The sequence below is a fragment of the Mesorhizobium sp. DxT genome (genome assembly GCF_058448885.1).
On the sequence record NZ_JBZFLJ010000001.1, the window covers coordinates 283,104 to 394,902 of the forward strand.

A 111,799-nucleotide genomic window follows, 5' to 3' on the forward strand; every position below is an offset into this window, starting at 1 on the left:
GGCTGGAGCCGTTGCTGGAGGCCATCGCTGACAATGTGGACAAGCTCATTGCCGGCGACAACAACGGCTTCATGAACAAGACCAGCCTCGCCATACAGGGCAAGGAAGAGCCGGCTCCCAAGGCGGAGCGGCCTGCCGCGCAGGGCAAGAGCCATATCCGCCAGGCACGCCCCCGACAGCCGGCCGTGCAGGTTCCCGAGACCGGCCCGATGGCGGCAATGCTCAAGAAGCTTTTCGGCGACAAGGGCTGAATCGGCCTTTCGCCGGAACCAATCGGCGCTACCAAGCGTCTGGTGACATCATGAAGGACGATTGCGCACCTGAGTCGGTCGAGGACGTGCTCGAATGTGTCGAGGAAGCCGGCGCTGCGGAGGAACGCGTGTCGGTGCGCGAAATCGTCCACCGCATCGGCGACGACGCGTTCCCGCCGCTCATTCTGGCGCCTGCCCTGATTATCGTGACCCCTGCCAGCGCAATCATCGGCCTGTCGACGTTCTGCGGGACGATCGTCGCGCTGGTGGCCTTCCAGATGGTCATTGGCCGAGACAGGCTGTGGCTACCGGCCTTCATCCTCAACCGCACCATCGAGCAGCAACGCCTGGAGCGTGTCATCGGCCGTATCGAGCGGCCCGCCCGCTATATCGATCGCCTGACACGGAGGCGGCTGACAATGCTGGTCGATCCACCCATGGCGCGCGTGTGGGCGCTCGTCTGTTTGCTGCTGTCAATGGTCATTCCGGTGCTGGAACTGGTGCCGATGTCATCCACCATAATCGCGGCGACGATTTCGCTGTTTGCGCTGGCGATGCTCGCACACGATGGGCTGCTGGTAGTAGCGGGTCTGCTCGTGCTTGGAGGTGCGGCATCGCTCGCGTTGGGCGTTGTCTCGACTGGCTAGGCCCATCGGGGGTTGACGATCATCGATCGTTTCGCCCATAGCCCTGTGCAAATTCTGCTTTCCCGATAGGACCACATCATGGGTTTCAAATGCGGCATCGTTGGGCTTCCCAACGTCGGCAAGTCGACGCTGTTCAACGCACTGACCAAGACCGCCGCGGCACAGGCCGCGAACTATCCCTTCTGCACGATCGAGCCCAACACCGGCGAGGTCGCGGTGCCCGACAGCCGGTTGCAGCAGATCGCCGGGATCGCCAAGTCCAAGGAGATCATTCCCACCCGCATCTCCTTCGTCGACATTGCCGGTCTGGTGCGCGGCGCCTCGAAGGGCGAAGGGCTTGGCAATCAGTTCCTCGCCAACATCCGCGAGGTCGACGCCATCGTACACGTGCTGCGCTGCTTCGAGGATGACGACATCACCCATGTCGAAGGCCGCATCGATCCGGTGGCCGATGCCGAAACCGTCGAGACGGAGCTGATGCTCGCCGATCTCGAAAGCCTGGAGCGCCGCATCGTGCAGGTGCGCAAGCGCGCCACCGGCAAGGAGAAGGAAGCGATGACGGTCCTGCCGGTGATGGAGCAGGCGCTGGCACTGCTTCAGGACGGCAAGCCGGTGCGCATGATGCTCGACGGCATCGCAGCCGAGGACCTCAAGATCCTGCAGGGCCTGAACCTGCTGACCTCCAAGCCGGTGCTGTATGTTTGCAACGTCGCCGAAAGCGACGCGGCCGGCGGCAACGAGCACACCAGCGCTGTCGAGTCGATGGCCGAGAAACAGGGCGCGAAGACGGTCGTCATCTCTGCGGCGATCGAAGCGGAGGTCGCACAGCTCGCCGACGAGGAGGCAAAGGAATATCTCGAGGCCATGGGCCTGGAAGAACCCGGCCTCGACCGGCTGATCCGCGCCGGCTACGACCTGCTCAATCTCATCACCTATTTCACCGCCGGTCCGAAGGAGACCCGCGCCTGGACCGTGGAGAAGGGTTCGAAGGCCCCGCAGGCTGCCGGTGTCATCCACACCGACTTCGAGCGCGGCTTCATCCGCGCCCAGACAATTGCCTTCAACGACTACGTCACGCTCGGCGGCGAAACGGCGGCCAAGGAAGCCGGCAAGGCCCGCGACGAAGGCAAGGAGTATGTGGTCCAGGACGGCGACGTGCTGCTGTTCAAGTTCAACACCTGAGCCGCTAGCCCGGCTGATCCGCTCCCAACTACCTCCTTAGAGGTAATGGCTACTCCGTTTGGATGATGCCGGACGCAACAGGACGCCGTTGCGCCGGCAACCGCCCTCAATATCATGGCCTGACCGTGACGACTCCGATCCGGAGTCGAAGGGAATACGGTCAGGGTGGGTATATGGGGACGGGCGGAACATCGCGTTCCGTGCCGCTATTCTTTTGCGACGCCATCGGCCCACGGGGGCAATGGGGGGTTAAGCCCGAGCGCGCGTGCAGCGCGCTCCAGCCAGCGGAGCTTGGCTATGTCGCTGAAAACCAAGACGATACCCAGGAAGACCATGTCGAGCCTGACGACCGAACTTGTCGGCTCGCTCAAGATGAAGGCAAATGCGGTGAAGGCCACGCCCGGCCACGGCGAGGCGGGCCGGCATCCGACGCGGGAACTGCTCGATACCCTGTCGGGCCACAAGGATCCCGGCATGTTCGGCCGGATGTTCCCGAAACTCGAACCCTTGCGCGTTTCCGACGCGAAGCTGGAGGACCTGGCAAGGGCGATGGTCGACTCCTCGCCGGGTTCGCCCGACGGGAACAATGACGACATCCCCTCAGGCTTCACCTATCTCGGCCAGTTCGTCGATCACGACATCAGCCTGGACATGACCTCGCTGGGCGACAAGGAGAAGGACCCTCTCGGCATCGAAAACTTTCGTACGCCGAGCCTCGACCTGGACGCCATCTACGGACTCGGGCCGGATGGAAGCCCCCACCTTTATGCGCGCAACCCGGCCAACAAGAACAAGCCGGGGCCGAAATTCCTGATCGGCAAGAATTTCGACACCGGCGAAGGGGCATTCCGCAACGATCTGCCGCGCAATCCTGAGGGACGCGCCCTGATCGGCGATCACCGCAATGACGAGAACCTGCTGGTGGCCCAGACGCACCTAGCGTTCCTGAAGTTCCACAACAAGGTCTGCGACATCGTCGCTAGCAGCGCCAACCCGCCGGATAATGTGTTCATGGAAGCGCGCAGGATGGTCACCTGGCATTACCAGTGGATGATCCTGCACGATTTCGTCGAACGGCTCTGCGGCGACGGCATCGTCGCCAAGATCCTGCATGACGGGCGCAAATTCTACCGCTTCAAACGCGTGCCCTACATGCCGGTCGAATTCTCCGCGGCCGCATATCGACTCGGCCACTCGATGGTACGCCAGCGCTATCCGCACAACCGCATCTTCACCGGCGCGGATTTCGATCTCTTCTTCGGTTTCTCTGGTCTGTCGGGACAGATTCTCGGTGATCTCGCGCCGGTGCCGCCGACGGGACCGCTGCCGGTGCCAACCCTGCCGTCGAACTGGATCATCGACTGGCGCCGGTTCTTCGAGCTTGGCGACAGCGGGGGCGCTCCTGTCACGACGACGCCGTCGCGGAAGATCGACCCGTACCTCGTGCCGGCCCTGGCCAAACTGCCTGGAGAGGATGAAAACAGCCTGAGCGCCATCCTCGCCTTCCGCAATCTGAAACGCGGCGTCACACTGGGTCTTCCTTCCGGCCAGGATGTTGCCACCGCGATGAAGATCAAGAATCCGCTCACCCGGACGAGATTGCATCCGACTCGGGCGGTTCGACGGACGGAGCCATAGCCAAACAGCATGGCATGCATACGGCAACGCCGCTCTGGTACTACATACTCAAGGAGGCAAAGATCCGGCACGACGGAAAGCGCCTGGGTCCGGTGGGCTCGGCGATCATATCGGAGGTGTTCGTCGGCCTCGTCCACGGCGACCACGCCTCCTACCTGTGGCAACGCACGAACTGGAAGCCGACGCTGCCGTCGGCTCAGGCGAACGACTTCACCATGGTCGACATGCTGCGCCTGATCGACGACATCAATCCGCTGGGTGACTGACCGACGGGCCTGCATTGGAAGATTGCCGGCGCGGCTCCGCTGCCGCGCCGGCGTTGGCCGAACCCAAATGATGCCTTGGGGAATTGCCTTTTGCGCATCACGACGGCATTAGTCTTGTTCAAGCGTGAACAGGATTTGCCGATGACCGAGAAGCGTTGGGCGTTCGAGGATTTCGCCGAAGGGGCGACGATCGACCTCGGGCAGAAACACGTCACAGCCGAAGAGATCATTGAATTCGCGAGCGAATTCGACGCCCAGCCGATGCACCTCGACGAGGAAGCCGGCAAGGCCAGCATCCTCGGAGGGCTGGCGGCATCGGGCTGGCATACCTGCTGCATGTTCATGCGGCTGATGTGCGACGGCTTCCTGCTCGATTCGACCTCGCAGGGCTCGCCCGGCATCGACTACGTACGCTGGAAGAAGCCCGTGCTGGCGGGTGACACGCTTACGGGCAAGAGCACGGTCACGGCAAAGCGCGCATCCTCGTCGCGGCCCAATCTCGGTCTCGTCACGGTGCGCCACGAACTCGTCAACCAGCGCGGCGAGGTCGTGCTGGAACTGCAGAACACCGGCATGTTCCTCAAGCGCGTTGCGGGAGCAGCGGCATGACCCTCGACGCCTATTTCCGCATCGGCGAAACGATCACGCTCGGCTCGCATACCTTCGAGGTCGACGAGATCAAGGCGTTTGCCGCCAAATACGATCCGCAGCGCTTCCACATGGATGAGGAGGAAGCCAAACACAGCGTCTTCGGCGGGCTCTGCGCGTCGGGCTGGCACACGGCCGCGACCTGGATGAAGTACAACCTCAAGAGACGCGAGGACGCCGGCGAGCAGCCCTGGAACGGACCCGGCGAGGCACCCCAGTTCGGCCCATCGCCCGGTTTTCAGAACCTCAAATGGCTGAAGCCCGTCTATGCCGGCGAAACCGTCACCTTCACGCGCCGGGCGCTCGCCCATCGCGCCCTCGCCTCCCGGCCCGGCTGGCGCCTGCTGACGATTGCCTGCGAGGCATTCAATTCAACCGGCGACAAGGTGCTGGAATTCGAGAGTGCCGTCCTCGTCAAAGCCGCCTAGAAAACCAGCGAGCGATGGGCGGCAACGCCTGCCATTACCCCGTCGGCGGAAGCAAAGGCGATGCTGTGTGCGCCGCGCGCGATGTCGCCAGCGGCAAAGATGTTCGGCACGCTGGTCATCTGCATTCCGTCCGTGCGGATAATCTGGCCGAACGGCGCCTCGTCCATCGCACAGCCGAGCTGTCCAGCGATGGCGCTGTTCATATGCGAGCGCACGCCGATGAAGAGTGCATCGACGTCGCGCATCCGGCCCCCGGCAAGTTCGACCGCCGACAGGCTATCGCCCTCTCCGTGCAGGGCGGCGACAGCGCCACGCTCCACCGCCACGCCGCGCCGGTCGAGTTCGGCCAGCACCTCGGGTTCGGGCTCCAGCGTGTCGTTGGTGAAGATGGTGGTGGGTCCCCACTCCGCAATCAGCATCGCCTGATGCACCGATACCGGCATGGTCGCCAGCACGCCCAGGCGCTGGCCGGCATATTCGTAGCCGTGGCAATAGGGGCAGTGAAGCACCGAACGGCCCCAGCGCTTCTTCAACCCGGCAATCTCGGGCAGTTCGTCCGAAAGCCCGAAGGCAAGCACCAGACGCCCGCTTTCCAGCACCTGGCCGTCCTCCAGCTTCACGCCGAAGCCATCCCCTTGTGCCTGCGCGCTTGCCACCTTTCCTTCGACGAAGGTGACGGTCGGATAGGCCGCGACCTGTGCGCGTGCCGTCGCCAGGATCGCGCCTGGCGCGCTGCCGTCCTGTGCAAAGAAGCCATGCGAATGCTCGGCAAAGCGGTTGCGCGGCGCGCCGGCGTCGACGATGCACACGGAACGGCGCGCGCGTGCCAGGTACATGGCCGCCGAGAGGCCGGCGAAGCTGCCGCCGACGATAATCGCATCATGATGCATGAGCAGTCTCCAGATCGTGTCTTCCGCCGCGCATGGCGAGGCGTTTATGGAAATCGGCGCTCAGCGCGGCCAGCGTCACCTCGCCAAGTCGGGCGAGCAGCAAGGCCTCGGCATCCCTGAATGTCTGGTCGAGCGCGGCATTCACCGCCTGCTCGACGAGGCATCCGGGTGATTCCGTACGGTTGCACATGGCAAGCAGAACCGGGCTTCCAAGCGCGTCGTAGATGTCGCGAAGCGTCACCTTCTCGAGGTCGCAGGCGAGCGTCCAGCCGCCGCCATGCCCCTTCTCGGCGCGCACGTAGCCCTCATCCCGCAGCCCCGCCATGATCCGCCGGATCACGACCGGATTGGTACACATGGCTTTCGCCAGCACCTCCGAGGTGACGGGACGGGATTGCTCGGCCATATGGAGGAGGACGTGCAGAACGCCTGAAAGTTTGCTGTCGCGCTTCATGTAACTTCATATGTTACAAGATACGGCGCAAGTCAATAGCACGGTGTACGCGCATCGGTGCATGCAAGGAGCACGGCTGAGGTCAGGTTTCGAAATCGAGATCGGCCGGCGAGATCAGCACCGAGAAATGCTCGCACCAGATGACGACGCTTTGGTAGAGGCTGAGATTCACACCGGCCGGGATCGCGTAATTCTGGCTGCCTTTGAAGGCGCGCAACTGACCAAGGTCGACGAACATCGTGTCCTCCACGTCGGCGGAGGAACGGATCGAGGCTTTCGGCACCAGATAGACGTGATATTTCGGCCCCGGCCCGACCTCAAAATCCTCGTTGAGAAATACCGTGTCCGAGTAAACCGAAACACCGCCGCTTCCATAGTGGATCGGGTCGCTTGGATTGGCGTGGATGAACGTCCCCTTCGCCACCAGCCGGCTGTCGGTGGACGCCTGCAAGGTCTCGGTCGCCGGCGGCGGCGGAAAAACGAACGGAAACAGGAAAAACCCTAGTGCGACCCCACCGGCCGCGCCGAAAACCGCCCCGAAAAGAAATGCCAGAAGCCAGCGCATACCACTCCCCCTTTTGGTAGAGGTCAGGTTATGGGAGCCTAGGATGTTGTCAAATCCTGCATCGGGCCCGAACCCAGGAGTGAGACCTAGCTAGAGTGGCTTAGTCACCCTCGAACGCGATCAAGGTACGAACGTCGACCCCGAGCGCTTCGAGCTTGGCGCGGCCGCCCAGGTCCGGCAGGTCGATCACGAAGCAGGCGGCGACGATCTCCCCACCCATCTGGCTGATGAGCTTCACAGCTCCTTCAGCGGTGCCTCCAGTCGCAATCAAATCGTCGACGAGGATCACCTTCTCGCCGGCGGACACCGCGTCCTTGTGCATCTCCATTTCGTCCAGCCCGTATTCCAGCGAATAGGCGACCCGTACGGTCTCGTGCGGCAGCTTGCCCTTCTTGCGAATGGGGATGAAGCCGGCCGACAACTGATGCGCGATCGCCCCGCCGAGGATGAAGCCGCGCGCCTCGATACCGGCGATCTTGTCGATCTTGGAGCCGGCCCACGGATGCACGAGTTCATCCACCGCGCGGCGAAAGGCGCGTGCATTGCCCAGAAGCGTCGTGATGTCCCGGAACTGGATGCCCGGCTTGGGATAATCCGGAATCGTGCGGATCGCGGAGAGAAGGGTTTCTTCGAGAGTATGTTTCACAAGCCGGTTCCCTGTTGCCGATCATTCTTGGCCCGCCGAACGGCAAAAGAAAAGGGCGGCTTGTAGCCGCCCTTGACCTTTGATGTGGCTTTTCGGTCAGTGGTCGACGTTCGACCACACCTTGCGCTTGGTGAGATAGACCAGCCCGCCGAACAGGACGAGGAAGATCATCACGTTGAAGCCCATGCGCTTGCGCTCTTCCATGTGCGGCTCGGCCGCCCACATCAGGAACGCGGTGATATCGCGCGAATACTGGTCGAGTGTTTCCGGAGAGCCGTCTTCGTAAGTGACCTGGCCGTCTGCAAGCGGAGGCGGCATGGAAAGCGCCGAACTGGCGATGAAATGCGGGTTGTAATAGGTGCCCGGCTGCAGCTCCACACCTTCGGGCGCATCCTCGTAGCCGGTCAGCAGCGCATAGACATAGTCCGGGCCACCCTCGGCATACTGGGTGAAGATGTCGAAGACGAAGGTCGGAAAACCGCGCGTCACGGCACGCGCCTTGGCCATCAGCGACAGGTCGGGTGGAGCCGCGCCGTTGTTGGAGGCGGCCGCCGCTTCGGCATTGGCAAAAGGCGACGGGAAGTGGTCGGACGGGATCGCCGGACGCATGAACATGTCGCCGGCGGCGTCGGGGCCGTCCTGGACCTCGTATTCGGCGGCCAGAGCGCTCACTTGCGCTTCCGAATAGCCGAGATCTTCAAGCGTGCGGAACGCTACGCGCTCCAGTCCGTGGCAAGCCGCGCAGGATTCCCGATAGACCTTCAGACCGCGCTGGAGCTGGCCCTTATCGTAGGTGCCGAACGGACCCGCGAAGGACCAGTCCTGCTCCACCGGCTTGATCAGCGGATAGTGCGGCGTACCGCCCTCTTCCTCTGCCGCCAGGGCAGCCCCGGCCGTGCCGAGAGCGATGCCGAGCGCCGCGAGTCCCTTGATGAAAGAATTCATGTCGAAGTCCTTGTCTGCCTGAAGCCGCTCAGCCTTTGGTTTCCGGGGACGCCGTCGCGCCGGCGGGCTGCGCGCTGGCCGCGCCTTTGTTCTTCTCCAGCACCGCTTCGGTGATCGAGTTGGGCAGACGCCGCGGCGTCTCGATCAGGCCCAGCAGCGGCATGATGACCAGGAAGAAGGCGAAGTAGAACAGCGTGGAGACCTGCATGGCAGGAATGTACCAGCCTTCCGCCGGCTTGGAGCCGAGCCAGCCCAGGAAGATTGCGTTGGCGGCGAAGAGCCAGAAGAACAGCTTGTACCACGGCCGGTAGACCGCCGAACGAACCTTGGAAGTGTCGAGCCACGGCACGAAGAACAGCACCGCGATCGCGCCGAACATGGCAAGCACGCCGCCCAGCTTGGAGTCGATGGGACCGATGTTGAAGGTGATAGCGCGCAGGATCGCGTAGAAGGGCAGGAAGTACCATTCGGGCACGATGTGCGACGGCGTCACCAGCGAGTTGGCCGGAATGTAGTTGTCGGCATGGCCCATATAGTTGGGGATGTAGAAGACGAAATAGGCGAACACCGCCAGGAAGACGACCATGGCGAAGCCGTCCTTGATCGTCGCATAGGGGGTGAACGGCACGGTGTCCGTCTTGTGCTTGACCTCGATGCCGGTCGGGTTGGTCTGGCCGGTGATGTGGAACGCCCAGATGTGCAGCACCACGACGCCTGCAATCATGAACGGCAGCAGATAGTGCAGCGAGAAGAAGCGGTTCAGCGTCGGGTTGTCGACCGCAAAGCCGCCCAGCAGCAACTGCTGAATCCACTCCCCGACCAGCGGTATGGCGGTGAAGAAGCCGGTGATGACCGTCGCGCCCCAGAATGACATCTGGCCCCACGGCAGCACATAGCCCATGAAGGCGGTTGCCATCATCAGCAGGTAGATGATGACGCCGAGTATCCAGATGATCTCGCGGGGAGCCTTGTAGGAGCCGTAATAGAGGCCGCGGAAGATGTGAACGTACACCGCGATGAAGAACATCGACGCGCCGTTGGCGTGAAGATAGCGGAGCAGCCAGCCCGAATTCACGTCGCGCATGATCTTCTCGACCGAATCGAAGGCGAGTTCGGTCGAAGCGGCGTAGTGCATCGCCAGCACGATGCCGGTGACGATCTGAACCGCCAGCATCAGCGCCAGGATGCCACCGAAGGTGTAGGCATAGTTCAGGTTGCGCGGCACCGGATATGCAATGAAGGAATCGTGCACCAGCCTGGGTATCGGCAGGCGCGAGTCGAACCAGCGTCCGATGCCGGTCGTGGGCGAATAGGTCGAGTGTCCACCGCTCATGGTCTAATGCTCTCTCTCTTCCCTCAGCCGATCCTGATGACCGTATCGGAGGTGAATTCGAAATTCGGGACGGGAAGGTTCTCCGGCGCCGGGCCGGTGCGGATGCGGCCGGCTGTATCGTAGTGCGAACCGTGGCAGGGGCAGAACCAGCCACCGAAATCGCCAGCCTGGCCGAGCGGCACGCAACCCAGATGGGTGCAAACGCCAACCATCACGAGCCAGTTCTCCTTGCCTTCGCCTGCCGACCGGTCAGCGTCGGTGGCCGGCGCATCGGCAGACAGATTGGCGTTACGCGCGACCGGATCCTTGAGGTCCTCGAGAGGAACTGCCTTGGCCTCTTCGATCTCCCTTTCCGTGCGATTGCGGATGAAGACCGGCTGGCCGCGCCACTTCACCGTCAACGACATTCCGGGCTCGACAGCCGAGACGTCGACGTCGACGGTGGCGAGTGCCAGTGTCGAGGCATCGGGGCGCATCTGGTCGATGAACGGCCATACGGCCGCGCCGGCCCCAACCACGCCTGCCATGCCGGTGGCGATGTAAAGAAAATCGCGGCGGTTATGATCGGTCGCTTCGTTCGCGCTCACGGGCACAGGGTCCTTTCGCCTCATTGTCGCCGGAAGAAACCCGCATGACCTTTTCGGTCATCCCGCTCACCACCTCGTCATATGCACTGGCGGCTGGCGACGGCTGGCGGATTCCCCCTGCATTTGGCGATGGTTTCTATGCGCGCCTTCCGCGATTGTCCAGTATCACGAGCGCGCGGGGGCAGATTGTCGCGGGGCGTGTGGACGCAGGCGGCAACACCAGCTTATGCAAGGCGCCGTGTTGCGGCGGAAGAGAACCAGGGGAGGTTTCATGCACAGTATTATCGACCGGTCCGAATGGGCTGAGGAACCGGACAAGTGGCTTGGCGAGGTCCAGCTTGGCGCGCATGGCGGCAATCTCTGCCTCATCTTCAACCTGATGTCGCCGGGTCAGGGGCCGCGACTACACAAGCATCCCTACCCCGAAACCTTCATCATCCGCGCCGGCCGGGCGCTGTTCACCGTTGGGGATCAGACGGTCGAGGCAGGGCCGGGAAAGATTGTGGTGGTGCCGGCGGACACGCCCCACAAATTCATCAATCCAGGCCCCGATGTGCTCGAGACCATCGACATCCACGAACGCGGAAACTTCATCACCGAGTGGCTGGAGTAACAGCGCTCAGGACGCGCCCAGCCTTGCAAGCACCTCGCGCGGAATCTGGTACTCGCGGATCGCGTCGTGGTGCCGCCGCAATCCGCACAGCTCACGCTGGATGAAGTAGGCGTAGACCGCCTCGGCCGCATCCTTCAGCAAAGCAATGCGCGTGGGCGATGCCTGCTCCGCTTCTGCGAGCTGGTGCAGAGCGCGCTTGACCCTGTCTCCGGCGCGCCCGAGCGAAGCCGCCTTCTCCGCCGCGATCTCGTGATCCAGCGGATTGGCGCCATCGCCAACCTGCCCACCCCCGCCGGAAAGCGCGGAGGCCGTATAGCGCGATGGCGGTCGCAGCGACAAACGATCACTCCGCGGCAAGGCTTGAAGCGAGGAAACCGCCGGACTGGCGTTTCCAGAGCTGGGCGTAGAGCCCGTCGCGGGCGATCAGCTCGTCATGTGTGCCCTGCTCCACGATCCTGCCCTCGTCGATGACCACGAGCCGGTCGAGCGCCGCAATGGTCGAAAGCCGATGTGCGACCGCGACCACAGTCTTGCCTTCCATCAACCGATAAAGATTCTCCTGGATCGCAGCCTCGATTTCCGAATCGAGAGCCGAGGTCGCCTCGTCCAGGATCAGGATCGGCGCGTCTTTGAGCATCATCCGGGCAATCGCGATTCGCTGCCGCTGGCCACCGGACAGCTTGACGCCGCGTTCGCCGACATGGGCGTCGTAGCCCGTGCGGCCCTTCGGATCGCTGACGCCGACGATGAAGTCGTGCGCCGCGGCACGCTTCGCAGCCTCGACGATCTCGGCATCGCTCGCGCCGGGCTTGCCGTAGGCGATGTTGTCGCGGATGGAGCGGTGCATCAGCAGCGGATCCTGCGCCACCACGCCGAACTGCGCACGCAGCGAAGCCTGCGTCACCGAGCGGATGTCCGTACCGTCGAGCAGGATGCGCCCACCTTCCACGTCGAACAGGCGGAGCGCAAGGTTGACGATCGTCGTCTTTCCGGCGCCGGACGGACCCACCAGCGCCACCCGCTCACCCGGCTTCACATGCAGGTCGAGATGTTCGATGACACCGGCATCTTTTCCCTTACTATCCTTGCCGTAGTTGAAGGTGACGTCTTCGAATTTGAGGTCACCGCCAACGCGCGACATCACCGCAGCATCGGGTGCGTCGCGCAGCTCGGGCCGCACCGAGATCGTGCCGGTGGCGTCCTGCACGGTGGCGAACGAGCGGATCAGCCCGTTGATGTTGAACATCATGTAGCCGGACATCTGGTTGAGCCGGAAGACCAGCCCCATCGCGGCGGCAATCTCGCCCGTTGTGGCGCTGCCCGCCATCCAGCCGCGCAGCGCGAGAATGAACACGGCCGCCATCATGAACCCGTTGAGGATCGCAACCGCCGAGCGCACACTGGTGATGGCGCGGGTCAGGCGTTTCACCGCTCCCAGATAGCGGTCCATGCCGTCGCGCACGTAGTCGTTCTCGCGATGGCCGCTGTCGAACAGCTTGACCGCCATGATGTTGGTGAAAGCATCGACAAGGCGCCCGTTCAGGATGGAGCGCTCGTCGGCGGTCCTGCGGCCGGCCGCCCGCAGCGGCGGCAGCAGCCACCACGCAGTTGCGCAATAGGCGACGAGCCAGACGGCAAGCACCAGCCCCATCGCCGGATCGAGCAGCACTAGAATGGTGCCCGCCAGCACGAGGAACGACAGGAAGCTCCACATCGTCTGCAACGAGGAGACGATGAAATCGCCGGTCGCCTCACCGCCCTGCAATATCTTTGTGGCGATGCGGCCGGCGAAATCGTTCTGGTAGAAGGAATAGGGCTGCTCGATCACGCGGCGGAACGACTGCCAGCGCACGAGCTGGTAGAACGACGGCACGATTACCTGCTGCTCGACGATCGCATTGGCGACCATCACCGCCGCACGCACGACCAGCACCAGCACCAGAAAAGCCGCGATCTCCCACCAGTGGTCGGCGAGAAGCCGCGCCGGCGAGGAGGTTTCCAGCAGATCGATCAGCCATCCCAGCGACCAGTAGAGTGCGGCATCCACCGCGCCCGACAGACCGCCCACGATGAGTAGAAGGACGAACGGCCCCTTCGCCTGGCGCGCGAAGAACAGGATGAACTGCCACGCATCGCGCGGCAGCACGTCCCGTTCCGTATCCGCGAAGGGCTCGATGACGCCCTCCGCCTTGCGCCAGATGCGCTCGGCGAAGCCGTCATCCTTGCGTTCGTCCACCTGGCTCATTCGGCCGCGATTTCCTTCTCCGGCCCCGTGGCCGGTTCGTCATGCAGCAGGAATCCGCCCGACTGCCTCTGCCATAACTGGGCATAAAGCCCCTCCTTGGCAATCAGCTCCTCGTGCGTTCCTTCCTCTATGATGCGGCCCCGGTCCATCACGACCAGCCTGTCCATCGCCGCGATGGTGGAGAGCCGGTGAGCGATGGCGATCACCGTCTTGCCCTCCATCAGGCGATAGAGATTCTCCTGGATCGCGGCTTCGACTTCCGAATCGAGCGCGGAGGTCGCCTCATCGAGGATCAGGATCGGCGCGTCCTTGAGCATCACGCGTGCGATCGCGATGCGCTGCCGCTGGCCGCCCGACAGCTTGACGCCGCGTTCGCCGACATGGGCGTCGAGGCCCGTGCGGCCCTTCGGATCGCTGAGCCCGCCGATGAACTCCAGAGCCTCGGCGCGGCGCGCGGCCTCGACCACCATCTCCTCGGTCGCATCGGGACGACCGTAGAGGATGTTGTCGCGAACCGAGCGGTGCAGCAGTGACGTATCCTGCGTGACGACGCCGATATGGGCGCGCAGGCTGTCCTGCTGGACTGCGGCGATGTTCTGGCCGTCGATCGTCACCTTGCCGCCCTCGATGTCGTAGAAACGCAGCAGGATGTTGACCAGCGTCGACTTGCCGGCGCCCGAACGGCCAACGATGCCGACCTTCTCGCCAGGCCGAATGTTAAGCGAAAGATCCTCGATCACGCCCTTCTGCTTGCCGTAGTGGAAGCGGACATGATCGAACCCGATCTCGCCCTTCTGGACGACGATCTCGTTGGCGCCGGGCCGGTCGTCGACCAGGCGCGGCAGCGAGATCGAACGGATGCCGTCCTGAACCGCACCGATGTTCTCGAACAGGCCCGAAACCTCCCACATGATCCACTGCGACATGCCCCACAAGCGCAGCACGAGGCCGAGCGCCACGGCGACCGCGCCGATCGACACCGCCTGCCCCAGCCACAGCCAGATCGAAATCGCGGCCACGGCCGCCAGAAGCAGCGAGTTGAGGAAATAGAGGATGCCGTAGAGGCTCGTCACCAGCCGCATCATCCGATGGACGGTTTCGAGGAAGTCGCTCATGCCTTCACGTGCGAACGCCGCCTCGCGCCTTGCATGGCTGAAGAGCTTCACCGTCTGGATGTTGGCATAGCTGTCGACCACGCGGCCGGTCATGATCGCGCGGGCATCCGCCTGCTCCTCGGACACCTTGCCGAGGCGGGGCACGTAGTAGCGCAAGAGCCCGACATAGGCGACGAGCCAGACGGCCAGCGGCAATGCGAGCCGCCAGTCGGCGGAGCCAACCAGGAACAACACGCCGATGAAATAGACGATGACGTAATTCAGAACGTCGATCAGCTTGATCACGCATTCGCGCACGGCAAGCGCCGTCTGCATCAGCTTGGTGGCGATGCGCCCGGCAAACTCGTCCTGATAGAACGTCATCGACTGCTTCAGCAGATAGCGGTGCACCTGCCAGCGAATCCGCATCGGGAAATTGCCGAACAGCGACTGGTGGTTGAGCCACGAGTTGACCAGCACCGTGAACGGCAGCGCCACCAGCACGACGAAGGCCATGCCGGCGAGCTTCCAGCCCTCCGTCTGCAGGAAGGTTTCGCGGTTCTGCGCAGAAAGCCAGTCGACGATGTTGCCGAGGAAGCCGAACATCCACACCTCGGTCAGCGCGATGATCGAGGTGAGGATCGCCGAGATGACGATCAGCGGCCAGGAACCCTTGGTGTAGTGGACGCAGAAGGCGACGAGCGTCTTCGGCGGTTCCACCGGCTCTTCCGGCGGGAACGGGTTCAGGAGGGATTCGAAAAAGCGGTACATGATGAAATCTTCTCTGTGCTCAATTCTATTTGTGCCCGCTGCGCGGGCCAATATGTGCTGCGCGTGGCGTGCCCTTGTTCGAAAATGCCGGTTTCCCGGCTTTCGCGTTCGGCGCAGGCTCCCGCTCTCTCCTGTGTGCGAAGCAGGAAGATGGCCCCCGACAGCCCCGCCGCCAAGCGCGCGCTCGAAAGCTGCTGACAACCGGGTGTCAGCAACGGGCAACGGGTCCGTCCTTATCGATGGGAGCGCTATCGCGGAGTGTTTCGGATCACCGTGTTTTCCGGCGTTCATGGTGCGTTTCCTCTTATGGGACTGACAGGCTGACGGCGCTAGGCCGCCAGCCTCTCGTGGTCTTTTTGCTGTGCCGGCGCCCAGTCGCTTCCAAGCTGGTCGGAGGCATTTTCCGCTGCTGGATCACCGGCCGGGTCGGAGCGGCGGAAGCGGGCGAACAGCCGCGCGAGCAGCGACGGGCGCGAAGGCGCGCGGAACTCCGGCACATCGGGCAGCAGGCCGCGATGCGGCCGCTGACGCGGCGCCGGAGCCCCCGGCCCCAGCACGAGCAGCGCCCAGGCATATTGCCGGGCATCATGGATGGAGTGCGGCCCCGAACGGGCGCGCGGATACAGGGTACGCATGGCGAAAATCCTCAAGGATCGGAACTGGCGATCCGGCGGAAGTCGCGTCGATGCTGGCTAATCAGGGAAAAAGCGTCGAACCGAATCCGCCGTCAGGCGATAAGCCCACGGATGGGGCGAATGGCGTCTATGAGCATCATGCAATCCATTTGACTCCCCCCTCGGTTCGAGTTGACGATGACAGCCCTATAGACCCGTTCCTCGCGACTGGCTAGTTCGAAGCTGACGCTACGGAGCCGCGCCGGAGCGACTGTTGCATTCCAGCTACTATTTAGAAGACCACGATATTGCCTTCCCCTGCCCAGCACGACCTGCACATCGCGCTCTATCAGCCCGACATTCCCGGCAATGCCGGCGCCATCCTGCGGATGGCCGCATGCCTGGACCTCGCCGTCGACATCATCGAGCCGGCCGGCTTCGACATGTCGGACAGGGCGCTGAAACGGGCCGGCATGGACTATCTGGAGATGGCCGCCCTGACCCGTCACGTTTCCTGGGAAAGTTTCTCGGCGTGGCGGACCGGGCAAAGCCGCCGGCTGGTGCTTTTCAGCACGAAGGCTGCCGCCCCCTACACCGGCTTTGCCTTCGCACCCCGCGACATTCTGCTCTTCGGGCGCGAATCGGCCGGGGTGCCAGACCAAGTGCACGATGCTGCCGACACGCGGCTGACGATCCCGATGCGTACCGGCGCCCGTAGCCTCAACCTCGCGCTTTCGGTGGCCATGGCTGCCGGCGAAGCGATCCGCCAGACGCGCTGACCGCGTCGGCAAGGGTGCATTGTCAGAAGCAGTTCGGGTCATCGATTCATCCTTCTCCATCCATCGAAGGATGACTTCATACAACCTCAACAATAGTTTAGGTCAAGCGCGTCCCGGCATTTTTTGCTCAGCGGCCAAGTCCCATCCGGGCGAGCAACCGGTCGCGCTTTACGAACTGGTGATAGAACGCTGCAGCCACATGCAGCAGGACCAACGCGATCAGCAATGTGCCGCCGATACCGTGCGGCGCGCGCGGCGGATAGGCATGGAAATCCGGCAACGGTGCCTGAGATGCGCCTGCCAGAATGTCGCCGGCGCCGGAAAGCAGCACCATGCCGATACCGCTCGCGCCCATGCCGATGATGACGACATAGAAGAGCCCGTGGACGATATGAGCTGCCCGCGCCTGCCAAAGCGGCGCGCCAATCGGATCCGACGGCTTCCTGTCCGCAAGCCACCACCAGAACAGCCTGAGCAATGTGAGCGCCAGCACCGAGACCCCCATCACCGCATGGATACGCAAGAGCGCCAGCTTCGCCGCCGGATCGCTCATATCCGCGGCCCGCAGGCCCGACACCAGCATGCCGATCAAGGCCACGGCCGTGACCCAGTGCATAGCCACCGCAACGGCACCATAGCGGTAAGTGCTGCTTTTCCAGCGCATGACCTGTCTCCTTGCCAGCTCGCCTGTCCGCTGATTATATAGCATGCAATGTATATAGATAGCAAGCTATGCAAAAACGATTCGAGAGAACCAGATCATCCGGCTACATGACCAACTGGGCGGCACGCCTCTTTGCCCGGGCCATAGACCGCAGGGTGAAAGAGTTCGGCGTCTCCTCGGGCCAGATGCCGGTCTTCTTTGCGCTGGGCGACGGCGCAGCGCTCAGCCAGAAGGCGCTCGCCGCCATTGCATCCATTGAGCAACCGACGATGGCGGCCACGCTCTCCCGCATGGAGCGCGACGGGATGATCGAGCGCCGGCCCGACCCAAGGGACGGACGCAGCCAGTTGGTGGCGTTGACGCCGGAGGCGATGGAAAAGGCGCTTAAGGTCAAGGAGGCGGGAATGTCGGTCAACGCGGTCGCGCTTGCCGACCTGACAGAGGCCGAGCGCGAGCAGTTTCTGGAGCTGCTCGGCAAGGTCATCACCTCGCTGGAAAAGATGCTCGAAGACTAATTAGGGCCGGTCAGTCGGCCGTCGGCAGCCTGCGGATAGTGAATTCGATCACGTCGTCGGGGCGCTCGCACCAGCTCTCGATTTCAGTCCAGTAGGCCTGCTTCGGCCAGCGGTCGAACCATTCGCGCGCCTTGTCGCGCGCGGCCTGGCGCGGCAGCATGAAGGTCTCGCGGATAAATCCGTCCCGCACCTTGCGGCCGGTCTCGGCGCGGCGCCTGTCGAGGCTGCGCTTGAGACTGTCGAGCGGCGGTCTTGCGGGAACGCGCACCGGTATCTCCCGGAAATTCCTTGACCCTCACCGGCAACAGATTAGGGATCGCCGCGAGACTTTACGAGTCCTTTTGATTGGCTCCGCTTTGCCGCACCGGCCGGGGCCCTATGGAGACATGAATGCAGCGTCCAGAGTTGCCGGCAGGCCTGCCGGACGGAATCGAGGAGAAGAAGGCAGCCGCGAAGGCCTGGTTCGAGGAACTGCGCGACCGCATCTGCGACACCTTCGAAAAGATCGAGGACGACCTTACCGGGCCTCAGTCGGGCTGGTCCCCCGGCCGCTTCGAGCGCACGCCGTGGGAGCGCGACGGCGGCAAGGGTGGCGGCGGCGTGATGTCGATGATGTATGGCCGCGTCTTCGAGAAGGTCGGCGTGCATGTCTCCACGGTCCACGGCGAATTCTCGCCCGAGTTCCGCAGCCAGATCCCGGGGGCAGAGGAAGACCCGCGCTTCTGGGCTTCGGGCATTTCGCTGATCGCGCACCCGCAGAACCCCAACGTGCCGGCGGTTCATATGAACACGCGCATGGTGGTCACAACCCGCCAGTGGTTCGGCGGCGGCGCCGACCTGACCCCCGTGCTCGACCGGCGGCGCGTCCAGGAAGACCCGGATACGGTGGCCTTTCACAAGTCGATGAAATTCATCTGCGACAAGCATGCCGCAGTCGCGGACCATCAGAAATTCAAGGCATGGTGCGACGAGTATTTCTTTCTGCCTCATCGAAACGAGGCGCGCGGCGTTGGCGGCATCTTCTACGATTGGCTGAAAAGCCCGGAAGACAAGGGCGGCTGGGATGCCGATTTCCGCTTCACGCAGGATGTCGGCCGCACCTTCCAGATCGTCTACAACCACATCGTCCGGCGCAATTTCAACGACAACTGGACCGAGGCCGACCGCGAGGAGCAACTCATACGGCGCGGCCGCTATGTCGAGTTCAACCTGCTCTATGATCGCGGCACAATCTTCGGCCTCAAGACCGGCGGCAATGTCGACTCGATCCTGTCGAGCCTGCCGCCGGAAGTGAAGTGGCCGTAAGGCTCTTCAGGCGCAACCGCCTTCAACCAGCCTCCGTGGCAGCGCTGCGTGTCCGATCGGCAGGTCGCCGAGTTCGGCCTGGCTCATGCCCCTGAGCGCGGGATGAGCAAGAGGGTCCATCCGCCACTGTTCGGTCTCGGAGAGGTCGCAGCGATGCAGGACCCGACTGGCAACGTTAAAGAGAAACTGGAGCATTTGAGCCTCCTGTGAACCTGATCTGGCGTCACCGTCGCATGGATAGCCAATGCCTTCTATGGAGTTTGCGTGCAGCTTGGTATAGATAATCTATATGAAGGAACTGAACCGGGTTCATCTCAACGGACTGCGCGCGCTGGAGGCGGTGGGGCGGCTGGGGACGCTCCAGAAGGCCGCCGAGGAACTCGGCGTTTCAGTCGGCGCCGTCAGCCAGCAGGTGCTGAAGTCGGAAGCCCAGCTTGGCCGAACGGTATTCGACCGGTCCGGACGCGGCCTTGCGCCGACGGAATTCGGCGCCGCGTTCCTCGCACGGCTGACCACCGGCTTTCTTGCCCTCGATGAGGCCGTTGCGTCGTCCCGCAGTCATGCCGAATCGATCCTCACAATCTCGGTTGCCCCGGTCTTCGCGTCGAAATGGCTCGTACCCCGGCTCAACGCCTTTTCGAGGCTCGTCCCCGACATCATCGTGCGCATCGATGCATCGACGACACTCATCAATCCGGACACGTCCGATGTCGACATCGCCATTCGTGTCGGGGACGGAACCTGGCCCGGCGTGAAGACGGACTATCTGCTGCCGCAGGAAGTGTTCCCCGTATGCGCGCCGGAACTCGCCAGGACGCTACGCGAACCCCGCGACCTGCTGCATGCCCCGATCGTACGCGATGCGCATTCGACCCTGAGCTGGAACGTGTGGCTGTCCAGATTCGGAATGGACGAAAGCCAGCTTGGCGACGGCCATTCCTTCACCGATGCGGCCCTGTGTCTCGATGCCTGCATAGCCGGACAGGGCGTCATGCTCGCCTGGCAGACGCTCGCCCACTATGCGCTGTCGGTCGGGCAGGTCGTTGCCCCCTTCCCCGAGCGCGCAACGACCGGCCTCGGCTATTATCTCGTTTCGTCCGCGACTCGCAGCGAGCCGTCCAAGGTGACCCGGTTCCGCCGCTGGATTAAGTCCGAGATCGCCAAAGACTTCGAAACAAAGCCCGCCGAACTGGCCGGAAAAACGAAAACGCCCCGCTGATGCATCGGCGCAACAGCGACCATCCAAGCATTTGAAACGACTCTGTTTTTGAAAAGCCCGAATGGGCCCAAACGTCCCTTTCAAGGCTGTTTTCGCCCGATCCGCGGCGAGGCCAGCATCTCACGCCAGATGACAGGCTGAAACAAATACGTTAGACATCATACCGGCTTGGGGAGAGGCGGACCGCTGGGGGGCGGCCGCCTTTCGGGCGCGGGCCGGCCGGCAGCGGCCGGACCCCGCCAAATCCTCTGTTTACGGTAAAGTTTCTGTAAAACTTTAAAGATCAGGATCGCGTCATGGCTCCTGCACGCACCCTCACGCTCGCCTCGATTCTGACCCTTGCGGCGACTACACTCCCCCTCCACGCAACGGACGGGGTAGTGACAACCGCCATGCTGCAACAGGCAGCCGTATCGGTCGACGAGGTCACCCGGCTTCCCGCTTTCGTGCATCGCATGTTCCGTCCGGAGAAGCCGAGCGACCGCACCATTATCATGCTGCACGGCTCGGGCGGCGACGAGACGACGCTTGCCTCGCTCGCCTCGACCATCGCGCCTGACGCGACGTTGATCGGCGTTCGCGGGAGGGTAGTGCAGGATGGCGTCAAGCGCTGGTACAAGCGCATCTCGCCGACGCAGTTCGACCAGGAGGACGTGCGCAAGGAAGCGGCGGCCTTTGTCGAATTCCTGAAGGACATGGCCGCCGAGCAGAAGCTCGACCTGTCGAAGGTCACATTCCTCGGCTATTCCAATGGCGCGAACCTGATCGCTGCCCTGACACAGCTTTATCCGGGCATCGTCCGAAGCGCGGTTCTGTTGCGCCCGATGCCGGTATTGGGCGAGACGCCAAAGGTCGACCTGTCGGATTCACGCTTCCTGACGATCGCCGGCGCGGATGACAAGCTGTATTCCCCTTTCGCGCAGGCGCTCGAAAGCCAATTGCTGAATTGCGGCGCAAGCGTCGACGCTCGCATGATCCATTCGGGTCACGCGATCGGCGAAGAAGATGCGAAGATCGCTGCCGAATGGCTGGGCAGCGCCTCGAAATAGGCGAACATTTCAGCAACCGGATACCGGCCTTCCGTGTTATCCTTTGGTACCGTGAGCAGACGGACAAGAAGGAGAAGAACGATGAAGGAATTTCATTGCGGCTCGCTCGTCCCCGGTTGCGACTGGCACACGCGACACCCGGAAGAAGCCGAGGTCATGCGCCGCGCGATCGAGCACATGCGTGAAACCCACGGCGAATCGACCATTCGCGAAACGATGGTCGAGGCAATCCGCTCGCGCATCGAGACGAAGCGCGACGCCGCCTGACTATTCATCAGCATTTCAAGACTTTGCGACGCACTTCTCGTGCGTCGCACCCGGGATTCGATAAGTTAAGTGCTGCACTGTGGGCTTAAGGCTGCCCAGCACGCGCCAGATCGATGAGCTTTTCGCGATCCAACGAGAACCCGGAGTCGATCCAAGCCTCCTCGAGTGTGCGCAGCGTCTCGCCGACACCAGGGCCCGGCTGTATGCCGAGCGCGGTCAGGTCGCTGCCCTTCACCGGGAAAGCCGGCTTTTGCCAGGTTTCGAGAAAACGCAGGAGCCTCGCGTTCCCGCCCGCCTCTATCAGCGCGCCGTCATCCTGAGCAGCCCTTGCACGGGCCGAGGCCAGCGCTAGCAAGAGCCGGTCGCGCAACCCGGCCACATCGCCGCGATAGGCGACCTTCGCCATCGCCGCTTCACTGGTGGCGTGATGCACAGGGCTGGTCCCTGCCCAGGCGCCGAGCCGCTGCACCTCGGCGTTCGACATCTTCAGGCGTTCGGCCATCGCCGACACACGCGCTTCGTCTGGCGGTATGATCGCCGCCAGCCGCAGCATGGGATCGGCCTGCCAACCAAGATCGCGTTCGGCAGCGACGAGGCCGTGGATGGCGTCGATGCCCCATTTCTCGCTTTCCGGCAGGATCGCGGTCAGAACGCCCGATTGACGCATCCACAACAGCGCGCGCGATGGATCAGGCGCGGCGAGAAGCTTCCTGAGCTCGCTCCACACCCGCTCCGCCGAAAGCCGCGTGAGGCCCTCCTTGAGCCGCGCGCAGGCGCGAATGCCGTCGGCATCCGGCCGCCCCGCGCCATACCAGGCGAAGAAACGGAAGAAGCGCAGGATGCGAAGGTAGTCCTCGCGAATCCGCGTCTCCGCGTCTCCGATGAAACGCAGCGTTCGCGTCTCCAGATCGCCAAGACCTCCGACCAGATCCACCACATCGCCCTGCGCGGTCGCGTAAAGCGCGTTGATGGTGAAATCGCGCCTTTCGGCATCGCGTTTCCAGTCGCGGCCGAAGACGACCCGGGCGCGCCGGCCATCGGTCTCCACATCGTCGCGCAGCGTCGTCACTTCATAGGCGCGTCCGTCGGCGATGACGGTGATCGTGCCATGCTCCTTGCCGGTGGGCACGGTCTTGAATCCGGCCGCCGCGGCACGACGCTCCGTTTCGTCCGGCACATTCGTCGTGGCGATGTCGATGTCCGTTGCAGGTTGCCCCAGCAGCGTATTGCGGATCGCGCCGCCGGCCACGCGCCCCTCCTCGCCATCTTCCGACAGCACGGAAAGCAACCGTTGCAGGCTTTCGTCCCGCAGCCAGCCAGCCCGGTCTGCGATCGATGCACCGCTCACGTGTAGAGCCTTTCGTAGAGCGTGCGGATGATGCCCGCGGTCACGCCCCAGATATACCGCTCGCCGAAGGGCATCGTGTAGAAGAAGCGTTCCTTGTCCTGCCACATACGGCTCTCGCGGTTGTGATTGGCGGGGTTCATCAGGAATGACAGCGGCACCTCGAAGGCGTCGTCCACCTCGTCTTCGTTGAGCGTGAGCAGGAAGCCCGGCTTCACGACCGAAAGTACCGGCGCGATGCGGAAACCGCTGCCCGACACATAATCCGGCATGCGCCCGACGACATCGATGAAATCCGTGCCGAGGCCGATTTCCTCCTCGGTTTCGCGCAATGCGGCAAATTCGGGTGTCGGGTCGGTCGGGTCGATGCGGCCGCCCGGAAAGGCCACTTGGCCGGAATGGCTGCGCAGCTTCTCGGTGCGTTTGGTCAGGATGACGCTTGCCTCGTCGCCCCGGTCGACCACCGGAATGAGCACCGCCGCATCGCGAAGCTTGGCATTCGCGAAAAGCGCCTTGAGATCCGGATTCAGGCTGTGGTCGCCATAATCGGTGTCGTGGTGCGGCGCCTGCTCGCCAGCGGCACGGCGGCGGAAATCGTCCGCCGAGAATGTCCCGATCGTCGAGGCGTCCATCGTCACGCGCTGAGCCTTTTCAGCGTGTCGGCCGGCATGATGGGGAACACCGCACCCTTTGAGCGTACGGCGAACATCGTCCGTCCATCTACGTCGATTTCCTCACCGAGTTCCGCCAGCTCGTACATCACCGGCCGCGCGACCAGCGCTTCCAGCCGCCCGCGCACCAAAAGGTAGGGCTTCAGCCCGTCGGTTCCCTCTTCGTCGACGAAGCGGAGCGGGTTGTCGGGGCCAGCCTCGACCACGTCGCCGACATTGGTGCGGAAGGTCAGCACCTGATCGCTCCCCTCCCCGCTGGCATCGACCTCCACCGCCACGAAGGGCGCATCCTCGACGCGGATACCGACTTTCTCGACGGGCGTGACGAGATAGGTTTTGCCGTCGTCATCCTTGCGCAGCACGGTCGAAAAGAGCTGCACCAGCGGCATCCGGCCGATCGGCGTGCCGAGGTAGAACCAGGTGCCGTCGCGCTTGATCTCCATGTCGAGATCGCCGCAGAAAGGCGGATTCCAGCGCTCGACCGGCGGAAGACCCTTTCCGGCCCGCGCTGCGCGCCCGATCAGCGCCTCCAGTCCGGCGGTGTCGGTGGCCTCGCCGAGGCCCGGAGCGTCATTATCTGTGCGTATAGCCATCGTCACGAAATAGTCACTGTTGTTCCGCTTGTCAGCCTTGTTGCGTGTTTTAAGTTCAACCAAGCCGCACCGCCAAGGGCGATGCCGAGTCGCAACTGACAAGGAACCGGACGCTTATGAGCGTGACGATCAAGGAACCCGCCCTCAGCGAGACCCAGATGGTTGCCCAGGCGGAGGCAGCGCTCGCAGACATTTCCAAGGTGCGCGACGCGGTCGGCAAGGTAATTTTCGGCCAGGAAAGCGTGGTTGAGCGCACGATGGTGGCCCTGCTCGCAGGCGGCCACGCGTTGCTCGTTGGCGTGCCCGGCCTGGCGAAGACCAAGCTGGTCGAGACGCTGGGCGTGGTGCTTGGCCTGGACGGCCGCCGCATCCAGTTCACCCCGGACCTGATGCCGTCCGACATCATCGGCTCGGAAGTGATGGACCAGGACGACAAGGGCACCCGGTCCTTCCGTTTCATCCGCGGACCGATCTTTGCCCAGCTTCTGATGGCCGACGAGATCAACCGCGCCTCGCCGCGCACGCAGTCGGCCCTGCTCCAGTCGATGCAGGAATACCACGTGACCGTGGCAGGCCAACGTCACGACCTGCCGGCTCCTTTCCACGTGCTCGCGACACAGAACCCGCTCGAGCAGGAAGGCACCTACCCGCTGCCGGAAGCGCAGCTCGACCGGTTCCTGATGCAGGTCGACATCCTCTACCCCGAGCTGGCGGCCGAGCGGCGCATCCTGCTGGAAACGACAGGCGTCGAGGATGCGACTGCCGAAAACGTTCTTTCGGCGACGCGTCTCCGGGAAATCCAGACGTTGATCCGGCGCATGCCGGTTCCTGAAAGCGTGGTGGAGGCGATCCTCTCGCTGGTGCGCTCCGCGCGGCCGGGACAGGGCAATGCCGAGACCGACAAGCACGTTTCCTGGGGCCCTGGCCCACGTGCCAGCCAGGCCCTCACATTGTGCGCTCGCGCTCGCGCCCTCTTCGACGGGCGGCTTGCACCGTCCATCGACGACGTGCGCGCGCTGGCTGAACCCGTGCTCCAGCACCGCATGGCGCTTACCTTCGCGGCCCGCGCCGAAGGCATGAGCGTGCGCGACGTCGTGGCCAAGCTGGCGAAAGCGGCCGGCTGATGGCACGCGTCGGCGAGGCCGCACCCCCGGTCGCGGCTCGCGACGCCCTCGCCCGCGCCCGGCTGCGCGCTTCGCTGGTGCCCGACCTGCTGGTCGAGGCCCGCCGCGTCGTCAACACTGTGATCGCCGGCTGGCACGGCCGCCGCAAGCGCGGCATCGGCGAGAATTTCTGGCAGTTCCGCCCCTATGTCGAAGGCGAGACGATGTCGCGCATCGACTGGCGGCGTTCCGCCCGCGACGACCATGTCTACGTCCGCGACAAGGAATGGGAGGCTGCTCACACCGTGTGGCTGTGGGCCGACCCCTCGCCGTCCATGCTCTACCAGTCGCGCGGTGCTTCGGTGTCCAAGGAATCGCGTGCGCTCGTCCTGATTCTTGCCTTGGCGGAGCTGCTCTCGCGCAGCGGCGAGCGCATCGCATGGCCGGGACTCAGCGATCCGTTCACGGCGCGCAACGGCGCCGAACGGCTGGCCTCCTACCTGCTTCACGCCGGCGAGTTGCCTGCGCGGCCCAATCTTTCGCAGTTGCGCCGGTTCAGCGACATCGTCGTTGCCGGCGATTTTCTCGATCCGGTCGAAGAAACGTTTAAATGGCTCGATCCGCTGGCCCAGCGTGGCGTGCGCGCGCATCTGATCGAGATCAGCGATCCGGCCGAAGAAAGCTTTCCCTATTCCGGCCGCACCGAATTCACCGATCCTGAAACCGGCCAGAAGCTGACGGCCGGCCGCGCCGAAACGCTCGCGGAGGACTACCGCCGGCTCTACACGGCGCGCCGGCAGGAACTCGCAAGCCGCTGCGCCAAGCTCGGCTGGAGCTACACGGTCAATCATACGGATCGGCTCGCCTCGGACGCGCTGGTCAAGGTTCACATGGCGATGACCGCCGATGTCGGGCATGGAGGCCGCTGATGGGTTGGCTCCCGATTTCGTTCGGCTTTCCCGCGATTCTGTTCGGGCTTCTCGCCCTGCCCGTGATCTGGTGGCTGCTGCGCCTGACGCCGCCGAAGCCGCAGACCGAGACCTTCCCGCCTCTGCGCATCCTCGCGCGCGTGATGCGCAAGGAGGAAACGCCGCACCAGAGCCCGTGGTGGCTGACGCTGCTGCGGCTTCTGATGGCGGCGCTTGTGATCTTCGCGCTCGCAGACCCGATATTCAACGCCCGCGAGGCAACGCCGGCAAGCGGTGGCGCGACAGCGATCGTGATCGACAATGGCTGGGCGAGCGCGCCCGACTGGGAGGTTCGCGTCGCCACCGCCGAGCGCCTGATCGAGGATGCCAACGATGCCGGGCAGCCGGTCGTCCTCGCCTTCACCGCCGAGCAGACCAACACGGAGATCGGCCCGTTCGATGCCGCCACGGCGCGTGAGCGGCTCGCGGCTGCCGAGCCCCGCCCGGTTCCGGTCGACCGGCCCGCAATGTTCACGCGCGTGGCGCAGGCGCTGGAGGCCGTCCCGGACGCGACCGTAGCCATGCTTTCGGATGGGCTCGCGACCGACGGCGACGAAGCCGCATTCGAAGCGCTGCTTGCAGGCAGCGCGGGCCAACTCGTCTGGATCGAACCGAACGAACTGGCCATGATCGGCGTACGCGAAAGCGACAACCTCGCCGACGCCTTCACGTTCAGCGCCGTGCGCAGCACAACCGACGCGTTGCCGCGCCAGGCGACGGCAGCCGCGTTCGACGATCGCGGCCGCCGCATCGCCGAGACGACACTGTCCTTCGGCGCTGGAGAAACCGAGGCACAGGGACAGTTCCGCGTGCCGTTCGAACTGCGCAACGACTTCGTTTCGATTGCCGTCGACGGGCAGAACCAGGCCGCGTCGGTCTATCTGCTCGATGAAAATTCCCGCCGGCGCCGCGTCGGCCTGATTTCGCAGGCCGAAGCCGACGCCGCGCAGCCGCTTCTGTCGCCGCTCTACTACATCCGCCGTGCGCTGGAGCCGTTTTCCGATCTGGTTGAGCCATCGAGCACCGACCTGAATGAGGCGATCCCGGAAATCCTCGAGCAACGCCCGGCCATGATCGTCATGGCCGATGTCGGCACGCTGCCCGATACGGCCCGCGAGCGCCTCGTCGAGTGGATGAACGAAGGCGGCACGCTCGTCCGCTTCGCGGGCTCTCGCCTCGCTGCTGCCGGCAATGACGAGGAACTGCTGCCGGTCAGGCTGCGCACCGGTGAGCGCGCGCTGGGCGGCGCCCTCTCATGGACCGAGCCGCAGCCGGTGACAGAGTTTCCGTCCACCGGGCCGTTCGCGGATCTCGCGCCACCGACCGAAGTGACCGTCTCGCGGCAGGTGTTGGCCGAGCCGACCGCCGACATCGTTGAGCGCACTTGGGCGAACCTTGCCGACGGCACGCCGCTGATAACGGGCGGGCCGCGCGGCGAAGGCACGCTGGTTCTGTTCCACGTCACGCCCGAGGCGACGTGGTCGAGCCTGCCGATCTCCGGTTCCTTTGTCGAGATTTTGCGCCGCATCGTGCAGCTTTCGCGAAACCAGGGCCGCATCGACGCATCCGGCGAGGGTGCAGCCGGCTCGCTCGCGCCCTACCGCATGATCGCCGCCGACGGCCAGCTTATGCCGCCGGGACCCGAGGCACGTCCGCTGGAGCCCGGTCAACGGCCTGCCGTCACCATCGAGAATCCGCCCGGCTTCTACGGCACCGAAGAAGGCGTGGTCGCGCACAACCTGCTGGCGCCCGATGCTACCTTCAGCCCCATCGAGCGCCCTGAGACCGGCCTGCCCGTCACCACAGCCGCCTATGCGTTCGATGAGGCGGTCGACCTCAAGGGGCCGCTGATCGCCGCCGCGCTCGCCCTGATGCTGCTCGACACGCTGGCCGTCTTCTGGATGGGCGGAATGTTCGCGCGCCGGTCAGGTCTGCGGTCGGGTCCGGCCCAGACGGCTAGCCTTGTCGTAGCAGCGCTCGCAGGCGGCCTCATATTCCTCCCGACCATTGCCGACGCGCAGGATGCCCAGCCCGACGACGAGGCAGCAATCGCCGCGATCTCGCAGACGCGCATCGCCTATGTCGTCACCGGCAACGGGTCGGTGGACGCGGTCAGCCGCGCTGGCCTGCAAGGCCTGACGCGCTATCTGGTCGAGAAGACGGCGCTCGAACCGGCCGAACCCGCCGGCGTCGACATCGAGACCGACGAACTCGCCTTCTACCCGCTGATCTACTGGCCGATCGACGAAGCTGCGGCAATGCCGTCGGAGACCGCGCTGGCGCGCGTCGACGCCTATATGCGCGAAGGCGGCACGGTGCTTTTCGACACACGCGACCAGTATTCGAACGGATTCGGTGCAAACGCCGCGAGCCCTTCCACGCGGCGGCTGCGTGACATCCTCGCAAACATGAACGTGCCACCGCTGGAGCCGGTGCCGCAGGACCACGTGCTGACCAAGACCTTCTTTATCATGCCGGATTTCCCCGGACGCTTCGCCGGTGGCCCGCTCTGGGTCGAAGCCTCGTTTGATGCGGCGAACCCCGACAACAGGCCGGTGCGCACCGGCGATGGCGTCTCGCCGATCATGATCACTGCCAACGATTTCGCTGGCGCCTGGGCGATCGACTCCTCCGGCGCACCCATGTTCCCGACCGTACCGGCCGACCCGATGCAACGGGTCTATGCCTACCGGGCCGGCGTCAACATCATGATGTACATGCTCACCGGCAACTACAAATCCGATCAGGTGCACGTGCCGATCCTTCTCGAACGGCTGGGGCAGTAACGATGACCCTTTCCGCGCCCTGCTCTTTCGCGCCAGCCGGTGATGCACAGGCGGGCACCGCATGAACTGGTCGCTCTCCTTCGAACCCCTGGTTGCCTGGAGCTGGATGGCCGCCATCCTGCTGCCGGTCGCCGTGCTTGCCGCTGTCGGCCTTGCGCTGCGCCAGCGTGGGGCGTTGCTGCGGCTTGCTGCGTTTGCGGCGCTGGCCGTCGCGCTGCTCAACCCGGTGCTGCTGGACGAGGAACGCGATCCACTGCAAAGCGTCGTCGCCCTCGTGGTCGACCGCAGCCAGAGCCAGGACATCGGCGACCGCGCGGAGACAACGGAGGCCGCCGTCGAAACGTTGCGGACGCGCCTTGCACGTTTCCCGCAATTCGACGTTCGCGTGGTCGAGGCGGGGCGCGCGAGTGCCGCCGACGACCGCACGCAAACCCGGCTTTTCGGCGCGCTAGACAACGCTTTCCGCGACGTGCCGCCATCGCGGGTGGCCGGCGCGATCATGGTCACCGACGGGCAGGTCCACGACGTTCCTGCACAGGTCGATGAATCGGGTGCGCCGCTGCACGTGCTCGTCACCGGCGACGAGGATGAATTCGACCGCCGCATCCGTTTCGAGCGCGCACCGCGCTTCGGCATCGTGGGGCGCCCGGTGGACCTGACTTACCGCGTCGTGACCACCGGCGACGAAGGTGGGCTGGTCGACGTGCGCGTGCTGGTCAACGGAGAGCTGGTTTCTGTCGAACAGGCAGTCGTCGGCCAGGAAATGCCGCTGGAGCTGATCATCCCGAATGCCGGCAAGAACATTGTCGAACTGGTCATCGACACGGCACCGGGCGAGCTCACCGACACCAACAACCGCGCCATCGCCATGCTTGACGGCATCCGCGAGAACCTGCGCGTGCTGCTCGTTTCCGGCGAACCGCATGCCGGCGAGCGCACCTGGCGGAACCTGCTCAAGTCCGACACCTCAGTCGACCTGATCCACTTCACCATCCTGCGCCCGCCGGAGAAGCAGGATGGCACCCCGATCAATGAGCTCTCGCTGATCGCCTTCCCGACGCGCGAGCTGTTCGTCGAGCGCATCAACGATTTCGACCTGATCATCTTCGACCGCTACCAGCACCGCGACGTGCTGCCGATCCTCTATTACGACTACATCGCCGAATATGTGGAAAATGGCGGCGCGCTGCTGATCGCAGCCGGCCCCGAATATGCCGGCAACCAGTCCATCGCCCGCACGCCCCTGATGTCGGCCTTGCCTGCAATGCCCACCGGCAGCGTCTTCGAGCAGGGTTTCTACCCGCGCCTCACCGACACTGGCGAGCGCCATCCGGTTACGCGCGGGCTCGAGGGTTCGGCTGCCGAGCCGCCGCAATGGAGCCGCTGGTTCCGGCAGATCGACATCCAGTCCCCCGAGGGCGAGGTCGTCATGAACGGCGCCGACGACCGGCCGCTGCTGGTGCTCAACCGGCGCGGCGAAGGGCGCGTGGGCATGCTGTTGTCCGACCAGGGCTGGCTATGGGCGCGCGGCTTCGAGGGCGGCGGCCCGCACGTATCGCTCTACCGGCGCATGGCGCACTGGCTCATGAAGGAGCCCGAGCTGGAGGAAGAGCGCCTCACCGCCTCCGGCCGCGGCATGACGCTCGACATCACCCGCCAGACCATGAGCGACGATCCGGGACCCGCGACGGTCGTCTCTCCGTCCGGCCAGTCGATCGACGTTACGCTTGAACCGTCGACGCCGGGCCAGTTCACCGGCAGCGTCGAGACCGACGAGATCGGCCTCTACCAGATCGGCAATGGCGATCTGACGACGCTTGCCCATGTCGGCCCGGTCAACGCGCCCGAATTCCAGGATACGGTGTCGACGACCGATGTGCTGCGGCCTGCTGCGGAAGCATCGGGCGGCAGTGTGCGGCGTCTGGCGGCAACGCTTGCCGGCGGCGTTTCCGTGCCCAATGTCGTGCCGGTTCGTGCAGGCGGCGAGGCTTCCGGCCGCGACTGGATCGGCCTGCGCACCACCAATGACAGCGTGTTGCGCTCGGTCAGCCGCGTGCCGCTGTTCGCGGGCTTCTTCGGCCTCGCCCTGCTGCTGATGGCGCTGGGCGCGATGTGGTATCGGGAAGGAAGGTAAGTAATCAGGTGAGTAGGGCATTAAGGCAGTACGCAGCCGGACATATTGCCCTACTGCCCTATTCCCTTATTCCACTACTCCGCCGCCTTCAGCCTCTTACGCTCGACGGGCCCGCTGGCAGCGGCAGCGCCCGCATGCCCCACCTCCCCAGCAAACCCTGCCAGCGCACCCGGCTTCAGTTGCGCCGCCAGCAGCCGCCTCGGATCGACCGGGCGCGGCATGATGAGCTGGCCGTTCGGCACCACCACATCGAAGCCGAGAGGCGCATAATACGGCGCGTCGCCGACGAGGATCACGAGACCCCAGCCATCCTTGCCTGCCGCCTCCAGCGCGATCGCGACAAGCTTCTTGCCGATGCCCAGATTCTTGTAGGTCGGCCGCACGGCCAGCGGCCCCAGCAACAGCGCCGTGGCGCCACCGGCCGCGATCGGCGTCATGCGCACCGATGCGACGACCTTGCCGTCCACGAGCCCGACGAAGGACAGGTCGCGCCGGTGCGGCCCGCCCTCGCGGATCTTGTAGGCAGCGCGCGCGAAGCGACCCGGCCCGAAGGCTTCCGCGTTGATGTCTTCGATTTCGGGGTCGTGCGCGGCAAGTTCCTGCGCGTAGGCGACGTCAAGGCTCATGGTCGTATCCGGTTTGCAAGCGTGAGAACGGTTGATGCGGCAAGCGCCGCCAACGCCCCTGGGGGCGTTCAGCCAATTCGTCGTCGCTCGAAACGGATCGTGGTCACGGCAGTCTCCTCCGCCCGGATAGTCCGGACGAAATTTCCGCTAGCACCAAAACCGGCGGTCCGCAATCGCAGATTCTCACGCGTGGTGACGAACTGTTCATCGCCCGGCGCATTTCCCGGAGGTGGGCACGTGCCTAGATTGAAAGGAACACAGCAAGGAGCAATGCAATGGGACGTCTCGTCGACGGTATCTGGAAAGACGAATGGTACGACACCGGCAGCGACGGCAAGTTCAAGCGCTCCGAGTCCCAGTTCCGTGACTGGATTACGGTCGACGGCAAGCCGGCGGAAGGTCGCGAACGAGGCTTCAAGGCCGAGCCCGGTCGCTATCACCTCTACGTTTCCTATGCCTGCCCATGGGCCCACCGCACACTTGTCTACCGCAAGCTGAAGAAGCTCGAGGACGTCATCTCCGTCGACGTCGTGCATCATTTCATGGGTGAAAACGGCTGGACCTTCGTGGAGGAAGACGGTGCCACAGGCGACACGCTCTACGGCAGCGAATTCCTGCATCAGATCTACACTCGCGCCGACCCGACATATTCCGGCCGCGTGACGGTGCCGGTGCTGTGGGACAAGAAAGAACAGACGATCGTTTCCAACGAGTCGTCCGAAATCATCCGTATGCTCAATTCAGCCTTCGACGCGTGGGGCGACGCGTCGGTCGATCTCTCGCCGGCACATCTGCGGCGGGAGATCGACGCAGTCAACGACCGCGTCTATCCGGCGATCAACAACGGCGTCTACCGCGCGGGCTTCGCCACCACGCAGGGCGCTTACGAAGAAGCTTTCGACGAACTCTTCGACGCGCTCGACGATATGGAGCAGCGTCTCGCCCGCAGCCGCTATCTGGTCGGCGACAAGACAACGGAAGCGGACTGGCGGCTTTTCACGACCCTGATCCGCTTCGACGCGGTCTATTATTCGCACTTCAAGTGCAACCTCCGGCAGATCCGCGACTATCCGAACCTGTCGAACTATCTGCGCGATCTCTATCAGGTGCCGGGTATCGCCAGCACGGTCAACATGCTGCACATCAAGGCGCATTATTATGCGAGCCATGAAACCGTGAACCCGACGCGCATCGTGCCAAAGGGCCCGGAACTCGACTTCACCGCGCCGCACGACCGCAACCGGTTCAGGAAAGCAGCCTGAGGAGCCTGCCGGCGGCTACCAGTAAGCCGCCGTTGGTTCGCCTGCGAACAGCTCCGCAATGCGCCGACGTGTCGCCGGCGTCGTTTCCTCCGGTAGAGCATCGATCGGGAAGAAGCCCGCTTCGGCGACTTCGGCATCCGGCTTTTTCGGCGCCGTCTGCCGATAATCCGTAATGAGATACACCGCGACATGATCGCGCCGGCTCGATTGTCTGTTGAAGTGAAGAGACTTCAGAACGGGCATCGAGAGCAGCTCGATATTGGCTTCTTCCACCAGTTCGCGCCCCAGCGATTCAAGCGCCGTCTCTCCGGCCTCCACGCCCCCGCCGGGAAAATGCCAGCCCGGTACATAGGTGTGGCGCACGAGAAAAACGGCATTGTTGCCAGCGTCATGGATGACCCCGCGTACCCCGAACGTCATCGGTCGGCGCAGCAGGAACCAGGTGTGAAAAAGCCGCCCACGCAAGCGTGCCCAAAAACGCTGGCGCATGAATGGAGGTTCGGCGTCACTCACCGGCAAGCCTCCGAGATATTTGGAGACAGGTGCGGCATCCCGGCGCGGCAGATCCGCTTTTCGCCGAAATGCGGTTCCCACCCTTCGCGCTCATGCTCTAAAGAATAAAGATGTTCAGGCTTGCACATCTTTCCGACATCCATCTCGGCCCCCTGCCCGACCTAGCCTATCGCGACCTCGTCTCCAAGCGGATAACGGGCTACATCAACTGGCGCCGCCATCGGCGCTCCAACCTGCACGAAGGCATCATCGACGCCATTGTCGCCGACCTCAAGGCTGCGGAACCCGACCACATCGCCGTCTCGGGAGACCTTATGAACCTCGCCCTGAGTGGCGAGGTCGAGCTCTCCCGCCTCTGGCTCGAGGCGCTGGGCGCGCCTGACAAGGTGTCGGTTGTGCCCGGCAACCACGACGCCTACGTGCCCGGCGCGCTCGACAAGGCCTGCGCTGCCTGGGGTCCGTGGATGCATGGCGATGGCATGGAGGAGCCGGCCCGGCGCGGCGCGTTCCCTTTCATGCGCGTACGTGGAACTGTCGCCGTGATCGGCGTCTCGTCGGCACGCGCGACCGCGCCGTTCATGGCAAGCGGCTTCTTCGGCGACGGCCAGGCGGAACGGCTGGCGCGACTGCTCGACGAGGCCGACGCCCAAGGCTTGTGCCGTGTCATCATCATCCATCATCCGCCGGTGCGCGGCGCAGACCCCGCTCACAAACGCCTGCTCGGCATCGGCCGCTTCCAGAAGGTGATGCGCAAGCATGGGGCGGAGCTCGTGCTGCACGGCCATACGCACCTGCCAACCACGCACCGCATCGAGGGGCACAAGCGCGACATTCCTGTCGTGGGCGTTGCCGCCGCCGGCCAGGCACCCAAGGGCAAGCGTCCGCCCGGACAGTACAATCTGTTCGAGATCGGAGGCGATGCCGGAGCGTGGCGCATAGCACTGACGCGCAGGGGCCTTTCGGAGGACGGTACGAAGGTTCAGACAATCAAGACCGAGTTGCTGGCGGAGTAGCGCGCTCCCCGCATCCAAAGTCAGAAAGATCGCCCCAGCATATCCGCAACCTGTGGCCACGACAGCATCAGGATCACCGCCACGCCGACCAGCCCGCCGAGCAGGATGATACCGAGGCCGCGCAGGACGGACGAGCCCTTCTTTTCCTTGTCATTGTCCTGAGACACATAGAGGCGCGGGTCGAGCAGGGTCACCTCGCCTTCCAGCATCCGCCGTCGCTCGATGACACGTTCGGCGATGTAGCGCGTAACCTGGTCCGCGACCTTCTTGATATCGCTTGACTCGGCAAGCACCACACGGCCCAGCCGCGTATCGCGCAGGAACCGGTAAGTGCGACGGTCACGCCCCATCGTCACATGGGCGACGGAATCGATCCACAGGCGCGGCTGTGCGCCGGCGGAGATGGCGAAGTCGAAGCGTTCGTCATCCTCGTCCACATCGGCGAAAACGGGTTTCAAATCGTCGGCCAGCAGTTCCAGCCGCGTGCGCTGCGCCTCACGAATGTCGACGACGACATCGTCACGGTCGGCGACCGCGTTCTTCACGTCGCGGATCGCCTCGGCAAGGCGGCTGCCCGACTGCCGATCGGCATTCATGTCCTCGACTGGCTCGCTCATCGGCCGGCCTCCAATGCTTGGTTAAGCAATCGTTAACACAGACAGTCGGCGAAATCACGGCGCAACCGATTTTGCGCACCGCTATCGCAGGCTTAAGTGGCCTCAGTCGCGGAGCCCGGCCGTACGACGGATTATTGCCAGCATCTCGTCGGGTGCTTCGTCGGGCAGCATATGGCCGATATCCGGGAATATATGAACCGCGAACCGCCATGGCAGGCCCTGCGCATGGCGCGCAGGCAGCACGTTGTCGAGCCCGCCCCAGACGACGCTGACCGGCATGCGAAGCGCTTCCAGCCGTTCCTTCGGAAGCAATCCCTGCCGGCCGTCCCGCACCAGTCCGGCCGCGATGGCGATCAGCTTCTCGCCGGCACCGGGTGCTGCGCGTGCGGCGAGCGTGTCGGCGATAACCGTATCGGAAACGGGCGACATCCAACCGTACATCGCCTCCATGCAGGGGCGCAGCTCAGCTTCGTCTCGTGCGGCCGCATAACGAGTCAGCAGGCGGTGATTGATCTCAGGTCCGAAACCGCCCGGCGATAGCAATGTCAGCGAGGCGACCCGCGCAGGCTCCAGGATGCCCGTCAGTGCTGCAACCGCACCGCCCATCGAGTGGCCGACGAGATGAACCCGCTCCAGTCCGCGTGTGGCAAAATCCTCGAGCAGCGCCTGCGCCGCGACTTTTGCCGATCCGGCTTCGGGATAGGCAAGCGAAGCACCATGGCCCGGCAGGTCATAGGCAAGGGTGGCCGCACCGTCCGCAAGACGCTCCTGAACAGGCGTCCACGCCGCGTGGCTGCCGCCGAAGCCGTGCAGCAACGCGATCGTTTCACTGCCGCTGCCCAGTTCCCGCGCGAAAAGCGCCATGCTCCACCTCCCGGAATCAACAATTAAAGGAAGCGGACGTTTCCATGAACGCGGGTTCGGGTAAAGGTATCGTAGGCCAGCTTAGCTTGCGCCCATCAAACCGGCTGCCCTGAGCGTCTCGACCAACCGGTTTGTCAGGCTTTCCGGATAGTTGCCCTTGCGGAAAAATGCCTCGGGATTGGCCGCGAATGCGGAATTGCCGGCGCGAAGCCGGCCCAGGAGTGCGTCCACTTTCTCCCTGTCGCCGAGTTCGTAGGCAACCACGAGCCGCGCCGCGAGGTAGTGGGCTCGGTCGCTCGACGCCAGCGGGCTGACCGCGCTGGAGGCGGCTTCCATCTCGCCAAGCATGAAGCGCCCCAGGAACAGACCATAATCCCACCAGGTCGGATGCGCGCTGGCTGCCATCACCGCGCGATGCAGGATGGGCGTGCCGGCGGCATAATCGCCCGCGAAGATCTGGGCGTAGCCGTAGGATGCGGCCATGCTGAGATCGAACTCGTTCAGTGCGTAGGCTTTGTGAACCCAACGCATTGCCTCGGACAGGTTGGCGGTACGTGACAGCACATAGCCCATCGCCCTGTGGGCCGACGGGCTGCTGGGCGCGAGCTGTACGGCGCGGCGCGCGTAGTCGAGCGCCTGCTGCTCCGATGCCTGTTCGGGATAGTCATATCGATTGACGATGCTCTGCATGTGCAACGCCGCCAGTTCCGCATAGATCAGGGCGGACGAAACCCGCGCGTTCCTGAGATCTTCGAAACACTCGTAGGCGGTGCGATGGGCATCGGCCTGCTGGTCGCGGTAGAAGGCCTCGTTGAGCGCCAGGCATCGCGCCAGCGGTGTTTCGGCCCGGTTCTCCGCCAGATCGGCATACAACACACCGGATACGGAGGCGACCGTCGTCAGCAGGTCGGCGACGATATCCTCGATTGCCCGCTGATCGCGATCGGCAATTGCAAGATTGCGCGACAAGACCACCTTGCCGTTGGAGACGTTTTGCAGTTCGACATGCACCTCACCCGGCGTCGAGGCGTGCCCGATCAGAAACAGGAAGTCGGTCCGGCGGACCTTGCCGCTCTCACCCGGCTGCATCGGCGGCGCGATGACATGCACCGTATCGAAACCACTGAGACCCCGCCGCACCGCCGCGGCAATCCTCTCCCCGCCGTAGTCGCCCGCTTCAACGCTCATGTAGACCGACGGCAAAAGGTCGCCTGGCACGGAACCCGTCGTATCGCTAAACCCGAACGGTGCGGCGGCGCGCTGGACGCCTTGAACGTCCGCACTCCCTGGCGATGGAGGTGCGAAACTGCGGTAGCCAACCACGCCGCCCAGAACCGCGAGCAGAAGAAGACCGATCGCGAGAAACGGCAAGGCTCGCCGGTTGGCCGTCTTGCCGACATCGTTCTGTTCGGGTGTCGCCGCACTTGCCACGCAGGCTACGGTGGGGTCCGCTACATGATATTCCGGCACGTAGCTGCCACGCGGCACCGATATACGCAGCGGGTCTGCAGCCCCGTCGACTTCGTAATACTGTTGCAGTAGATCCCGCAGTCGCCCCGCCTGCACCCGAACCACGGTGTCCGTCGCCGGATCGAACTGGTCGTCCTTGTGGAAGACGTCGACCCCGATCGAGAACCCCTTGAGGCGATCCGCGTTGCCGGCGACATCCTGTTCGACCAAATAACGCAGGAGATCGCGCGCGCGCTCCGACCTGGCGAACACGTCGCTCGCAAGAATACGCTCCAGCGCGTCGAGAACCTGATCGGCGGGGGGCATGATACGCCGCAAGCTTCGGCCCTTTCCCTGGCAGAAAAAGCTAAGGAAGCCGTATCATACGCGCGATTTTGTCCCGAACAAAACCATAAGCAGTTGATAAAGTCCCATGTCGGCGCAACTGCTTGTCGCGCCGACGAAAAACTTTTGCAGCCGCATGAGCCGCCGTAACGTCAGCCCACGATCCGGTTAGCCGCCGACACCACCGCCTCGAGCGAAGCCGCGACGATGTTGGTGTTGATTCCCGCACCGAAGATGCGTCCGCCGGGGTGCTCGACCTCCATGTAGCTGATCGCGGCCGCGTTCGAGCCGCGTTGCATGGAATGCTCCGAGTAGTCGAGGACCGAGAGGTCTACGCCGAGATGGCGCGAGAGCGCATCGACGAAACCGTCGATCGGCCCCGTGCCGGTTCCGGTTATGGTGACCTCCTTGCCGTCATCGACAATCACCGCCTCGACAACGCGCTGCCCCTTGCGCTCCGTGGCCGGGAAGGTCTGGTGGTCGACGAATTTCAGCCGCGCGCCGGGCTGGTCGACATAGACCTCGAGGAACCGTTCGTGGATGCGCTTGGCAGGCACTTCCTTGCCCTCGGCGTCGCTGATCTGCTGGATGTCCTGGCTGAACTCCACCTGCAGGCCGCGCGGCAGATTGAGGCCGTAATCAGCCTGTAGCACATAAGCAATGCCGCCTTTGCCCGATTGCGAGTTGATGCGGATGATCGCCTCGTAGCTACGGCCCACGTCCTGCGGGTCGATCGGCAGATAAGGCACTTCCCATTGGGGTTTGTTGGCGGTCTTGATCGCCTTCATGCCCTTGTTGATCGCGTCCTGGTGCGATCCCGAGAAGGCGGTGTAGACGAGCTCGCCGACGTAAGGGTGACGCTCGGGGATCTTCATCTGGTTCGAATACTCGAACACGTCCTTCATCCGGTTGATGTCGGTGCAGTCCAGTTCCGGATCGACGCCCTGCGTGTACATATTCAGCGCCAGCGTCACGATATCGACATTGCCGGTGCGCTCGCCATTGCCGAAGAGCGTGCCTTCCACGCGGTCGGCGCCTGCCATCAGGCCGAGCTCCGTCGCCGCGATGCCGGTGCCGCGATCGTTGTGCGGATGTAGCGAGACGATCAGGCTGTCGCGATTGTCGAGGTTGCGGCACATCCATTCGATCTGGTCGGCGTAGATGTTGGGTGTCGCCATCTCCACGGTTGCCGGCAGATTGATGATCAGCTTGTTGTCCGGCGTCGGCTTCACGATCTCGGCGACCGCGTTGCAGATTTCCAGCGCCACCTCGAGCTCGGTCCCGGTGAAGCTTTCGGGCGAATATTCGAAGCGGTATCCACCGCCGGCCTTGGCAGCCATGTCAGTGATCATCTTGGCTGCGTCGGTGGCAATCTGCTTGATGCCGGCAACATCCTTTGCAAACACAACGCGCCGCTGCAACTCACTGGTCGAGTTGTAGAAATGCACGATCGGCGTCTTCGCCCCCTCGAGCGCCTCGAAGGTGCGGGAGATCAGTTCCGGCCGGCACTGCACCAGTACCTGCAGGTCGACATCGGCGGGCACGTTGCCTTCCTCGATGCACCAGCGGGCGAAGTCGAAATCGGTCTGTGATGCAGACGGGAAACCGATTTCGATCTCCTTGAAGCCCATGTCGAGCAGGAGTTGGAACATGCGCGCCTTGCGGTCGTGTCCCATCGGGTCGACCAGAGCCTGATTGCCGTCACGCAGGTCGACGGAACACCAGATCGGCGCCTTCTCGATGCGCCTGGCCGGCCAGGTGCGGTCCTTTAGGTCGATCACGGGATAGGGCTGGTACTTTACCGGGGCGTCGCCCATGCCCTTTCGCGAGGCATTGGGCGCGATGCGGCTTTGCTCGTTCATCGTCTTGTCTCCAGCGCCAGCCGGGCTTTCATTGCCACGGCGCGGGCGCGCTTCCATCTTTGTTTCGCAACTGGTTCGGCAAGGAGCTGGCGCCGGCGTCGGCAAATCGACCGCCGGGTGCTCCTTCAGCGAGCCCGGCGATCGCCGCTAAGGCCGAGAAGGAGAAGCGTGGAGAAGAGCGCGCGCACGGTCTCGCCCGCAAAAGCGGTCGAACGTGTCGTGTGAGAGGCGCTGCGCTTGGTCATGAGCGGTTCAATAGACGATGCCGTGCCGGCTGGCAAGTGTACGCGAGCAGCGTCTGCCCGCGCTCACACCCGACCGTTTCTGGGCAGGTGATTTCGATAGGGCCTGGCCGGGTCGACCTCGTCCCACGAGCCATCGAGGGCCGCGTAAACGCTCTCGGGATCGAAACCCATGTCGCGAATGACATGAACGGGAAGCCGCGACAGTTTCACGATCGTCCGCCGTTCCTCACGGTGAGCCAGCATCGCTTGCCAGCCCGCCCGCAATGTCCCGAGAAAGTCGTACCGCGCTCCACGAAAAGGTACGGGTCCCCGAAGTTCCATCACAGACATCTCAACACTCCATCGAATGAGCGCGCAAATTGAACCGGTTCACCGGCCATGCAGATTTGTGGCTTGAACCGGTTCAAAGATAGGCCTTGCATTCGTCTGGTCAAGAATTATTTTGAACCGGTTCAAGTCTGCGCGGAAATCAAGGACTTGAGACCGAATTTGTGAGACGATTGCCCTGATGGGAAAACTGATACTCGACAAAAGCCCCAAACTGGCCGACGTCGCGAGGGCGGCGGGCGTTTCCAAGGGAACGGCTTCAAATGTCTTCAATCGGCCGGACATCGTCAGCAAGGAGGTTCGCGAACGCGTCCTCGCGGCGGCCGCTTCCATCGGCTATAGCGGACCCGATCCGAAGGGCCGCCTGCTGAGCGCCGGCAAGGTCAACGCGATCGGCGTCGCGACCGTCGAGCCGCTCGGCTATTTCTTCACCGACCCGTTCGCCCGCGTGCTCATGACCGGCATCACCGAGGCGTGCGATGCCAGCGGCACCGGCATCTCGCTGGTTTCGGCCGCGAACGAGGACGAACTGATCTGGAACGTCCGCAACGCGCTGGTGGACGGCTTCATCCTGTTTTGCCTGGAAGGCGCAGAGCGCCTCATCGACCTGTCGCGCGAACGGCAATTGCCGTTCGTGGCGCTTGCCTTCGGACATCGCGACGAGACCATTTCGGTGGTTGCCGTCGACAATGTCGCGGGCGCCCGGGTCGCTGCCCGGCACATGGCAGAACTCGGCCATCGCGACTTCGCCATTATGGCCATGGAGTTTCAGGAAGGCGGCTATGGCCGCGCAACGGCCGAGCGCATCGCGAGGTCAACATTCTCCGCCTCGGGCGACCGGGTGAAGGGCTATCTCGACGAGCTCGCAGGTTGGAACATCGACACATCGTCGATCCCGGTCTTCGAGACGCTTGCAGACGAGGCGACCGTTCATCCGGCACTGGAGGACCTGTTTTCCTCACCCACACCGCCGACGGCCCTGCTCGCACAATCCGACCGCATCGCCTTCATTGCGATGGACTGGCTGCGCGCGCGGGGGATCTCCGTGCCGGGGGAGGTCTCTGTCATCGGGTTCGATGGCGTCCCCGAATGCGAGCGGTCGACCCCTCCCCTCACCACCATCCAGCAGCCTATCGCCGAGATCGGCCGCCGCGCGGTAAAGGCCATTCTCGATCACGGACACGAAGTCTGGCGCGAAACGCTGGACATTGAACTCGCTGTCCGCAAGTCGACCGCCCCGCCGCCGGCCCGGCGTATCCGTTAGCTGGCCTACCGGCCAGCAGGCAGCAAAGCGTCGGCTGAAATACGTCCGCCGCCGTAAACGACAAGCGCCAGCGCCATGGCCGCCCATGGCAGATGGAAGTTGGCCCAGCCATCGGGAATCGTGAGTTGTATGACGGCGGTCATCAGCAACACCCCGAACGCGGCAAAGCGTGTGAACAGGCCGGCCACGAGCAACACAGGAAAGACGATCTCGCCAAGAGACGAGCCCCATGCCGCAAGCGTCGGAAACGGAAAATCCAAAGCCTGCCCGAACACATGCAGCTTGAATTCGTTCGCGAAAAGGTAGTTCACCGACGGCGCCAGGCTCAGAAAGCCGTCCCATTTGGTGAGACCTGACCGGAAGAAGGGAACTGCCAGCGCGATACGCAGGACCAGTAGCGCCAGCGACGGCGGTATCGACGCGAGCAACGCATCAAAACGGTGCAGCAGACCGGTGCCGCGTTCCACCACGGTATTCATTAGAACGTCTCCTGGCTGTTGACTTGCAGTCCCGAAATCGCACCCAGCGAGATCAGGCCCGCCAACGCCGCTCCGGGATTGAAATCGCGGCTGTGCCTGCCTGCCTTTACGGCGGCCTCGCCGATTGTATCGCCGGCAAGCAGCGCGGTAATGAAGGGCGCGTCGACCGCGGGCAGGATCGATGCCTTAACCTCAGCTTCGGGGCGCGTCACAAGAACGGTTTGAGCCAGCGCCGTTTGCACCGGCGGGACGTGCTCTTGCTGATGCGCGGCCCAGATCGAACCGATGGCATGGCTGGACGCGAGCAGACGTGTCGCCGGGTGCGCGATCAACCGTGTGTCGGAAAGCATCTCGGAAGCAACGGCCGCGAGGCTCTGCAACCCGATCGGGTCGGCGTCAGCGGCATGGTAGGCTTCGCTCCACGCATATTCGAGGCGCGCAACATCGGCGAGATAGGCAAGCGAACCTGCCGGGGTGAAGCTGGCTATGAAGTCCGAGAAGCTGGCGCCGTAGCGGATCAAGACTGCGTCTTCCGGCTTGTGGATCGCCACATAAGCACGCGCCATGGCGCGGAAAAACGTGTCGCCGACAATCCGGTAAACAACGGGAAAGGCCCGCACCAACGCCTCGACCAGGCTGACATGCACATTGTTGCGATAAACGGCGAAGCGCAGCCTGTCTGGCTGCCCGCGTGCACTCGTCAGGCCTTCCGGCAGCGGAAGTTCCGGGTCCGCAAGTGCAGCCGCAAAGCGGGCCTCGAGAGTGGCGTGTTGCATCATGCCACCCGACGGCCGATGTCCGGCAGACGCGCAAGTGCATCGTCGACCCGTTCGGCTTCCGCGCTCAGTGTCGGAAAGTCAGGAACGTCATTGTCCCACTCCACCAGCGTCGGTATTGGTCCCGTGCGGCCGAGCGCGAATTCATAGAGCGCGAACACGTCGTCATGCACGGTCGAAGCGTGCGCGTCGATTGCCAGTCGCTCGCCCGCTTCGTCAGCGGTCTCATCGTATCCGGCAAGATGAATCTCGCCGACATGCTCGACGGGAAAGCGGCGGATGTAGTCGTACGGATCCAGCCTGTGGTTGATCGCCGAGACCATCACATTGTTGACGTCGAGCAGCAGCCCGCAGCCGGTGCGCTCAGAAATCGTTCGCAGAAAGTCGATCTCATCGATCGTGCTTTCCTCGAAAAGCAGGTAGGTCGACGGGTTTTCCAGCAGCATGCGCGTGCCGAGCGTTTCCTGTACCTGGTCGATGTGCGCGCAGATGCGATCCCGCGTTTCGTCGGTGTAGGGCAAGGGCAGCAGGTCGTTGAAATAACCGCTTTCGTGTGTCGACCACGCAAGATGTTCGGAGAAGGATGCCGGGCGATAGCGCTCGATCAATTTTTTCAGGCGACCGAGATGCGCCTTATCGAGTTCGCGGCTACCGCCGATCGACAGTCCGACGCCATGCAGGGACAGCGGATAGCGCTCCGCAATGGCCGAAAGGTAGCGATGCGGCGGACCGCCCTCGCCCATGTAGTTTTCCGCATGCACTTCGAAGAAGCCGATGTTCGGATTGCCGGAAAGTATGTCTCCATAGTGTTCGGGTTTGAGCCCGAGACCGGCACGTTGGGGCAAGGTGTTGAAGCGCGTCATCCTGGCTTCCTTCGTCATGCATTTCGGGAAATTGCCGGGGCGCCTAAATCGGCGCCCCGGCGGCTGTCAGTCTCAGGAGGGAATGTCGCGGGTAAGCGCTTCGAGGCTGCCCATGCGGTTCTCGGGCAGTTCCATCGTTTCGCACGTGCCAGCCGGAACCAGCTTCCAGGCATTGCCCTGGTAGTCGACCTTGGACGTGCCGGCGCACGTCGTGCCCGGCCCGGCAGCGCAGTCGTTCTGGCCGGCCATGGCGACGCCGTAGCACTTCTCCATGTTTTCCTTGTCTTGGGCCGAAGCGGACGAGACAGCGGCGGCGCCCATAGCGGTTGCAAGCGAGCTGGCAAGTGCGAGCGAGAGAATCTGACGGTTCATGTCCTGGATACCTCCATGTTGGCTGAAGCCTGCTTGGCTTCGTGACAGAAGCCGGGAGTGGCTTCATGCAGACCAATTCGATGGAGAAGCGAGCATGTTACAGTCGACTGTCCGGGACACGGCTTCGTGATCGCTTCGTGAATTCGCGTGCGCTACACACGCTTGTCTTCCGCACTGAGAGAGTGGATTCGACAATTCGACCCGGTACTCTGTAACAAGTTGGCATCGTCGCACGAATTGGAGACACGTATTGACGCCTCAGATGGATGCACGGCTTTCCGAATTGTTGCGGGCCGCGCTGGATGGCGACGAAGCGGCTTACGCCAATTTCCTGCGCGAGATCGCTGGATTGGTCAGAGCGACTGTCGGCAGAAGAGTCGGATCATCGTCGGGATTGGACCCGGAGGATATCGTGCAGGAAACATTGCTGGCCATTCATCTCAAGCGCCACACATGGCGCGCCGACAGCCCGCTGGGGCCGTGGGTGCACGCAATTGCGCGCTACAAGATAGTGGACGCCTTCCGCCGGCACGGCCGCGCTGTTTCCGTCGACATCGATGACTTTTCCGACCAGCTCGCCAGCGAGGAGCAACGGACGGTCAGCGAACGCGATCTCGAGCGCGCGCTGGAATGCCTGACCTCCGGGCAGCGGGATGTGGTTTCCGCGATAAGCCTCGAAGGCAAGTCGATCACCGAGACGGCTACGCGCCTGGGCATGAAGGAAACGGCCGTGCGCGTCGCGCTTCACCGCGGCCTTGCCGCAATCGCGCAAAGATTTGGAGGTGGCGGCTGATGCGCACCGACGATCTGATAAAGGCGATTGCCGCCGACACCGGACGCAAGGAAGCGCCGATCGGCCGGACATGGCTGCTTTGCGTGACGGCGGGCTTCATGCTCGCCGCGCTGGTCTTCAGCGTCCTGCTGGGCCCCCGGCCGGATTTTCAGGCGGTGCTGTCCACGATCCGCTTCCCGCTCAAGTTCCTGCTGGTTGCGATCCTGCTCGCGAGCACGATCCCGCTCGTTCAGGCGCTGGCGCGCCCCGGCGCGCGGCCGCCGATGGGGGCAGCACTTGCTGCCCCCATCGGCGTGGTGATCGCGGTTCTGGTCGAGCTGTCGGTGCTGCCGAGAGAGGCGTGGGTTTCGTCATGGATCGGCACCAATCTCTGGGTTTGCCTCACCTACATCCCGCTGATCGGGCTGGGGCCCTTGGCGATCATGATCGTGGCCCTGCGCAAGGGGGCGCCTACGCGACCCGTTCTGACCGGCGCCATGGCGGGCGTGGTAGCGGGCGGCGTGGCGGCGATGTTCTACGCCGCGCACTGCACCGACGATTCACCGCTTTTCGTGGCCGCCTGGTACAGCATCGCCATCGGCATCCTTGCGGGTGTGGGCGCACTTGCCGGTCGCTACGCGCTGCGCTGGTAGGCTGGCCGCCGCGGCGCATCACGCCGCGGCGATCGCCTCTACTGGTCGACGCCGCCCCAGATCGTCTCGGCTGTTTTCACCACCAGGTCGAGCTTCCGCTTCTGGTCGTCCTCGGTGATCTTGTTACCTTCCTCGGTGGAAGCGAAACCGCATTGCGGCGCGATGCCGAGCTGGTCGATGTCGGCGAACTTCGAAGCCGCGTCGAACTTGCGCTTCAGGTCTTCCAGGTTCTCCAGATCGCCCACCTTGGTAGTGATAAATCCCGGCAGCACACGCTTCTTGCCCTTGGGCAGCAGGCGCAGCGGCTCCAGCCCACCGGCCCGCTCGCTGTCATACTCCATGAAGTAGATGTCGACGCCCGTCTTGTTGAAAATCGCGTCGGCGGCCGGGTCGTAGGCGCCCTCCGCCGCATAGGTCGACACGAAGTTGCCGCGGCACATATGCATGCCGATCACCATGTCGTCCGGCCGGTCCTTGATCGCCTCGTGCATCATCCATGCATAGCGGTCGATCAGCCAGTCCGGGTCCTGTCCTTCTTCTGCTTTCGCAGCGCGGTGCTTGGGATCGCACAGATAGGCGAAGAAGATGTCGTCCATCTGCAGGTATCGGCAGCCGGCGTCGTAGAAGGCGCGCACCGCCTTGGCATAGGTGGCGGCAAGATCGGCGAACAGCGCTTCGGCGTCCTGATATTCCTTGGGATGGATGTCGGACTTGGCAACCCGGAAATGGCAGCAGCTTGGACCGGGTATCGAGATCTTCGGCATCACGTCAGTGGCGCCAGCCAGAAAGCGGTAATGCTCCAGCATCGGGTGATCGTCGGGGAAGTCGAGCTTTCCCGTGATGGTCGGGAAGATCGGACGCAGCTTCACACCATGGAACTGCACGCCCTCGTCGCGTTCCTCGAGGTCTAGCCCCTGTAATTCGCCCATGAAATCGTAATGCCAGAAGGAGCGCCTGATCTCGCCGTCGGTCACGACCGGCAGCCCGGCGTTCTGCTGCATGCGCACCACGGCGCGGATCGCCTCGTCTTCAACCGCCTTGAGTTCTTCGGCGTCGATCGCCTTTTCGTCGTAATGACGCCGGCGCGCATCCTTCACCGATTGTGGCCGGAGCAGGCTTCCGACATGGTCGGCGCGGAAAGGCGGCCTGAGCGTGGTCGACGGGGCGTTGGATACAGTGTTCATGGCGTCTCCTCCGAAAAAACGGCAAGTGCGACTCGGACGCAGGCTCGCTAGCACGGAGCAGGCGCAAGCACCATCCACTTGACAGCTTGTTGTATACAGAACGTACTGGCGCGACGGAGCCCACGGCGATGTGCTAAGGACACGCCGATACGACACGAAAGGATGATGCCATGGCCCGCGAAGCGCGCCAGGAAAAGGGTTCTTCCCAGACGCTCAAGGCGGTTCTGGGTGTACGCGATCTTGTCTTCTCCGGGGCAATACCGCCGGGCGAACGTATGTCCGAAGTCAGCGTCAGCGAGCGGCTTGGCCTGTCGCGGACACCCGTGCGCGCCGCGCTCGCCCGCCTCGAGCAGGAAGGCATCCTCGATGCGATTCCATCGGGAGGCTACTCCGTGCGGCTCTTTACCGAAGCCGACGTGATAGACGCGATCGAACTGCGGGGCGTGCTGGAAGGCACCGCCGCCCGCCTTGCCGCAGAGCGGGGCGTATCGCCGGCAAAGCTCGCCATTTTCAAAGCCCTCGTGCGGCAACTTGACGATGTCGTCGCCGTGCCGCCCGAAACGATGGACCTCGACGCCTATATTGCCCTCAATGCCGAGTTTCACGAGATGCTGGGCACACTGTCGGGCAGCCGGATCGTCCAGCGCGAGATCGAGCGGGTCATGCACCTGCCTTTTGCTGGCCCAAGCGCATTTCTCAACGCCCAGACCAGCGTGCCAGCCTTCCGCGCCTCGCTCGGCGTCGGCCAGGCGCAGCACCGCGCGATCACACTGGCAATCGAGATGCGCGAGGGCTCGCGCGCTGAAGCGGTGACCCGCGAACATGCGCGGCTGGCGCGGATCAACCTCGATTTCGTGATGAAGGACAAGGACCTGATCGAGCGGGTGCCGGGCCTCGTTCTGGTTGCGGGCTGATCCAGGCATTGAAACAGGTGCGGGCTTTCCTCGCGAAAAGTTCTATTATATAACAATCAGCGGTTCTTTTGGGAGGATACCTGACATGCGTAAGCTGAAATCGCTGCTTCTAGCCGCAGCCGCCCTTGGGGCGATGACCGCGGCATCCTATGCGCAGGAGGTGACGCTGCGCCTCCACCAGATGTTGCCGCCACAGGCGACGATTCCCGCCAAGGCGCTCACGCCCTGGCGCGAGAAAGTGATGGCCGATTCCGGCGGTCGCATCCAGATCGACCAGTTCGACGCGATGGCGCTCGGCGGCACGCCGCCTCAGCTCGTCGACCAGGTGAACGACAATGTCGTCGATCTGATCTGGACCGTCATCGGTTATACGCCTGGCCGTTTCCCATCCACGGAAACGTTCGAACTGCCGTTTTTCATGACCACCGGCGAGGCGACATCCAAGGCGTTTCATGAATATTGCGAAAAACGCTGCGTCGACGAGTTTGCCGGCATGAAGGTGATTGCGTGGCACGCGCACGGGCCGGGCCTCATTCACTCCAAGAACCCGGTCAACAAGCTCGAGGACATGAAGGGCTTGAAGATTCGCGGCGGCTCGCGCGTCATCAACCAGATGCTCGAGGCGTTGGGCGCCACTCCGGTGGGCATGCCCGTTCCGGCGGTGTCCGAAGCATTGTCGAAAGGCGTCATCGACGCGACGACAATCCCCTGGGAGGTGACACCGTCGCTACGCGTCTCGGAACTGGTCAAGAATCACACCGGCTTCTCCGGCTCGCATGGCCTCTACACGCAGACCTTCGTCTTCGCCATGAGCCAGGCTTCCTACGACAAGCTGCCCGACGACCTGAAGGCGGTGATCGACGCCAACTCCGGCATCGAGACGGCCGCGATGTTCGGCCGCGTGATGGACGAGGGCGATGCCGGCGGTCTCAAGATCGCCCAGGACCTCGGCAACAACATCATCACGCTCGATGAAGCCGAGACCCAGCGCTGGAAGGATGCCGCCGCACCGCTGATCGACGCCTGGATCGCAGAGATGAGCGCCAAGGGGCTGGACGCTGAAGCAATGGTGACGGAAGCCCAGGAGCTCATCACCAAGCACACGCCGGAGATGTAGGCGTCGCATTTGCTCGTGGCCGGCCGCGTGCCGGTCACGGTGCTATTCTTCGACGATGACCAGCTCGAACGTGACGCAGATCGGATTGCTGCCGTGCGCGAGCAATCCCTCGTGGATGTCGCCGTTCATGTCGACCAGCGCGACGTCCAGTTCGCAGCGCCCCTCGACAACCGTCCCGTGCCGCACCATCACTTCGGTCGCGTAGGACGGGACATGGGAACCGTCGGCAAAGTCGACGCCTACGAGACTGCCAACACCGACAACCGACGCATTCATGAAGCCGTGGCTTTGGCAGACGCGTTCGATAGCCGCCGAAATATCGCCATTGGGTCGCATGGTGCATGCCAGCGCTCGCTGCCTGGAAGATAATTCTCCATCGTCGGCTGCCGCCTCGGCGGAGAAAAGCTTGAAGTTGGTTTCGGCGTCGTCTTTCGCCACGAAGGCGGCGCCGTCGAGGCCCCAGGCCCGCACGTCGGTGTCCCTTGCGACGATCGCTTCATGTGGCAGCAGATGCCCCGCCCAACGAGTGCGGTCGCTGTCTCGCCAGATACCATGACAGTGGATGAACGGGTCGCCATCGCGGATGCCGGCGATCACCCCCGCCCGCTCCACGGTGACCACGCCTGCCGGCGAACGTGTGTCGCTGTACCAGGCGGCATGCGACGTATCGGGTGCAGCAGCCGGGATGACGTAGTGCATCGGCTCGATCGCAAGTTCATCGAGATCGGCATAGCCGGATGCGTAGCCGGCCTGCGCCAGCGCGCCGGTCACCGCCATATTGACACTCTGCCCTGCCCGCAGGCGCAGGACCAGCGGCACGGCGCGGCCGGCAGCGACCCTTTCCCGTACTGGCGCGACCGGGCCGGGATGGCGGATCGAACGCATGGCCATCAGCCGGCCAGCCCCGCGGTGACGAAGCCGCCGTCGACAGCCAGCACCTGGCCGTTGACGTAGGCCGCATCGTCGGAAATCAGGAACGCCACCGCCGTTGCGATCTCGTCGGGTTGACCGTAGCGGCGCAGCGGCACCCGCTCGTGCCACTGGCGGCGAACATCGTCGGTGTGGACGGCACGCGCCAGCGGCGTATCGATTGGCCCAGGCGCGACAGCGTTGACCCGGATGCCGCTCGGCCCGAGTTCGTTCGCCATCACCAGCGTCAGAAGGTTCTGCCCGCCCTTCGACGATCCGTAGGCGCTGCGCCCCTTGTTGCCCATCAGGCCGGAGATCGAGGTGATGTTGACGATCGAGCCGCCCTGCCCGCCGGCCAGCCAGATACGGGCAGCCGCCCGCGAGACGATGAAGGTGCCGGTCAGGTTGACGTCGACGATGCGCCGGAAGTCCTCGACGCTGGTCTCGACGGCCGGCTTGTCCATGCCGATGCCCGCGCAGTTCACGACGCCGGCCAGCGGCCCGTCGGCGGCGATGCGCGCCATGGCTGCCTCGACGGCGTCCTCGTCGGTCACGCTCAGCGCCACACCGTGCTCGCGTGGCAGGGCGAGTGCGTCGCAGGCCGTATCGAGCGCCTCGCGGTTCAGGTCGAGCAGCCATGGGTGCCAGCCGCGTTCGTTCAACAGGCGGGCAGTCGCGAGCCCGATGCCGGACGCCCCGCCGGTAACGACGACGGCCCCGCTCACGCCGCCGGCTCCTGCGCGCGCTCGCCGAGCTCGCCGCGCCGTTCCAGCTCCTCGCGGATCAGTTTCTTGGCGATCTTGCCGTAGGCGGATTTCGGCATCTCCGACCAGAACACGAAGCGCTTCGGCATCTTGTAGCGCGCGATCTTCGTTTCCAGCCAGGACCTGACGTCGATGTCGGCCGCGGCCACCCCCTCCCGCGCCACGCAGACCGCGACGCCGACCTCGCCCCAGACGGGGTCCGGCACGCCAAGCACCGCCACCTCGCTGATGGCAGGGTGCTGCAGGATCTTTTCCTCGATCTCGCGCGGATAGATGTTCGAGCCGCCGGAAATGTACATGTCGGACGCCCGGCCGGTGATGTAGACGAAGCCGTTCTGGTCCATGTGGCCAAGGTCGCCGGTGCGGAACCATCCGTTGCGGAACGACTTCGCGTTGGCTTCGGGGTTGTCGTAATAGCCGGCAAAGACAGCCGGACCGACGACGCAGATCTCGCCGGTCTCGCCGGGCGCGACATCGTCTCCGTCGTCGTTCTGGATTTCGACCTGCATGCCAGTGCGCTCGAAGCCGCAAGTGCCGATGCGCGCATGCGGACCATCATCCGGCGTGTGGAACGTCGGGGGCAGCACGGTGATATTGCCCGTCACTTCGCCCAGCCCGAAATACTGCACGAGCACCGGCCCGAGCGTGGCGAGTGCCCGCTTCTGGTCCTCACGATACATCGGCGCGCCCGCATAGATCACGTAGCGCAGCGAGGAATGGTCAACCTTTTCGACGGCTGGGTCCTCGATCAGCATCTTGAGGATCGTCGGCACAGTGAAGAGATTGGTCACGCGCCACTTCTCGATCAGAGACCAGACGGCGCCCACTTCCAGCTTCTCCGAGGCAGGCAGGATCGTCTTGACGCCATGTGCGACCTGAACGAGCTGGTGCACTCCCGCGCCATGCGACAGCGGCGCAACCACGATGGAGGCGTCGTCCGGCCCGGTGCCCGGCATCAGGTCGCACAGATGGTTGGTGATGACGAACGCCATCTGGCCATGCGTCAGCACAGCGGCCTTGGGCCGGCCGGTCGTGCCGGACGTGAAGAAGAACCAGCATGGATCGTCGCGGTCGACCGCAGCACCACGCACCTTGGCGCCCTCATGCCGGGCGACGATCGCGTCGTAGTCCTCGCCGAACGTGGAGCCGCCGATCGAGATGACGAAGCCGATATGCGGCGAAGCCTGCCGGCAGGCCGCCGCATGATCCGCAAAGGCCGCGCCGCAGATCATGCCGCGCGCGCCGCTCGCCTGAGCGAGATAGGCGACATCCTCCGGCGTCTGGCGATAGTTGGTCGGCACCCAAACCGCACCGATGCGGAAGCAGGCGAACATGGATTCGAACATCTGGTTGCAGTTGGAGGATTGAACCAGAATGCGGTCGCCCTTGGTCACACCGAATTCGGAGACGAGCGCTGCGGCCATGGCATCGACCCGCGCCTCCATCTGCGCCCAGCTCCAGCTTCGCTCTCCCCAGACAAAGCCGATACCCTCGGGGTCCCGCCGCGCCGCCTGCGTCAGGAAGTGTGACAGGTTCATCACCCGCGTCGAGCTCGGAGTCATCCGCGCACCCGTGTCCACTGTCACGTCTTTCGCTCCGCTGTCAGAACCGCATTCATCTTGAAAGTCTTTTTTCGGGAGGCTTCATGCTGCCGTTGTCGCGGCTCGCGTGCCTGGCTGCGAACATCTGCGCCAATTTGCCTTCGACCAGCCGCGCCTCCTGCAGCAGATAGCCGGCCAGTTCCGCCTGGCGCGCCTCCTGCATGCGGCTGTCGATTGCCGCCACGCTCAGCGCGCCGGCAATCCGCCCCTCTGGCGTTCGCAGCACGACGCCGATGCCCCAGGAGTTTGCGAAGATCAGCCCCGGATTGAGCGCGTAGCCCTTGCGCCGCGTGGCCGCCACGTCTTCGCGAATGCGGTCCTGTGACAGCATGGGATATTTCTGCGCGAGCACGTCGGAATTGGCCGCAAGCATGGCCTCGACCTCGTCGTCGGGAAGCGCCGAAAGCATCGCCAGGGAACCGGCACCTACGCCGAGCGGATGTTCGAAACCCGCCTGCAGCGCATGCGTGCGCACCGGATATGTCCCCTCCTCGCGATAAAGGCATACCGAATAGGTGTCGCGCCGCACCGACAGGAAAGACGAATCCTCGGTCTTCCGGGAAAGCCGCAGGAGGCTCTCCATGGAGAGCTGCAAAAGGCCGAAGCGGCGCGATGCGAGGCTGCCGAGCACGTAGGACTCTTCGCCCGGAAAATAGCGGCGGCTCTCGGCATCCTGATCCACGAAACCCGCCCGCATCAGCGCTAGCAGCAGCCGGCGGCAGGTCGGTTTGTTGAGACCGGTTTCTGCGACGAGGTCCGTGAGCGTAACACCACGGTCGGCGTGCCTGCCGACAGTCGACAGAAGGCCGAGCGCGCGATCGACGCTTTGCGAACCGGTCGCGTCGCGATCCATCGGCGAAACCACAACCGTCATGTCACACCGCCCCGCCGGCCGCGCAGCTCTGCCCGCCATCCACCGGCAGGCAGACGCCGGTGATGAACCGTGCTTCGTCCGAGGCCAGGAAGACAGCCGCTGCGGCAACGTCCCAGGCCGTGCCCATATGGCCGAGCGGCACCATGGCGTTGCGCGCCGCCACCATATCGTTGGTGGTTTCGTATTGGCTGGAGATCTGTTTGTAGATCAGCGGCGTGTCGATCAGGCCGGGCATGATGCAGTTGGCGCGAATGCCTTGCCGCGCATATTGCATTGCCAGCGCCACGGTCGCCTGGTTTACCGCCGCCTTTGTGGCGTAATAGGCGAAATAAGGGTAGCCGACATAGCGGATCGCCGCGAGCGACGAGATGTTGACGATCGCCCCGCCGCCGCGTTCGAGCATGTGCGGCAGCACCGCTTTTGCGGTTCGGTAGACGGGGCCGATATTGAGGTCGAGCGCGGCCTGGAACGCCGCTTCGTCCAGTTCGACCGGTCCGCCCATATGCGTGACGCCGACATTGTTGTGCAGGATGTCGATGCTGCCGAGCGCATCGACGGTCGCCGAGGCTGCGGCCTCGACCGAGGCAAGTTGCGTCACGTCCGCCGCAATCGCGATCGCCTCGTTGCCCTCTTCGCGGATGATCGCAGCCGTCTCCTCAGCAGCGTCCGCGTTCAGGTCGATACAGGCGACGCGAGCGCCGGCGCGCGCATAGGCGACGGCCGCGGCCTTGCCGTTGCCCCAGCCGGGGCCCGACGAGCCGGCACCGAAGACGATTGCGCATTTTTCCTTGAGACGCTGGCTCACGCCGATCTTTCCCCGGAGGCATAGGAGTTTCATTAGCGAGCGGCCCGGAGGCCGCCCGCAGATTCGTGTTTCAGGCCGTTAGCCGAGATCGGCGCCCACGGCCTTTTCAAGGATTGCCCAGGCATCGTCGCCGTATTTGCCCTTCCACTCGGCGTAGAAGCCGGCTTCCTTCAGCTTCTCGCGGAAGGAAGCAGCTTCGGCGTCGTTGATGGCCATGCCGTTCGATTCCAGCTCGCCTCGCAGCGTCGCATTGAGCGCGGCCACATCCTCGCGCTCCTTGACGGCTGCCTCGTTGATGTTGCGGGCCACGATCTCGCGCACGTCCTCGGGCATCGCTTCCCAGGCGCGCTTGTTGGCCAGGAACCAGAAGCCGTCCCACATGTGATTGGTGACGGAGAGATACTTCTGCACCTCGTAGAGCTTGGCCGTCGAAATGATCGCCAGCGGGTTCTCCTGCCCGTCGACGATGCCGGTCTGCAGCGCCGAATAGACCTCGGCGAAGTTGATGCTGGCGGGTGCGGATTCGAAGGCGGTAAACATCGAGGTCCACAGCGGGCTGACCGGCACGCGGATCTTGAAGCCCTTGAGGTCTTCGGCCGTGGCAACCGGCCCCACCGACGAAGTGATCTGGCGGAAGCCGTTGTCCCAGATCTTGTCCATAACGACGAGATTGGACTTCTCGATCTCGCCGCGTACATAGGCGCCGAGCTCGCCGTCCATCGCCGGCCACACCTCATCGTAGCTCGGGAAGGCAAATCCGATGCCGCTGATCGAGGCATTGGCGACGAGTGTCGACAGGATAAGCGGCGACAGCGTGAAGAACTCGACGCCGCCCGAACGTACCTGGCTGAGCATGTCGGTGTCGGCGCCGAGCTGGTTGTTCGGGAAAATCTGGATCGCAACGCGGCCGCTGGTCTCCTCACGGATCTTGTCCATGGCCTCCTGCGCGCGCACGTTCATCGGGTGCGAGAGCGGCAGGTTGTTGGCGTATTTGTAGTTGAATTCGGCCGACTGGGCGCCGGCGTAGCGGATCGTGCTGACCAGCGGCAGCGCGGCCGCCCCCAGCACCAGTGTTCTGCGGGTGACGTTCATGCGGGTTTCCTCCTTGGTTGCATGTTTGATGGGCATCACAGATACGAAATCGACAGCGCCGGAACGGCTGCGATGAGAAGCAGGCCGATGAGCAGGGCGCCCAGATAAGGCCAGATCGCGCCCATCGCCTCGTCCGGCGAGACGTCGCCGATCTTGCAGGCGATGTAGAAGCCGATGCCGATGGGCGGCGCCATCAGGCCGATGTTCATCGCCGTGACGACGACCATCGCGTAGTGCACGTCGTGAATGCCGAGCTGCTTGGCGATGGGGAACATCAACGGCGCCATAAGCACGATCGCCGGCAGTCCCTCCAGCACACAGCCAAGCACCATGAAGACGGCAATGGTGACCAGCATGAACGAGAACCAGCCCCCCGGCAGTTCCTGCATCGCGGTTGCGAGCTGGAACGCGAATCCGGTCTGCGTCAGCGCCCAGGCCATCGCCGAGGCAGTGCCGAGGATCAGCAGGATCGCCCCCGACATTGCGGCAGTTTCGACCAGCATCGCATAGATCTTGGCAGGCTTGATGCCGCCATAGAGCACGATGCCGATGACGAAGGCATAGAGCACTGCGATGGTCGAGACTTCGGTGGCGGTGGCGATACCGCCGCCGACCGCGCCACGGATGATGAAGGGCAGAAGCAGTGCGGGTGCTGCGATCAACAGGGTGGTGCGTATCACCTTGAAGGACGCGCGTTTTACGCCCTCCATGTTTTCATGGCGCGCCTTCCAGCGCGCCAGCACGGCGAGCGCCAGCAGCAGCACCATGGCGATGACGAAACCGCTGGTAAACAGCGCAGCGATGGAGACGCCCGCCACCGAACCGAGCACGATCAGCACGATGGACGGCGGCACGGTGTCTGCCATGGCAGCACCCGTTGCCAGCAGCGCGATCATCTCCTTCGGCTTGTGGCCACGCCGCTTCATCTCGGGAAACAGGGCCGGCGCCACGGTCGCCATGTCAGAGACCTTGGAGCCGGAGATACCCGAGACGAGGAACAACGAGCCCAGCAGCACATAGGACATGCCGGCCTTCACGTGCCCGAGCAGCGAGCCCATGAATTCCACGATCGCCTTGCCCATGCCGGTGGCGTCGAGAATGCAGCCGAGCAGCACGAAGATCGGCACCGAAAGCAGGATCAGGCTCGACATGCCCTCGTCCATGCGGCCGATCATGACGATCATCGGCACATGCGTGGAAAATGTCAGGAAGGAGATGGTGCCGAGGCCGAAGCAGAAGGCGATCGGCACGCCCATCACCAGGCACAGCGCGGCCACGCCGACAAGGAAGATCAGAATGTTGCCGTGGCCGAGCCCCAGGAAGACCGGTTTCGCCAGCCAGAAAAGCCCGCCGAGCACCGCAAGCGTCACCACAGCCATCGCGATGTCGACTGGCCTCGATTCGCGCAGCAGATGGCCAATCGCCACGATCAGCATGAGCACGATGCCAAGCACGATGGCCGACACGCGGTAGCTGACGGATATGTTGAGCGCGGCGGAGGTGATGAACGATTCCTCGCGCACATATTCGATCGCCGGCAGGATCAGCGCACCGAGCACTACCACCACGATCAACAGCGCCAGCGCGTCGACAAAGCCGCGCAGTCGTTCGGGGAACATGCCGATGAAAACGGTGAGTCGCAGATGCTCGTTGCGGTCGATCGCGATCGCCGCGCCCATCATCGCGAGCCACAGGAAGGAGATCGAGGCGGCCTCGTCGACCCAGATGATCGGGGTATGCAGCACGTAGCGCGCGACGACGCCCGTCAGGAGCAAGCCGACAATGACGACGAGAAGAACCGCAGCCACGGCTTCGACCGGGCGCATGAGCGCCGAGCCAGGCCTTGCCCCCACGACCTCGGCCTGGGTTTCTATCGTTAGCGCTTCCTCGTTGGCAGACGCCATGCAGGCTCCTCCTCCCCGTCGAATCCGCGAACACAGGTCGCGAAACACACCCTGGATCTAAAGCCGGCAACTACCTCTGCGCGGTAATCGCTCCTCCCGACCGATCCTGGCGAAATCCGATCTATGATCCACATTATGGACCACAGATTCTCTACATCCTGCTTATTTGCACAGAACGCCTTTTACGGCAAGCATAGTGCGCAGAGACAGCGATCCATATAGTGGATCAACAGCGCGAGGCAGGTGCTCTATGGAAGCATAACGCAATTCAAATCTACCAGTGGTTGCATCTGCGCTGTACCATTTCCCTACCGCGTGCGTGCTCTTCTTCCGATATGAGCAGGCAATATCGCACATCTCGACTTCGCATGTTCGGCACCGACCGGTCGGCCACGGCGGCGGTCGAGTTTGCGATCCTCAGCCCGCTCTACATTTTTCTCATCATGGGCATGACGGCTTACGGCATCTATTTCGGTGCCAGCCATTCCGTGCAGCAATTGTCTGCCGACGCAGCACGAGCGGCCATTGCCGGCATCGATGCCACGGAGCGCCAGACGCTGGCGTCCGACTTCATTGGGCGCAACGCCAGCGGCTATCTCTTTATCGATGGTGACAAGCTGTCGGTCTCCGTCGGCGACAATCCCGCAGTGCCCGGCCAGTTCAACGTCACCATAAGCTACGACGCCAGCAATCTGCCGATCTGGGGCCTGTTCGACCGCCTCGCAATGCCGCATCGCACGATCCTGCGTCGATCCACCATTCGCATCGGAGGCATATGATGGGCTCGTTGTCATCCAGGTTGCGCCGCGGAATGAGGGTCCTGCGCGACACGTCGGGCCAGTTCGCGTTGATGACCGCCATCCTTGCGCCCGTCGCGATCACCCTTGCGGCATTTGCCGTCGACGCTGGCTCGCTTTATGTCGAAAAGCGTCAGGCCCAGGCACTCGTTGACTTGGCCGCGATCACCGCGGCCGCCAATCTGGGCAAGGCCGAGCAGGCCGCGATGGTCACCTTCGCAGACAATGGCGCAACGGACGCAGCGTCCGGTGAAAACGTCTCGGTGGTAACGGGCCATTACAACGCTACCGGCCCCATACCCCAGGAGCGTTTCACAGCCGGCGCCGGCCCGGTCAACGCAGCAAGGGTCGTCTATCGGACGACGGGTTCGCGATATTTCGCCGGCGCGATCATTCCGCCGCCGGAGATCGTGGTTACCGCTACCGCGGGCACCGAGGCAGAAGCCGCGTTCTCCGTCGGGTCGCGCCTGGCCGCGCTCGACGGCGGCATCGTCAATGCGCTGCTGAGTGGCCTGACCGGCTCTAGCATCTCGCTATCGGTGATGGACTATAATGCGCTGCTGGATGCGGATGTCAGCCTGCTATCCTTTCTCGACCAGCTCGCGATAGACCTCGACCTTGGTGCGGGCAGCTACAAACAAGCCCTTGAGGCGGCCGTCACAGTTGGCCAGATTGCAAAGTCTCTCTCAAAAACACCCGGTCTGGGCGGCAGTGCGAAATCGGCGGCCGGCAAGCTGGCGTTCCAGGCATCTGGCGGCCGCGCACCGACCTTGCAGCTTTCGCGGCTTATCGACCTCGGGCAGTCCCACGCCAACCTCCTCGCCTCCAATATCGAGCAGATCGCCGCCGATGTCGGGGTACTTGAGCTTCTGGCACTCAGCACCGTCGTAGCCGGCAAGGGCAAGCAGGTCGCACTCGACCTCGGCGCAAACGTACCCGGCCTGCTGGCCGTCACCGTCGATCTTGCCATCGGCGAGCCGCCGCAACAGTCGCCCTGGCTGCGGATCGGCAGCAACGGAGACGTCGTGCGCACCGTGCAGACCAGGCTGTCGCTGGTAGCCGAAATCGGCGGACTGGGCGGTTTGCTCGGGACTAAGATCCGCATACCGCTCTACCTGGAACTGGCGTTCGCGGAGGCACGGCTGAAAGGCGTCACCTGCCCGTCCGGCTCACCCGCTGGCGTCAAGGTCTCCGTGGAAGCGCGCCCAGGGATCGCCAATCTCTATCTGGCGGAAGTGGATCCGGCGAAGATCGTGAACTTCGCCAATCCGGCACCGCGCTCCCCGGCGCGTCTCGTTCAGATGCCGCTGGTGAATGTCACTGCACAGGCTCACGCAGAAATCGCCGAGATGGATTACAAGACGCTCGCATTCTCCGCGTCGGACATTGCGTCCGGCAAGATCAAACAGGTTTCGACGCACGCGATCGTCGGTTCGCTGACGAAGTCGCTTTTTTCGAGCCTGCAGCTCGACGTCAATGTCATCGGTCTCGGCATCGGCCTGCCGTCGAATCTCACCGGCCTTCTCGGGCAGACTATCGGCGCTGCCGCGCCTGCGCTCGACGCTGTTCTGGCCAACCTCCTGTCGACGCTCGGCCTGGCGCTTGGCCAGGCGGACGTGCGCGTCCATGGGGCGAATTGCGGCCGGGCCGTCCTGGTGCAGTAGTCAGAAAGGCTTCACCTGCCAGCCAAGCGGAGCCAGTTCGGTGCCATCCGGATCGGCAAGCCGCACCGTCTCCGTGCCGAAATTGAAGGCGCAGAGCAGCCGCTCGCCTTCCGCCTCGCGCTCGAAGGCAAGCACGTCCTTGTCGTGGCCGTCGACAAATCTGATGCTGCCTTGCCGCAGCGCTGCGCTTTCCCGCCGCATCCCCAGCATCGCCCGGTAGTGGTTGAGGGTCGAACCGGCGGTCTTGTCCTGAATGTCCACGGCTCGTGCGATATGCTCTTGCGGGACCGGAAGCCACGGCTTGCCGCTCGAAAAGCCGCCATTGGCTTCTTCCTCTTCCCACACCATCGGCGTGCGGCATCCGTCGCGGCCCTTGTAGCCCGGCCAGAACCTTATACCGTAGGGATCCCGCAAATCCTCGAAGGCAAGGTCGGCTTCCGTCAGTCCCAGCTCCTCGCCCTGATAGATACAGATCGAACCGCGCAGGCAGCAAAGAAGCGCGATCGAGAAACGCGCCATCGCGTCGACATCGTCGCCCGGCCGCAGCCAGCGCGAGACATGGCGTGGCACGTCGTGATTGGAAAAGGCCCAGCACACCCAGCCCTTGGGCGCCGCCTCCTCGAACGCCTCGATATGGCCGCGAACATAGGCGGCCGAGAATTCCGGGCTGAGCAGGTCGAACGTGTAGCACATATGCAGCCGCTCGGGGCCGCTTGTGTAGCTGGCAACCGTCTGCAGCGACCGATGCCCGTCGCCAACTTCGCCCACTGACGCGCGCGCGTCGTAGGTTTCCAGGAGCGCCCGCAGCCGCGCCAGAAACACTAGGTTTTCAGGCTGCGTTTTGTCGTAGAGGTGATCCTGAAAGCCGTATGGGTTGGCCTCCGGCACGTCGCTGCCCTTGGCCCCTGGCAACGGCGGATTATCCCGCAGCAGCGCGTCGTGCACATAGTGATTGACGGTATCGAGGCGGAAACCGTCGACGCCGCGATCCAGCCAGAAACGCACGGAATCCAGCAACGCGTCCTGGACGTCGGGATTGTGGAAGTTCAGGTCCGGCTGGGAGGCAAGGAAATTGTGCATGTAATATTGCCGTCGCACCGCGTCCCATTCCCAGGCCGGCCCGCCGAAAACCGAAAGCCAGTTGTTCGGCGCCGTGCCATCGGGCTTGGCGTCCGCCCAGACATACCAGTCGGATTTCGGGTTCGTGCGGCTCGACCGGCTCTCGACGAACCAAGGGTGCTGGTCGGACGAATGCGACAGCACCTGGTCGATGATGACCTTCAGCCCCAGCCGGTGCGCTTCCTCGACCACCGCGTCGAAGTCGGCAAGCGTGCCGAACAGCGGGTCCACATCGCAATAATCTGAAACGTCGTAGCCCATGTCGGCCATCGGCGACTTGAAGAACGGCGATAGCCAGACCGCGTCGACGCCGAGCGAGGCCGCATGATGCAATCGCCGCACCACGCCTTTCAGGTCGCCGATGCCGTCGCCCGTCGTATCCTGAAACGAGCGCGGATAGATCTGGTAGATCGAGCATCCGCGCCACCAGTCCCGGTCAGTCTCGGCCATCGTCGCTCTCCATCTCATGCCATTTCACCTCGTCGGGGCCGATCTCGACCCGCAGACCGCCGAGCACCATCGTCAGGTGCTGCCGCGCCGGATCTTCCCAGTCCGTGACGGTCATCGGCGCACCGTCTTCGCGCAGCCAGCGAACCTCGCCATCATCCAGCCGCGTCGTCTCGTGCAAGGCTGCAATCCTTCGGCGAACGCCGGATAGCCCGCGTACGAAAGCCTCCAGTTCTTCGTCGCGCCCCTCCCAGTCGAGCCAGGTGATGGCGTTGTCCTGTGCATAGGCATTGTTGTTGCCACCCTGGGTGCGCCCGAACTCGTCGCCTGCCGTCAGCATGATCGTCCCGCGCGAAACGAACAAACTCGCAAGCAGCGCCTTCATGTTGCGCCGGCGCGCCGCCAGAACCTGCTCGTCGTCGGTTTCGCCTTCGACGCCGTGGTTCCAAGACAGATTGTCGTCGTGCCCGTCGCGATTGTCCTCCCCATTGGCGAGGTTGTGCTTGCGCTCGTAGGAGACGAGGTCGCGCAGCGTCATCCCGTCATGGGCGGCCAGAAAGTTGACGCTGCGTGTCGCATTGCCCGAAAACACGTCGAACGATCCCGCAAGCCGCGTCGCAAGCGTGCCGACCATGCCCGCATCGCCACGCCAGAAGCGGCGCATATCGTCGCGGAAACGGTCGTTCCACTCAAGAAACGGCGGCTGAAAATTGCCGAGCTGATAACCGCCCGGTCCGATGTCCCACGGCTCGGCTATCAGGATGCGATCCTTGAGGATTTCGTCTTCGACCATCGCGCGCAGCAGCGGCGCATCGGCCCGAAAACCGTTCGCATCGCGGCCGAGGATCGGCGCCAGATCGAACCGGAAGCCATCGACCCCGGCGTGGTGCACGAAGGCGCGTAGCGAATCCAGCACGAGGCGCTGCACCGCCGGATGATCGCAGGCAACCGTATGGCCGGTGCCGGTGTCGTTGACCAGCCGGCCGTCGCGATCGTGGCGGTAATAGGCCCGCGCGTCGAGGCCGCGCAGCGAAAGCGTCGGGCCAAACGCATCGCTCTCCGCCGTGTGATTGAAGACGAGGTCGAGGATCATGCCTATGCCGGCCTCGTGCAACGCCGTCACCGTCTCCCGCAATTCCGCCCAGCCGCCGGGCGCAAGCCGGGGGTCGAGCGCTATGAAGCTGACGGGATTGTAGCCCCATGCGTTGCGCAGGCCGAGCGGCGGCAGATGGCGCTCGTCCATCCAGGCGGTGATCGGCATCAGCTCCACGGCATCGACACCCAGCCCGACGAGATGCTCGATGACCGCAGGATGCGCGAGCGCACCGATCGTCCCCCGCAGATGCTCGGGCACAGCCGGATGCCGCATTGTGAAACCACGTACGTTGAGTTCGTAGATCAACCCGCCAGGCCTGAAACGCGGCGGCTCGACATCCACCCGCGGCAGCTTGCGAACCAGTGCCTTGGGCATCAGCGGCGCGGTATCGCCGTCCTCCCCGCGCCGCGCTGCAAGCCTGGCATCGTAGGCAAATGGCCGGTCGATCTCCAAAGCGTATGGATCGACCAGCAGCTTGTCGGGATCGAACCACAGGCCGTGCTGGGGGTTGTAAGGCCCGTCGGCGCGCAGGCCGTAGCGGGCGCCAGCCCCGAGGCCGGCGATCTCCGCTGAGAATATGCCTTCAGCCCCACGCGCCAGTTCGACCCGGTCGGTCTCGCGGTCACTGTTATTGAAAATCGACACCCAGATGCGCTCGGCAGCACCGGACCAGACGGAGAAGCGGACGCCGTCGGGAGTGGCAAATGCTCCGAGCTGAAGGCTCATGAGGCGGCGGTGATAGCCGATCTCCCCCCTTGTGGGGGAGATGTCCGGCAGGACAGAGGGGGGCGTGAAGGAATGAGACGCCGAATTGAAGACGCAGAGCGAAAGATTGCTGCCAGCACTCTACGTTGCCCCCCTCTGTCCTGCCGGACATCTCCCCCACAAGGGGGGAGATCAGCCTGCATCGACCGCATCACGTAATCACGCTCGGCGCCGACCGGCCGGTATGCTTCGTGATGCCGGCGATCTCGTCGGCCGCCGCGATCAGGTCGGCAAGCGCTTCCTGCGTCTCGATGTCGTGCCTGTCTGCGTCCGGCTCGTAGCGCTCGATATAGACGCGCAGCGTCGCGCCCGACGTGCCAGTGCCGGAGAGGCGGAAGACGACGCGCGAGCCGCCGGCAAACAGCACCCGAACGCCCTGCTTTTCGCTCACCGACCCGTCGACCGGATCGTGATAGGCGAAATCGTCGGCGGCCTCGACCGTGAGCCCGGCGACCTTGCGGCCGGGCAGGTTCGGCAGCGCCGCGCGCAGGGCATTCATCAGCCGGTTCGCGGCATCTGTTTCGACGCCCTCGTAATCATGCCGCGAATAGTAGTTTCGGCCGAAAGTCTTCCAGTGACCGCGCACGATCTCGGCGACACTCTCCTTGCGCACGGCGAGGATGTTCAGCCAGAGCAGGACGGCCCAAAGCCCATCCTTCTCCCGCACATGGTCCGAGCCGGTGCCCGCGCTCTCCTCGCCGCAGATCGTGGCGAGCCCCGCATCGAGCAGATTGCCGAAGAATTTCCAGCCCGTCGGCGTTTCATAGATGCCGATGCCCAGCTTCTCGGCCACCCTGTCGGCCGCCGCACTAGTCGGCATCGACCGCGCGATGCCCTTCAGCCCGTCGCTGTAGCCCGGCGCCAGATGGGCGTTTGCGGCAAGCATCGCGAGCGAGTCTGAAGGCGTGACGAACATGCCTCGGCCGATCACCAGGTTGCGGTCGCCATCGCCATCCGAAGCGGCGCCGAAATCGGGCGCGTCGTCCGACATCATCAGGTCGAAGAGCTCGCGCGCATGAACGAGGTTCGGGTCGGGATGGTGGCCGCCGAAATCCGGCAGCGGCACGGCATTGCGTGCCGTTCCCGGTGCCGCGCCTAACCGACGCTCGAGAATCTCCACCGCATAAGGCCCGGTCACGGCGTGCATAGCGTCGAACACCATCCGGAAACCGGACGCGAACATCGCCCTAATCGCGTCGAAGTCGAACAGGCTTTCCATCAGCTCGGCATAGTCGGCTACCGGGTCGACGACCTCGACAGTCATGTCGCCGGCCGAAAAGCTGCCCACCGTGTCGAGATCGATGTCAGGCACATCCGCGATCGCGTAACGGTCGATCTCGCGACTGCGGGCATAGATCGCTTCGGTAACCTTTTCCGGCGCGGGGCCGCCATTGCCGACATTGTACTTGATGCCGAAATCCTCGTTCGGCCCGCCCGGATTGTGGCTGGCCGAAAGCACGATGCCACCAAAGGCTTCGTTCTTGCGGATGAGATGGGATGCGGCCGGTGTCGACAAAATGCCGCCGCGCCCGACGATCACCCGGCCGAAGCCGTTGGCCGAGGCCATCTTGATCGCGATCTGGATCGCCTCGCGGTTGAAGTAGCGGCCATCGCCGCCGATCACCAGCGTCTCGCCGCGATAGCCCGCCACCGAATCGAAGATCGACTGGATGAAGTTCTCGACATAGTTCTTCTGCTGGAAGACCGGCACCTTCTTGCGCAGCCCGGACGTGCCCGGTTTCTGGTCGTCATAAGGCGTGGTCTCGACGATCGAGATCATATGCAAAATTCCTCTGTCATGCGGCCAGCGAGCGGAACAGCGCGACATAATCCCGCGCGCTCGCCTGCCAGGATACGTCCGCCTTCATGCCCTGCTTCTGCATTGCTGTCCAAGCCCCGCGATCGGCGAAAACGCCGCACAGGCGTTGCACCGCACCGACAAGCGCGTCTCCCGATCCGGGGGCGAACTGGAAGCCGGTTGCAACACCCGCGGAAAGTGCCGCGTGGTTGGCGTCGATCACCGTGTCGGCAAGCCCCCCGGTGCGCGCCACCACCGGCACGCAGCCGTAGCGCAGCCCGTAAAGCTGTGTCAGCCCGCACGGCTCGAACCGCGACGGGATCAGGATCGCATCTGCGCCGCCCTGCAGGAGGTGCGACAGCCCCTCGTCATAGCCGACCACCACGCCGATGCGCCCGCGATGGCGTGCAGCCCCTGCCAGCAGCGCGCCCTCGAGCCCCTGGTCGCCGGAGCCCAGCACCGCGAGCCGCACACCGAGGCCGGCGACCGCGTCGAGCTCGGCTGCGAGAATATCCATGCCCTTCTGCCACGTCAGGCGGCTGACGACGCACAGAAGCGGGCTTGCATCGGGATCGAGGCCAAAACGATGCTCCACTGCGCGCCGGTTCTTGCCCCGCGCCTTGAGCGATTTCTCCGAAAAGGTCTCCGCCAGATGTGGGTCGGTCTGCGGGTCCCATTGTCCCGTGTCGATGCCGTTCAGGATGCCGTGCAGATGTCCGGCCCTCAGATTTATCAGCCCGTCGAGCCCCATGCCGAATTCGGGCGTACGGATTTCCTGCGCATAGGTCGGGCTGACGGTCGTGATCGCCTGCGCCGCCTGCAAGCCGGCCTTGAGGAAGCCGACGCCGCCGAAATATTCCACGCCGTCGAGCGCCATCGCCTGTGGCGGCAGGCCGAGCTCGGGGAAGATCGAGGCGGGAAACTGCCCCTGAAAGGCCAGGTTGTGCACCGTCATCACCGAGGGCGGAGATGGCCGCTCGTCATAGCGCAGATAGGCCAGCGTCAACGCCGCCTGCCAGTCATGCGCATGAACGATGTCGGGCCGGAGGTCTCCGACCGCCCCGCTCGCAATATCGGCCGCAGCGCGCGCGAACGCGGCAAAGCGGCGCCAATTGTCCGGCCAGTCGACACCGCTGCCATCGCCGTAGGCTCCACCCGGCCGGTCGAACAGATGCGGCGCTTCGAGCACGATCAGGTCGAGCCCGTCGAGCGTGCCGGCGACAATCCGCGCCTTGCCGCCGAAGAGGTCGGCATAGCTGTGCAGCGCCTTCGTCTTCTTCGGCAGCCGCGCAAGTACCGAAGGATAGCCGGGCAGCATCGTCCGCACCGAGACGCCTAGTTCTGCCAACGCCCCCGGCAACGCGCCGGTCACGTCGGCCAGCCCGCCCGTCTTGATGAGCGGAAACACCTCGGATGCGACGGAGAGGATTTTCATGCTTCAGTCGTTCAGTCGGTCGATCATCTTCTGCGTGATCAGGCATACGCCCTTTTCCGTGCGCCTGAAACGCTTCGCGTCGAGCTTTGGATCCTCGCCCACCACCAGCCCCTCGGGAATCTTCACGCCACGGTCGATCACCACGCGGGAAAGCTGCGCGTTGCGGCCGACATGGCAATTGGGCAGCACCACCGCTTCGTCGAGCGAGGAGAACGAGTTCACCCGTGCGCCGGTGAAGATCAGGCTGCGCCGCAGCGCAGCGCCCGAGATGATGCAGTCGCCCGCCACAAGCGAGGAGATGGCAGAGCCGCGCCGCCCTTCCTCGTCGTGGACGAACTTCGCCGGCGGCTTGATCTCGGCATAGGTCCAGATCGGCCAGTCCCGGTCGTAGATGTCGAGTTCGGGCGTGATGTCGGTCAGGTCGATATTGGCTTCCCAATAGGCGTCCACCGTGCCGACGTCGCGCCAGTAGGCTTCGCGTTCGAAGCTGGAGCGCACGCAGGAAGTGGCGAAGCGATGGGCCACGGCCTTCCCGTTCTTGACGATGTAGGGGATGATGTCCTTGCCGAAATCGCGGCTGGAGTCCTTCAGTTCCGCGTCGCGGCGAAGCTGGTCCATCAGGAAAGCGGTGCGGAACACGTAGATACCCATCGAGGCGAGCGCGAAGTCCGGCTTGTCGGGAATGCCGGGCGGATCCGCGGGTTTTTCGACGAAGGCGATGACGCGGTCCTTCTCGTCGACATGCATCACGCCGAAGCCGGTCGCCTCCATGCGCGGCACTTCCAGACAGCCGATGGTGACGTCGGCACCCTGGTCGACGTGCTGACGCAGCATCAGCTCGTAATCCATCTTGTAGATGTGGTCGCCGGCCAGGATGACCATGTATTCGACGCCGTAATCCTCGATGATGTCGGCGTTCTGGAAGACCGCATCGGCGGTGCCCTCGTACCACTGCGTTTCAGAGACGCGCTGGCTTGCCGGCAATATGTCGAAGCTCTCGTTACGCTCAGGCCGGAAGAAGTTCCAGCCGCGCTGCAGGTGCCGGATCAACGAATGCGCCTTGTACTGGGTCGCCACGCCGATGCGCCGAATGCCGGAATTGAGCGCGTTGGAGAGGGCGAAATCGATGATGCGCGTCTTGCCGCCGAAATAGACCGCCGGCTTGGCGCGCACGTCGGTGAGTTCGGCGAGCCGGCTCCCTCTTCCACCAGCGAGCACATAGGCCATCGCGTCGCGGGCCAGCGGCTGTGGTCGTTTCTGTTCCATCGTTCCCTCTCCTCCCGACCTTTACGGTTCGTATTCAAGCATGATCGTCGCCAGCGGCGGCAAGGTCATCCGTGCGACGATACCGCCCCCATCCTCCGCAACCGCCTCGACCGCGCCGCCATTGCCCTGCCCGCTGCCGCCATAGTCGCCAGCATCGGTGTTGACGATCTCACGCCATGTTCCGGCGTTCGGCAACGGCACGCGATAGTCCTGGCGGGCGACCGGGGTGAAATTGGAGATGACCGCCACCGGCGGCGCATCGGGCGCCATGCGCAGCCAGGCGAAAACCGAGTTCTGCGCATCGTCGGCGATCAGCCAGCGAAAGCCTTCCGGCTCGCAGTCGCGCGCATGCAGCGCCGGCGTTTCGCGATAGGCGTGGTTGAGATCCCGCAGCAGGCGCCGCACACCCTCATGTGCCGGCGCTTCCAGCAGATCCCAGTCGAGCGCGCGCGCCTCGCTCCATTCGCGGCGCTGGGCGAATTCCTGCCCCATGAACAGGAGTTTCTTACCGGGATAGCCCCACATGAAGGCGAAATAGGCGCGCAGGGTCGCGAATTGCTGCCAGTCGTCGCCCGCCATCTTCGACAGCAGCGTGCCTTTCCTATGCACGACCTCGTCATGGGAGAGCGGCAGGACGAAATTCTCCGAGAACGCGTAGAGAAGGCCGAAGGTGATGTCGTTGTGATGGTGCTTCCGGTGCACCGGCTCGCGCGCCATATATTGCAGCGTGTCGTGCATGAAGCCCATGTTCCACTTGAAGCCGAAGCCCAGCCCCCCTTCGTGCACGGGATGTGAAACCTTGGGCCATGAGGTGGATTCCTCGGCGATCGTCATGATGCCGGGGTGGGAGCCATAGACGGCCGCGTTCATCTTCTGAAGGAAGTCGACGGCCTCGAGGTTCTCGCGGCCGCCCAGCTCGTTGGGTATCCACTCGCCCGCCTTGCGCGAATAGTCGAGGTAGAGCATCGAGGCGACCGCATCGACCCGCAGCCCGTCGAGATGGTATTTCTCGGCCCAGAACAGGGCGTTGTTGACGAGATAGGCCAGCACCTCGCGCCGGCCGAAATTGTAGATCGCCGTGTTCCAATCGGGGTGGAATCCCTTGCGCGGGTCTGCATGTTCATAGAGCGCCGTGCCGTCGAACATCGCCAGCCCGTGCGCATCGGTCGGGAAATGCGCCGGCACCCAGTCGAGGATCACGCCGATGCCGGCCCTGTGCGCCCCGTCGACGAAGCGCGCGAACCCCTCCGGCTCGCCGAAACGCGCCGTCGGCGCGTAGAGACCAGTCGTCTGGTAGCCCCATGACGGATCGTAGGGATGCTCGGTGATCGGCAGGAACTCGATATGGGTGAACCCCATGTCGACGACATAGGGGATCAGCCTTTCGGCCAGTTCGTCCCAGGTGAGGAAGGACTCGTCGTCGTGGCGCTGCCAGGAGCCGGCATGCACCTCGTAGGTCGAAACCGGCTGCCGGCGCGCATCTGCATCGCGCCAGAAACGGCGATGCGCCGCGTCACCCCAGTCGTGGGCAGGCGAATGGTCGGTTATCGAACCCGTCGCCGGGCGCAGCTCGGCGCGGAACGCAAACGGGTCTGCCTTCAGCGGCACGCGCTTTCCGTCCGGCCCGACGATCTCGTATTTGTAGACACGCCCGGCCTCGATGTCGGGCGCGAACACCTCCCAGATGCCGGTGTCGACACGCCTGCGCATCGCATGCCGCCGCCCGTCCCACTCGTTGAAGTCGCCCACCACCGAGACGCGCTGCGCATTCGGCGCCCATACAGCAAAGTGCACGCCATGCGCGCCCTCATGGTGGATGACATGCGCGCCGAGCTTGTCGAACAGCCGCAGATGCGAGCCTTCGCCGATGTAGTAGTCGTCCATCGGCCCGAGCACCGGCCCGAACGAATATGCGTCGGTCACCCACCACTCGCCGCCGGCATTGCGCGCCAGGTATTTCAGCGGCTTGCGCTTGCGGATCGTCAGCCTGCCTTCAAAGAAGCCCGCATCATGACGGCGCAGGAGTTCGCCTGCCGGTTTGCCGGCGAGCGTGAAGGCGGTGACGCTTTCCGCGTGAGGAATGAAGCAGCGCGCGAGAAGCCCTTTCTCGCCCTCATGCACGCCCAGCACCGCGAAGGGGTTGCCATGGGAGCCGGAAACGACGGCATCGATGTCGCCCTGCGGCGTCAGCGCCATCTTCCCTTCGGGTTCCCTCCTCCCGGATGCTGTCATCTGGACGCGGCCTTCTCCTCCACCGAACTCACAAGCCCCAGCGTTTTCCTCACCCTATCACGCCGGCACGTTCCAAATCTCCTTCGCATATTGCCTTATAGTGCGGTCGGACGAGAACCAGCCGACGCGCGCCGTATTGCGGATCGTCATGCCGTACCAGCGCGGGCTGTCGCGCCAGAGCTCGTCGACGTGGCGCTGCGCGCCCGCATAGGCGTCGAAATCCGCCGCGACCATGAACCAGTCATGATCGTAGAGCACGCCGATGAGATCGCGGTAGCGCTCCGGATCGTCGGGCGAGAATACACCGGACGCGATCGCCTCCAGCGCCTGCCTCAGCTCGGGCGATTTCTCTATGATCGCGCGCGGCTCGTAGCCGCCGGCCCGGCGCTCGGCCACCTCGTCGGCCTTCAGCCCGAAGATCACGATGTTTTCCGCGCCGACGCACTCGCTGATCTCGACATTCGCGCCGTCGAGCGTGCCGATCGTCAGCGCACCGTTGAGCGCGAACTTCATGTTCCCGGTGCCGGAAGCCTCCAGCCCCGCGGTGGAGATCTGCTCGGAAAGGTCAGCCGCCGGGATCATCACCTCGGCGGTCGAGACGTTGTAGTTCGGTACGAACACGACCTTCAGCAGGCCCCGCACCGACGGGTCGCTGTTGATCACGCGCGCGACGTCGTTGGCGAGCTTTATGATCAGCTTGGCATTATGGTAGCTCGGTGCCGCCTTGCCGCCGAAGAATTTTACGCGCGGCAGCCAGTCCTTTTCCGGATGAGAGCGGATCTGGTCGTAAAGCGCCACCGCCTCGATGATGTTGAGAAGCTGGCGCTTGTATTCGTGGATGCGCTTGATCTGGATGTCGAACAGTGCCGACGGATCGAGACGCAGCCCCATCCTGTCACCGATCAGCGAAACCAGCCGTTCCTTGTTGGCGCGCTTCACCGCCGCGAACCGTTCCTGGAAAGCCGCATCGTCGGCGAAGGCGTCCAGGCCCTTGAGCGCATCGATATCGTCCAGGAACCTGTCACCGATAGCCTCGCGGATCAGGTTCGTCAGGCCCGGATTGCATTGCATCAGCCAACGGCGCGGCGTGATGCCGTTTGTCTTGTTGTTGATGCGTTTGGGATAGAGCCGATGGAGATCGGCGAACACCGTCTCCTTCATCAGCTCGGTATGCAGGGCCGAAACACCGTTGACCGAGAATGCGCCGACAAAGGCGAGATTGCCCATGCGCACGCGGCGCTCGCCATCCTCGTGGATCAGCGAGATCGCCCGCACCTGTTCGTCGGAGAACTTGCCGGCCGAGCGCACCCTCAGCAGCACCTCGGCGTTGATCGCATAGATGATCTGCATGTGGCGCGGCAAAAGCCGCTCGAACAGCGGCACCGGCCAGCTTTCCAACGCCTCCGGCAGCAGCGTGTGGTTTGTGTAGGCAAAGGTGCGGTTGGTGATGTCCCACGCCACGTCGAAATCGTGGCCGTGCACGTCCATCAGGAGCCGCATCAACTCGGCAACGGCTATCGCCGGATGCGTATCGTTGAGGTGGATCGCGGCCTTGTCCGGCAGCGATGTCAGGTCGGGATACTGGCTCAGATGGCGGCGAACGATGTCCTGCACCGAAGCCGCCGAGAAGAAATATTCCTGGCGCAGCCGCAGTTCCTGACCCGCCTGATGGCTGTCGGCAGGGTAAAGCACCCGCGTCAGCGCCTCCGCCTTGTTGCTCTCGCGCAGCGCGCCGATATGGTCGCCGGCGTTGAAAGCGTCGAGCAGGATCGGATCGATCGGCATCGCCGACCATAGCCGCAGCGTATTGACGCGCTTGGCCCGCCATCCAACCACCGGTGTATCGACGGCAACCGCGAGAAACCGCTCCGTCGGTTTCCAGACGTGACGCTCCAGCCGGCCGTCCTTGGACGTCACGGAGCTGACTGTACCGCCGAAGCCGATCTCGTAAGCGCCCTCGCGCCGTTCGAACTCCCACGGATTGCCGTGTTCCAGCCACGTTTCCGGCAGCTCAACCTGCCAGCCATCGTGAATTTCCTGCCGAAACAGCCCATGCACATAGCGGATGCCGTAGCCATGCGCGGGTATGTCCACGCTTGCCATCGATTCCATAAAGCAGGCCGCCAGCCGCCCGAGGCCACCATTGCCCAGTGCCGCGTCCGGCTCCAGCCCGGCGATCACATCGATGTCGACGCCATGGATCGCCAGCGCCTCGCGCATCGCGTCCATCTGGCCGAGATTGGAGAAGGCGTCGCGCATCAGCCGGCCGATCAGGAACTCCATGGACAGGTAATAGACCCGCTTGTCGCCCTGCTCGTAGGCGCGTCGGGTCGAGTCGATCCAGCGATCGACCACGCGGTCGCGCACCACCTTGATGGAGGCGGCGAGCCAGTCGTGACGCGTAGCGACCGACGGCTCCTTGCCGACGCGGTATTTCAGGCATTCGATGATTTCCGCCGCCAGCTTGAGCACATCAACCTGTCTCGCGGCGGCGTGATCGGATGCGGAAGTTCTGGTCAATGTCATAATGCCCCCGGCTTGGCGCAATCGCGAAGCGACTGCACGCGAGCGATTATCCAGACTTCCTCCCAGTTTCAAATGCTAGCGGATTGAAGAGCCGCATTCAATCGATTAAAGCAACCCCGTCCGAAGGACGAAGGGGAGGAACTGCATGATCCTGTGTTGTGGCGAAGCGCTGATCGACATGCTTCCGCGCGAGACGTCAGCGGGCGAAGCAGCATTTGCGCCCTATGTCGGCGGCGCCGTGTTCAACACGGCCATCGCTCTCGGCCGCCTCGGCAGGGAAACAGCTTTCTTTTCAGGTATTTCCAAAGACCTCTTCGGCAGACGCCTCAGCCAGGCTCTTGAGGCGAGCAAAGTCGATATGCGCTATGTCCGTTTCTCCGACCGGCCGACCACGCTGGCCTTTGTGCACCTGACAGACGGGCACGCGACATACACGTTCTACGACGAGAACACAGCCGGCCGCATGCTGGAAGAAGCCGACCTTCCGGTGCTCGACGACAATGTCAAGGCACTGCATTTCTCCTGCATCAGCCTGATACCGGAACCCTGCGGATCGACTTACGAGGCACTCATGCGCCGCGAACATCCACACCGCGTCATGATGCTGGATCCCAATATCCGCGCCGGTTTCATCGCCGACAAGGAACGCCATCTGCTGCGCATGCGGCGCATGATAGCCATGGCCGACATCGTCAAGCTGTCCGACGAGGACCTTGCCTGGTTCGGCGAGACCGGCAGCCACGACGAAATCGCCGCGCGCTGGCTGCAGGCGGGCCCCAAGGTGGTCGTCATCACCCGCGGCGGCAAGGGCGCCGTCGGCTATATCGCGGGCGAACGGATCGATGTGCCGGCGCGGCGGGTGACCGTTGCCGATACGGTTGGCGCAGGCGACACGTTCAATGCCGGCATCCTCGCCTCGCTTGACGAAGCAGACTTGCTCGACAAGGAAAGGCTGGCGACGCTCAGCGCTGGCGAGCTGCGCGCCACGCTCGATTTCGCCATATCGGCGGCTGCCGTGACCGTGTCGCGGCCAGGAGCGAACCCGCCTTGGCGGCATGAACTCGCCTGATGCCTGTCGGGCATCACATCGGACGGAGGTGACGATGACGGAGGCAACAGGCAAGCCAGCGGAAACGGGCGGCTTTCCGCCCGTGATCGTGATGGGCGTCGCCGGTTGCGGCAAGACCGAGGTCGGCTCCGCGCTCGCTCGCAAGCTGGGTGCCGAATTCGTCGAGGGTGATGCCTTCCATCCGGCGGAGAACATAGCCCGCATGGCCAGTGGCATTCCGCTCGACGACGAGCACCGGGCCGGCTGGCTCGATACGATCGCCGCCGAGATCGCAGCCCGTACCGCGCGCGGCGCGACGGTGGTCGCCACCTGCTCGGCGCTAAAGCGGCGCTACAGGGACCGGTTGCGCAGCCTTAACCCGAACCTGGTCTTTCTGCATCTGGCGCTCGACCGGCAGGCTTCGTGGGAGCGCGTACAGGGCCGCGGTGGACACTTCATGCCATCGAGCCTTGTGGACAGCCAGTTCGCCGATCTCGAACCACCATCGGCTGACGAGGCGGCTCTGCGCCTCGATGCGCTGCTGCCTGTCGACACTCTGGTCGAACAGGCGGCTGCATTCCTGAGTGGCCGGGCGAGCACATAAACACGTTGACGGCAGATCGCCGGCCACGACGCCGAGGAGGAGAAGACATGTCCGAAAGCCCGTACGAAATCATCGATCCGCGCTTCGCAAAGCTGATCAATGGCACGGCCAAGCTGGAACAGCTCCACACCGGCAGCCGCTGGACCGAGGGGCCGGCATGGTTTGCCGCCGGCCGCTATCTCGTCTGGTCGGACATCCCCAACGATCGCATGCTGCGTTATGACGATGCCGACGGCCATGTCAGCGCCTTCCGCCAGCCCGCCGGCAACACCAACGGTCACACGGTGGACAGGCAGGGCAGGCTGGTTTCCTGCGAGCACAAGGCCCGCCGCATCAGCCGCACCGAGCATGACGGCAGCGTCGTCACGATTGCCGACCGCTGGCAGGGCAAGCGGCTGAACTCGCCCAATGATCTTGTCGTCAAATCCGACGGCTCGATCTGGTTCACGGACCCCACCTACGGCATCGATTCCGACTATGAGGGCGACAGGGCCGACAGCGAAATCGGGGCTTCGCATGTCTACCGCATCGACCCGGCGACCGGCACGGTCGAAGCGGTCGTCACCGACATGATAAAGCCGAACGGCCTCGCTTTCTCGCCCGACGAGACGAAGCTCTACGTGGTCGATACCGGCCGCACCCATGGCGACCATCATCCGGCCCATATGCGCGTCTTCGATGTCGGCGACGATGGGCGTCTCAGCGGCGGATCGGTCTTCGCCGATTGCACCGCGGGCCTGTTCGATGGCTTCCGGCTCGACACGGCCGGCCGCATCTGGACAAGCGCGGCCGACGGCATTCATTGCTACGATCCCGACGGAACCCTGATCGGCAAGGTTCTGGTGCCGGAAATCGTCTCAAACTGCTGTTTCGGTGGCCAAAAGCTCAATCGTCTTTTCATCACCGCCACGACGTCGCTCTACGCCGTCTATTTGAAGGTCAACGGCGCCCGAACCGTCTAGGCGAATGGAACTGCCGGAGTTCCGGGCGGCAGCTTCGCCTCGTCTTCCGGCTCGACATGGATGACGATCCGCACCGACGGAATTTCCGCCTCCAGTGCCTCCTCGATCCGGTCGCAGATCGCATGGCTCTCGCCGACGGTCATGTGAGCGTCGACGACCATATGGAACTCGATGAAGGTCGCGCGGCCGGCGATCCGCGTCTTGAGGTCGTGAACTTCCAGCGCGCCCTTGGAATTGGCCGAGATGATGTCGCGGATACGCACATGCTCCTCGACCGGCACGGCGCGATCCATCAGGCCGTCCAGTGACGAGGTGATGACCTTCCACCCCTGCCAGAGAATGTTGAGCGCAACGACCAGCGCCAGAAGCGGATCGAGAAAATACCAGCCGGTCAGGACGGCCCCGACAAGACCGGCAATGACACCGACCGACGTGACCACATCCGTCATGACGTGATGACCGTCGGCCTCGAGTGCCGGCGACTTATCCTTGCGTCCGACGCGTATCAGCATCAGCGCCCACACGCAGTTGATCGCCGCCGCGACGCCGTTGACCGCAAGGCCTCCCCAGGCCTGCTCCAGCGGCGCCGGATTCTGCCAGCTTCGCCACACCTCGCCCATGATGAGCAGCGCGGCGACGACGATAAGCACGCCCTCCAGAACGGCGGAGAAATATTCGGCCTTGTGGTGCCCATACTGATGGTCGCGATCGGCCGGCTTGTGGCTGACGGAGATCGCCCAGAAGGCCGCGAAACCGGCGATGACGTTGACGATGGATTCCAGCGCGTCCGAATAAAGCGCGACCGACCCGGTCATCCACCAGGCGACGAACTTCAAACCCATCACGCCGAATGCGACGACGATGGACCACGCCGCCAGGCGTCGTATGCGCTGCTTGGCAGTCATGACCGCTCGTGGCGCTTCCGCGCGTGAAGGATCGCAAGCCTCACAACGTCGTTCCTCACGCCGCCTTGACCTTCGCCTTGCGCGGCAGATGCGCGACAACGTTCTCGATCATCCGCATGCCGGCATTCTGGCCGAGCGTCATGATCGATTCGGGGTGAAACTGCACGGCAGCCACCGGCTCGTGCTTGTGCTCGAACGCCATCACCACGCCATCATCGGTCTCCGCCGTGACGATGAACGCATCCGGCAACCGCACCGGGTCGGCGAATATCGAGTGATAGCGACCGACAGTCACTTCCTTGGGCAGGCCGGAAAAGATGACGCCGGGCCTCGAAACCCGGATGCGCGACGGCTTGCCGTGCATGGGCACATGAAGCTGGCGCAGTTCGCCCCCATAGGCCTCCGCCAGCGCCTGCAGGCCGAGGCAGACGCCGAAGATCGGCAGGTCGCGCTTGCGCGCCTTCTCGATAGTGGCCTTGGTATCGAAATCCTTCGGGCTGCCGGGGCCGGGGGAAAGCACGACGAGGTCGGGATTGACCCGGTCGAACACCTCTTCCGGCACCGGGGAGCGCACGGTGGAGACACTCGCGCCGGTCTGGCGGAAATAGTTCGCCAGCGTGTGCACGAACGAGTCCTCATGGTCGACCAGCAGGATCGAGACGCCCTCGCCCACCTTCGCGCCCTCGCGCTCGCTCGCTGCCGCATTGCCGGCCGACGCCTCGCGGATCGCCGTCAGCATCGCGGAAGCCTTCAACTCCGTCTCTGCTTCTTCCTCGGCAGGGTCAGAATCGTAAAGCAGCGTCGCGCCGGCACGGACCTCGGCGATCCCGTCCTTGATCCGGATGGTGCGCAGCGTCAGACCGGTGTTCATGTCGCCGTTGAAATGCACCATGCCGATGGCGCCGCCATACCAGGCGCGCGGGCTCTTCTCATGGTTTTCGATGAAGCGCATCGCCCACAGTTTCGGCGCGCCGGTCACCGTCACTGCCCAAGCATGCGACAGGAATGCGTCGAACGCGTCCATGCCCTCTCGCAGTCGACCTTCGATGTGGTCGACCGTGTGGATCAGGCGCGAATACATCTCGATCTGCCGCCGCCCGATGACACGCACGGAACCCGGTTCGCAAACCCGGCTCTTGTCGTTGCGGTCGACATCGGAACACATGGTCAGTTCGCTCTCGTCCTTCTTCGAGTTCAGCAGCTTGAGGATCTGCTCGGAGTCCGAGATCGCATCGTCGCCGCGGCGGATCGTGCCGGAAATTGGGCAGGTCTCCACGCGCCGGCCGTTGACCCGCACGAACATTTCCGGCGAGGCGCCAATCAGGTATTCGCCGCCACCGAGATTGATGAAGAACGAATAGGGCGACGGATTGATCTTCTTCAGTCGTCGCGTGATCTCCGAAGGCCTGGAATCGCAGCGCTCGAAGAACATCTGCCCCGGCACCACCTCGAAGAGGTCGCCGCGCCGGAAGCTCTCCTTGGCCGTTTCCACCAGCTTCGCATATTCGCCAGGCTCATGGTCGCCGCGCGGCGGGATGCGGCTGCTCGGCCGGAAAGGCTCCTGTTCGTTGTCGCGTGGCAGACCTGCGGTCGAAAACCCCACGCCGGAATAGTCATAGCGGTCGTGCCAGGCTTTCGCCTGGTGGTGATCGACCACAAGAATCTCGTCGGGCAGGTAAAGCACGACGTCGCGCTGGTCGCCGGGACGTTCGAGCTTCTGTTCGACATGGTCGAACTGAAAGGCGATGTCGTAGCCAAAGGCGCCGTAGAGACCGAGATTGCCATCCTCCGGCGAGCGGAAGAGATCGACCAGCGCCCGCAGAACGGTGAACACCGTCGGTGCCTTGCTTCGCTCCTCCTCGGCAAAGACACGGCCGGGCTCGGTCACCTGCAAAGTCATGAGACGCGACGAGACCTCGCCCATCGTCACGGCGGAGAGCGTCTCCACCGCGCGGCGAATTGCCGGCAGCAGCACCTCGCCGCGCGCGTTCAGCGCTTCGATGCGCATCGCACGGCCTTTGGCGCTGATGACGACCGGCGGGTCGATCATCGCCGTATCCCAGCGCGTATAGCGGCCCGGATACTCGTAATTCGAGGAGAATACGCAGCCGCGCCGCGAATCGAGCGCGTCGATATAGGTTTCGATCGCCCCCTCATAAGGTGTGTCGTGGCGTTGCCGCGTCACCGTCACGCCTCCGGCGGTGATGAACCGTTCGGCGCCGTCTTCAAGCAGTTCGACTGTCATTCCCTGTCTCCATCCGTTTCCGCCTGGCGGACCCGGGACGACTGAAAACAAAATGGCCGCCCGGAAATCCGTTGCGGCCATCACATTTCACGCGCACGCGTTCGCCCGGCCGCTTGTCAGCAGGCCCACCACCACAGGGTCTTGATCGAACGAACCGTCATGGCGAAATCCTTAGCGGCGAACGCCCGCCTGCGCAACCTGATTTCCGCGCCCTCGCACAACCCGCTGTCACCCTCATGTCACGCGTGTCGCTTACGCGGACGGTCCGCGCCGCAGGAAAGGAACGTGCCTTGGCATACGCGACGAACGACGAATTCGGCCCCAACTTCATCTCGACCGGGAAAGACACGCCACCGCGCCACCTAGGCACCCGTTACGACAGCGCCGGCAACTTTCTCTACGAGCCGGGCAACACCTTCGTCTCGCACGTCGTCGACGGTTCGCAGAGCCAGAAAGCACTGGTAGAGGTTCGCGAGCGCCTGCGTGCCCTGCCCCATGCCGACCACTTCACATTCACGCCGGTATCGAGCCTGCACAAGACGCTTTTCCAGGGGGTGATCGAAGGCCGCCGCGGGCGCGAATACTGGCCGGCGGCGCTGCCTGCCGATGCCGCAATTCCCGAAACGACAAGATGGATCGACGAGCGCCTCGACGGCTTCTCGGTCAAGGCACCATTTCGCATCAAGGCGGACATGGTCACGCCGCTCGGTGTCGTCGTCTCAGGCCTGACCGATGCCGACGAAAAGGTCATGCGCGAGGCGCGCGACGCGCTTGCGGAGCGCCTCGGCTATCGCCACCCGGACCACGACGACTACACCTTCCACATCACGCTCGCCTATCAGCTCGACTGGCTGCCGCTGGAGGCCGAAGCGATCTATCTGCCGGCACTTGCCGAGATGAAGACGCTGCTCGACGTCTTGCCTGAAGGCATCGAGCTCGACGTGCCCGCCTTCTGCGTGTTCGACGATATGGAGGAGTTCAGGCCGCTTCGCGAGATCGGTTGAACGCCCGCAGACCGCTGACCACCAGCCAGGTCAAGCTCGCCCAGGCCGCGCCCAGCGCCCAGCCGGCGGCAACGTCGCTCGGCCAGTGGACGCCGAGATAGACGCGGCTGAAGCCCACCATGATGGTCAGGAGCACGGCCACACAGATGACGTAGATGCGCGCCGCAAGACTGTCGACGAGACGGACGATCAGCGTGGCAAGCGTGAGATAGACCAGCGCGCTCATCGTCGCATGGCCGCTCGGGAAGCTCGCCGTATGCGTCTGCACGAGATGATCGACGATATCGGGCCGCGGCCGGTCGTAGAGCATCTTGAGAAGCTGGCTCAGCGCGGTTCCCGAAACGATCGACAGAAAGACGAACAGCGCCGGCCCATAGCGGCCGACGACCATCAGGAACCCCAGCACCGACGCCACCAGAACAACCAGTACCGGATAGCCGCCCAGCGCCGTAATCTCGGTGATCGTCTCCACCAGCCAGCCGGGCCCGAGCGGCCTCGCACTGTCTGTTGGGTCGCGAAACATCAGCAGCAGCGCACTGTCGATCCGCGCGATCTCGTTTTCGCTCACCTCGTCGGCGATCGCGAGGAATACGTAGACGCCGCTTGTCACCACCGCGACCAGAAGCACCGGTACGGTCGCGAAACGCATTTCGCGCATGCCGCGCACAAGTTGGAAAAGTCTGTTCATGCACCCACCATCGCAGCCGCCGCCCTGGCGCGGCCGATATCGTTCGGGAAATCCATGGCCAGGGCCGCGCGCTCCAGCGCCTGCTCGGACTGGCGCCGCGCATTCTCGACAAAACGCTGGTCGCCCGTGCGCGCAAGTGCTGCGAGCGCCTTCTGCAACCGGACCTGCACCTCCACCACACCGGCGCCATCCCGCGCGATTGGCACGAAGATGTCGTCGAACAGTTCGGCTATGTCGAGATCCGGCACCCAGACCTCCGGAAACAGCGGCTCGATCTCATCGTCTTCTCCCGCCCATATCGCCAGCACACGCACCGCTCGACCGATTACGTCGATCGCCGTACCCGGATCGTTGATGCCCGGCGACAGTGCACGCGACGCAATCTCCGCCAGAACGCAAAGGCCGAAGCGCGGATCCTGGTCGAAGCTGCGCTCGTCGGCGATGGTCACAGCATCGAGGATCGCGTCGAAATCGGTGGCCGTATCGAAGCCGCTGCACCATGCGATTGGCCGGCCGGGGTCGATGAACGTGCCCGGCAGGCTTGCAAGATACACCCGCCCGCCGGCTGCTTTGGCAGCTCTCGATATGGCCGCCGTATCCACATGCTGGATATAGCCGATGCGATCGCTATAGACGGGATGCGCGCCGTCATCGACGACGTCGCGGCCGGGCTCCAGTCGCCTGCCGCCGAGATAGGGCGTACTGCGCCGCGCGCGCATGGCCTTTGCCGTCGCCTCTTCCACCACATCCGTGGTCTCGCCCACACGACCGAGCCGCAGCAGGTAGTCGATCCAGCGCAGCAGCGTGATGACGATCAGCATCACGACCGCCAGCGTCATGAAGAACAGAACTACCCGGCCGCGCTCGCCATAAGCGCCCATCGACAGGGTGATGATCGCGACGAGGCTGTAGAGGAACGAGCCGACGAATGCCGCCAGCACGTTCTGAGTTGTCTTATCCTCGATTAGCAGCTTGGTCGCGCGCGGCGTGACATTGCTGGTGGCGGCCGAATATGCGGCAACCATGGTCGACAACGAGAATGTAGTCACGGCCAGCATACTCGAGGCAATGATCTCGAGGATGCGGTCGACCGAGTTTGCGCCGAGCTTGTCGGCAAGCCCGGTTGGAATGAAAGGCGAGATCAGCAGCGAGACGAGGGCGGCGAAGATGGCCAGCAGCGAGATCACCGAAGCGCGAAACCACAGGCGCCTTGTCAGCAGGCTGAACAGCCATTTCCACTTCGATACCATGGGCCCGCCTCTCCGGATGGAAGCCAGATATGGCGGCTCGGCAGCCCCATGGCAAGCCGCCGCGCCGGGGCTGCGGCAAGGCGGCTCAGGTCGATGCGGCTGCGCTTCCGCGCGCCGGGCGCCTCAGAACAGCCCTTCGATCTGCCCTTTGTCGTTGAGGAAGATACGCTCCGACGAGGGCGACTTCGGCAGGCCGGGCATGGTCATGATCTCACCGCAGATCGCCACGACGAAGCCCGCGCCAGCGGAAAGCCGCACCTCGCGCACCGGTACGACATGATCCGTCGGTGCGCCGCGCAGGTTGGGATCGGTGGAGAACGAATATTGCGTCTTCGCCATGCAGACCGGCAGGTTGCCGTAGCCTTGCGCCTCCCACTGATGGAGTTGGTCGCGCACCGACTTGTCGGCGATGGCCTCCGAGCCGCGGTAGATGCGCTTCACGATGGTGTCGATCTTGTCGAACAGCTTCATCTCGTCCGGATAGAGCGGGGCAAACTGGGACTTGCCGGATTCGGCGAGCTCAACCACCTTGTGCGCCAGTTCCTCGATGCCTGCCGCCCCCTGCGCCCAGTGCTTGCACAGAACCGCCTCGGCGCCCTGCGCGGCCACATAGGCCTTCACCGCCTCGATTTCGGCATCCGTGTCGGACACGAAATGGTTGATCGCCACGATGGCCGGGACGCCGAACTGTTTGACGTTCTCGATGTGGCGGCCGAGATTGGCGCAACCCTTCTTCACGGCATCGACATTTTCGGCACCGAGATCGTCCTTCTTGATCCCGCCGTTCATCTTAAGCGCGCGCACCGTCGCCACGATCACGGCAGCCGCCGGCTTGAGGCCGGCCTTGCGGCACTTGATGTCGAAGAACTTTTCGGCGCCAAGGTCGGCGCCGAAGCCGGCCTCTGTGACCACATAGTCGGCGATCTTCAGCGCCGTCGTAGTGGCGACCACCGAGTTGCAGCCATGCGCGATATTGGCGAACGGGCCGCCATGCACGAAGGCAGGATTGTTCTCGAGCGTCTGCACCAGATTGGGCTGCACGGCATCCTTCAGCAGCACGGCCATGGCGCCGTCGGCCTTCAGGTCGCGTGCGAAGACCGGGCTCTTGTCGCGACGATAGGCAACGATGATGTCGCCGATGCGCTTCTGGAGGTCCGCCAGGTCCGTAGCCAGGCACAGGATCGCCATGACCTCAGAGGCAACCGTGATGTCGAAACCGGCCTCGCGCGGAAAACCGTTGGCGACCCCGCCGAGCGAGCAGATGATCTGCCGAAGGGCGCGGTCGTTCATGTCCATGACACGCCGCCAGGCGACACGTCGCACGTCGATGCCCTGCTCGTTGCCCCAATAGATGTGGTTGTCGATCAGAGCCGAGAGTAGATTGTGCGCGGTGGTGATTGCATGGAAGTCGCCTGTGAAGTGGAGGTTCATGTCCTCCATCGGCACCACCTGGGCATATCCACCGCCGGCAGCACCCCCCTTCATGCCGAAATTTGGTCCGAGCGACGCCTCGCGGATGCAGACCATCGCCTTCTTGCCGATGCGGTTCAGCCCGTCGCCCAGGCCCACGGTGGTGGTGGTCTTGCCCTCACCCGCCGGCGTCGGATTGATCGCCGTGACGAGGATCAGCTTGCCGTCCTTGTTGCCCTGAACCTGCTTGATGTATTCGGCGGAGACCTTTGCCTTGTCGTGGCCGTAAGGCAGCAGATGCTCGGCTGGAATGCCCAGCCCCGCGCCCACGTCCATGATCGGCTTCTTCTTGGCTGCGCGTGCGATCTCGATGTCGGACTTGAACTCGGCCATGCGATCTCCCCCTGGGACGGCTCGTTTGCGACGCGGCACACACGCCGCTGTTGGGCGCATAGAAGCCCGAGCGGGTCAATTCGCGCCGTCTCAAAACAGCCGCGCAATGCGCGAAATGCGACAGGGTCTGGATAGGGCAGTATGGGGATTAGGGTAATGCGGCGGTAGGGATTATCGAGGGACGCGCAGCGTGACCGTGGCCCGAACGAACTCCTTCCACTGTTTCACCTACTGCCATACTGCCCCATTCTCCTATCGCCTCAATCCGCTAGCGATCCAGCACCTGCCGTACCTCGACGAGATTGGACCGTACCCGCAGTACGTAGAAGCCCATGGTCGCCAGGTGCGTCGGCATGATCCAGCCCGCCTCGTTGCCGTTGGAGATGATGAACGGCCGGATGTTCAGCGCGGCGCGGAGCTGCTGTTCCGTCTGTTGCCACAGGGGGCCGATGGCACGCTGGCGAATGACGTCCTCGAAATCGGCACCGGCTGCATGCAGGATGCCGTAATAGCCATAGAGCTGCCCGTAGGCGAACCAGAACCGGTCGTCCGCCCGCGTATCGAACCAGCCGTAATTATAGGCTTCGGAACGCTCGCGCAGGATCGCCGAGGTCGACCCGATGTCGTTGGCGATGCGGTCGATGAACTGGATCAGGTTGTCGGCGCGCGCATCGAACACGGCGTTGCAGGCCTCGAGCCTGTCGTTGAACGTATTCAGATCGCGGATCGCCGAACGGTAGAAGCTGGGCGTCGGCGTTTTCGGGCCAAACGGATTGAGGCCGAAATACCAGGTGTATTCGTCGAACTGCAGGTTGCCGCGGGCATCCTGCAGATTCTGATCGATCTGCGACGTACCGCGGATGCGGCCGAGCGTGTCGACCAACTCGATCGAGGTGCGGCGGATCGCCTGATTCACCCCGCGCTGGAACGACGCCTTGTTGTCGAGCCATGGCGTATGGTCCCAGTCCATGCCGAACAGGCCCAGCTTGTAGAGGATCATCGACGAGATCCAGGCATTCTCGTTGACGTTGAACTCGACGAGGTCGGCCGTCACGTCGGCGATCGCCGAGCGGCCGCAGGTGCGCGTGGTGTCGCCCCCATCGGCGGCCGAAACCTGCTCGCCCGCCGACAGGTTGCGGCTGGCAAGGTTATAGGCCTGGACATAGTCGGGATCGAAGCCCGTCCAGCGCTGCGTATTCCAGAAGAAATAGCCATAGAGGCCGATCAGCACGAGAAGACCGATGCCGATGGGGCCTTTGATGAGCCAGCCGCGCCGCGCATACCAGCGGCTGGCGGCGACAAAGGGCCAGCAGATCCACGCGATCACCAGGCCGACGCCACGGCCGATCGCTTGAAAGACGCGAGTGAAGAAATTGACGATCGGATCGAACATGGTTCCCCCTCAGTCGTGGAGCCCGTAAAGCCGCGCGCGGAAACCCGCCTTGTCTTTCAGATACGTATCTTTCAGCGTCTCGACAACATGGCGCCGCCAGACCTCGTCGAAACCTTCGTAGTCTCGATAGAAGCCCTGCTTGTTGAACACGTAGCGCGACACGAAGTCGAACGGCACGAAATCCGAAATCAACCGGCTCGTGAGCCAGGCGTCGGGATGGTCGGGCTTTGCCCTCACGACCAGGAAACGGCGTTCGGGCCGCACGTCGGCCATCTTCATCTGACCAAGCTGAGCAAGCTCACGCTTTGCCGCGTTGAGGAAGGGGAAAGTACCCTCCCGGTTGATCAGGTCCGCATGTCCGTGGATCCAGCTCTGCAGCCAAACGCGGTCGACGCTCGACAATTCCCGCTTGGGGTCTGACTGATGAATCAGCGTACGCACGATCATCTCGGCGCGATGCTCGAGATAGTTGGATTCGTCGATCCAAGAGGCCCGTGGCAGCTCGATCCGTCCCGTGGAAACGAGGAATTCGAAGATGCGCTCGGCGTCGTGCAGCGAAAGATAGCTTACCTGCCAAGGACGCGAGCGCCGGAAGCCCGGCGCCGCGGGGTCGCTGATGACAGTCGTCATTCCCGGATCGACAAAAACATAGAGCCCGCCGAAATGGCTGGTCCAGTAGGCGTTGTGGCGGAAAATCACCTGGTCCGGCACCAGTGCGTTCTGGCGGATGTCGCCCGTCACCTTGGCGAGATCGACCATATGCTCCAGCATCGTCGTGTCGCGCCACGCCTCCGGCTCCTGTTTCAACCTGTCGACGAGCGTCGCAAGTTCGGTGGCCTTGCCGGTCACGTCCTCCGCCGACAGCACGCGAAACTCGACCTGGTTGATCGACAGCAGATCCTCGATGTCCTCGACCTTGGCGACCGAATCCTCGATCTCCCCATAGATCACGTCCTTGATCGTCAGCGCGTTGATGACGCGGGCATTGGCGGTCAGGAACTCGTAGAGAAGCTGCGAGGTGTTGGAGAATGCCGTGTGCACCACCGGCAGGTCGGCCTGCTGCGGGGTCAGGATGATGAAGCGCCGGTTGATCTGGTTCGGATCGAGATAGTGGATGTCGCCGAGGTCTTCGGCCACTTGCGGCGAGAAGCCGGTACGATCGATCTCGATCCGCTCGCGCTGCGTCGGCTTCAGCCCGAACGCCTTCAGCGCCTTGTTGTAGCGCTCGATCAGATGCGGCTCCTCGATGGCAAGCAGCCTGCCGTAGATCAGCTCGTTGTCGCGCAGAAGGTCCACTATCCCTTCTCCCCGTTCACGGAGATCAGGAACCACTCACGCATCCCAAAGGCCCTTCTTCTGCAATTCGGCCATCTCCCGCGCCGCCCGCTCGCGCAGGCGCGCGTCGCGCAGAAGCGTCTCCACCGCCGCGTCGTCTGACTTGTCGGCGTAGCGGAATTCGGAATCGGCGTAGCGGTTGATCTCCTGCATCACCATGTCCATCGTGAACGGACGCCGCAGGTCCTCCACCATGGCCTTCTTCTCGTCGTAGCCCTTGCCCATGAAGGTCTCGGGCTTCTCGAACCATTCGTCAGGCAGTTCGATGTCCATGGCGCGCATCTTGATCGCATCGGTGACGTTTTTGATTGCTCGGCCGGTGAAGCGCGGCTCCGCCTCCTTGATCCGGTGGAGATAATCGCCAACGTCGGCCAGCGTCTTCGGCTCGCCTCGCTCGTCCATGAAGCGGTCGTAGACCTTTTGCAGCCCGGCCTCCTGCGGCTTGGAATGCGCGTCATAGGCCGTCTGCACGGCGCGCTTGATCTCCTGCGCTGCATAAAGCGTGTGGTCGCCCAGCGGGATCTGGTGGTTCTTGCCGGCCAGGAGCGCAAAGATGTCGATATAGTCGTCGCGGGTCTGCGGCCCGTCGACCAGCCAGCGCGCGCTGGCGCGCTGGCGCAGCGCATCGTCGACGTTCTCCGGATAGTTCGAGAACATGCCGAAGGAGCAGTTGCCGCGCACCACCGTACCGGCGCCGGCGAAGGCGTCCATCAGTACGCCCGTGATCTCGTGCTGGCCGGCGGAAGCGCGATCGTCCGAGCGCTTGGCCGCCACCTGGTCGATGTCGTCGATGGTTCCGAACGCGATGGCGCGCGGATTGAGCACGTTATTGACGAACTGGCGGCAGTTCTGCCCCGACTTGCCCTGGTAGGACGAAATCTGGTCGACGCCGAAATTCTCGTAGTGGAAGGGCACGCCCGCCACCTGGGCGTAGTCGTTGACGAGGCCGGCGATCATCTGGATCAGCGTCGTCTTGCCGGTGCCCGGCGCGCCGTCGCCGATGAAGGTGAAGATGAAGCCGCCCAGTTCCACGAACGGGTTGAGCTGCCGGTCGAGATCGTAGGCCATCAGCATCTTGGCGAGCTTGACCGACTGGTACTTGGCGACGTGGTTGCCGACCACTTCGTCCGGCTTCTTGAAGGTCATCACGAGCGCCTTGGACTTGCGGCCGGGCGCGACGTCGAAACCGTCGATAGTGAAGTCGTCCTTCTCGATGCGGATATGCGTGTCGTCGAACGCGCCGAGCGCATCGAAGCGGCCCCGCCGCGACAGCAGCCCCTCTATCGCAACAGTCGCATAGGCGCGCGTGCGCGCCGGCAGGTCGTGATCGTCCTTGGCGCCGGCAAGCGTGCCATCCAGCCCTGCGATCAGTGCCTTCAGTGCGTCCTGCTGCGTGTCGAACGCATAGTCCGGCTCGCCGACGTCGCTGGGCGCCTCGGCGTCGCTCTCGACGGTCTGCAGGAGATAGGAGGCAAAGGTGAAGGCCGCGACGTAAGCCGCCGCCGAAAGCAGCCGCTTGTAGTGCGACACGTCCTCGCCCTCGAGCGGCGAGCGCGCGTTCTTCGCCTGCAGGTCCTCCAGCGCGGTCGATTTGGCGAACATGTCGGCCACCGCCATCGCGATCGCCAATCCGCGGCGTGCGCGATAGAGCAGCGTGTGCTGCGGGATCGACATGAGCTGGTCGTCGGGCCGCACCGCCTGCACAGTCTTTGCCAGCTCCACCTCGCGGGTGCGCCTCACCGAGCCGGTCGAAACCGTCGACACGAAACGTCGCCCGGTGCCTGCCAGCTCCGTCTGCGAGCGTCCCGACGAATCCTCCAGCACCACAATGCGCGTGATGAAGCTCTGCGCCAGGGCGCGATGCTTCTCGATGTCGGCTTCGGATATGGCGGTCAGGCCGGTGTCCATAATCAGGCTCCCCTAAACATCGCTGATCACCTGCCCGTTGGAGATGATGTGCACCTGATAGCCGCCGAAGATCTTCTGCGCCTCCCCGGCGGCGTAGAGCGCCTGATAGGCCTCGTGCGGGATCAGCGCGTGGCGCTCGTAGCTCGAAACGCCCTGCCGCGTCGCTTCCAGATCGTCGGTGTTGATGTGGAATTCCTCGCGCGCCGGCTGGCTGGAAAACAGCCCCTTGCGTGCCGGCTGCTCGGACTTGGAGAACACCTCCTGCACCGTCCAGGTCAAAAGCCACGCATGCTGCTCGCGGCGCACCTTCGACAGAACTTCCGCAACCACCGAATTGTGCTCGGTGATGCCGGCGGAATAGAACGGCCCCAGCACGACGCGGCGCAGCTGCTTGGGATGCAGCGCGTCGAAATCCTTGTCGAGATTGCCGGCAATGGTGGCGGGCGACAGCGAATAGGCCGAGTTTTTCTCGGCGAAGTCGTCGAAGCGATGTGCCAGCTCCGGGTTGAGAAGCCCGTCGACCGGCAGCGGAATCTTGACGTTCTCGTCGAGCTTGCCGTCCCGGGAAACCAGTTCGCGGACAACGTTGTCGGAGGAATCCTCCACTGTCGCCATGTAGACCAGTGGCAGGTTGGCTGTGCCGTCGAACGCGCCCCAATGAACGACATAGATCGGCCGTCGCGTCTTGGGGTTCACAGACACCTTCACCGTACGCGGCAGGACGAAGGGCGCAAAGATCAGCCCCTCGGAAACCTCCTCCAGATAAAGCCGCTCGGCCATCGACTTGCGCAACGCGTGCGGCATCGCACGTTGCCGCAGGATGAAATCGGCCATCTCGGCGCGCAACACCTCGGGTTCCGGAATGCCCGCCAGCCGCTTCTCGGCACTGCGCCGGTCGTTCTCAAGTTCCAGCACGTTCTGGAAAACGGGATAGCCGCTTTCGGCGCGCGAGATGCGGAACGAATCCATGAAGCCGAGCCGGTTCTTCCAGCAGGCGAAGGAATTTTCCAGCCGCACAAGATATTCGGCCATCACCTTGGCGACGAGGTCGTGCCGGTATAGCGGCGAGCGCTCGTCACGCAGGAACACGTCCAGCCCGCCGAGTGCCGCGGAAATGGTGTCGAAATAGCGCACTGCGGCGTCGGTGGTGGAACCGTTCATAACGTGGCGCCGATGTGTTTGCGGGCTGCATCGCACCTCCCCCCGCTCACGCGGAGATGGCAGATGTGTGAAACAACACCAAGGGAGACGGACATACCAGGACGGACGGTAAGCGTCACTGCTTCACGTAGTCGGCCGAGTTGTGCTTCTTAAGCACCTCGTCGAAGCGCCGGGCAAACGCATCGTCGGCGAGCTTCTTGCGGCGCTGGATGTCGGCGGTCGTCACCATGTTCTTCTCGTGCAACTCCAAGAGGTCGCCGATGTGACGCTGTGCGGCGGCGCCGATGCCCGCCATCGTCTCCTCGGCAGTGTTGTCGACCTGGCTGCCCAGCGTGTTGATGCGGTGCGCCACTTCCTGCTGCGCCGCGGTCTTCAGCGAATCCTCCAGCGCCTTGTAGAGAACGATGCGCTGCTCGGTGTCGATGGTCAGCTTGTTGATGAGCGTGTTCTGCGCCGCGATCTGGTTGTTGAGCGAATCCACGAAGGTCTGGAACATCGAGGTGTAGCGCTCGAGCGTCTGGCTCTCGGCCAGCAGTTCCTGCTCTTTGGCCTGGGCCTGGTTGTATTCGGTCGCCAGCTTCGAGCGCTCGGCCTCGAGCTCGGTGCGCTCGGTCTGGCTGGTCGAAGAAGCGATGCGGTTCTCGATGTCGAGCAGGGCCGGGTTCAGCTCCTCGATGCGCTTCTGGGTTGCCGTCAGGTTGTCGATCGTCGCCTTGCGGCGCTCGATCACCTCACCGAGGCTCTTCTCCGAGGTCGCATAGCGCTGGTCGAGGATGTTTTTCTGCTCGGTCAGGATGCCGACGATCGTGTCGGACTTCGCCAGCAGTTCCTGCAGGTTGCCCGCCAGCGACATGTTGCGCACGCGCTCCGTACGCATCCGCTGCTTGCGCTGGCTGGAGAAGATGCCGATGAAGCTCTCCCAGCCGGTATAGCTCTTCATGCTCTCGAACTCGGCACCGAAGACGTTGGTGGCGTCCTCCAGTCCGATGATGAGGTCGGCGATGTTGCCTTCCATCACCTTCTGCTGGTTGAGCACGTCCTGGATGCGGGCGTTCTCGATGTCGAAGTCGCTGGCGCCGATCTTCTGGTCGGTCTGCGCAAACTTCTCCAGCACGACACCGGACTGCTCGATCTTCGAGCGCATGTCCTCGACCACCCGTTTCGTCTTGGCAATCTCGGCGTCGAAATTCTGCAATGTCGCCATGCGCTCCGCTCCAGCTAACCGATAACTTTGTAAAAATGACTTCGCGGAATATATGTGGGCGCCATTGCGATTGAAAGACGCAAAGCCGGAGGAAGCAAAGGCGGCCGCGCAGAGTATCCGGATCCGGATTCTAGGCCCGAACACGTACCTCGCCGAAGGAGACCATCCTGCGCCGGTCGTCGTCCCACAGGGCCAGCTTCACGCAGGCGAGGCTGTCGGCGATTGTGATGCGCCCGATCTCCCTTAGCTCCGGAAAATCGCGCAGCACCTCGGGAAGCCGGTAGCAGGGAACCTTGCTCGACAGATGATGCACGTGATGGATGCCGATATTGCCGGTAAGCCAGCTCAGGACTCCCGGAAGATCATAATAGGACGAGCCGTGGAGCGCCGCCTCCCTGAAATCCCAGTCGGAGCCGTTCGACCAGTGCGTTTCCTCGAACTGGTGCTGCACGTAGAACAGCCATATTCCCGCGCTTCCGGCCAGGATAACGATCGGGAGATGGACGAGAAGGAATGGCCACAGCCCGACGAGCGCGATGAGGCCGGCCGCGAGCGCGGCTATCGCAAGGTTCGTCGCCATGGTGGACAACCACGGCTCCTTGCCGCCCCGCATCATCCCGAAGGGCAGCCGCTGCTTCAGCCCGAACAGCCAGATCGGCCCGAGGCCGAACATCACGAGCGGATGCCGGTAAAGCCGGTACCCGAGCCTGGGCCAGAAAGAAAGAGCGGAATACTCTCCCACGGTCAGCGTCGTGATGTCGCCCACCCCGCGCTCGTCCAGATTGCCGGCCGTCGCATGATGCCCCGCATGGGCGCGGCGCCAGTAGTCATAAGGTGTCAGCGTGAGCACGCCGATGGCCCGGCCCGTCCAGTCGTCGCCCCTGCGGTGGCCGAAGAACGAACCGTGCCCGCAATCGTGCTGGATCATGAAAAGCCGCAGCAGGAAGCCCGCCGCCGGCACGGTGAGAAGCAGGCCCGGCCAGAACTGGTAGAGGACGGCGACCCAGCTCAGCGCCCACAACGCGCAGAACGGGATGACGGTGATAGCCAGTTCGAAAGTGCTGCGACCACGGTGAGGCGTGCGATATTTCGCAAGAAGCTTGGTCCATAGCCGCTTGTCGGAACCGGTCGCAAAGGGCGAAAGGGAAGTATTCATCGGCGCTTATAGCCATTCCCGCCGGTCCCGCTCAATAGCTCGCAACTATTTGACGCACCCGGAGACGTTTGGCCCGTGTCAGCTCCCGGCAAAACCGATCAGGTCCTCCGGCGGCAGGCGGCCCATCTCCTCCTCCCAGTGCCGGCGGCACAGCGAGACGTAGACGTCCTTGCCGATCGCCACCTGGGCACCCTGCTTGGCAACCTTGCCGTCGGCGCCGAGCCGCACCACCATCGTCGCCTTGCGCCCGCAACGGCAGATCGTGCGCACCTCGCGCAGCTCGTCAGCAATGGCCAGCAGCGCCCGCGAGCCGGAAAACAGCTTGCCCTGGAAATCGGTCCGCAGCCCGTAGCACATGACCGGAATGCCCAGCCGGTCCGCCACCCGCGCAAGCTGCCACGCCTGTTCCTCTTCCAGGAACTGCGCCTCGTCGACGAACACGCAGTGTGTCGTCGTGTGATCGTGATGCTCGCGAATGCGCTCGTAGAGGTCGTCGCCGTCGCGGAACATCTCCGCGTCCGCTTCGAGGCCGATGCGCGAGGAAATGTAGCCGGCAGCGTCGTCGCGGCGGTAGTGGCCGACCACGAACAGCATCGTCGTCATGCCGCGTTCGCGGTAGTTGTACGAAGCCTGCAGCAGCATGGTCGTCTTACCGGCATTCATCGTTGCGTAGTGGAAATAGAGCTTTGCCATCGCCCTATTAACCTCAACGCAGCAGCGGTTGGGAGGTAGGGCTTTGCACCTTCCACCATTTTTGCGCATACCCCGGAAACAACGCGGCCTTGTGGTGCTCAGGCAACCCCGCGACGCGCACCGTTGCGCCGTTAACCTTGAAACCGGCAACAAATGATGTTTGGCTCATGACAATCATCTAAAGCATGGCGAACCGCCAGGCCATCCAACATTGGGAGACGTAACATGTCGCATCGCAGGACTATTCTGATTTCGCTGGCCTTTTCGGCCGCGCTTGGCACGGGCAGCGCTTTTGCTGCCGACCCGGAAAGCTGCGAGACGGTCACCTTCTCCGACGTCGGCTGGACCGACATCACCGCCACCACGGCAACCGCGTCGGTTGTTCTCGATGCGCTGGGCTATGACGCCGAAACGCAGGTCCTGTCGGTACCGGTCACCTACGCCTCGCTCAAGAACAAGGACATCGACGTCTTCCTCGGCAACTGGATGCCGACCATGGAAGCCGACATCGCGCCCTATCGCGAGGACGGCTCGGTCGAAACCATCGTCACCAACCTCGAAGGCGCGAAATACACGCTGGCCGTACCGAAATACGCCTACGATGCCGGCCTCAAATCCTTCGCCGACATCGCCAAGTTCAAGGACGAGCTCGGTGGCAAGATCTACGGCATCGAGCCCGGCAATGACGGCAACCGCCTGATCATCGACATGATCGAGGCCGGCCAGTTCGGTCTCGACGGCTTCGAGGTTGTCGAAAGCTCGGAAGCCGGCATGCTGAGCCAGGTGCAGCGCTCGGTGAACGCCAAGGAGCCCGTCGTCTTCCTCGGCTGGGAGCCGCATCCGATGAACGCCAATATCGAGATGGCCTATCTCGAAGGCGGCGATGACGTATTCGGGCCCAACTATGGCGGCGCGACGGTTCATACCAACGTCCGACAGGGCTTCACCGAAGAATGCCCGAACGTCGGCAAGCTTTTGACCAACATGGTCTTTTCGCTCCAGATGGAAAACGAGATCATGGGCGCGATCCTCAATGACGGCGAAGATGCCGAGGACGCTGCCGAAGACTGGCTCAAGGCCAATCCGCAGGTCCTCGACGCATGGCTCGCCGGCGTCACCACGCTCGATGGCGAAGATGGACTTGCCGCTGTGAAGGCCGATCTCGGCCTGTAATCGACAACGATAAAGATCGAGGGCGGCGCGCGGAGGACGTGGGCCGCCCCGGCCATTTGGCAATCGACCGGGGGACATGATGGATCCTATCTCCGACTGGATCGCCGACCGCGATCGCAAGATCGAGATCGGTAAATGGGGTCGGGATTTCTTCGACTTCCTGACCACCAATTTCGCCTGGTTCTTCGATTCTCTGGCGAGGGGCATAACCACTGTCCTCGACTTTTTTGTCGACCTGCTTCTGGCGGTGCCGCCCGTCGCGATCGTGCTGGCCATGGCTGGCCTCGCCTATCTCCTGCAACGATCCTGGAAGCTGGCGCTCGGCGTGACGCTCGGGCTGCTCTTCATCATCAATCAGGGCTTGTGGGAAGCCACCGTGGAAACGCTGGTACTCGTCATCGCCGCGGCCTCCGCGTCGATGGCGATCGGCGTGCCGATCGGCATCTGGGCAGCGCATAACGAACGCGTCTATCGCGTCCTGCAGCCGATCCTCGACCTGATGCAGACCCTCCCGACATTCGTGTATCTCATTCCGGTGCTGATCCTCTTCGGTCTCGGCATGGCGCCGGGCCTTATCGTCACTGTCATCTTCGCCAGCCCCGCCCCGATCCGCCTCACCTATCTAGGCATCACCTCCGTGCCGACGCCGATGCTGGAGGCCGGCGAGGCATTCGGGGCGACGAAGCGGCAGCTTTTGTGGAAGGTGGAGCTTCCGGCCGCCCTGCCGACCATCATGGCGGGCCTCACCCAGTGCATCATGCTTTCGCTCTCCATGGTCGTGATCGCCGCGCTGATCGGCGCGTCCGGCCTCGGCACGCCGGTGGTGCGCGCGCTGAACACGCTGAATATTCCGCAGGGTATCGAGGCAGGGCTCGCCATCGTCATCATCGCGATCATTCTCGACCGCATGACGCGCATCGAACAGGGCACCGGCAAATGAGCGTCGCCGTCGAGTTCAAGAATGTCGACATCGTCTTCGGCAAGGAGCAGCAGGCCGCGTTGAAGATGATCGACGCGGGCGCCTCCCGCGCCGAAATCCTCGACGCAACCGGCGCGGTGCTGGGCTGCGCAGGCGCGAGCCTCGCCGTCGAGCAAGGCGAGATTTCCGTTCTCATGGGACTTTCCGGCTCCGGAAAGTCTACGCTGCTGCGCGCGGTCAACGGCTTGAACAAGGTCACGCGCGGCGAGGTGATCGTGCATGACGGCGACTGGGCGGCCGACGTCGTCTCCTGCCCACCCGCCGAACTGCGCAAGATCCGTCGCGAATGTGTTGCCATGGTGTTCCAGCAATTCGCGCTGTTACCCTGGCGTACGGTGCGCGAGAATGTCGGCTTCGGGCTGGAGTTGTCAGGCGTGCCCGCCGCGCAGCGCAAGGAGCGCGTGGCCGCGCAGCTTGAGCTGGTCGGCCTGTCGCAATGGGCCGACAAATATGCGCACGAGCTTTCCGGTGGCATGCAGCAGCGCGTCGGGCTGGCGCGCGCTTTCGCCACCGAAGCGCCGATCCTGCTGATGGACGAACCCTTCTCGGCGCTTGATCCGCTGATCCGGACCAAGCTTCAGGACGAGTTGCTTGCACTGCAGGAGCGCCTCCACAAGACCATCATCTTCGTCAGCCACGATCTCGAGGAAGCGCTGAAGATCGGGAACCGCATCACCATCATGGAGGGCGGCCACATCGTCCAGACCGGCGCGCCGGAAGAGATCGTGCTCTCGCCCGCCAACGATTACGTCCGCGACTTCATCTCCAACGTGAACCCGCTTTCCGTGCTGACGGCATGGAACGTCATGCGCGACCGCCGCGATCTTTCCGATGCCGGCGAGGGTTGGGTGTGGCTCGACCGCCGCAGGACGACACGCTTCCAGCTCGATGCCAACGGTCTCGTCACCGGGGCCGAACGAAACGGCCGCCCGGCGATCTGGACATCGTGCGATCCGTTCGAGGCGCTGCCCGACGACGCCCACCAGGTCTATTGGGCCAAGCCCGGCACGCCGCTCAAGGCGGTCATGCAGGCCATGCACCAGTCGCAGACGGCACCCGTCGCTCTCTTCGACGAAAGCTCTCGCTTCGTCGGCGCAATCGGCATCCGCGACGTGCTGCGTGCCGTGCTGCGCCGCTGAGCGTTACCCACAGCCACAGGAAGAAAATCCTCACGAGGGTGGATTTTGCAACGCAGCAAGGTTATGCTGCATTGCGATCTCGTGTTTTGCCCGTTTGAGGCACATAACGGGAACCGTCTAAGGCGCGAGACGTTCACCTTGGCAAAGCCAGGAGGCAACGATGCTCGGCACAGGCCCGTCAAACAAGAATATCCTCCGCCGCAGGACGGCGCTCAAGGCGCGTCAACGCACGGTCGATCTCAAGATTTCGCTGCCGTCCGGCAGCGACAGCGCGGCAAAGCGCCTTGCGCGCAAGATTCAGGATTCGGTTTCGCGCACGCTGTTGCGCGAGGGCGAGGACGCTTCGTGCGTCACCATCGTCGAGGACGGCTCGGCGCAAGAACATAAACGCACCAGCAAAGCCCAGCTGGGCCCGACCCCGGTCGGCTGCGGCGCTTGGTGGAATTTCTAGTCCGCGAAAGATGCCCGAAGAAGACGAACTCGACCCTTACAGTACCGCCCTGTTCCTCGATTTCGACGGCACGCTCGTCGACATCGCCGATCGCCCTGACGCGGTGATCCTCCGCGCGGAAGTCCGCGACGCACTCGACCGGCTTCACGATGCGCTTGACGGCGCGCTGGCCGTCGTATCCGGCAGGCCCGTTTCCGAACTCGACAGCTTCCTTACACCGCTGCGCCTGCCAGTCGCGGGCGTCCACGGCCTCGAAGTCCGCCACGGCGACACTGGCGTACAGCGCCACGGCTTTGATAGCGCAGCGCTGGATCGGCTCGTCGCATCGGCGCGCGCCTTTGCGGCCAACCATCCTGCCCTGCTGGTCGAGACGAAGGCAGGCTCCGTAGCGATCCATTACCGCCAGGCGCCCGAGCTTGCCGAGGTCGTAAGAAGCTTCGCCGATGGCTGCGCACAGGCAGAGCCAGGCGTGGAAATCCTGCACGGCAAGATGGTCGCCGAGCTTCGCCTGGGCGGCCGCAACAAGGCCGACGCGGTTTCACATTTCATGGAACGGCCGCCCTTCGCGGGACGCACGCCGTGGTTCTTCGGCGACGACGTTACCGACGAGGACGGCTTTCGCCGCGTCAACGAACTCGGCGGGCAATCGGTAAGGATCGGGCGTGGCCCGACAGCCGCCCGCGACAGCTTCGAGAGCATCGGCATTTTTCATCGCTGGCTGGTGCAAGCGGCCGGGAGGGCCACGCAGGCAAAGACGACTGAGGAGGACGAAGTGAAGGGAGGCAATCAGGCTCGCGGAACCAGACCCGGTATCCGCCCGGCCAGGACCATGGGGAACGTGACATGAGCAGACTGGTGATTCTTTCAAATCGCGTGGCCGACCTGCGCAAGACCAGCCAGTCGGGCGGGCTCGCGGTGGGCCTTGCCGATGCGCTGCGCCAGCGCGGCGGCGTCTGGTTCGGCTGGGACGGCGAGACACTGCAGACACAGCCTCGCGAGGCCACCGTGGAGCAGGTCGGCAACGTGCGCATGATCTCGGCCGCGATGACGGTCGAAGACTACATGAACTACTATGTGGGCTACGCGAACAGCGTCCTGTGGCCGCTGTTTCACTACCGGCTCGATCTCGTCGATTTCAAACCGCCCTATTTCGAGGCCTACCAGCGGGTCAATGCCAACTTTGCCGGGCTGGTCGCACCCTACCTGCAGGACGACGACCTGATCTGGGTTCATGATTATCACTTCATTCCGATGGCCAACTGCCTGCGCCGCCTCGGCTGCCGCCAGCGCATGGGCTTCTTCCTGCACATCCCGTTCCCGCCGCCGGACCTGCTGGCCGCCTCCCCGAACCACCGCTATCTCGTAGAGGCGCTGCTCGACTACGACGTGCTCGGCTTCCAGACGACAGCAGACACGATCAACTTCCGCCACTACCTGGAGGAATGGGGGGTGGGCGAAGTGCTCGACGAGCGCACGATCCGCTACAAGGGCCGCACGATCGCCATCGACCGCTACCCGATCGGCATAGACGTCGAGACCTTCCGGGAGATGGCTCGCAATGCGCCCGACGACGTGCGCATCGACAGCGCGCGCCGCGAAAAGCTCGGACGCAAGCAGATCATCGGCGTCGACAGGCTCGACTACTCCAAGGGCCTGCCGGACCGCTTCCAGGCTTTCGGCAAGCTGCTGGCGCAACATCCCGAGTTGGAAAAGCAGGTGACCTTCCTGCAGGTGGCGCCGCCCACCCGCGAGGACGTCAATGCCTATTCCGACATACGCGACGAACTGGAAGGTCTGACGGGCTCGATCAACGGACGCTTCTCGGATTTCAACTGGACGCCGCTGCGCTACATTCACCGCCCCGTCCCGCGTGAGACGCTGGCAGCACTCTTCCGCGCCAGCCACGTTGGCCTGGTGACGCCATTGCGCGATGGAATGAACCTCGTCGCCAAGGAATTCGTCGCCGCGCAGGATGACGACGATCCCGGCGTGCTGGTTCTTTCGCAATTTGCGGGTGCCGCCGAGGACATGACGGAAGCGCTGATCGTCAATCCCTATGACACGGACACGATGGCCGAAGCGATCCACCAGGCGCTTGTGATGCCGCTGGAGGAGCGAAAGGCTCGCCACAAGGCGCTTCTCGATCATATCCTTCATCAGGACACGCAGCGGTGGCTGGCGACGTTCCTCAACGACCTTGAAACGTCCGGCGGCCATACCAACCCGCCCCCCGACAGTCTCATCGCCGCCGACGCGGCCTGACCAGCGGGATTGCATCCCGTCGGTCGGGCGGCTATCAGGTCGACCGTCAGCACAAGGAGCCTTATGCGCAGCGACGTCATCACCGGTTTTCCCCGCGGGGAGTGAACGGCCCATGGGCCGAATGACATGTTGTGCGCCGCAGGCGCCTTACTGACGGAATATCTGAAATGACCGAACCTTTATGTATCCGGGCCTACGGTCCGGACGACAGGCAGCGGCTGCTTGCCATCTGGCATGCCGCATCTTTGAAGGGGCATCCCTTCTTCACCGCCGATCAGCTCCGCGAACAGGCCAAGCTTGTCGGTGAAACTTACCTGCCCAAGGCTGAAAACTGGGTTGCCACGCTTGCCGACGAGCCCATCGGCTTCATCGGCCTTCTGGACACCTTCATCGGCGGATTGTTCGTCGATCCTGCTCGCCATGGAACAGGCGCAGGTCGGCACCTTGTCGAGTACGCAGTGTCGCTGAAGGGTGAGTTGTCGCTGGAAGTGTTCGCCCTCAACACAAGCGCCATCGGCTTCTATCGCCACATCGGCTTCGTGGAGACCGGCAGGTGCATCAGCGATGAGCACGGCATGCCGCTCGAACTGGTCGCGATGCGCAGTAGCTAGCGATACCCGGTCGCGGCGGCACGCCTGCCGCGACCGACCGCTTGCGCGTTCCGGAACACCGGTGAAAGGGCCATGCTCGCATCTTGCATCGCCCGGCAGGGCACCGCTAAGATGATGTCAAATTGTTCTATTTCATAACAATATTTGCGGAGGAATTTCCATGAACCCATCAGGTCAGGTCGCGATCGTCACCGGCGGCGGCTCCGGTCTCGGCGAGGCAACGGCACGTGCGCTTGCCGCGAAGGGTGCGAAGGTCGCGCTGTTGGACATTGGCATCGAGCGCGCCGAGGCTGTGGCGGCCGAACTCGGCGGCATCGCGGTCAAGTGCGACGTCTCCAGTGCCGAGACCGCGGAAGCCGCCATCGCCGAGGTCGCCGACAAGCTTGGCACGCCGCGGATTCTGGTCAATTGCGCCGGCATCGCGATCGCCATGAAGACAACGAGCAAGGACGGCGCCCACCCGCTCGACCTTTACCGCAAGGTTATCGAGGTCAATCTCATCGGCACGTTCAACATGATCCGGCTCTTCGCCGCTCGCGTCGAGCAGGCCGAACCGCTGGAAGGCGGGGAGCGCGGCGTTATCGTCAACACGGCGTCGGTCGCAGCCTATGACGGCCAGATCGGCCAGGCAGCCTATTCGTCCTCAAAGGGCGGCGTTGTCGGCATGACGCTGCCGATTGCCCGCGACCTTGCCCGCTCCGGCATCCGCGTCATGACGATTGCGCCCGGCATCTTCCGTACGCCGATGCTCGCCGGCCTGCCGGAGGATGCGCAGAAGTCGCTCGGCCAGCAGGTGCCCTTCCCTTCCCGTCTCGGCGACCCGGCGGAATACGGCGCGCTTGCCAGCCACATCGTCGAAAACCAGATGCTCAACGGCGAGGTGATCCGCCTCGACGGCGCCATCCGCATGGCGCCGAAATAAGCGCGGAACCGGCGGCGATGGAGGAGGCAACCCGCAAGACCGGCCCATTGTCCGGCTTCACCGTCATCGAGATGGCGGGGCTGGGGCCTGTGCCTCACGCCGGCCTGATGCTGGCCGAGCTTGGCGCGGGCGTTGTGCGCGTCGAGCGGCTGGCCAAGGAGCAGGCTTTCCTGAACCTGCCACCGCAATACGACCTCGACAGGCAAGGCCGCGAGATCATCCGCATCGACCTGAAGCGGCCCGAAGGCACCGCGCTGATGATGCGGCTGGCAGCCGGCGCCCATGCGATCCTGGAAGGCTTTCGCCCCGGCGTCATGGAGCGGCTGGGGCTGGGGCCCGAACCGCTGCTCGCCGCAAACCCGCGCCTAGTCTACGGGCGGATGACGGGGTTCGGTCAGGACGGCCCGCTCGCTGCGCGCGCCGGACATGACCTGACCTATCTGGCGCTGTCAGGCGTGCTGCATACGATTGGCCCGAAGGACGGCAAGCCCGTGCCGCCACTCAACCTGGCGGCGGACTATGGCGGCGGCACCATGTTCCTAATCATGGGCGTGCTCGCCGCCCTGCTCGAAGCGTCGCGCTCGGGCAAGGGCCAGGTGGTCGACGCCGCGATGATCGATGGCGCGTCCATGCTGGCGGCGCCCTTCTTCGCTTTCATGGCGGCCGGCATCTGGCAGGACCGGCGCGGCGTGAACCTCCTCGATTCGGGTACGCCCTTCTACGACACCTACACCTGTGCCGACGGCCGCCATGTCGCCGTCGCCTGCCTGGAGCCGCAGTTCTTCGCCGAGTTCTGCCGCCTGCTGCCGCTGGACGAGCGCTTTGCCCGCGCACAATACGACCAGTCCCTATGGCCGGACATGCGGGCTGCGATCGCATCACGGATTGCCGCGCGTCCACGCGATGAATGGGCAGCGCTGTTCGAGCCGACCGACGCCTGTGTCGCGCCGGTGCTGTCGCTTGGAGAGGCGCCGACCCATCCGCACAACAGGGCGCGCCGCACGCATGTCGAGACCGACGGCCTTACGCGCCCTGCCCCGGCACCTCGTTTCTCGCGCACCCCTGCAGCCGTTTCGCCGCAGGCGGTCCGCGATGTCGCGTCCACGCTCCGGGCGTTCGGCATCGATGAATCGGAAGCGGAGCATCTTGCCAGCGAGGGTATCGTCGGCCGATAATACGACTTTTACAGTCAACTTATTGGAAGCGATCCGTTGTCAGAAAAGAAGAAGGACGTCCTGCGCGAAACCGACGATGAGGCGATTCGCCTCGCGCGCACGCTATTGCGGTCCTCGCGCTATGGCGCGCTTGCGGTACTCGATCCTGAAACGGGGGCACCGATGGCCAGCCGGGTCGCGGTTGCAACCGACCATGACGGCGCCCCCATCATCCTGATCTCGGCTCTTTCCGCCCACACTGGCGGCATTGTTGCCGATCCGCGCTGCTCGCTGATGTTGGGCGAGCCCGGCAAGGGCGACCCGCTCGCTCATCCGCGCATCACCATTGCCTGCAACGCGGAGAAGATCGCGAAAGACGACCCGCGACACGGACGTATTGAGTGGCGTTTCCTCTCGCACAATCCGAAATCGAAGCTTTATGCTGGGCTGGGCGACTTCGCCTTCTTCCGCCTCGTTCCACAGCGCGCCAGCCTCAACGGCGGGTTTGGCAAGGCTTATGCGCTGACCGTCGATGACCTGATGACCTTCGGCCCATCTCTCGACGCGATCGCGGCAGCCGAGCCGGGCGCGGTCAAACACATGAACGAGGACCATGGCGACGCGATCGGCCGCTACGCGATCTATTTCGGCAAGGTGCGAGAGCCCGGCGACTGGATCATGACGGGTATCGACGCCGATGGCTTCGATCTTGCCTCTGGCGACCGCACGATGCGGATTTTTTTCCAAAAACCTCTCGTCGACGCCCAGGATATGCACAAGACACTTGTCGCCATGGCTGTCGAGGCTCGCCAGGCGCTATCGGCGATTGGTCCAGTTTGAAGCAAGCGGTGCGCAATGATGAAACTGTCTCATAAACGCTTGTTATCTTGGAAGTTTGCGCTACGTTAGGTTGCAGGCAGGTAATAACTGGGCCGATTTACAACCTGCCTTTCGTTCGATGTTGTTGCCCCCACAACGTCTTCGAAAGATGCGGCAACGGGGATACGATGGTTTCTGATCAGCTTGTCGACAACGCCGACATGGTTGCCGAGTTTCTGTCTGCCATCGGCAACGGAAAAAGGCTGGCGATCATGTGCCACCTCCTGAGCGGCGAAATGTCAGTTGGTGAAATTGCGGAAAAAGTGGATCTGAGCCAGTCTGCGCTGTCGCAACATCTGGCAAAGCTTCGCGCCATGGGCCTCGTGGAGACCCGTCGCGAGCGGCAGATGATCTTCTATTCCTGCTCCTCGGCAAAGGTGCGCGAGGTGCTGGTGACGCTCGACGGCATTTTCGGCGCAAGGGCCGCAGCCGAGTAGGATTGCCACTGCGCCGACCCAGGTCTACCTCTGCCGGTATCCGCTTGCGAATCCCGGAGAGCCACCTTGGTCCAAGGACTCAGCCACATCACGTTCACCGTCCGCGATCTCGATCGCATGGAAACGATACTGTCGTCCGTGCTCGGTGCTCGCAAGGTTTACGATTCCGGCGACGATACCTTCTCCCTGTCCCGTGAGCGCTTCTTTCTGGTCGGCGACGGTGACAACGCCGTGTGGATCGCAACGATGGAGGGCGATGCGCTACCTTCGCGCACGTACAATCATGTCGCCTTCAAGATCGACGATGCCGACTACGATGCCTGCCTCGCTCGCGTGACAGGCCTAGGTCTGGAGATGCGGCAGAGCCGGCCGAGGGTCGTGGGCGAAGGCCGGTCGATCTATTTCTACGACGACGACAACCACATGTTCGAGCTGCACACCGGAACCCTGGAAGAGCGCCTGAAGCGCTACGCCAGGGGCACGGGAGACGCCGCGTGACGCAAGTCGGCTACGACCCGGCAACGGCGATCCGCATCGAAAGCCACGACGACCCGCGCATTGCCGCCTACCACGCCATCCGCGAGCGCGACCTTGTCGGCCGAGAGGGCCGTTTCATCGCCGAGGGCAAGGTTGTCCTGAACGTGCTGTTTTCCGCCCGCCGCTTCGCGGTCGAATCGGCGCTGATCCTGGAACAGCGCCTTCCCGGCATGGCTGAAACGCTGGCGAGCGCGCCCGCAGACATGCCGGTCTATGTCGCATCGCAATCCGTCATGGATGCGATCGCGGGATTCCATATCCACCGCGGCGTGCTGGCGCTGGGCCGTTGTCGCGCCGAAGACGATCCCGAGGAGATGCTTGCCGGCCTGCCCGCCGATGCGTTGGTCGTCGCACTTGTCGGCATTTCCAACCACGACAATATGGGCGCAATCTTCCGCAACGCCGCGGCTTTCGAGGCAGATACGGTGCTGCTCGATCCGAGCTGCTGCGATCCGCTCTACCGTAAGGCGATCCGCGTTTCCGTCGGGGCGGCACTCAAGGTACCTTTCGCCCGTATCGCCGACGAAGCGGCGCTGGTCGACATGCTTACCCGCCACGGCTTTCGCCAGTTCGCACTGTCCCCATCCGGCGGTCGCGCCGTCGATACCGTAAACCGCGACGGCCGCACGGCGCTTTATCTCGGCACGGAAGGGGCCGGCCTGCCGCCTGCCCTGATGGCGCGCATGGAAACGGTGCGCATTGCGATGTCTCAGGACTTCGACAGCCTCAACGTCGCCGCCGCCTCGGCCGTCGCGCTGCACCGACTGTGGCGGGAACGGTAGGGATAACCGTCAGCGTGGCGTGGCTGCGGCTTTCTGCAATGCACGAATGCGCTCTGCAAGGCTCGGCGTGCCGCTCTTGCTCTCACCTGTGTCGGCCGCCAGTGCCTTGTGTATCGGCGAATCCGGCTCATCCAGCATCGCCGTCAGGTTGACCACCTCGGCCGCCAGATCATTGATCTGCTCGCGCAGCACCGCGCTCTCGCGCCGCTCTTCGTCCCATCCGTCGGAACTGGCGCGCTCCACGCTGTCGAGCGAAGCCCGCAGCTTCTTGTTCTCGCGCGTCAGCACGGTCAGCCGCTCTTCCAGCCGCTTCCTGTCGCTTTCCAGTTTTGCTGTAGCCTTTTCGACGTCGCCGCCGGTTGCACCGGCAACCAGTGTCGAGAGCCGCACCGTCAGCTCCGCCACTTCCGCCTCGAGCTTGGCGCGTTGCTCCTGTTCTTCGGCCAGTGCCTGCTGAAGGTCGTGCTCGGTCGCGCCGCCGCCCTTGACCTGGTCACGCAGCCGCGCCAGTTCGCGCTCGCGCCGCTCCAGCTTGTCGTCGCGGTCAGAAAGCGTGGTCGTCAGGCGTTCCACCTTCTTTTCAAGCGCGGCATGTTTCTTCTGCTCCTCGCGCAGCGCATCGCGCGCTGCCTTGTGCTCGGCAACGACCTCGCGAACCCGCCTGTCGGCTTCCTTGCGTTCGTTGCGCAGCGTCGCGACATCGTCGGTGAGCTTTTCCAGCTTGGATTCCTGCGCCACGATCTCGATCTGGCGGCTCGACGCGCTGAAGCTTGCCTCGTCATACATGCGACCGAGCTTTTCAAGCTCGATCGCCCGTTCGCCCAGCATACGCTCGTGCTCGCCGAGCCGATCGGTAAGCCGCTGGAGTTGCTCCTCGCGCTGACGCAACTCTGTGCGCAGTTCCGCAGCGCGTGTTTCCATCTGGGTGACGGCGGCGTTCTTCTCGTCGCGCTCCTCGGCGATACGCTTCAGCTCGTCACGATTTCTGTTGATCTCGACGATCTGCTCCGACGCCTTCTCGCGAAACGATTTGAGGCTCATTTCGAGCCGCCGCGTCGACATCGCGAATTCTGCCCGCAGCCGGTCCTTGTCGGCCTGGATCTCATCCATGGTCAGCGGCACAGACGCCTCGATGCGCTTACGCGTCAAGGCGACCGCCCGTCGCCAGATGGCTGGTGCCACCATCAGCGCGAGGAATGCCGCGCAAAGGAAACCGAGAATGAAGAAGAGCGTCGTCTGGATCACTGCGTTTCGTCCAATCCACGCCGCGCGGCGCGCGGAACCCAGGCCCTATGTGCCACGGCGGGACAGGAGGAATCCAGTGCCGTGCGCGCTGTTGCGCACGGTAAGGTTAAATGCGCGGGCGCACGCTCAGAAGGGATTCCAGGTCGGCGACTGCGTCAGCTTCAGATAGCCGACGTTCAGCCCGAGCCTTGCGCCTACGCCGGTACGCACCGGCACCAGCAGGACCGGGCCGTTCTTCAGCACGGTGAACCCGAGCCCCGCCACCACATAGGCCGAACCCGCAACGCCGGCGTAGCGGCGATAAAGCGCAGGAATGCTGTCGAGGTTGTAGACCAGGATCATCGTGCGCGAGCCTTGCCCGCCGAAGTCCCATCCCAGCGAAGGGCCCTGCCAGAAGACGGAATGGTCACCCACATTCTTGGTGTAAAGGGTGCCTTCGCCAAACGTCAGGCCGCCGATCAGCGCTCCGGAGCCTTCCTCGCCGAGGATATAGCCATTCGGCATGCCGTAGGATGAAAAAATCTGTTCGACCACCGAGGCGAGCCCGCCCGATGTGGTGCCGAAGAACTGGTGCCCGGAATCGAGCACCTCCTGGGCCGTATAGGCCTCGCCGGCCGCAGCCCGGGCCGGCAGCGCTGTCGATGTCGCGGCAGCCACGGCAAACAGCATCGCAGCTACCACGCTGATCACGTTTCGAGGAAAGAGCCTGCAGAACATGCCTTCTATCTCCGTATCGAACTGCCCCACCGCGTCGCGGCGCATGCGGACCTTCGGGACCGCATCGACACGCCAATATCATTCAAACTATGACCGAAACCTTATCCAATCATTAACCATTGGCCTGCCGGCCGCCGAAACGCGTAAACCGTTGCTTTACCGAAGCGTATTGGAGCGGCTTGCCAGCGGTGGTCGTTCGGGTTTCCTTGTCGCGCTGCCTTCCTTGTGTAACCAATATCCGGCAATTTAAGGGGTGATTCGCCAGCGGCGCACGGCGCAACGCTGGTGTTTTGTATGAACCGAAAGACAGACGACAGGGACGCTTTCCGCATGGCCGATATTTTGACCCTTTCCGCACCGGATCTCGCGGCCCTTCTTTGCAGCAGGGTCTGTCACGACATCATCTCCCCGGTGGGCGCGATCAACAACGGCCTCGAACTGCTCGATGAAGGCGGCGCCGACGAAGACGCCATGCGCCTCATCCGCACCAGCGCGCGCAACGCCTCGGCGCGGCTGCAATTTGCCCGCATCGCCTTCGGCGCGGCTGGCTCAGCGGGCATGCAGATCGATACGGGCGACGCGGAGAGCGTGGCGACCGCCTTCCTCGCCAACGAGAAACCTGAATTCGAATGGCAGGGTGCCCGCGCGCTCCTGCCCAAGAACAAGGTTAAGTTGCTGCTCAACCTGATACTGGTCGCCAACGCCGCAATTCCGCGCGGCGGCAAGCTGACGGTTCAGCTTCACGATCTGGATACCGCCCCGCGCTTCACGCTGACGGCCAACGGACCGATGGTGCGCGTGCCGGCACGTTTCCTGGAACTCCATTCGGGCGTCAAGTCGGACGAGCCGATCGATGCGCATGCCGTTCAGCCCTATTACACCCTGCTTCTGGCACATGAGGCGAGCATGACGATTTCCATGCGGGCCAGCCCCGAAGAGATCGTGCTGACGGCAGCCTGAGAGCTGCTTCCAGCTCACATGGAGACAGGTTTGCCGGGCTTGCGTGCGAGGCGGTTACGGCCGATTTTGCACTAAGCCTGTATGCGCAGCGTTTAACGCATTTTTTAGCTAGCCAATTACGGTGATTTTTACCGAAAGCCCCTAGTCTGCCCGTAATGCAAGTCGGTGTGCATGAAAGGGGTGGACTATGAAGCGCTGCATGATCGTCGATGACTCGAGCGTCATCAGGAAGGTCGCAAAGCGTATCCTGAGCGGTCCGGAGATGACCGTGACTGAGGCTGGGCTGGCGGTGGAAGCACTGGCCATCTGCGCAAGCAACATGCCCGACATCATCGTGGTGGATTCAAGCCTCCCCGACATGATGACTGACGAGTTCATTCGCCAGGCAATGTCGATCAGTGAACTCTACGCCCCGTATATCGTCATCTGCATGACCGAATTCGACGTCGGCACGATCATGCGTGCCAAGCGGGCCGGTGCAAAAGGCTATATCCTGAAGCCATTCAATCGCCCGCAGCTCCTCGAGCGTTTCCGCGAGATGCAGGTCGCAGCGTAGCGAACAGCCCAATGAAACAGGGCCGCTGACGACGTCAACGGCCCCGAGATTCTGTGAAGCGCTAGTCGCTTTACGCGCTTTCGCGGATTTCCTCGGGCTCACGCAGCACATAGCCGCGGCCCCAGACCGTTTCGATGTAGTTCTGCCCGCCGGATGCGGCATCGAGCTTCTTGCGCAGCTTGCAGATGAAGACGTCGATGATTTTCAGTTCCGGCTCATCCATGCCGCCATAAAGGTGGTTCAGGAACATTTCCTTGGTGAGCGTCGTGCCCTTGCGCAGCGAGAGCAGCTCCAGCATCTGGTATTCCTTGCCGGTCAGGTGCACGCGCTGACCGCCGACCTCGACCGTCTTCGCGTCGAGATTGACCAGGAGATCGCCGGTGTTGATGACCGACTGCGCATGCCCTTTCGAGCGGCGCACGATGGCATGGATGCGCGCAACCAGTTCGTCCTTGTGGAACGGCTTGGTCATGTAATCGTCGGCTCCGAAACCGAGGCCGCGCACCTTGTCCTCGATGCCGGCCATGCCGGAGAGGATCAGGATCGGTGTCTTGACCTTGGAAAGCCGCAGCGTCCGCAGCACCTCATAACCCGACATGTCGGGCAGGTTGAGATCCAGCAGAATGATATCGTAGTCATAGAGCTTGCCCAGATCCACGCCTTCTTCGCCGAGATCGGTCGTGTAGACGTTGAAGCTCTCCGATTTGAGCATCAGCTCGATGCTTTGTGCGGTCGCACTATCGTCTTCAATGAGCAGAACGCGCATTAATGTCCCCTTTCCCGCCGCCAGACCGGGTTCGGCATGCTTCCGGCACCGGAACAGTGATTTTCTGAATCGGAACCTGCCACGCAATGGTTAACAAAATATGATTCCGCATGGCAAGCGATATTAACCCTTTTCAGCTACTGCCCGTACCTTCTTGAATCTAAATGTTAATCCCATGAGCCGTAAGCTCACGTGATGGTTGAGCAAATTCCGGCAAGTGACTCAATAGGAGTCATTTTGTCGGCTCGACCCTCGGTTGAGCATCTTTACCCGCCCTTAAGTCCTCTGCGCTATGATTAACAATGCGCGTAAACGAATGGTTACCAAGAGCGCAGGGTTAGTAATTTGTTTCCAGATTGCCCCGATAGTGACGGACGGGGCGCGTAGCGGGAGACAGGCGCCGCGTTTGACGGTGCGTAGTATGCGTTTCGGGAGTAGCGAGTGATGAAGTCACGTGAGAACCTGGTGCGGCTCAAGCAGTTTCAGGTCAACGAGAAGCGCAAGCAGCTCTTGCAGCTCGACATGATGATTGCCGAGTTCGATCGTATGGCGACTGAGCTGGATTTGCAGATCGTGGCGGAAGAAAAGAAGGCGGGGATCACCGATACAGGTCATTTCGCCTATCCGACCTTCGCCAAGGCGGCACGGCAGCGCCGCGACAATCTCAAGAATTCGCAGACTGACCTCCAGCAGCAGCGCGAAGCCGCCGAGTCGGCACTTAATGAAGCCGAGGCCGAGCTTTCCAAGGCCGAGATGCTGGAATCTCGAGACGGACGCGGTCGAGACGTAGACAGCGGCGGTCGCAGTGCGATGATCGGCTAGGTCGTCCCGCCCGCTGGGCGGCACGACCATCGAACGCAGCCGGCGCGCTTCAGCGCCGCTCGGAAACGGACAGGGCTGACGATTATATTGTGCACCCCTCCCTTTCACTCCCTGCCTTGCCCGAGATGAAAGCGCCTGTTGCCACCCCGTGGCTTAAGGTTGGCGCTAGGAAGACCTGCTAACATTTCCTCCCTCGAGGGCACCGCTGGCACATCCCGCAGCCCGAGCTTAGCGCAGGCTATCTAAACCTCCATTCAGCAGCACGGCTGTGTGTCGGCGGGGTACGTCCTTTGAGGCTACCCCGAGCTTGTCGAATAAAATTGTCGAAGCGCGCTTTTTTGCCGTGACAAGCCGTGCCGCGGGGTCACGCGGCCAATGGGTCCAGCTCAGCGGTCGCTAAGCTCCCCTGGCCGGGCTGACGGCGGCAGGGTGAGCGCTATTCGCTGGATGCACTGAAAAGTCGCGTGAGCGAGAATCTGCTCGCGTGCCGGCCACAGCGGGTCGCCGGTCGTCCGGCGCCCTCGCGGAGCGCCAGCGATCCAACCAGTCGGCCGCAGGCCGCAAGCGCGACCGGGCGTCCGAGCTGACGCGACGCCCTGGCGGTGGGCCAGCGAGCAAAGCGAGCGATGCGGCCCGTGAGCGAAAACTAATGTCGATATTGCTGGATGCGTGTCGTGCGAAGGCCGGCGAGGCCATATTCGTCGATCGAAGCCTGCCAGGAGAGAAATTCCTCCACGGTCAGCTTATAGCGCTGGCACGCCTCCTCGAGGCTGAGCAGGCCGCCGCGAACCGCGGCAACAACTTCGGCCTTGCGTCGGATGACCCAGCGCCTTGTATTGGTGGGCGGCAAATCCGCAATGGTAAGCGGGCTGCCATCCGGCCCAATCACATATTTGACCCGCGGTCTAACCAGATCGGTCATCGTACTCTCTAACGCAAACTCTAGGACCTAATCACGCTGAGCCTAACCCGGTGGTTTTAAAAAATGGCTAAGCACGCCATAATGCTTAAGTAACGATTATGAATCCCGCGTTAGGCTTTTCGGGCTCATTTAAGTCGAATGTGAACCAACGCTTTTCCCGGCCTCGGCCGTGGCGGCGGCACGAGCCTTGACCTATATTGCGCGCGGGGGCATGAAGCCGCCGAAACCAGACCGAAGCGGAACGAACGCGCCATGAACAGCCTCGATCTCCCCGGCCGCCCGGAAGAGACGCGCATCGTCGTCGCGATGTCGGGCGGTGTCGATTCCTCAGTCGTCGCCGGCCTTCTCAAGCGTGAAGGCTACGACGTCGTTGGCGTCACGCTGCAGCTTTACGATCATGGCGCCGCAACGCACCGCGCCGGCTCGTGCTGCGCGGGCCAGGATATCGACGATGCGCGGCGTGTGTCCGAGACGCTGGGCATCCCGCATTACGTCCTCAATTACGAGAAGCGCTTCAAGGAAGCGGTGATCGATCCATTCGCCGAAAGCTACGTCGCCGGCGAAACCCCGATCCCGTGCGTCTCGTGCAACCAGACTGTAAAGTTCGCCGACCTGCTGGAAACCGCGCGCGAGCTCGGCGCCGACGCGCTCGCCACCGGCCACTATATTCGCAGCAGGGCCAATGGTGCCCATCGCGCGCTTTATCGCCCCGTGGATGCCGACCGCGATCAGAGCTATTTCCTGTTCGCCACCACGCAGGCGCAGATCGATTTTCTGCGCTTTCCCCTCGGCCACCTGTCCAAGCCGCAGGTGCGCGCCGAGGCTGAGGCCATGGGCCTGGTCGTCGCCACCAAGCAGGACAGCCAGGACATCTGCTTCGTGCCGCAGGGCAAGTATTCCGACATTATCGCGAAGCTGAAGCCGACCGCGGCCACGCCCGGCGACATCGTCCACATCGACGGCCGCGTGCTCGGCAGCCACGAAGGCATCTTGCGCTATACGATCGGCCAGCGGCGCGGCATCGGCGTCGCCTCCGGCGAGCCTCTTTATGTCGTCCATCTCGACGCGGATCGCGCTCGGGTGATCGTCGGCCCGCGCGAAGCGCTGGAAACGCACAAGATTTATCTGCGCGACCTGAACTGGCTGGGAGACGAAGCGCTCTCCTCCCTGCCCACGGGCGGCCTGGAGCTGTTTGCCAAGGTGCGTTCGACCCGTCCGCCACGGCCGGCCGTGCTGCACCATCGCGACGGCGCGAGCTGGGTCGAGCTGGTCGATGGTGAATCCGGCATCGCGCCCGGTCAGGCCTGCGTGCTCTATTCGGACGATGGCGACGACGCCCGCGTATTCGGCGGCGGCTTCATCGAGCGTTCGGAGCGCGGCGCGGAAGCCGAGGCGATGCTGTCGCGGCTCGCTGCCCAGCCGGCACGCCAGAGCGCCTGAGCCCAACAGGCAGCGGCATCTTCGTCCGGCCGAAAAATTCTTGAATCAATCGTGGGTGACGGTTCCCGCCGTCAGGATGCGCAGCACGCCGATCGCTTCTTCGCCATCGGTGCGCGGGTTGGCGCGGGTCTGGATGCAGTCGATGAAATGCTCCAGTTCGCGTGTCAGCGGCATGCCCGACGTGACCGGCACGTAGGACGGCTCGTTGGTCGTGAACGCCCAATGGCCGCTGTCCTGCCAGACGGCGTGGCGATAGACGGCGAGCTTGCGATCCCAGGGTTCGACGTCGTCGAAAACGGCCATCGCCTTGGTGCCCACCACCGTAAGCCGGCGCTCACGATAAGGATTGAGCCTGGACGTGAAGAGATGGCTGCGCAAGCCACCGGGAAAGCGCATGTGCAGATGCGCGAAATCGCTCAGATGATCGAGCAGCGCGGCGCCCTCGCCGCGGATTTCCGTCGGCGGTGCACCGGTGATGGCGAGGATCATCGACAGGTCGTGCGGCGCCAGGTCCCACAGGGCGTCGTTCTCGGTATGGAACTTGCCGAGACCCAGCCGGTGGGAGTGGATGTATTTGACCGTGCCGAGCTCGCCGGCATCGATGAGCTGCTTGAGCTGCTCGAAGGCAGGGTGAAAGCGCAGCACATGGCCAACCATGAAGACGCGTTCATTGGCCTTGGCGGCGGCAACGGCGCGTTCGGCGTCCGGAACGGTGAGCGCGATCGGCTTCTCGACCAGCACGTCCTTGCCGGCTTCCACGGCGCGGATCGCAGCGGCGGCATGGTGCTGCGGCGGCAGCGCCATCACGATCGCATCGACGTCGTCGCGGCCGTAAAGCTCGTCCGGATCAACCGCGATGCAGTCCTGCTCGCTCGCGAATCCCTCCGCCCGTGCAGCGTTCGCATCCGAAACGGCATGCAACGCCCCAAGCGATTTGAGGGTGCGGATGTGGTTGGAGCCCCAATAGCCGCATCCGAGGACGGCGATACGCGGTTTCATGAACCCTGTAGCTGGAAAATGTCGACGCCGAGACATAGTCGCGCGGCCAGCCGAACTCAACCCCGCCACGCATGAAAAGCGGCAATGCGCACCGCAACTTTTCGCACGCGCACAATGCTTGACAGCGCCGCCACAGCCCCCTTATATCCGCCCGACCTTGGCAATCGCCCTGCCGCCCCGGAAACCGACCGGCGACAGATTTCAAAGCGAGCGTAGCGGGGCGGAGTAGCTCAGTAGGTTAGAGCAGAGGAATCATAATCCTTGTGTCGGGGGTTCGAATCCCTCCTCCGCTACCACCAATCCCCACACCCGTTTGACCCCGTTGGGGTAGGCACGTTCGCCAAGGATCGAGTTTAGTCGTCCTGCAATCTCGATTTCGACCGCGCCCGGTTCGGAGGGATCGCGGTAGACCGTGACCGTTTCAACGAGTTCCCGTATGGCTTCCGCGCATTCCCGGTCGCCTGATCGCATGCCTGCTGTCAGTGCGTGTTGCAGGGCGTCGAGTTGCTCTTCATAGCGCTTCAGAATAGCGGGGTGAAGCGATACAACCTCGAAGGCAGGCGGGGCTTTTGCCAGTTCTGCGAGAACCACCTCGCGCTCATGGTAGAGTTCCGTCGAACGCGGACCGATTACGTAGGGATCCCCGATGCCCTTGGCGAGATGATCGACCAACCGGTCGATCTCGCGCTTGAGCTTATCGGCACGGCGCTCAAGCCGAATTCGATTGGCGTCGGCCTCCGCTGATAGTCGCTTGCGCTCCTCGTGATAGGTCTTCACGTATTCGGCGAGCACCTTGGGGCTCTTCATCTCGGCTCGTAGGCCAGCCAGAACAGCTGTCTCGACAGTCTCCAGATAGAAGGT

110 protein-coding genes, 1 tRNA gene and 1 pseudogene (2 of these 112 only partly in view) are annotated in these 111,799 nt (G+C 63.6%); 50 read left to right on the top strand and 62 right to left on the bottom strand.

The genetic code is table 11. The annotated features are described in order from the left end of the window. The 7 genes from pth to ACVJNE_RS01360 all read left to right on the top strand — a co-directional run. Positions 1–251: the end of an aminoacyl-tRNA hydrolase gene (pth, locus tag ACVJNE_RS01330; RefSeq protein WP_499562293.1), read on the top strand. 466 nt of this gene lie to the left of the window's left edge; the window shows 251 of its 717 coding nt (coding positions 467–717); its start codon lies beyond the left edge, outside the window; it ends in the stop codon at positions 249–251. Between the two features lie 50 nt (positions 252–301). Then, a complete protein-coding gene (locus tag ACVJNE_RS01335; RefSeq protein ID WP_499562295.1) occupies positions 302–898 on the top strand; it encodes an exopolysaccharide biosynthesis protein in 597 nt (198 codons plus the stop codon). Positions 899–976: 78 nt separating this feature from the next. Beyond that, positions 977–2,080, top strand: coding sequence for a redox-regulated ATPase YchF (gene ychF / locus ACVJNE_RS01340; protein WP_499562297.1), 1,104 nt, complete (start codon positions 977–979; stop codon positions 2,078–2,080). 297 nt (positions 2,081–2,377) lie between these two features. Then, complete coding sequence (locus tag ACVJNE_RS01345) at positions 2,378–3,718, top strand: peroxidase family protein (protein ID WP_499562299.1); 1,341 nt, start codon at positions 2,378–2,380, stop codon at positions 3,716–3,718. Positions 3,719–3,732: 14 nt separating this feature from the next. Beyond that, on the top strand, positions 3,733–3,984 hold the full coding sequence (locus ACVJNE_RS01350) for a hypothetical protein (RefSeq protein WP_499562301.1): 252 nt from the start codon (positions 3,733–3,735) through the stop codon (positions 3,982–3,984). 141 nt (positions 3,985–4,125) lie between these two features. After that, positions 4,126–4,593: a MaoC family dehydratase gene (locus tag ACVJNE_RS01355; RefSeq protein ID WP_499562303.1), complete on the top strand. Its 468-nt coding sequence runs from the start codon at positions 4,126–4,128 to the stop codon at positions 4,591–4,593. Beyond that, positions 4,590–5,060: a MaoC family dehydratase gene (locus tag ACVJNE_RS01360; RefSeq protein WP_499562305.1), complete on the top strand. Its 471-nt coding sequence runs from the start codon at positions 4,590–4,592 to the stop codon at positions 5,058–5,060. The genes ACVJNE_RS01355 and ACVJNE_RS01360 overlap by 4 nt, the downstream gene beginning before the upstream one ends. Here ACVJNE_RS01360 and ACVJNE_RS01365 read toward each other — a convergent pair. The 7 genes from ACVJNE_RS01365 to petA form a co-directional block, all read right to left on the bottom strand. Beyond that, entirely contained in the window at positions 5,057–5,950 is an 894-nt protein-coding gene (locus ACVJNE_RS01365) for an NAD(P)/FAD-dependent oxidoreductase (protein ID WP_499562307.1), read from the bottom strand. The two genes, ACVJNE_RS01360 and ACVJNE_RS01365, sit on opposite strands and share 4 nt — an antisense overlap. Beyond that, positions 5,940–6,404: an Rrf2 family transcriptional regulator gene (locus tag ACVJNE_RS01370; RefSeq protein WP_499562309.1), complete on the bottom strand. Its 465-nt coding sequence runs from the start codon at positions 6,402–6,404 to the stop codon at positions 5,940–5,942. Before ACVJNE_RS01370 ends, ACVJNE_RS01365 begins: the two co-directional genes overlap by 11 nt. Before the next feature lie 82 nt (positions 6,405–6,486). Further along, a complete protein-coding gene (locus ACVJNE_RS01375; RefSeq protein WP_499562311.1) occupies positions 6,487–6,969 on the bottom strand; it encodes a DM13 domain-containing protein in 483 nt (160 codons plus the stop codon). A gap of 100 nt (positions 6,970–7,069) precedes the next feature. Continuing rightward, entirely contained in the window at positions 7,070–7,615 is a 546-nt protein-coding gene (locus tag ACVJNE_RS01380; protein WP_368804108.1) for an adenine phosphoribosyltransferase, read from the bottom strand. Positions 7,616–7,711: 96 nt separating this feature from the next. Then, positions 7,712–8,560, bottom strand: a complete 849-nt coding sequence (locus ACVJNE_RS01385; protein ID WP_499562313.1) for a cytochrome c1 — start codon at positions 8,558–8,560, stop codon at positions 7,712–7,714. 28 nt (positions 8,561–8,588) lie between these two features. Next, a complete protein-coding gene (locus tag ACVJNE_RS01390) occupies positions 8,589–9,893 on the bottom strand; it encodes a cytochrome b (protein WP_499562315.1) in 1,305 nt (434 codons plus the stop codon). Between the two features lie 23 nt (positions 9,894–9,916). Next, positions 9,917–10,480, bottom strand: coding sequence for a ubiquinol-cytochrome c reductase iron-sulfur subunit (gene petA, locus ACVJNE_RS01395; RefSeq protein ID WP_499562317.1), 564 nt, complete (start codon positions 10,478–10,480; stop codon positions 9,917–9,919). Positions 10,481–10,751: 271 nt separating this feature from the next. Between petA and ACVJNE_RS01400 the strand changes: the two genes are divergently transcribed. Then, a complete protein-coding gene (locus tag ACVJNE_RS01400) occupies positions 10,752–11,093 on the top strand; it encodes a cupin domain-containing protein (protein WP_499562319.1) in 342 nt (113 codons plus the stop codon). A 6-nt stretch (positions 11,094–11,099) separates the two neighbouring features. Here the strand turns inward: ACVJNE_RS01400 and ACVJNE_RS01405 are convergent, their stop codons facing one another. The 4 genes from ACVJNE_RS01405 to ACVJNE_RS01420 form a co-directional block, all read right to left on the bottom strand. Then, a complete protein-coding gene (locus ACVJNE_RS01405; RefSeq protein ID WP_499562321.1) occupies positions 11,100–11,432 on the bottom strand; it encodes a DUF6665 family protein in 333 nt (110 codons plus the stop codon). Between the two features lie 4 nt (positions 11,433–11,436). Beyond that, positions 11,437–13,338 (bottom strand): ABC transporter ATP-binding protein, encoded by a 1,902-nt coding sequence (locus ACVJNE_RS01410; protein ID WP_368804105.1) that lies wholly within the window; start codon positions 13,336–13,338, stop codon positions 11,437–11,439. Continuing rightward, on the bottom strand, positions 13,335–15,203 hold the full coding sequence (locus ACVJNE_RS01415) for an ABC transporter ATP-binding protein (RefSeq protein WP_499562323.1): 1,869 nt from the start codon (positions 15,201–15,203) through the stop codon (positions 13,335–13,337). Before ACVJNE_RS01415 ends, ACVJNE_RS01410 begins: the two co-directional genes overlap by 4 nt. Before the next feature lie 329 nt (positions 15,204–15,532). Next, positions 15,533–15,838: a hypothetical protein gene (locus ACVJNE_RS01420; protein ID WP_499562325.1), complete on the bottom strand. Its 306-nt coding sequence runs from the start codon at positions 15,836–15,838 to the stop codon at positions 15,533–15,535. Positions 15,839–16,125: 287 nt separating this feature from the next. Between ACVJNE_RS01420 and ACVJNE_RS01425 the strand changes: the two genes are divergently transcribed. Continuing rightward, positions 16,126–16,596 (top strand): tRNA (cytidine(34)-2'-O)-methyltransferase, encoded by a 471-nt coding sequence (locus ACVJNE_RS01425; RefSeq protein ID WP_499562327.1) that lies wholly within the window; start codon positions 16,126–16,128, stop codon positions 16,594–16,596. A 127-nt stretch (positions 16,597–16,723) separates the two neighbouring features. On the opposite strand, the gene ACVJNE_RS01430 is transcribed toward ACVJNE_RS01425, so the two are convergent. Next, positions 16,724–17,260: a cytochrome b gene (locus ACVJNE_RS01430; protein ID WP_499562328.1), complete on the bottom strand. Its 537-nt coding sequence runs from the start codon at positions 17,258–17,260 to the stop codon at positions 16,724–16,726. Between the two features lie 68 nt (positions 17,261–17,328). Here ACVJNE_RS01430 and ACVJNE_RS01435 point away from each other — a divergent pair, with 68 nt between their 5' ends. Next, positions 17,329–17,775 (top strand): MarR family winged helix-turn-helix transcriptional regulator, encoded by a 447-nt coding sequence (locus ACVJNE_RS01435; protein WP_206680551.1) that lies wholly within the window; start codon positions 17,329–17,331, stop codon positions 17,773–17,775. Positions 17,776–17,785: 10 nt separating this feature from the next. On the opposite strand, the gene ACVJNE_RS01440 is transcribed toward ACVJNE_RS01435, so the two are convergent. Continuing rightward, a complete protein-coding gene (locus ACVJNE_RS01440; protein ID WP_173192745.1) occupies positions 17,786–18,043 on the bottom strand; it encodes a hypothetical protein in 258 nt (85 codons plus the stop codon). Positions 18,044–18,165: 122 nt separating this feature from the next. On the opposite strand from ACVJNE_RS01440, the gene hemF reads away from it, so the two are divergent. Next, complete coding sequence (gene hemF, locus ACVJNE_RS01445) at positions 18,166–19,080, top strand: oxygen-dependent coproporphyrinogen oxidase (protein ID WP_499562331.1); 915 nt, start codon at positions 18,166–18,168, stop codon at positions 19,078–19,080. A 6-nt stretch (positions 19,081–19,086) separates the two neighbouring features. Here the strand turns inward: hemF and ACVJNE_RS01450 are convergent, their stop codons facing one another. After that, entirely contained in the window at positions 19,087–19,275 is a 189-nt protein-coding gene (locus ACVJNE_RS01450; protein WP_499562333.1) for a hypothetical protein, read from the bottom strand. 94 nt (positions 19,276–19,369) lie between these two features. Here ACVJNE_RS01450 and ACVJNE_RS01455 point away from each other — a divergent pair, with 94 nt between their 5' ends. From ACVJNE_RS01455 to ACVJNE_RS01465, 3 genes are all read left to right on the top strand, one after another. Continuing rightward, positions 19,370–20,299 (top strand): LysR substrate-binding domain-containing protein, encoded by a 930-nt coding sequence (locus ACVJNE_RS01455; RefSeq protein WP_499562335.1) that lies wholly within the window; start codon positions 19,370–19,372, stop codon positions 20,297–20,299. Between the two features lie 296 nt (positions 20,300–20,595). Next, complete coding sequence (locus ACVJNE_RS01460; RefSeq protein WP_499562337.1) at positions 20,596–21,348, top strand: alpha/beta hydrolase; 753 nt, start codon at positions 20,596–20,598, stop codon at positions 21,346–21,348. Between the two features lie 81 nt (positions 21,349–21,429). Further along, positions 21,430–21,615, top strand: a complete 186-nt coding sequence (locus ACVJNE_RS01465) for a DUF1059 domain-containing protein (protein ID WP_173192751.1) — start codon at positions 21,430–21,432, stop codon at positions 21,613–21,615. A gap of 85 nt (positions 21,616–21,700) precedes the next feature. Here ACVJNE_RS01465 and ACVJNE_RS01470 read toward each other — a convergent pair whose 3' ends face one another. The 3 genes from ACVJNE_RS01470 to ACVJNE_RS01480 are packed head-to-tail and all read right to left on the bottom strand — an operon-like array spanning position 21,701 to position 24,224. Beyond that, positions 21,701–22,963, bottom strand: coding sequence for a CCA tRNA nucleotidyltransferase (locus ACVJNE_RS01470; protein ID WP_499562339.1), 1,263 nt, complete (start codon positions 22,961–22,963; stop codon positions 21,701–21,703). After that, positions 22,960–23,592, bottom strand: a complete 633-nt coding sequence (locus tag ACVJNE_RS01475; protein WP_499563166.1) for a CoA pyrophosphatase — start codon at positions 23,590–23,592, stop codon at positions 22,960–22,962. Before ACVJNE_RS01475 ends, ACVJNE_RS01470 begins: the two co-directional genes overlap by 4 nt. A 2-nt stretch (positions 23,593–23,594) precedes the next feature. Then, positions 23,595–24,224 carry a DUF1285 domain-containing protein gene (locus ACVJNE_RS01480; RefSeq protein WP_499563168.1) on the bottom strand — a complete coding sequence of 210 codons (630 nt, stop codon included), beginning with the start codon at positions 24,222–24,224 and terminating at the stop codon, positions 23,595–23,597. A 116-nt stretch (positions 24,225–24,340) separates the two neighbouring features. On the opposite strand from ACVJNE_RS01480, the gene ACVJNE_RS01485 reads away from it, so the two are divergent. The 4 genes from ACVJNE_RS01485 to ACVJNE_RS01500 all read left to right on the top strand — a co-directional run bounded on the left by ACVJNE_RS01485 (position 24,341) and on the right by ACVJNE_RS01500 (position 31,215). Continuing rightward, the gene (locus tag ACVJNE_RS01485) at positions 24,341–25,348 is read left to right on the top strand and encodes an AAA family ATPase (protein ID WP_499562341.1); all 1,008 of its coding nucleotides are present in this window, start codon (positions 24,341–24,343) and stop codon (positions 25,346–25,348) included. After that, positions 25,348–26,256 carry a DUF58 domain-containing protein gene (locus ACVJNE_RS01490; RefSeq protein ID WP_499562343.1) on the top strand — a complete coding sequence of 303 codons (909 nt, stop codon included), beginning with the start codon at positions 25,348–25,350 and terminating at the stop codon, positions 26,254–26,256. Before ACVJNE_RS01485 ends, ACVJNE_RS01490 begins: the two co-directional genes overlap by 1 nt. Further along, positions 26,256–29,081: a DUF4159 domain-containing protein gene (locus ACVJNE_RS01495; RefSeq protein WP_499562345.1), complete on the top strand. Its 2,826-nt coding sequence runs from the start codon at positions 26,256–26,258 to the stop codon at positions 29,079–29,081. Before ACVJNE_RS01490 ends, ACVJNE_RS01495 begins: the two co-directional genes overlap by 1 nt. Before the next feature lie 61 nt (positions 29,082–29,142). Further along, positions 29,143–31,215 (top strand): hypothetical protein, encoded by a 2,073-nt coding sequence (locus tag ACVJNE_RS01500; protein WP_499562347.1) that lies wholly within the window; start codon positions 29,143–29,145, stop codon positions 31,213–31,215. Positions 31,216–31,289: 74 nt separating this feature from the next. On the opposite strand, the gene ACVJNE_RS01505 is transcribed toward ACVJNE_RS01500, so the two are convergent. After that, complete coding sequence (locus ACVJNE_RS01505; protein ID WP_499562349.1) at positions 31,290–31,841, bottom strand: GNAT family N-acetyltransferase; 552 nt, start codon at positions 31,839–31,841, stop codon at positions 31,290–31,292. A 275-nt stretch (positions 31,842–32,116) separates the two neighbouring features. Here ACVJNE_RS01505 and ACVJNE_RS01510 point away from each other — a divergent pair, with 275 nt between their 5' ends. Beyond that, positions 32,117–33,103: a glutathione S-transferase family protein gene (locus ACVJNE_RS01510; RefSeq protein ID WP_173192763.1), complete on the top strand. Its 987-nt coding sequence runs from the start codon at positions 32,117–32,119 to the stop codon at positions 33,101–33,103. Between the two features lie 15 nt (positions 33,104–33,118). Here the strand turns inward: ACVJNE_RS01510 and ACVJNE_RS01515 are convergent, their stop codons facing one another. Then, positions 33,119–33,592 carry an NUDIX domain-containing protein gene (locus tag ACVJNE_RS01515; protein ID WP_499563170.1) on the bottom strand — a complete coding sequence of 158 codons (474 nt, stop codon included), beginning with the start codon at positions 33,590–33,592 and terminating at the stop codon, positions 33,119–33,121. A gap of 134 nt (positions 33,593–33,726) precedes the next feature. Between ACVJNE_RS01515 and ACVJNE_RS01520 the strand changes: the two genes are divergently transcribed. Continuing rightward, on the top strand, positions 33,727–34,629 hold the full coding sequence (locus ACVJNE_RS01520) for a metallophosphoesterase family protein (RefSeq protein WP_499562351.1): 903 nt from the start codon (positions 33,727–33,729) through the stop codon (positions 34,627–34,629). A gap of 20 nt (positions 34,630–34,649) precedes the next feature. Here ACVJNE_RS01520 and ACVJNE_RS01525 read toward each other — a convergent pair whose 3' ends face one another. The 5 genes from ACVJNE_RS01525 to ACVJNE_RS01545 all read right to left on the bottom strand — a co-directional run bounded on the left by ACVJNE_RS01525 (position 34,650) and on the right by ACVJNE_RS01545 (position 40,341). Beyond that, entirely contained in the window at positions 34,650–35,246 is a 597-nt protein-coding gene (locus ACVJNE_RS01525; protein ID WP_499562352.1) for a hypothetical protein, read from the bottom strand. A gap of 102 nt (positions 35,247–35,348) precedes the next feature. Then, positions 35,349–36,110, bottom strand: a complete 762-nt coding sequence (locus ACVJNE_RS01530; protein WP_499562354.1) for an alpha/beta fold hydrolase — start codon at positions 36,108–36,110, stop codon at positions 35,349–35,351. 81 nt (positions 36,111–36,191) lie between these two features. After that, positions 36,192–37,886, bottom strand: a complete 1,695-nt coding sequence (locus ACVJNE_RS01535; protein WP_499562356.1) for a tetratricopeptide repeat protein — start codon at positions 37,884–37,886, stop codon at positions 36,192–36,194. Between the two features lie 170 nt (positions 37,887–38,056). Continuing rightward, positions 38,057–39,721 (bottom strand): 2-isopropylmalate synthase, encoded by a 1,665-nt coding sequence (gene leuA / locus ACVJNE_RS01540; protein ID WP_499563172.1) that lies wholly within the window; start codon positions 39,719–39,721, stop codon positions 38,057–38,059. A 353-nt stretch (positions 39,722–40,074) separates the two neighbouring features. Continuing rightward, on the bottom strand, positions 40,075–40,341 hold the full coding sequence (locus ACVJNE_RS01545; RefSeq protein ID WP_499562358.1) for a hypothetical protein: 267 nt from the start codon (positions 40,339–40,341) through the stop codon (positions 40,075–40,077). Positions 40,342–40,519: 178 nt separating this feature from the next. Here ACVJNE_RS01545 and ACVJNE_RS01550 point away from each other — a divergent pair, with 178 nt between their 5' ends. Continuing rightward, a complete protein-coding gene (locus ACVJNE_RS01550; RefSeq protein WP_499562360.1) occupies positions 40,520–41,602 on the top strand; it encodes a LacI family DNA-binding transcriptional regulator in 1,083 nt (360 codons plus the stop codon). Between the two features lie 5 nt (positions 41,603–41,607). Here ACVJNE_RS01550 and ACVJNE_RS01555 read toward each other — a convergent pair whose 3' ends face one another. The 4 genes from ACVJNE_RS01555 to ACVJNE_RS01570 all read right to left on the bottom strand — a co-directional run bounded on the left by ACVJNE_RS01555 (position 41,608) and on the right by ACVJNE_RS01570 (position 44,092). Then, positions 41,608–42,081 carry a DoxX family protein gene (locus tag ACVJNE_RS01555; protein ID WP_499562362.1) on the bottom strand — a complete coding sequence of 158 codons (474 nt, stop codon included), beginning with the start codon at positions 42,079–42,081 and terminating at the stop codon, positions 41,608–41,610. Beyond that, positions 42,081–42,857 (bottom strand): HvfC/BufC N-terminal domain-containing protein, encoded by a 777-nt coding sequence (locus ACVJNE_RS01560; protein ID WP_499562364.1) that lies wholly within the window; start codon positions 42,855–42,857, stop codon positions 42,081–42,083. Before ACVJNE_RS01560 ends, ACVJNE_RS01555 begins: the two co-directional genes overlap by 1 nt. Then, the gene (gene bufB, locus ACVJNE_RS01565) at positions 42,857–43,720 is read right to left on the bottom strand and encodes an MNIO family bufferin maturase (protein ID WP_499562366.1); all 864 of its coding nucleotides are present in this window, start codon (positions 43,718–43,720) and stop codon (positions 42,857–42,859) included. The genes ACVJNE_RS01560 and bufB overlap by 1 nt, the downstream gene beginning before the upstream one ends. Positions 43,721–43,792: 72 nt before the next feature. After that, a complete protein-coding gene (locus tag ACVJNE_RS01570; RefSeq protein WP_173192776.1) occupies positions 43,793–44,092 on the bottom strand; it encodes a BufA1 family periplasmic bufferin-type metallophore in 300 nt (99 codons plus the stop codon). A gap of 250 nt (positions 44,093–44,342) precedes the next feature. Here ACVJNE_RS01570 and ACVJNE_RS01575 point away from each other — a divergent pair, with 250 nt between their 5' ends. Beyond that, positions 44,343–44,885, top strand: coding sequence for a sigma-70 family RNA polymerase sigma factor (locus ACVJNE_RS01575; RefSeq protein ID WP_499562369.1), 543 nt, complete (start codon positions 44,343–44,345; stop codon positions 44,883–44,885). Next, positions 44,885–45,517: an NrsF family protein gene (locus ACVJNE_RS01580; RefSeq protein WP_499562371.1), complete on the top strand. Its 633-nt coding sequence runs from the start codon at positions 44,885–44,887 to the stop codon at positions 45,515–45,517. The genes ACVJNE_RS01575 and ACVJNE_RS01580 overlap by 1 nt, the downstream gene beginning before the upstream one ends. Positions 45,518–45,555: 38 nt before the next feature. Here ACVJNE_RS01580 and ACVJNE_RS01585 read toward each other — a convergent pair whose 3' ends face one another. Beyond that, entirely contained in the window at positions 45,556–46,701 is a 1,146-nt protein-coding gene (locus tag ACVJNE_RS01585; protein ID WP_499562373.1) for a 5-methyltetrahydropteroyltriglutamate--homocysteine S-methyltransferase, read from the bottom strand. Between the two features lie 170 nt (positions 46,702–46,871). Between ACVJNE_RS01585 and ACVJNE_RS01590 the strand changes: the two genes are divergently transcribed. Both ACVJNE_RS01590 and ACVJNE_RS01595 read left to right on the top strand, forming a co-directional pair. After that, positions 46,872–47,615: a GntR family transcriptional regulator gene (locus ACVJNE_RS01590; RefSeq protein WP_368804076.1), complete on the top strand. Its 744-nt coding sequence runs from the start codon at positions 46,872–46,874 to the stop codon at positions 47,613–47,615. A gap of 85 nt (positions 47,616–47,700) precedes the next feature. Continuing rightward, positions 47,701–48,732, top strand: a complete 1,032-nt coding sequence (locus tag ACVJNE_RS01595; RefSeq protein ID WP_173192782.1) for a TRAP transporter substrate-binding protein — start codon at positions 47,701–47,703, stop codon at positions 48,730–48,732. A gap of 42 nt (positions 48,733–48,774) precedes the next feature. Here the strand turns inward: ACVJNE_RS01595 and ACVJNE_RS01600 are convergent, their stop codons facing one another. The 7 genes from ACVJNE_RS01600 to ACVJNE_RS01630 all read right to left on the bottom strand — a co-directional run bounded on the left by ACVJNE_RS01600 (position 48,775) and on the right by ACVJNE_RS01630 (position 56,681). After that, a complete protein-coding gene (locus ACVJNE_RS01600; RefSeq protein WP_499562375.1) occupies positions 48,775–49,623 on the bottom strand; it encodes a PCC domain-containing protein in 849 nt (282 codons plus the stop codon). Further along, complete coding sequence (locus tag ACVJNE_RS01605; RefSeq protein ID WP_499562377.1) at positions 49,623–50,366, bottom strand: SDR family NAD(P)-dependent oxidoreductase; 744 nt, start codon at positions 50,364–50,366, stop codon at positions 49,623–49,625. Before ACVJNE_RS01605 ends, ACVJNE_RS01600 begins: the two co-directional genes overlap by 1 nt. Then, positions 50,363–51,967 (bottom strand): acyl-CoA synthetase, encoded by a 1,605-nt coding sequence (locus ACVJNE_RS01610; protein ID WP_499563174.1) that lies wholly within the window; start codon positions 51,965–51,967, stop codon positions 50,363–50,365. Before ACVJNE_RS01610 ends, ACVJNE_RS01605 begins: the two co-directional genes overlap by 4 nt. A 52-nt stretch (positions 51,968–52,019) precedes the next feature. Next, entirely contained in the window at positions 52,020–52,880 is an 861-nt protein-coding gene (locus tag ACVJNE_RS01615; RefSeq protein ID WP_499562379.1) for an IclR family transcriptional regulator, read from the bottom strand. A 1-nt stretch (position 52,881) separates the two neighbouring features. Then, the gene (locus ACVJNE_RS01620) at positions 52,882–53,685 is read right to left on the bottom strand and encodes an SDR family NAD(P)-dependent oxidoreductase (RefSeq protein ID WP_499562380.1); all 804 of its coding nucleotides are present in this window, start codon (positions 53,683–53,685) and stop codon (positions 52,882–52,884) included. A 78-nt stretch (positions 53,686–53,763) separates the two neighbouring features. After that, positions 53,764–54,777, bottom strand: coding sequence for a TRAP transporter substrate-binding protein (locus ACVJNE_RS01625; protein ID WP_173192785.1), 1,014 nt, complete (start codon positions 54,775–54,777; stop codon positions 53,764–53,766). Between the two features lie 35 nt (positions 54,778–54,812). After that, complete coding sequence (locus ACVJNE_RS01630) at positions 54,813–56,681, bottom strand: TRAP transporter large permease subunit (protein ID WP_499562382.1); 1,869 nt, start codon at positions 56,679–56,681, stop codon at positions 54,813–54,815. 368 nt (positions 56,682–57,049) lie between these two features. On the opposite strand from ACVJNE_RS01630, the gene ACVJNE_RS01635 reads away from it, so the two are divergent. Next, positions 57,050–57,460: a TadE/TadG family type IV pilus assembly protein gene (locus ACVJNE_RS01635; RefSeq protein ID WP_244649084.1), complete on the top strand. Its 411-nt coding sequence runs from the start codon at positions 57,050–57,052 to the stop codon at positions 57,458–57,460. 32 nt (positions 57,461–57,492) lie between these two features. After that, complete coding sequence (locus ACVJNE_RS01640; protein ID WP_499562384.1) at positions 57,493–59,142, top strand: pilus assembly protein TadG-related protein; 1,650 nt, start codon at positions 57,493–57,495, stop codon at positions 59,140–59,142. On the opposite strand, the gene bglA is transcribed toward ACVJNE_RS01640, so the two are convergent. From bglA to ACVJNE_RS01675, 7 genes are all read right to left on the bottom strand, one after another. Further along, on the bottom strand, positions 59,143–60,711 hold the full coding sequence (gene bglA, locus ACVJNE_RS01645) for a beta-galactosidase BglA (RefSeq protein WP_499562386.1): 1,569 nt from the start codon (positions 60,709–60,711) through the stop codon (positions 59,143–59,145). Further along, a complete protein-coding gene (glgX, locus tag ACVJNE_RS01650; RefSeq protein WP_499562388.1) occupies positions 60,698–62,530 on the bottom strand; it encodes a glycogen debranching protein GlgX in 1,833 nt (610 codons plus the stop codon). Before glgX ends, bglA begins: the two co-directional genes overlap by 14 nt. 190 nt (positions 62,531–62,720) lie before the next feature. Then, positions 62,721–64,349 (bottom strand): alpha-D-glucose phosphate-specific phosphoglucomutase, encoded by a 1,629-nt coding sequence (locus ACVJNE_RS01655; protein ID WP_499562390.1) that lies wholly within the window; start codon positions 64,347–64,349, stop codon positions 62,721–62,723. 16 nt (positions 64,350–64,365) lie between these two features. Further along, positions 64,366–65,802, bottom strand: coding sequence for a glycogen synthase GlgA (gene glgA / locus ACVJNE_RS01660; RefSeq protein ID WP_499562392.1), 1,437 nt, complete (start codon positions 65,800–65,802; stop codon positions 64,366–64,368). Between the two features lie 3 nt (positions 65,803–65,805). Further along, complete coding sequence (glgC, locus tag ACVJNE_RS01665; protein ID WP_499562394.1) at positions 65,806–67,068, bottom strand: glucose-1-phosphate adenylyltransferase; 1,263 nt, start codon at positions 67,066–67,068, stop codon at positions 65,806–65,808. A 21-nt stretch (positions 67,069–67,089) separates the two neighbouring features. Further along, on the bottom strand, positions 67,090–69,264 hold the full coding sequence (gene glgB / locus ACVJNE_RS01670; RefSeq protein WP_499562396.1) for a 1,4-alpha-glucan branching protein GlgB: 2,175 nt from the start codon (positions 69,262–69,264) through the stop codon (positions 67,090–67,092). Positions 69,265–69,357: 93 nt separating this feature from the next. Continuing rightward, positions 69,358–71,826, bottom strand: a complete 2,469-nt coding sequence (locus tag ACVJNE_RS01675; RefSeq protein WP_499562398.1) for a glycogen/starch/alpha-glucan phosphorylase — start codon at positions 71,824–71,826, stop codon at positions 69,358–69,360. A 145-nt stretch (positions 71,827–71,971) separates the two neighbouring features. Here ACVJNE_RS01675 and ACVJNE_RS01680 point away from each other — a divergent pair, with 145 nt between their 5' ends. Genes ACVJNE_RS01680 through ACVJNE_RS01690 form a run of 3 tightly spaced genes read left to right on the top strand, consistent with a single transcriptional unit; the run spans position 71,972 to position 74,440 of the window. Beyond that, positions 71,972–72,895 (top strand): carbohydrate kinase family protein, encoded by a 924-nt coding sequence (locus ACVJNE_RS01680; RefSeq protein WP_499562400.1) that lies wholly within the window; start codon positions 71,972–71,974, stop codon positions 72,893–72,895. Positions 72,896–72,929: 34 nt separating this feature from the next. After that, positions 72,930–73,478, top strand: a complete 549-nt coding sequence (locus ACVJNE_RS01685; protein WP_499562402.1) for a gluconokinase — start codon at positions 72,930–72,932, stop codon at positions 73,476–73,478. Positions 73,479–73,525: 47 nt separating this feature from the next. Next, a complete protein-coding gene (locus ACVJNE_RS01690) occupies positions 73,526–74,440 on the top strand; it encodes an SMP-30/gluconolactonase/LRE family protein (RefSeq protein WP_499562404.1) in 915 nt (304 codons plus the stop codon). Here ACVJNE_RS01690 and ACVJNE_RS01695 read toward each other — a convergent pair. Both ACVJNE_RS01695 and ACVJNE_RS01700 read right to left on the bottom strand, forming a co-directional pair. After that, the gene (locus ACVJNE_RS01695; RefSeq protein ID WP_499562405.1) at positions 74,437–75,345 is read right to left on the bottom strand and encodes a cation diffusion facilitator family transporter; all 909 of its coding nucleotides are present in this window, start codon (positions 75,343–75,345) and stop codon (positions 74,437–74,439) included. The genes ACVJNE_RS01690 and ACVJNE_RS01695 overlap by 4 nt on opposite strands. 55 nt (positions 75,346–75,400) lie before the next feature. Then, a complete protein-coding gene (locus tag ACVJNE_RS01700; protein WP_499562407.1) occupies positions 75,401–77,590 on the bottom strand; it encodes an anthranilate synthase in 2,190 nt (729 codons plus the stop codon). 290 nt (positions 77,591–77,880) lie between these two features. Here ACVJNE_RS01700 and ACVJNE_RS01705 point away from each other — a divergent pair, with 290 nt between their 5' ends. Beyond that, positions 77,881–78,594, top strand: a complete 714-nt coding sequence (locus tag ACVJNE_RS01705; RefSeq protein ID WP_499562409.1) for a DUF1868 domain-containing protein — start codon at positions 77,881–77,883, stop codon at positions 78,592–78,594. On the opposite strand, the gene ACVJNE_RS01710 is transcribed toward ACVJNE_RS01705, so the two are convergent. The 11 genes from ACVJNE_RS01710 to ACVJNE_RS01760 form a co-directional block, all read right to left on the bottom strand. Next, on the bottom strand, positions 78,569–79,282 hold the full coding sequence (locus ACVJNE_RS01710) for a phosphatase PAP2 family protein (RefSeq protein ID WP_499562410.1): 714 nt from the start codon (positions 79,280–79,282) through the stop codon (positions 78,569–78,571). The two genes, ACVJNE_RS01705 and ACVJNE_RS01710, sit on opposite strands and share 26 nt — an antisense overlap. Further along, complete coding sequence (locus tag ACVJNE_RS01715) at positions 79,279–80,532, bottom strand: DUF2254 domain-containing protein (RefSeq protein ID WP_499562412.1); 1,254 nt, start codon at positions 80,530–80,532, stop codon at positions 79,279–79,281. Before ACVJNE_RS01715 ends, ACVJNE_RS01710 begins: the two co-directional genes overlap by 4 nt. Positions 80,533–80,655: 123 nt before the next feature. Continuing rightward, on the bottom strand, positions 80,656–82,335 hold the full coding sequence (locus tag ACVJNE_RS01720) for a formate--tetrahydrofolate ligase (RefSeq protein WP_499562414.1): 1,680 nt from the start codon (positions 82,333–82,335) through the stop codon (positions 80,656–80,658). Positions 82,336–82,603: 268 nt separating this feature from the next. After that, on the bottom strand, positions 82,604–83,728 hold the full coding sequence (locus tag ACVJNE_RS01725; protein WP_499562415.1) for a DUF2333 family protein: 1,125 nt from the start codon (positions 83,726–83,728) through the stop codon (positions 82,604–82,606). A 9-nt stretch (positions 83,729–83,737) separates the two neighbouring features. Then, on the bottom strand, positions 83,738–85,024 hold the full coding sequence (locus ACVJNE_RS01730; protein ID WP_499562417.1) for a DUF6638 family protein: 1,287 nt from the start codon (positions 85,022–85,024) through the stop codon (positions 83,738–83,740). A gap of 36 nt (positions 85,025–85,060) precedes the next feature. Then, entirely contained in the window at positions 85,061–86,971 is a 1,911-nt protein-coding gene (locus ACVJNE_RS01735; RefSeq protein ID WP_499562419.1) for an AAA family ATPase, read from the bottom strand. Positions 86,972–86,983: 12 nt separating this feature from the next. Next, complete coding sequence (locus ACVJNE_RS01740; RefSeq protein WP_499562421.1) at positions 86,984–88,132, bottom strand: hypothetical protein; 1,149 nt, start codon at positions 88,130–88,132, stop codon at positions 86,984–86,986. A 115-nt stretch (positions 88,133–88,247) separates the two neighbouring features. Beyond that, complete coding sequence (locus ACVJNE_RS01745) at positions 88,248–89,336, bottom strand: hypothetical protein (protein ID WP_499562423.1); 1,089 nt, start codon at positions 89,334–89,336, stop codon at positions 88,248–88,250. 130 nt (positions 89,337–89,466) lie between these two features. Beyond that, positions 89,467–90,492 (bottom strand): fatty acid desaturase, encoded by a 1,026-nt coding sequence (locus ACVJNE_RS01750; RefSeq protein ID WP_499562425.1) that lies wholly within the window; start codon positions 90,490–90,492, stop codon positions 89,467–89,469. A gap of 78 nt (positions 90,493–90,570) precedes the next feature. Beyond that, complete coding sequence (locus ACVJNE_RS01755) at positions 90,571–91,185, bottom strand: thymidine kinase (RefSeq protein ID WP_499562427.1); 615 nt, start codon at positions 91,183–91,185, stop codon at positions 90,571–90,573. A 13-nt stretch (positions 91,186–91,198) separates the two neighbouring features. Beyond that, positions 91,199–91,354 carry a hypothetical protein gene (locus ACVJNE_RS01760; protein ID WP_499562429.1) on the bottom strand — a complete coding sequence of 52 codons (156 nt, stop codon included), beginning with the start codon at positions 91,352–91,354 and terminating at the stop codon, positions 91,199–91,201. 56 nt (positions 91,355–91,410) lie between these two features. On the opposite strand from ACVJNE_RS01760, the gene ACVJNE_RS01765 reads away from it, so the two are divergent. The 13 genes from ACVJNE_RS01765 to ACVJNE_RS01825 all read left to right on the top strand — a co-directional run bounded on the left by ACVJNE_RS01765 (position 91,411) and on the right by ACVJNE_RS01825 (position 102,511). Then, positions 91,411–92,358: a choline ABC transporter substrate-binding protein gene (locus ACVJNE_RS01765; RefSeq protein ID WP_499562431.1), complete on the top strand. Its 948-nt coding sequence runs from the start codon at positions 91,411–91,413 to the stop codon at positions 92,356–92,358. 79 nt (positions 92,359–92,437) lie between these two features. Continuing rightward, positions 92,438–93,298 (top strand): choline ABC transporter permease subunit, encoded by an 861-nt coding sequence (gene choW, locus ACVJNE_RS01770; protein ID WP_421929377.1) that lies wholly within the window; start codon positions 92,438–92,440, stop codon positions 93,296–93,298. Further along, positions 93,295–94,476 carry a choline ABC transporter ATP-binding protein gene (gene choV, locus ACVJNE_RS01775; protein ID WP_499562433.1) on the top strand — a complete coding sequence of 394 codons (1,182 nt, stop codon included), beginning with the start codon at positions 93,295–93,297 and terminating at the stop codon, positions 94,474–94,476. Before choW ends, choV begins: the two co-directional genes overlap by 4 nt. A gap of 160 nt (positions 94,477–94,636) precedes the next feature. Further along, positions 94,637–94,927, top strand: coding sequence for a hypothetical protein (locus ACVJNE_RS01780; RefSeq protein WP_499562435.1), 291 nt, complete (start codon positions 94,637–94,639; stop codon positions 94,925–94,927). Between the two features lie 10 nt (positions 94,928–94,937). After that, the gene (otsB, locus tag ACVJNE_RS01785) at positions 94,938–95,774 is read left to right on the top strand and encodes a trehalose-phosphatase (RefSeq protein ID WP_499562437.1); all 837 of its coding nucleotides are present in this window, start codon (positions 94,938–94,940) and stop codon (positions 95,772–95,774) included. Further along, positions 95,771–97,189 (top strand): alpha,alpha-trehalose-phosphate synthase (UDP-forming), encoded by a 1,419-nt coding sequence (gene otsA, locus ACVJNE_RS01790; RefSeq protein ID WP_499562439.1) that lies wholly within the window; start codon positions 95,771–95,773, stop codon positions 97,187–97,189. The genes otsB and otsA overlap by 4 nt, the downstream gene beginning before the upstream one ends. A gap of 167 nt (positions 97,190–97,356) precedes the next feature. Further along, a complete protein-coding gene (locus ACVJNE_RS01795) occupies positions 97,357–97,800 on the top strand; it encodes a GNAT family N-acetyltransferase (protein WP_499562440.1) in 444 nt (147 codons plus the stop codon). Between the two features lie 160 nt (positions 97,801–97,960). After that, positions 97,961–98,722 carry a 3-hydroxyacyl-CoA dehydrogenase gene (locus tag ACVJNE_RS01800; RefSeq protein ID WP_499562442.1) on the top strand — a complete coding sequence of 254 codons (762 nt, stop codon included), beginning with the start codon at positions 97,961–97,963 and terminating at the stop codon, positions 98,720–98,722. A 17-nt stretch (positions 98,723–98,739) separates the two neighbouring features. Beyond that, complete coding sequence (locus tag ACVJNE_RS01805) at positions 98,740–99,897, top strand: CaiB/BaiF CoA transferase family protein (RefSeq protein WP_499562444.1); 1,158 nt, start codon at positions 98,740–98,742, stop codon at positions 99,895–99,897. Between the two features lie 36 nt (positions 99,898–99,933). Further along, on the top strand, positions 99,934–100,716 hold the full coding sequence (locus tag ACVJNE_RS01810) for a HugZ family pyridoxamine 5'-phosphate oxidase (protein WP_499562447.1): 783 nt from the start codon (positions 99,934–99,936) through the stop codon (positions 100,714–100,716). A gap of 167 nt (positions 100,717–100,883) precedes the next feature. Then, on the top strand, positions 100,884–101,192 hold the full coding sequence (locus ACVJNE_RS01815; RefSeq protein ID WP_173192840.1) for an ArsR/SmtB family transcription factor: 309 nt from the start codon (positions 100,884–100,886) through the stop codon (positions 101,190–101,192). A gap of 66 nt (positions 101,193–101,258) precedes the next feature. Further along, entirely contained in the window at positions 101,259–101,690 is a 432-nt protein-coding gene (fosX, locus tag ACVJNE_RS01820; RefSeq protein ID WP_499562449.1) for a FosX/FosE/FosI family fosfomycin resistance hydrolase, read from the top strand. Then, positions 101,687–102,511 carry a TrmH family RNA methyltransferase gene (locus ACVJNE_RS01825; protein WP_499562450.1) on the top strand — a complete coding sequence of 275 codons (825 nt, stop codon included), beginning with the start codon at positions 101,687–101,689 and terminating at the stop codon, positions 102,509–102,511. Before fosX ends, ACVJNE_RS01825 begins: the two co-directional genes overlap by 4 nt. A gap of 9 nt (positions 102,512–102,520) precedes the next feature. Here the strand turns inward: ACVJNE_RS01825 and ACVJNE_RS01830 are convergent, their stop codons facing one another. Then, entirely contained in the window at positions 102,521–103,756 is a 1,236-nt protein-coding gene (locus ACVJNE_RS01830; protein WP_499562452.1) for a coiled-coil domain-containing protein, read from the bottom strand. A 126-nt stretch (positions 103,757–103,882) separates the two neighbouring features. After that, on the bottom strand, positions 103,883–104,473 hold the full coding sequence (locus tag ACVJNE_RS01835; protein ID WP_173193696.1) for a DUF1134 domain-containing protein: 591 nt from the start codon (positions 104,471–104,473) through the stop codon (positions 103,883–103,885). A gap of 330 nt (positions 104,474–104,803) precedes the next feature. Here ACVJNE_RS01835 and chpT point away from each other — a divergent pair, with 330 nt between their 5' ends. Further along, entirely contained in the window at positions 104,804–105,433 is a 630-nt protein-coding gene (chpT, locus tag ACVJNE_RS01840) for a histidine phosphotransferase ChpT (protein WP_173193698.1), read from the top strand. A gap of 187 nt (positions 105,434–105,620) precedes the next feature. Then, on the top strand, positions 105,621–105,989 hold the full coding sequence (locus ACVJNE_RS01845; protein WP_499562454.1) for a response regulator: 369 nt from the start codon (positions 105,621–105,623) through the stop codon (positions 105,987–105,989). A 70-nt stretch (positions 105,990–106,059) separates the two neighbouring features. Here ACVJNE_RS01845 and ctrA read toward each other — a convergent pair whose 3' ends face one another. Then, positions 106,060–106,755 (bottom strand): response regulator transcription factor CtrA, encoded by a 696-nt coding sequence (gene ctrA / locus ACVJNE_RS01850; protein ID WP_173192847.1) that lies wholly within the window; start codon positions 106,753–106,755, stop codon positions 106,060–106,062. Between the two features lie 444 nt (positions 106,756–107,199). Between ctrA and ACVJNE_RS01855 the strand changes: the two genes are divergently transcribed. Then, positions 107,200–107,577 (top strand): flagellar export protein FliJ, encoded by a 378-nt coding sequence (locus ACVJNE_RS01855; RefSeq protein ID WP_499563176.1) that lies wholly within the window; start codon positions 107,200–107,202, stop codon positions 107,575–107,577. A 646-nt stretch (positions 107,578–108,223) separates the two neighbouring features. On the opposite strand, the gene sciP is transcribed toward ACVJNE_RS01855, so the two are convergent. Continuing rightward, positions 108,224–108,499, bottom strand: coding sequence for a CtrA inhibitor SciP (gene sciP / locus ACVJNE_RS01860; RefSeq protein ID WP_148916391.1), 276 nt, complete (start codon positions 108,497–108,499; stop codon positions 108,224–108,226). Between the two features lie 252 nt (positions 108,500–108,751). Between sciP and mnmA the strand changes: the two genes are divergently transcribed. Then, a complete protein-coding gene (gene mnmA, locus ACVJNE_RS01865; protein ID WP_499562456.1) occupies positions 108,752–109,939 on the top strand; it encodes a tRNA 2-thiouridine(34) synthase MnmA in 1,188 nt (395 codons plus the stop codon). Positions 109,940–109,984: 45 nt separating this feature from the next. On the opposite strand, the gene ACVJNE_RS01870 is transcribed toward mnmA, so the two are convergent. Beyond that, positions 109,985–110,938, bottom strand: coding sequence for a Gfo/Idh/MocA family protein (locus ACVJNE_RS01870; protein WP_173192851.1), 954 nt, complete (start codon positions 110,936–110,938; stop codon positions 109,985–109,987). Between the two features lie 219 nt (positions 110,939–111,157). On the opposite strand from ACVJNE_RS01870, the gene ACVJNE_RS01875 reads away from it, so the two are divergent. Both ACVJNE_RS01875 and ACVJNE_RS01880 read left to right on the top strand, forming a co-directional pair. Continuing rightward, positions 111,158–111,234 (top strand) — tRNA-Met (locus ACVJNE_RS01875). A 238-nt stretch (positions 111,235–111,472) separates the two neighbouring features. Then, positions 111,473–111,682 (top strand): hypothetical protein, encoded by a 210-nt coding sequence (locus ACVJNE_RS01880; protein WP_499562458.1) that lies wholly within the window; start codon positions 111,473–111,475, stop codon positions 111,680–111,682. An 81-nt stretch (positions 111,683–111,763) separates the two neighbouring features. On the opposite strand, the pseudogene ACVJNE_RS01885 reads toward ACVJNE_RS01880, so the two are convergent. After that, a pseudogene (locus tag ACVJNE_RS01885) lies at positions 111,764–111,799 on the bottom strand (recombinase family protein) (its annotated part continues 1,053 nt past the right edge of the window); the annotation flags it as partial.

Coding starts and splice junctions, on each gene's coding strand:
- chpT (WP_173193698.1), top strand. CDS start 104,804: ATGGCCGATATTTTGACCCTTTCCGCACCGGATCTCGCGGCCCTTCTT.
- ACVJNE_RS01355 (WP_499562303.1), top strand. CDS start 4,126: ATGACCGAGAAGCGTTGGGCGTTCGAGGATTTCGCCGAAGGGGCGACG.
- ACVJNE_RS01610 (WP_499563174.1), bottom strand. CDS start 51,967: ATGACTCCGAGCTCGACGCGGGTGATGAACCTGTCACACTTCCTGACG.
- ACVJNE_RS01490 (WP_499562343.1), top strand. CDS start 25,348: ATGGCACGCGTCGGCGAGGCCGCACCCCCGGTCGCGGCTCGCGACGCC.
- ACVJNE_RS01550 (WP_499562360.1), top strand. CDS start 40,520: ATGGGAAAACTGATACTCGACAAAAGCCCCAAACTGGCCGACGTCGCG.
- ACVJNE_RS01585 (WP_499562373.1), bottom strand. CDS start 46,701: ATGAACACTGTATCCAACGCCCCGTCGACCACGCTCAGGCCGCCTTTC.
- ACVJNE_RS01555 (WP_499562362.1), bottom strand. CDS start 42,081: ATGAATACCGTGGTGGAACGCGGCACCGGTCTGCTGCACCGTTTTGAT.
- glgC (WP_499562394.1), bottom strand. CDS start 67,068: ATGGAACAGAAACGACCACAGCCGCTGGCCCGCGACGCGATGGCCTAT.
- ACVJNE_RS01780 (WP_499562435.1), top strand. CDS start 94,637: ATGCTCGGCACAGGCCCGTCAAACAAGAATATCCTCCGCCGCAGGACG.
- ACVJNE_RS01410 (WP_368804105.1), bottom strand. CDS start 13,338: ATGAGCCAGGTGGACGAACGCAAGGATGACGGCTTCGCCGAGCGCATC.
- ACVJNE_RS01870 (WP_173192851.1), bottom strand. CDS start 110,938: ATGAAACCGCGTATCGCCGTCCTCGGATGCGGCTATTGGGGCTCCAAC.
- mnmA (WP_499562456.1), top strand. CDS start 108,752: ATGAACAGCCTCGATCTCCCCGGCCGCCCGGAAGAGACGCGCATCGTC.
- ACVJNE_RS01715 (WP_499562412.1), bottom strand. CDS start 80,532: ATGGTATCGAAGTGGAAATGGCTGTTCAGCCTGCTGACAAGGCGCCTG.
- ACVJNE_RS01635 (WP_244649084.1), top strand. CDS start 57,050: ATGTTCGGCACCGACCGGTCGGCCACGGCGGCGGTCGAGTTTGCGATC.
- ACVJNE_RS01370 (WP_499562309.1), bottom strand. CDS start 6,404: ATGAAGCGCGACAGCAAACTTTCAGGCGTTCTGCACGTCCTCCTCCAT.
- ACVJNE_RS01595 (WP_173192782.1), top strand. CDS start 47,701: ATGCGTAAGCTGAAATCGCTGCTTCTAGCCGCAGCCGCCCTTGGGGCG.
- glgX (WP_499562388.1), bottom strand. CDS start 62,530: ATGAGCCTTCAGCTCGGAGCATTTGCCACTCCCGACGGCGTCCGCTTC.
- leuA (WP_499563172.1), bottom strand. CDS start 39,721: ATGGGCGACGCCCCGGTAAAGTACCAGCCCTATCCCGTGATCGACCTA.
- ACVJNE_RS01615 (WP_499562379.1), bottom strand. CDS start 52,880: ATGACGGTTGTGGTTTCGCCGATGGATCGCGACGCGACCGGTTCGCAA.
- ACVJNE_RS01700 (WP_499562407.1), bottom strand. CDS start 77,590: ATGACAGTCGAACTGCTTGAAGACGGCGCCGAACGGTTCATCACCGCC.
- ACVJNE_RS01435 (WP_206680551.1), top strand. CDS start 17,329: ATGCAAAAACGATTCGAGAGAACCAGATCATCCGGCTACATGACCAAC.
- ACVJNE_RS01480 (WP_499563168.1), bottom strand. CDS start 24,224: ATGGCTATACGCACAGATAATGACGCTCCGGGCCTCGGCGAGGCCACC.
- ACVJNE_RS01525 (WP_499562352.1), bottom strand. CDS start 35,246: ATGAGCGAGCCAGTCGAGGACATGAATGCCGATCGGCAGTCGGGCAGC.
- ACVJNE_RS01460 (WP_499562337.1), top strand. CDS start 20,596: ATGGCTCCTGCACGCACCCTCACGCTCGCCTCGATTCTGACCCTTGCG.
- sciP (WP_148916391.1), bottom strand. CDS start 108,499: ATGACCGATCTGGTTAGACCGCGGGTCAAATATGTGATTGGGCCGGAT.
- ACVJNE_RS01430 (WP_499562328.1), bottom strand. CDS start 17,260: ATGCGCTGGAAAAGCAGCACTTACCGCTATGGTGCCGTTGCGGTGGCT.
- ACVJNE_RS01465 (WP_173192751.1), top strand. CDS start 21,430: ATGAAGGAATTTCATTGCGGCTCGCTCGTCCCCGGTTGCGACTGGCAC.
- ACVJNE_RS01805 (WP_499562444.1), top strand. CDS start 98,740: ATGGAGGAGGCAACCCGCAAGACCGGCCCATTGTCCGGCTTCACCGTC.
- ACVJNE_RS01740 (WP_499562421.1), bottom strand. CDS start 88,132: ATGAACGGTTCCACCACCGACGCCGCAGTGCGCTATTTCGACACCATT.
- ACVJNE_RS01630 (WP_499562382.1), bottom strand. CDS start 56,681: ATGGCGTCTGCCAACGAGGAAGCGCTAACGATAGAAACCCAGGCCGAG.
- ACVJNE_RS01385 (WP_499562313.1), bottom strand. CDS start 8,560: ATGAATTCTTTCATCAAGGGACTCGCGGCGCTCGGCATCGCTCTCGGC.
- ACVJNE_RS01350 (WP_499562301.1), top strand. CDS start 3,733: ATGCATACGGCAACGCCGCTCTGGTACTACATACTCAAGGAGGCAAAG.
- ACVJNE_RS01500 (WP_499562347.1), top strand. CDS start 29,143: ATGAACTGGTCGCTCTCCTTCGAACCCCTGGTTGCCTGGAGCTGGATG.
- ACVJNE_RS01745 (WP_499562423.1), bottom strand. CDS start 89,336: ATGGCGACATTGCAGAATTTCGACGCCGAGATTGCCAAGACGAAACGG.
- ACVJNE_RS01535 (WP_499562356.1), bottom strand. CDS start 37,886: ATGCCCCCCGCCGATCAGGTTCTCGACGCGCTGGAGCGTATTCTTGCG.
- otsB (WP_499562437.1), top strand. CDS start 94,938: ATGCCCGAAGAAGACGAACTCGACCCTTACAGTACCGCCCTGTTCCTC.
- ACVJNE_RS01735 (WP_499562419.1), bottom strand. CDS start 86,971: ATGGACACCGGCCTGACCGCCATATCCGAAGCCGACATCGAGAAGCAT.
- ACVJNE_RS01345 (WP_499562299.1), top strand. CDS start 2,378: ATGTCGCTGAAAACCAAGACGATACCCAGGAAGACCATGTCGAGCCTG.
- ACVJNE_RS01365 (WP_499562307.1), bottom strand. CDS start 5,950: ATGCATCATGATGCGATTATCGTCGGCGGCAGCTTCGCCGGCCTCTCG.
- ACVJNE_RS01400 (WP_499562319.1), top strand. CDS start 10,752: ATGCACAGTATTATCGACCGGTCCGAATGGGCTGAGGAACCGGACAAG.
- ACVJNE_RS01835 (WP_173193696.1), bottom strand. CDS start 104,473: ATGTTCTGCAGGCTCTTTCCTCGAAACGTGATCAGCGTGGTAGCTGCG.
- ACVJNE_RS01485 (WP_499562341.1), top strand. CDS start 24,341: ATGAGCGTGACGATCAAGGAACCCGCCCTCAGCGAGACCCAGATGGTT.
- ACVJNE_RS01710 (WP_499562410.1), bottom strand. CDS start 79,282: ATGAACAGACTTTTCCAACTTGTGCGCGGCATGCGCGAAATGCGTTTC.
- ACVJNE_RS01515 (WP_499563170.1), bottom strand. CDS start 33,592: ATGCGCCAGCGTTTTTGGGCACGCTTGCGTGGGCGGCTTTTTCACACC.
- ACVJNE_RS01755 (WP_499562427.1), bottom strand. CDS start 91,185: ATGGCAAAGCTCTATTTCCACTACGCAACGATGAATGCCGGTAAGACG.
- otsA (WP_499562439.1), top strand. CDS start 95,771: ATGAGCAGACTGGTGATTCTTTCAAATCGCGTGGCCGACCTGCGCAAG.
- ACVJNE_RS01455 (WP_499562335.1), top strand. CDS start 19,370: ATGAAGGAACTGAACCGGGTTCATCTCAACGGACTGCGCGCGCTGGAG.
- ACVJNE_RS01685 (WP_499562402.1), top strand. CDS start 72,930: ATGACGGAGGCAACAGGCAAGCCAGCGGAAACGGGCGGCTTTCCGCCC.
- bufB (WP_499562366.1), bottom strand. CDS start 43,720: ATGACGCGCTTCAACACCTTGCCCCAACGTGCCGGTCTCGGGCTCAAA.
- ACVJNE_RS01845 (WP_499562454.1), top strand. CDS start 105,621: ATGAAGCGCTGCATGATCGTCGATGACTCGAGCGTCATCAGGAAGGTC.
- ACVJNE_RS01640 (WP_499562384.1), top strand. CDS start 57,493: ATGAGGGTCCTGCGCGACACGTCGGGCCAGTTCGCGTTGATGACCGCC.
- ACVJNE_RS01510 (WP_173192763.1), top strand. CDS start 32,117: ATGGGACGTCTCGTCGACGGTATCTGGAAAGACGAATGGTACGACACC.
- ctrA (WP_173192847.1), bottom strand. CDS start 106,755: ATGCGCGTTCTGCTCATTGAAGACGATAGTGCGACCGCACAAAGCATC.
- ACVJNE_RS01800 (WP_499562442.1), top strand. CDS start 97,961: ATGAACCCATCAGGTCAGGTCGCGATCGTCACCGGCGGCGGCTCCGGT.
- ACVJNE_RS01545 (WP_499562358.1), bottom strand. CDS start 40,341: ATGTCTGTGATGGAACTTCGGGGACCCGTACCTTTTCGTGGAGCGCGG.
- ACVJNE_RS01680 (WP_499562400.1), top strand. CDS start 71,972: ATGATCCTGTGTTGTGGCGAAGCGCTGATCGACATGCTTCCGCGCGAG.
- ACVJNE_RS01580 (WP_499562371.1), top strand. CDS start 44,885: ATGCGCACCGACGATCTGATAAAGGCGATTGCCGCCGACACCGGACGC.
- glgB (WP_499562396.1), bottom strand. CDS start 69,264: ATGGCGCTGACGCCGCAGGGCGACATCGATGCCGTCGTTTCCGGCTCC.
- ACVJNE_RS01520 (WP_499562351.1), top strand. CDS start 33,727: ATGTTCAGGCTTGCACATCTTTCCGACATCCATCTCGGCCCCCTGCCC.
- ACVJNE_RS01625 (WP_173192785.1), bottom strand. CDS start 54,777: ATGAACGTCACCCGCAGAACACTGGTGCTGGGGGCGGCCGCGCTGCCG.
- ACVJNE_RS01450 (WP_499562333.1), bottom strand. CDS start 19,275: ATGCTCCAGTTTCTCTTTAACGTTGCCAGTCGGGTCCTGCATCGCTGC.
- ACVJNE_RS01600 (WP_499562375.1), bottom strand. CDS start 49,623: ATGGCCATGCGTTCGATCCGCCATCCCGGCCCGGTCGCGCCAGTACGG.
- hemF (WP_499562331.1), top strand. CDS start 18,166: ATGCAGCGTCCAGAGTTGCCGGCAGGCCTGCCGGACGGAATCGAGGAG.
- ACVJNE_RS01505 (WP_499562349.1), bottom strand. CDS start 31,841: ATGAGCCTTGACGTCGCCTACGCGCAGGAACTTGCCGCGCACGACCCC.
- ACVJNE_RS01760 (WP_499562429.1), bottom strand. CDS start 91,354: ATGAGCCAAACATCATTTGTTGCCGGTTTCAAGGTTAACGGCGCAACG.
- choV (WP_499562433.1), top strand. CDS start 93,295: ATGAGCGTCGCCGTCGAGTTCAAGAATGTCGACATCGTCTTCGGCAAG.
- choW (WP_421929377.1), top strand. CDS start 92,438: ATGGATCCTATCTCCGACTGGATCGCCGACCGCGATCGCAAGATCGAG.
- ACVJNE_RS01590 (WP_368804076.1), top strand. CDS start 46,872: ATGGCCCGCGAAGCGCGCCAGGAAAAGGGTTCTTCCCAGACGCTCAAG.
- ACVJNE_RS01375 (WP_499562311.1), bottom strand. CDS start 6,969: ATGCGCTGGCTTCTGGCATTTCTTTTCGGGGCGGTTTTCGGCGCGGCC.
- ACVJNE_RS01765 (WP_499562431.1), top strand. CDS start 91,411: ATGTCGCATCGCAGGACTATTCTGATTTCGCTGGCCTTTTCGGCCGCG.
- bglA (WP_499562386.1), bottom strand. CDS start 60,711: ATGGCCGAGACTGACCGGGACTGGTGGCGCGGATGCTCGATCTACCAG.
- ACVJNE_RS01855 (WP_499563176.1), top strand. CDS start 107,200: ATGAAGTCACGTGAGAACCTGGTGCGGCTCAAGCAGTTTCAGGTCAAC.
- ACVJNE_RS01335 (WP_499562295.1), top strand. CDS start 302: ATGAAGGACGATTGCGCACCTGAGTCGGTCGAGGACGTGCTCGAATGT.
- ACVJNE_RS01420 (WP_499562325.1), bottom strand. CDS start 15,838: ATGCGTACCCTGTATCCGCGCGCCCGTTCGGGGCCGCACTCCATCCAT.
- ACVJNE_RS01475 (WP_499563166.1), bottom strand. CDS start 23,592: ATGGACGCCTCGACGATCGGGACATTCTCGGCGGACGATTTCCGCCGC.
- ACVJNE_RS01750 (WP_499562425.1), bottom strand. CDS start 90,492: ATGAATACTTCCCTTTCGCCCTTTGCGACCGGTTCCGACAAGCGGCTA.
- ACVJNE_RS01570 (WP_173192776.1), bottom strand. CDS start 44,092: ATGAACCGTCAGATTCTCTCGCTCGCACTTGCCAGCTCGCTTGCAACC.
- ACVJNE_RS01655 (WP_499562390.1), bottom strand. CDS start 64,349: ATGATCTCGATCGTCGAGACCACGCCTTATGACGACCAGAAACCGGGC.
- ACVJNE_RS01360 (WP_499562305.1), top strand. CDS start 4,590: ATGACCCTCGACGCCTATTTCCGCATCGGCGAAACGATCACGCTCGGC.
- ACVJNE_RS01560 (WP_499562364.1), bottom strand. CDS start 42,857: ATGCAACACGCCACTCTCGAGGCCCGCTTTGCGGCTGCACTTGCGGAC.
- ACVJNE_RS01815 (WP_173192840.1), top strand. CDS start 100,884: ATGGTTTCTGATCAGCTTGTCGACAACGCCGACATGGTTGCCGAGTTT.
- ychF (WP_499562297.1), top strand. CDS start 977: ATGGGTTTCAAATGCGGCATCGTTGGGCTTCCCAACGTCGGCAAGTCG.
- ACVJNE_RS01675 (WP_499562398.1), bottom strand. CDS start 71,826: ATGACATTGACCAGAACTTCCGCATCCGATCACGCCGCCGCGAGACAG.
- ACVJNE_RS01795 (WP_499562440.1), top strand. CDS start 97,357: ATGACCGAACCTTTATGTATCCGGGCCTACGGTCCGGACGACAGGCAG.
- ACVJNE_RS01690 (WP_499562404.1), top strand. CDS start 73,526: ATGTCCGAAAGCCCGTACGAAATCATCGATCCGCGCTTCGCAAAGCTG.
- ACVJNE_RS01495 (WP_499562345.1), top strand. CDS start 26,256: ATGGGTTGGCTCCCGATTTCGTTCGGCTTTCCCGCGATTCTGTTCGGG.
- ACVJNE_RS01530 (WP_499562354.1), bottom strand. CDS start 36,110: ATGGCGCTTTTCGCGCGGGAACTGGGCAGCGGCAGTGAAACGATCGCG.
- ACVJNE_RS01725 (WP_499562415.1), bottom strand. CDS start 83,728: ATGTTCGATCCGATCGTCAATTTCTTCACTCGCGTCTTTCAAGCGATC.
- ACVJNE_RS01390 (WP_499562315.1), bottom strand. CDS start 9,893: ATGAGCGGTGGACACTCGACCTATTCGCCCACGACCGGCATCGGACGC.
- ACVJNE_RS01720 (WP_499562414.1), bottom strand. CDS start 82,335: ATGGCCGAGTTCAAGTCCGACATCGAGATCGCACGCGCAGCCAAGAAG.
- glgA (WP_499562392.1), bottom strand. CDS start 65,802: ATGAAAATCCTCTCCGTCGCATCCGAGGTGTTTCCGCTCATCAAGACG.
- ACVJNE_RS01415 (WP_499562323.1), bottom strand. CDS start 15,203: ATGTACCGCTTTTTCGAATCCCTCCTGAACCCGTTCCCGCCGGAAGAG.
- ACVJNE_RS01695 (WP_499562405.1), bottom strand. CDS start 75,345: ATGACTGCCAAGCAGCGCATACGACGCCTGGCGGCGTGGTCCATCGTC.